Source organism: Lawsonibacter faecis (assembly GCF_014287675.1).
In the GTDB taxonomy this organism is placed as follows: Bacteria; Bacillota; Clostridia; order Oscillospirales; family Oscillospiraceae; genus Pseudoflavonifractor; species Pseudoflavonifractor faecis.
Window position 1 is genome coordinate 230,052 of the sequence record NZ_JACOPQ010000001.1, and the last position, 114,100, is coordinate 344,151.

Here is a 114,100-nt window from a genome sequence, read left to right on the forward strand (position 1 = left end):
GCCGTTGCTTCTTCAACTCCAAGCGCCAGAACCTCAAGAAGCACCAGATGGAGATTGTCGGCGAGGAGCTGCGCAAGAACATGATCTGGGGCGGCGACAAGGACCTGGATACCGCCTCCAACTAAACGGACCTATCAAAGACAAGAAGGCCTCCCCCATAATGGGGGAGGCCTTCTTCATTCGTCAGATTGCCTGCTCAGCCCTTCACGGCCTGCTCGACTGCCACGGCGACAGCCACGGTGGCGCCGACCATGGGGTTGTTGCCCATGCCCAGAAAGCCCATCATCTCCACGTGGGCGGGGACGGAGGAGGAGCCGGCGAACTGCGCGTCGGAGTGCATCCGGCCCATCGTGTCGGTCATGCCGTAGGAGGCGGGGCCGGCAGCCATGTTGTCCGGGTGCAGCGTGCGGCCGGTGCCCCCGCCGGATGCCACGGAGAAGTACTTCTTGCCCTGCTCCACGCACTCCTTCTTGTAGGTGCCCGCCACGGGGTGCTGGAACCGCGTGGGGTTGGTGGAGTTGCCCGTGATGGACACGTCCACGCCCTCCTTGTGCATAATGGCCACGCCCTCGCGCACGTCGTCCGCGCCGTAGCAGCGAACGGCGGAGCGCTCGCCCTTGGAGTAGGCGGTCTCCTTGACCACGTTCACTTCGCCGGCGGCGTAGTCGAACTGAGTCTGGACGTAAGTAAAGCCGTTGATGCGGGAGATGATCTGGGCGGCGTCCTTGCCCAGGCCGTTGAGGATGACCCGCAGGGGCTTTTTCCTGGCCTTGTTTGCGTTCTTCACGATACCGATGGCGCCCTCAGCGGCGGCAAAGGACTCGTGGCCCGCCAGGAAGGCGAAGCACTCGGTCTCGTCCCGCAGGAGCATGGCGCCCAGATTGCCGTGGCCCAGGCCCACCTTGCGGTCCTCGGCCACAGAGCCGGGGATGCAGAAGGACTGGAGGCCCACGCCGATGGCCTCGGCGGCCTCAGCGGCGGTCTTGCAGCCCTTTTTTATGGCGATGGCGGCGCCCACGGTGTAGGCCCACGCGGCGTTCTCAAAGGCAATGGGCTGGATGGACTTGGTAATTTCATAGGGGTCGAACCCCTTCGCGGTGCAGATATCCCGGCATTCCTCCACGCTGGCGATGCCGTATTCCTTCAGTACGCCGTTGATTTTGTCGATGCGGCGCTCATAGCTCTCAAACAATGCCATACCTCTCGCCTCCCTTATTCATGCCGGGGGTCGATATGCTTGACCCCTTCGGCAAACTGGCCGTAGGTCCCCATGGCCTTCTTGACGGCCTCATTGGCGTCCGTACCCTTCTTCAGCGCGTCGGTGAGCTTGCCCAGGTTCAAGAACTCGTAGCCGATGATCTCGTCGGACTCATTGAGCGCCACCCGGGTGACATAGCCCTCGGCCATCTCCAGGTAGCGGGGGCCCTTCGCCTTGGTGCCGAACATGGTGCCCACCTGGCTGCGCAGGCCCTTGCCCAGATCCTCCAGGCTGGCGCCGACGGGGAGGCCACCCTCGGAGAACGCGGTCTGGGTGCGGCCGTAGACAATCTGCAGGAAGAGCTCCCGCATGGCCACGTTGATGGCGTCGCACACCAAGTCTGTGTTCAGCGCCTCCAGAATGGTCTTGCCGGGGAGAATCTCCGCCGCCATGGCGGCGGAATGGGTCATGCCGGAGCAGCCCAGGGTCTCCACCAGGGCTTCCTCAATGACGCCGTCCTTCACATTCAGGGTGAGCTTGCAGGCGCCCTGCTGGGGGGCGCACCAGCCCACGCCGTGGGTCAGGCCGCTGATATCGCCGATCTCCTTGGCCTGCACCCACTTCCCTTCCTCCGGGATGGGGGCCGGACCGTGGTACGCGCCTTTTGCTACGGGGCACATATGCTCCACTTCTGCGGAATAGATCATATACCTTCCCTCCAAATCAGATTCGACCGTAAAAAAGCCGACGGCCCCTGCAACATGTTGCAGAAGTCATCAGCCTTCTCAGCGGTTCAGGCCCAGTAGGCCGCGGGAGAACTTCATTCCCTTGGCTTAATCATACGTGTTTCCGGGCAGATTGTCAATTCTTTTGCAATCACGTTCACTCCGCGAACCGTTTTTGCTTTGTGGCTTATCTCCATGAAAATTCCCGCACATTTCCGCTGAAATGACGAAAAAAAGTCTTTTTTATCGGCATCCTGCGGGACTGCGGGACAAATTTTCCCTCCGTGCCCCCGGCCCCGGCGTAAAAGGGGTTCAATTTTTTAGCAAAAACGACCAACAAAAAAACCTCCGCAGAGCAAGCCTCGCAGAGCAGCGTCGTCCGCAGATGACGGAATAAAGTTAGGTCCTTTTCGTTTTCCCCTATCTTACCGCGTGCATGGGGGGCGGGATTGTAAAAATGGGTCAGACCCGCTTCTCCAGCCCCATCACGTCGATGGAGTGGTGCATATGGATGGCCATGGCGTGCTCCGCGCCCCGCTCGTCCCGCTTGCGGAAGAACTCCAGCAGCAGTGCGTGGTCCCGCAGGGTGTCCTCGGCCAGCTGCCCGGCGTGGTCGCCGGCGGCGACCGCCGACGCCACCGCCTGATTAATGATTGGCAGCAGCCGCACCATGAACTCATTGTGGGTGGCCCGGACGATGGCTGCGTGGAAGGCCCGGTCGGCCTCAGTGCGGTCCTCTCCCGCCCGGATGCACGCCTCCACCGCCTTCCCCTGCTCCAGAATCTCCGAGAGCTCCTCCGCCGTGGCCCGTAGGCAGGCCAGCCTGGCGGCCTGGGGCTCGAAGATGCTGCGCAGCTCGAAGAGGTCCCGGAGCTGGCCCCGCACCCGGTTCAGGCTGCCGAAGCCGAAGTCGCCAATCTCCTCCACGCGCCGGTCCACAAAGGTCCCCCTGCCCCGCCGGATCTCCAGCACCCCCTGGGTGGTGAGGTCCCGGAGGGCCTCCCTCAGGGTCGTGCGGCTGACCCCGAGCTGCCGCGACAGCTCCAGCTCATTGGGAAGCTTCTCCCCGGGCTTCACACGCTTCTCCGCCACGATCATGGTGTAGAGCCGTCCGGCGGTCTGCTGGGATAAACTTTGCTTTTTCAAGGCGTAGACGCCCCTTTCATCCTTGACAATTATGAGTCTATGATATACCATTAGGTCAGACAATGCAAGTGTAGTCATACAACTCAATATTGGTTTACATAAAGGAGGAATTCCCATGCGCAGCGACAGCGTCACCCGGGGCGTCCCCGCGGCCCCCAACCGCTCTCTTTTCTACGCCCTGGGCTACACCAAGGAGGAGCTGGAGCGGCCCCTCATCGGCATCGCCAGTTCCTACAACGAGATCGTCCCCGGCCACATGAACCTGGACAAGATCACCGAGGCGGTGAAGGCGGGCGTGCGCATGGCGGGGGGCACCCCCATCGTCTTCCCCGCCATCGCCGTGTGCGACGGCATCGCCATGGGCCACAAGGGCATGAAGTACTCCCTGGTCACCCGGGACCTCATCGCCGACTCCACCGAGGCCATGGCCCTGGCCCACGCCTTCGACGGCCTGGTCATGGTGCCCAACTGTGACAAGAACGTGCCAGGCCTCCTCATGGCCGCGGCCCGCATTAACATCCCCACCATCTTCTGCTCCGGCGGCCCCATGCTGGCGGGCAAGCTCCAGAGCGGGCAGAGGACCTGCCTCTCCCACATGTTCGAGGCCGTGGGCGCCCACTACGCGGGCAGGCTCAGCGACGCCGGGCTGGAGGAGTACGAGAACTGCGCCTGCCCCACCTGCGGCTCCTGCTCGGGGATGTACACCGCAAACTCCATGAACTGCCTCACCGAGGCCATCGGCATGGGGCTCAGGGGCAACGGCACCATCCCCGCCGTCTGGTCCGCCCGGCTGCGCCTCGCCAAGCACGCGGGGATGCAGGTGATGGAGCTGGTAAAGCGTGATTTGAAGCCCCGGGACATCATGACGAAAGCGGCCTTCCACAACGCCGAGACGGTGGACATGGCCCTGGGCTGCTCCACCAACACCATGCTCCATCTGCCCGCCATCGCCCACGAGTGCGGCATCGAGCTGGACCTGGACATGTCCAACGCTATCTCCTCCCACACCCCCAACCTCTGCCACCTGGCCCCCGCGGGCGAGACCTACATGGAGGATTTGGAGCATGCGGGCGGCGTATACGCCGTCATGAAGGAGCTCACCAAGAAGGGCCTGCTGGACACGGCGGTCATGACCGTCACGGGCAGGACCCTGGAGGAGAATCTGGAGGGCGTGGAGAATCTGGACAGCGCGCTCATCCGCCCCATCGAGAACCCCTACTCCCCCGACGGCGGCATCGCCGTCCTCAAGGGCAATCTGGCCAGCGAGGGCTGTGTGGTGAAGCGCTCCGCCGTGGCGGCGGAGATGATGACCCACACCGGCCCCGCCCGGGTCTTCGACAGCGAGGAGGAGGCCATTACCGCCATCTACGCGGGGAAAATCGTGGCGGGGGACGTGGTGGTCATCCGCTACGAGGGCCCCAAGGGCGGTCCCGGTATGCGGGAGATGCTCAACCCCACCAGCGCCATCGCGGGTATGGGCCTCGACAAGGAGGTCGCCCTCATCACCGACGGCCGCTTTTCAGGCGCCACCCGGGGCGCGTCCATCGGACATGTCTGTCCCGAGGCCGCCCAGGGCGGCGTGATCGGCCTGGTGGAGGAGGGGGATTCCATCTCCATCGATATTCCCCACTGCTCCATCACCCTCCATGTGGACGACGCCGTCCTGGCCGACCGGCGGGCCAAGTGGGTCTGCCCCGAGCCAAAAGTCAAGACGGGTTACCTGGCCCGGTACGCCAAATACGTCACCTCCGCCGCGCGGGGCGCGGTGCTGGAATAAGCCGTCCCTGCACAGCGGCGGTTCTTCCGGACAAATGCGGTAAAATCAATCCGCGCTTCTCCAAACGGACAAAAAACGGGACCCGGCATGCCGGGTCCCGTTTTTTAATCGGTTCAGAAGGGCTCCGGGCCGCGGTAGCCGCTGTCCTGGGGCGGCTGAGGGCCCCCGGCCGCCCTGCGCTCGGGCTCGGTGATGGCCAGATAGTAGTGGGCGTAGGTCACGTTGATATAGGACGTGAGCCACATGGAGTAGGGCAGGACCGCCAGGGAGGAGATCAGCGTGACGAACCAGCCGGTGGCGGAGAAGGCGGCTGCTGCCAAATTCCCGCCCCCCGCGACCAGTCCCAGGGGCGTGCCGATGGCGGAGGCCACTGTGACGGCAACAGAGCTGATCACCAGCGCCAGCAGATTCCATCCGATAAAGGACAGCCCCAGGACGAAGTACTCGCCCTTTCGCCCTATCATGAGCTCCTTACTGCGGCGGATTGCGCCCAGCGCCCCCAGCTCCGGATTCTCGGCCAGCGCCAGGTCGGCCTGGGCGTAGCGCAGTATCAGGACGATAACCGCAACCATTATGGCCAAATAAGCTGCGACCACAAAGAGAATCCCCAGGCCGCTGCCGCCGAAAATCATGGCGAGTACCATAATCACGATGACGCCGGGCACCGCCACCGCCAGACTCCATAGGACGCTGTAGAGCCAAATCAGCAGATTCATTCCCAGGACCCGGCCGGTGTAGGCAAAGCCCATTTTCAGATCGCGGTACCCCGCCTCCTCACACCGGGCCAGATTCAGGGTATAGCGCTGGTAGCCGAAGGTCACCACCATGACGAAAAGGGAGACCAGCACGGACAGGAAGATGGACAGGATGGGCACCCGGAAATCCGCCATAAAGTAGCGCAGGGCCTCCTCTGGCGCCATGCCGTAATTGTAGATAAGGTTCATCATGTCCTGATAGCTCATCCCGGAGCTGCCGGTGGATGTCACCAGGCTCACCAGCTGTCGCACGCCGTTGGTCAGCAGCAGGAACATCAGCGTCACCAGCAGGACGCTGGGCTTTGCCCGGCGCATATCCTCACGGGCATAGCTTTTAATCAGGGAACGGTCGATCCGCATATCGGCCACCTCTCTTTCTTTTTCGCCCTCATCATAACATACGAGAGGACCGAATGCAAGAAAGGACGGGCGCAGGAGCCTCCCGGCGTCTGCCGCTGTCATCGGCGTACCTCCGGCCCGTTCTCCGGCTTGTTCTCCATGGGGACATGGCCGTCAGGCCATGCGGCGGGCCGGACGCCGTCTGTATCCGGATTTCAACCGAGTATTGCACGCTCATAGACACGGGCGCCGGGGCTGTGCTATGATGCACACGAGAGGAGGGGATGGGATTGGATGTGGAAATTCGGCTGGAGCCAGGGCGCGCTGCGCCCAAGGTGCTGATCCTGACCGGCGAGATGAACGAGACGGTGGCCGAGCTGGCACGCCGCCTCTCCGCCGTGGAGTCCCGCTTTCTGGCGGGCCGGCGCGGAGACGAGGTGCTGCTGCTCGACCCCGCCCAGGTACGGCGCATCTATGCCCAGGGCCAGCAGGTGCTGGCCCGGACCGAGGGGGAGACCGTCCTCCTGAAAAACCGGCTCTATGAGTTGGAGGAGCGGCTGGCGGGCGGACCATTTCTCAGGGTCTCCCACGGGGAGCTGGTCAACTTCGACCATGTAAGGAGTCTGGATTTATCCATGGCGGGCACCATCTCCCTGCGCCTGGACAACGGCGACGCCGCCTTTGTCTCCCGCCGGAACATGGGCCGCATCAAGTCCTATTTGGGCATCTGAAAGGAGTATGACTGATATGACGTTTCTAAAAGCGCTGCGCCGCGGACTGGTGGGCATCCCCATCGGCGTTTTTATCGCCTATGCCATCACCATTGTCCTGTCCCTCTTCTGGGGGAACGGCTGGTATTCGCCCGTAGTCCCGGCGCTTACCGAGATTATGGGCAGCCAGATCGAAGCCGTCGCCCTCCAGTTCGGCCTCTCCTGCGTGATGGGCTTTGCATTTGCCTTCGCCTCCTGTATCTGGGAGATAGAGACATGGAGCCTCACGCGGCAGACGCTCTGCCATTTTCTCGCCATCTCTCTGGGCTCGCTCCCCATCGCGGGCGTGCTCCACTGGGCGGACAACGTGCCCGGCGGATTGCCGGGGTACTTTGGCTTTTTTGCCGCAGGCTACGCGGTTATCTGGCTCATTCTCACCGCCTCCACCCGCAGGAAGGTGCGTGAGGTCAACCAAAAGCTGAACGAGGAGCGGGATCGGCCTAAACCTTAAAATATCCAAATGAATCCAGCCCTGGGAACTGCATAGGGTAAAAAATCCTGCGGATACTAATGTTTGTCTAAAGAAAACACCGCAGGAGGAATTCATATATGAAAGCAACTGGTATCGTTCGGCGCATCGACGATCTGGGACGGGTCGTCATCCCCAAGGAGATTCGCCGGACCATGCGTATCCGGGAGGGCGACCCCCTTGAAATCTATACAGACAAAGAGGGCGGCGTCATCTTCAAAAAGTATTCCCTGATGGGCGGCCTGTCCGACTTCGCGGGCCAGATGTGCGAAACGCTGAACAAGACCACCGGGCAGATTGCAGTCATCACCGACCGTGACGCCTGCATCGCCGTGGCCGGCACCGCCCGCCGCGAGCTGGCAGACAAGCGGGTCTCCGGCGAGTTGGAGCAGATTATGGAGGGCCGCCAGATCTATCAGTTCAAGGAGGGCGACACCCCTATCGCGCTCTGCGAGGACGGTCAGAAGTATTTCATCGCCACCGCCGCCCCTGTCCTCTCCGAGGGGGATGTGCTGGGCTGCGTGCTCTTTGCCGGAACCGACAGCGATATGACCAGCAGCGAGACCGACTACAAGCTGCTCCAAACCATTGCCGGCTTCCTCGGCAAACACATGGAGGCCTGACTCCCGGCCACGGAACGCGTGGCCATACATAGCCCGGATTTCCAGGGGCGGCCCGTACGGGCCGCCCCTGGAAGCCTCAGCTTATTAAAGAAGCCCCGAGGGCTTTTTTGATAAGCTGCATGACGGATTCCAATTCTATACCGCCGTCTGCGGACGGCGCAACTCTGCAAGGCTTTCTCTGTGGAGGGGTTTTTGACAACCTGAAACCAGGCCGCGGGCAATGCCCGCGGCCTGGTTTATCATACTCATTCAGTGCAGCTCCGGCAGATAATCCGCCGGGTCCACATAAGCTCCCGAGTTGGTCATCTCGAAGTGGAGGTGGGAGGCGGAGAGGCTCTCCGCCTTTGCGGTGGAACCCACGGAGCCGATGATATCTCCCACGGAGACGCTATCTCCGGCCTTGACGGTGGGGATTTCGGTCAGGTTGGCGTAGACGCTCTTCACACCGTTGCCGTGGTCGATGGTGACGGTGGTGCCCATGAAGTAGTCCTGCTCCACGCTCTCCACGGTGCCGTTGCCGGCAGCCTTCACCTGGGCTCCTGCCTCAGCGGCGATATCAATGCCGGGATGGGTGCGCCAGTCGTCCATGGTGGTGCTGAAGACCTGCTGGTCGGGGGAGTAGACCTGAATGATGTCGCCCTTTACCGGCCAGGTGTACACCGTGGCCACGCTCTTGGTGGGTGTGGGGGCCGGCGTGGCCACGGCGCTGGCGGAGGCGCTGGGCGCGGGGGTCTCGCTGGCCTTGGGGGAGGCGCTGGGGATGGCCGGCTTCACCGGCGAGACGGAAGGCGCTGCGGCACTGGCGCTGGGATTGACGCTGGGGGCGGCGCTGGGCGTGGGGGTGACGGTCACCTGTGCGGTGCCGGCCACCGGGGCGGCGGGGTCGCTCCCGTTCAGGGAGGAGAAGAGGTAATAGCCCGAAATTCCAATTGCGGCGACGCAGAGGAACAGGACTATGTAAAAGCCCTTCCCCGCCATGAAGTCGCCGGCGCGTTCGGTCCACGGTTTTTTCATTGCGATGCTCCATTCCTATGAGTTTTGGGGCGTCCGGTGTTCCTTCCGTCCCTTTCGAGCCTATTGTGGACAGACGTGCTGGGGCTTATACATCAGAACTGAAAAAATTTGGGAATCCTTTTTCTCCTTTTAATAAACTTTTAATCTCTCCCTGACAAAATCCAAATATCCCGGCAGTAGGATAGAATGCGTAAAATCTGGAATGTAAACAAACCTAAAACTTTTGTCCCAATGAATTGACATATGACAACCTGTCGGCTAATATGATGACACGTTGTCATATGGAGGTGACGCAATGCCCAGCACCACCTTTTTCAATCTCCCGGCAGAGAAACGGGAGAAGCTCCTCGCAGCCGCGCGCGCGGAGTTTGCGCGGGTCCCCTACCCCGAGGCTTCCATCAATAAAATCATTCAGGCGGCCGACATCCCTCGGGGCAGCTTCTACATGTATTTCAAGGACAAGGAGGAGCTCTTCGTCCATCTGCTCTCCGCCTATCTCCAGGCGATGGCGAACCAGATGCGCGGCGAACTCCAGCGCAACGGCGGGGACCTCTTCGCCGCCTTTGTGGGGCTTTTCGACGCGGTCCAGTCCTGTTACCGCGACCCGGGCGCGGATCAGCTCCTGCAGAACCTGGTGGACATTATCCGCAACAACATGGGAATGCAGCTCACCGCTCTGATGGGGCCCGAGGACCTGGGGGACCGGCTGCTCTCCGACCTGCTGCCCCACATCGATCTCAGCCGCCTGGACCTGCGGGAGGAGGGGGATCTGAAGGACGTCTTCCACCTGCTCCTGGGCGTCACCGGCCCCGCGCTCGGCGGCGCCATTCTATCCGGCAGCCCGGCGGAGGGACGCGGGCGCTACCTGAAAATATTGGATATCCTCAAGCGCGGGCTGGCTGCCAAGCCCCCTGCCCCCGATAAGAGCGTTCCTGAACCGCAGCGGTGAACCCGGGAAAACGCATGATTTTTTGTCAGCATATATAAAAGGAGAATCGCCATGGAAACCACTCAGGCCCCCGTCGCACCTACCCCTGCTCCCACTCCGGCCGCCAAATCGCCGGAATTCAAGATTCCAAAGCCCAAAAAGAAGCGCCGCTGGATTACCGTCCTGATTGTACTGGCAGTCATCGCCGCGCTGGTGGGCTGGTTCGTCGTACGGCCCATGCTGGCCGCCACCCAGATGGCCAACAGCCTGATGTACACCCCCGCCGTTGTGGGCTATCAGGATATTACCGTGGCAGTCTCCGGCTCCGCCGCCATCCAGCCCGTGGATTCCTACAAGGTCACAGCCCTGGTAAAGGGCGAGATTTTGGACGCCCCCTTCGAGGAGGGCGACGCCGTCCAGGAGGGGGACCTTCTCTACCAGATCGACGCGGGCGATGTGGAGAACTCCATTGAGCGCAGCGAGCTCTCCGTGGAACAGTCCCGCATCTCCCTTCAGAACCTGCTGGACAGCCGGGAGGACACACAGGAGAATCTGGACGTGAAGGCCGGGGACGCCGGCGTCATCCAAAAGCTCTATTATGAGCAGGGGGATACCGTCGCCGCCGGCAGCCCCATCGCCGACATCATCGACCGGGACACCATGAAGCTCACCGTCCCCTTCCACAGCGCGGACGCGGCGGGCTTCTACATAGGCCAGGCCGCCACCGTGTATGTGGACGGCACTGCCGAGACCCTCTCCGGCACGGTGGATAAAATCGCCGTGGTGGAGCAGGCGGGCGCGGGCGGAACCCTGGTGCGGGAGATCACCATCGCCGTCTCCAATCCCGGCGCCCTCTCCCCATCCAGCACCGGCACCGCCTCCATCGGCGGAGCGGACTGCGCGGCCTCCGGCCCCTTCGCCAATGCCGCCCAGTCCACCGTTACCGCTAGAACCAGCGGCAAGCTGGAGTCCCTCCGCGTCTCCGAGGGGGACCGGGTGAGCAAGGACCAGATTCTCGGCTCCTTTGAGGCCTCCGACATGGACAGCCAGATTGAGTCCGCCCGGCTGAGCCTCCGCTCCGCTGAGCTCTCCCTCCAGTCCACCAGGGACCAGCTGGACAACTACACCATCACCTCCCCCATCTCCGGCACCGTGATTGAGAAGAACTTTAAGGCCGGGGACAATTTGGATGCCACCACCAGCGGCTATCTGGCCGTGATTTACGATATGTCCAAGCTGACCTTCGACATGAAGATCGACGAGCTTGACATTGGCAAGATCCAGGTGGGCCAGGAGGTCCGCATCACCTCCAAAGCCCTGGAGGGGCAGGAGTTCACCGGACGGGTGAGCAAGATTAACATCAACGGCACCACCGCCGGCGGCGTAACCAGCTACCCTGTCACCGTGGACATCGACGACCCCGGCGAGCTGCTGCCCGGCATGAACATCTCCGCCGAGATTCTGGTGGAGCACGCGAAGCACGTCCTGGCCGTCCCCGTGGAGATGGTGGGCCGCGGCAACGTGGTCCAGGTCCTCCCCGCCGACGCTTACGACAAGGACGGCAACCCCGACTACACCCGTCTGGAGGAGCGCCCCGTCACCCTGGGCCGCAACGATGAGAACTACATTGAGATTCTCTCGGGCCTGGAGGAGGGCGAGACCGTGGTCTATAAGATGAGCTACACCAGCCTGATGGAGCAGATGATGGGCGGCATGGGCGGCGCGTCCGTGGCGGTGAGTGAGCAATGATAAAGTTTACCGACGTCTATAAGATCTACCAGATGGGCGACAGCGCCGTCCACGCCCTGGACGGGGTCTCCTTCGAGATAGGCGGGGGGGAGTTCGTGGCCATCGTGGGCCAGTCCGGCTCCGGCAAGAGCACGGCCATGAACATCATCGGCTGTCTGGACGTACCCACCAGCGGAGTCTACGAGCTGGGCGGAGTGGATGTGTCCACCATGGACGACGACCAGCAGGCGGTCATCCGCAACAAAATGCTGGGCTTCATCTTTCAGCAGTACAATCTGATCTCCACGCTGAACGTGCTGGAGAATGTGGAGCTCCCCCTCCTCTACGGCGGTCTCTCCGCCTCGGAGCGGCGCTCCCGGGCTATGGACGCCCTGGAGGCGGTGGGACTCTCGGATAAGTATAAGAACCGGCCCAACCAGCTCTCCGGCGGCCAGCAGCAGCGGGTCTCCATCGCCCGCGCCCTGGCCGGGGACCCCGGCGTCATTCTGGCCGACGAGCCCACCGGCGCGCTGGACTCCCGTACCGGGCGGGAGGTGCTGACCTTCCTCCAGGAGCTCAACGCCGCCGGGCACACCATCGTCCTCATCACCCACGACAACTCCATCGCCGTGAAGGCCCAGCGGATCATCCGCCTTCAGGACGGGCGCATCATCTACGACGGCGATGCCCACGACCCCCAGGCCGTGGTCCAGCCCGAGGATACGGACGTCCCCGCCATCGGCTTCAGAGAGGAGGCCGCCACGTGAATTTCACCCAATCCTTCAAGCTGGCGGTCAAGAGCCTTGCCACCAGTAAGATGCGCGCCCTTCTCACCATGCTGGGCATCATCATCGGCGTGGCCGCGGTCATCATCATTATCTCTCTGGGCGACGGCATGAACGATATGATTAACTCAGAGTTCGAGAAGATGGGCACCAACCTGCTCCAGGTCCAGGTCATGGGCCGTGGCTCCGCCCGCTCGGTGGACGACGAGGATATGTACGCCCTCAAGGAGCAAAACCCCGACTGCATCGCGGCCATGAGCCCCAGCGTCGGTGTCAGCGCCACCCTCAAGTACGGCAACGACACCTTCTCGTCCTCCACCACCGGCGTGGGCGAGGAGTACATGACCGTCAAAAACCTGGAGCTGAGTCAGGGCCGCTTCCTCCAGTATATCGACATCGCCCGGCTCCAGAAGGTCTGCGTCATCGGCTCCTATGTGGACCTGAACACCTTTAACGGCGCCGGCCTGGGCAAGAGCCTCTTCATCGGCGGCGACGAGTATAAGGTGGTGGGCGTTCTGGCCGAGCAGGCGGACAACACCTCCTACGGCGGGGACAACGCCGTCTACATCCCCTATACCAACGCCACCCGGCTGAACGGCAGCGCCACAATCAGCCAGTACCTCTTCACCGCCACCAGCGAGGACACCAACACCCGTGCCAAGGCGGTGATTGAAAACGCCCTGGATAAGGTCTATGGCAGCGACGACGACAGGGACTACTATATGGTCATCTCCATGAGCGAGATGATGAGCATGATGGGCAATATCCAGGGCACGGTCATGACCGTCCTGGTGGCCATCGCCGCCATCAGCCTGCTGGTGGGCGGCATCGGCATCATGAACATCATGCTGGTCTCGGTCACCGAGCGCACGCGGGAGATCGGCATCCGCAAATCCCTGGGGGCCAAGGGCCGGGACATCCGCAGCCAGTTCATCATCGAGGCGGGCACCACCTCCGCCCTGGGCGGCGTCATCGGCATCGCCCTGGGAGTGCTGCTGGCGGGCGGCATCGGCAGCCTGATGGGCATCACCGCCAAGGCGTCCCTCTCCGCCATCTGCATCTCCGCTGGGGTCTCCCTGGCCGTGGGCGTGCTCTTCGGCTACCTCCCCGCCAACAAGGCGGCAAAGCTGAACCCCATCGACGCGCTGAGATACGACTAAGTGAAACGTGAGACCACAGAAGGCAGAGGCCGGGCAAGCCCGCCTGAGGCATTGCCCTCAGCGCCCTTTACGCGGCGGGATCGCGCCCACTGGACGCATGCCCTTCCCCCTTTATGTTTCACTGTTCATTCATTAAAGGAGCATCCAACTATGAAGAAACGACTTCTTTCGGCCCTGGTCTGCGCAGCCCTGGTATTCGGCCTGGCCGCGGCAGGCTTCGCCGCCGAGGCAAACCCCACCGTGGAGGAGGCCGCCCAGGTCCTCTCCGCCCTGGACATCATGACCGGGGACGAGAACGGCGATCTCCATCTCGGCAAGACCGTCACCCGGGCCGAGTTTACCAAGCTCACCGTCGCCGCCTCCGCCTGGGCCGACAGTGTGGGGCCCGCCGCCAGCGTCTCCCCCTACCCCGACGTGCCCAAGAGCAGCTGGGCCGCGCCCTATGTCCAGGTGGCCAAGGAGAAGGGTATGGTGATGGGCAGCCTCTCCGGCTACTTTGAGCCCGACCGCAATATTACCCTCGTGGAGGGCGTCACCATGGTTCTGCGCCTCCTCGGATATCAGGACAGCGACTTCTCCGGCGTCTGGGGCAGCGGCCAGATGGCCATGTACCAGTCCCTGAAGCTGGACAAAAACATCTCCGCCGGACGGGACGACGCCATGACGCGCCAGGACGCGCTCTGGCTCTTCTATCACCTCCTCACCGCGAAGAACAAGAGCGGCCAGGTCTATTTGGCCACCCTGGGGCATACCCTCACCGCCGCCGGCGAGATTGACCGCGTGGCCCTTGTCAATTCCGTCATGGAGGGTCCCCTGGTGGCCGAGGGAAACTGGCAGGCCTCACTCCCCTTTGCCGCCTCCACCGCCAAGGTGTACCGCAACGGCAAGGCCGGGTCGCTTGCCGATGTGCAGAGCCTGGACGTGGTTTACTACTCCAAGCCCATGCGCAGCCTCTGGGCCTGGTCCAATAAGGTCACCGGCTCCATTCAGAAGATTTCCCCCTCCGCCTCCTCCCCCACCAGCGTGACGGTGGGCGGGCAGACCTATACCCTGGAGACCTCATCCGCCGCTTACGCCCTCTCCGATCTGGGCGCCTTCCAGACCGGGGACACCGTGACCCTCCTTCTGGGCCGCAGCGGCGGCGTGGCCGCGGTGCGCACGCCCGGCGAGAGCGCCGGCGTGACCTACGGCGTGGTCACCGGCACAGGCAACGCCTCCTACCAGGATAAGGACGGCAAGAGCTACACCGCCTCCACCGTCTACGTCACCGCCACCGACGGCAACCCCTACTCCTACCAGTGGGAGGACAAGAACAGGAAGTTTGAGGCCGGGGACATGGTCCAGATTACCGCTGGGGACGACGGCTTCCAGCTCAAGAAGCTCTCCGCCACCAGCCTGACCGGCAGGGTGAACGCCGGCGGCACCGCCCTGGGCGGCTATGACTTCGCCTCCGACGTGGAAATTCTGGACACCTGCGGCGACGGCGCCGCGCTGCGGGTTTACCCCAGCCGCCTGGCCGGGGTCAGCTTCAAGGATAAGATGGTCCGCTACTACGTGCTCAATGAGAACGGCGAAATCAGCCGCATGATCCTCAGCGACGTGACTGGGGACATCCACCAGTACGGCGTCCTCACCGACGTGACCGAGAGCGCCCTGGGCATGACGCTCCTGTCCAGCTATGTCTACGATGTGGCCGGCGTACCCGGCGCCTATACCAGCAAGACCAGCATCTGGAACCTGGAGAAGGGGCCCTGCCAAATCAAAATGGACGGCAAGGAGATCGGGCGCATCTACAACCTGACCGGCGCGGAGCTCACCGCAGTCGACGGCAATACCGCCGTGGCCGGCGCCCGGCAGTATACCCTGTCCGACAGCGTGGCCGTCTATGAGCTGCGGAACAAGAAGTATTACCTCACCGACCTCTCCCGGGTGACCGGCGGCGGCTACGACCTCACCGGCTGGTACGACAAGGCCGCGTCCGAGGGCGGCCGCATCCGCGTCATCATCGCGGAGGCGGAATAGAGATTCCTCAGCGGGGCGGCCAATGGCCGCCCCGCTTCCGTATGGTCGGCGCGCTGCTGCGGCGGCGTGGGGAGATTGCTCAGAGCAGGCGAAGCCCACCGCCGCGGGCCCCGGGGGCCGGGCCGCCTACAGGGCGCCTGCGCGGCGCCCGGGCCTTGTCAAGAGGTCTGGCGGCGGCATCCGGCCGGGGGAGCTGGTCCCCGCCGGGCCTCCATTACCTCTCCCGCTTCCCTCCTCCGATTGACAACCCATGCCTCAGCGCATACAATAAAGCCATTAGACCATTGGAAATGGGGATGGAGACATGACATTGGAAGCGCTGCGGTGCGCCCTGCTGGGCGTGTCCGCATATCGGAATATCCTGGAAGAACCCCTTATGGCCGAGGTGACCGGACTGCTGGAGGCCATGGTCCGCCAGCGCGGGACCGAGGCGGTGGAGCGGTACGCGAAAATCTTCTACCGTCTGCGGCAGGAGGGCTATCCGGGCCTGGGCGACTGGCTCCACGACCGTCTCAGGTACGAGGAGGCCCCCTACCCCCTGGCACTGGAGCAGGGCGGGGCGGACCCGGCGCTGGAGACCGCCGCCCGCCGGGACATCGAGACCTTCTACCTCCTCTCCGAGCTGGACTGCGACAAACTCATTGACAAGCTGAAATCCCTCCTGCCCCCCGACTTCGCCCCCGTGCTGGCCAACCTCCCCCGCTGGCGGGCCGGGGCCCCCTTCACCTTCGAGAGCCTCTCCGCCTTCTACCGCGAGCGCGGCTGCGGGCTCTTCGCCCGCTACCGGGCCTTCTTCTGGGAGAACGGCTCCCTCCGGGGCGTGGCCGACCCGGACTGCACCGCGGGCGACGAGCTCATCGGCTACGAGCGTCAGCGCAGCCAGGTGGAGGCCAACACCCGCGCCCTGCTGGAGGGCAATCTGGTCAATAACGTGCTGCTCTACGGCGAATCGGGCAGCGGCAAGTCGGTGACGGTGAAGTCCCTGCTGAAGGTCCCCGGCTTCGACGACCTGCGCCTCATTGAGGTGCAGAAGGAGGCCCTGGGGGACTTGACCGACCTCATCCGCCTGCTGGCGGGCCGGCGGCACAAGTTCATCCTCTTCATCGACGATTTGGCCTTCGACCAGGATGACCGGACCTACGGCGTACTCAAAACCATCCTGGAGGGCGGCCTGGAACGCCGCCCGGCCAACGTGGCGGTATACGCCACCTCCAACCGCCGGCATCTGGTGCGCCAGACCTTCTCCGCCCGGGCCGGGGACGAGGTGGACCGTGAGGAGACCATCGCGGAGAAGACCTCCCTCTCCGACCGCTTCGGCCTGCGCATCCCCTACCTCTCCCTGGACAAGGCGGGCTTCCTGGACATGGTGGAACAGATGGCCGCGCAGTACGGCATTGACATGGCCGCCGAGGAGCTGCGCGCCAAAGCCGTTGCCTTCGAGGCGCGGCACCCGGGAAGAACTCCCCGGGTGGCTCGGCAGTTCATTGCAAGTCTGAGCATGTAGGCGGCAGGATATGGACGCACAGGTATTTTGGGATGTCATCGGCCGCTACAATCAGCAGACGCTGGCGATACAAATTGTTCTGCTCGTGTTTGTGTTGTCAGCGGTATCGATATCCTTCGCCGGAAAAGTCCAATGGCTGGCAAAGCTCGCCTTGGGCGTCGCGAACCTATTTATCGGTATCGTGTTCTTCGGAATCTACGGCACGGAGCCGATCCAGATGTTTTTTGCGCTGCCCCTCTATCTCGTCTGCGGCGGTCTCTTTTTATATGAGAGCCTGCGCAGCAGGGAGGATGCGCTGGGGCGTCCGGACGGATGGCAGGCCGCATTGCTGGTGCTCTACGCACTGTATCCCGCCGTCTCCATTCTGCTGGGGAACCGCTTCCCCCGGATGGTGACCCATATCATGCCCTGCCCGGTGGTCTCCCTCAGCATCGCCGTATACGCAGGATATCAAAAGAAAAATCTCGTGCTGCTGGCCCTTCTGACCATGTGGGGTCTGACCGGCGTCAAATCGCTCATTTTCAGCGCCTATGAGGACATCATCCTGTTGATCTGCGGCATATACGGAGTCGTCCTGACGGCAAAAGAGCTCAAAAAGCGCAAAGGGCGCGCTTAACAGGCTGTATCGTGTCATTTCTTTGTAAACCCCTTGTAACCCAATTTCGGACCGCATTTGGTAAACTTGGATTGAACTTGGCTTGAAAAGGGGTGCTTTTATGATAAAGCCGATGCTCCCGGCCGCCTGCGGACTGCTCTGCCTGCTGGCCTTGTCAGCCTGCGCGACTGAGGCGGCCTCGCCCGCCCCCTCGCCCGCCTCCAGCGCCGTGCAGGCCCCGTCCCCCGTCCGCACCCCCGGCGCAGCGCTCTCCCCAGAAGTCTCCCCCATCCTCGCCCCCGCGCCCCTGACCGAGGAGGACCTGGCGGACCTCTACGCCGCCGACGGGTACGAGGTGGTAAACGTCACGCCCTACCGGGGGGACTATGTGGTGGAGTACCGCTATGACCCCAATTGCGGCAGCTATGGCGGCGGGCATATGGTAGACTGGGTGTTCCACGAGACCGGCCGGCGGGTGCTGCTGGAAAACGTGGACGAGAGGGCGGGCGTTTGTACCTACGAGGTGGTTGGCCCCGGCACGGTCCGCTTCCGCACTGAATTCTACCGTATTGACGCGCTCTATAAGACCATTCCCCGGAGTTGGGAGGTCTCTGTTCTGGTGGATGAAAGCGGGGCCCTCCCCAACGACTATATTCCCGTGGAGGTCGAGTGGCGGGACCTCTCCCCTGTCTGGCTGGACCCCCGCGAGCCCTTTTATACCGGCATCTGGGACACGGAGCACGGCGGGCCCTATGAGCTTGAACGAATGGGCGCAGGGCGGTATGAGCAGCTCTATGACGCCCGCATCGACGCCGACGGGCTCTCCTTCACCTTCATCCCCAACGCCGACAGTATGGAGCGGTATATCTCCTTTTCCCCCGTCGCCACCTCGGCGCCTGACTGGGAGACCGACTTCGACCGGTCTTCGGGAATTTTTACCTTCCGTATGCGCCGAGTAAGCCTGTCCTGCGGTTCGCTGCCCGAGGAGGAGCTGCGGAATTTCGGCACGGATCAGTTCATCGCGCTCTATCCCTATTCCTTCCCGGCGGGCAGTCTGGGCCGCGACAGCCACTTTCTCACCGATGTACAGCTCGCCCAGGACGGCGAGGACACGGTGGTCACCGCCCGGCTTACCGACAACGCAGGGAGCTTCACCGTGGAGACGGGCAACCTTGGCCAGGACAACATCCCAAAGCTTCGTGTCGTTTTTCAGGAGCCGGAACCCGGGGCTTAAGACTGGTACCAGTGCAAATAAAGGCGATTTCAATTTGTAAATTTTCTTTGAACCCTCTTGATATTTATGATAGAAAGCATTATGATAGCGTTAGCACTCAAATGTTTCGAGTGCTAACGCTATGTTTTTAAGAATTTTAATATATACGGAGGCGCACGCAATGGCGAAGAAACAATTCAAGGCGGAATCCAAGCGGCTGTTGGACCTGATGATCAACTCCATCTACACCCACAAGGAGATTTTTCTCCGGGAGCTCATCTCCAACGCCAGCGACGCGGTGGACAAGCTGGCCTATAAGGCCCTCACCGACGACCAGGTGGGCCTGAACCGGGACGACTTCCAAATCACCCTCACCCCGGACCAGCTTGGGCGCACCCTCACCATCTCCGACAACGGCATCGGCATGACCCGCGACGAGCTGGAACAGAACCTGGGCACCATCGCCCGCAGCGGCTCCCTCCAGTTCAAGCAGGACATGGACGCTGAGAAGAAGGCCGATGTGGACATCATCGGCCAGTTCGGCGTGGGCTTCTACTCCGCCTTCATGGTGGCGGACAAGGTCACCGTCACCTCCCGGGCCTACGGGTCCGACGAGGCCTGGTGCTGGGAGTCCACCGGCGTGGACGGGTATACCCTCTCCCCTGCTGAGAAGGAGGCCCCCGGTACCGATATCGTTCTCCACATTAAGGCCGACACGGAGGACGACAAGTACGGCGAGTACCTGGAGCAGTACCGCCTGGACGACCTCATTAAAAAGTATTCCGACTACATCCACTACCCCATCCGGATGCTGATGCACAAGTCCCGCCAGAAGGAGCGTCCCGAGGACGCCGACGAGGACTACAAGAGCGAGTGGGAGGATTACGACGAGTGGGAGACCCTCAACTCCATGGTGCCCCTCTGGCAGCGGCCCAAGAGCGAGGTGACGGAGGAGGAGTACAACGCCTTCTATAAGGAGCACTACGGCGACTGGGAGGACCCCCTCTCCGTCATCCACGTCCGGGCCGAGGGCCAGGTGGAGTATAAGGCCATGCTCTACATCCCCACCCGCGCCCCTTACGACTTCTACAGCCGGGACTTTGAGAAGGGCCTTCAGCTCTACTCCTCCGGGGTGCTGATTATGGACAAGTGCGCCGACCTCCTCCCCGACCACTTCCGCTTTGTCCGCGGCGTGGTGGACAGCCCGGACTTCTCCCTGAACATCTCCCGGGAGGTGCTGCAGCACACCCGCCAGCTCAAGGTGATCGCCGCCAACCTGGAGAAGAAAATCAAAGCCGAGCTGCTGCGCATTCAGAAGGACGAGCGTGAGAAATATGAGACCTTCTGGGCCTCCTTCGGCCGCCAGCTCAAGTACGGCGCGCTGGAGGATTACGGCGCCCACAAGGAGCTTTTGAAGGACCTGCTCCTCTTCTTCTCCTCCAAGGAGGGCAAGCTCACCACCCTGGCCGAGTACCGCGGGCGCATGGCCGAGGACCAGCCCTATGTCTACTACGCCAGCGGCGAGAGCGTGGAGCAGATCGCCAAGCTGCCCCAGGTGGAGCGTATTCTGGACAAGGGGTATGAAATTCTTTACCTCACCGACGAGCCGGACGAGTTCATTATGGACGCCCTGGGCGTCTGGGACGAGAAGCCCCTCAAGTCGGTCTCCGACGACGACGCCCTTCCCCAGACCGACGAGGAAAAGGCAGAGGCCGAGAAAAAGGCAGAGGAGAACAAGGACGTGCTGGACTTCGTGAAGGAGACCCTGGGCGAAAAAATCAAGGAGGCCCGCATCTCCAAGATTCTCAAGTCCGGCGCAGTGTGCCTCACCGCCGACGGCCCCATTACCCTGGAGATGGAGAAATACTTTGCCAGGATGGACCAGGGCCAGGCTCAGAGCATGAAGGCCCAGCGGGTGCTGGAGCTCAACAGCGACTCCGGCGCCTTTGCCGCACTCCGGGAGGCGTTGGACTCCGACAGGGAGAAGGCCGCCAAATACGCCGAGCTGCTCTATGATCAGGCCCTTCTCATCGCCGGCCTGCCCATTGAGGACACCGCCAGATACACCGAGCTGGTGTGCAGTCTGATGCAGTAACGGTCCCTGTGCACACTAGGCCGCCGGCCCATATGGGCCGGCGGTATTTTTGCACATTGTCAAAGACTTAACGATTAAAATGGGCCTTCCTTTGTGAAATAAAAAACTTTTCTTCCCATTTTAATCTATTTGTGCTATCCTCATCTCAACAGACTGGAGGGGATATGTATGGTCATTAACAAGAAATTCCGTACCGTGCAGGAGCTCAAGCGCTTCAGTCAGCTGGCCTGCTCGGTACCCGAGCCCGTCTATCTGCAGGATGAGGACGCCCGGAACCTGGTCGCCGCCGAATCAATTATCAATCTCTTTACTCTGGACTACTCCCGCCCCGTGCGTATCATCACCGATTCGCCGGTGGTAGCCGAGGCTATGGACCACTGGGAGCAGGTCTGTCCCGCGTTTGCGTAGCTTATAAGAGCAAAGGCGCGGCCCCTCAACGGGCCGCGCCTTTTTTACATTTTTGTTTGTAAGCAATAAGTAAACTCTTAAATGCGTCAACGTTCCCATATCTCTCTATATTATTTTGCTTGTATCCTCCATTTGTCCATTTAACTTTTATCTTAATTTATTTCAATGTCAGTAATTTTTGCTATATCCAATCTCATGTCATTCTAAACATTAGTTAATACGTCTATTGATTCTTTCCCACCCCACTGCTATACTAAGGCCATAAAGGAGGTGACCTGAGATGGTCTTTGAAGCAAAGTTTGATTCTTTCAACGAAATTGCCGAGGTGCAGAAGCTCGCCATGGCAGTAGAGGAGCCCGTGTTCTTCGAGTCTGAGGACGAGAACATCCACATCGACGCCAAGTCCTTTATCGGCCTGTTCGTCCTGGACTTCTCCAAGCCCGTGAAGGTCGTCACCGACTCCCTGTATGTAATTCGCCGCCTGGAGCTGGCGAGCAGGGCGAAGCTGACGGCCCGGAAGGCCTAAAAGCCCTTCTACAAACATTCAAGGCGGCCCGTGCTAAGCACGGGCCGCCTTTTTTTACTGTGAATGCTGAATTTCACGTAAAAACTGCTCCACCTGGGCCGGATTTTTCAAAACTGATATTTTTCCGGCGTATTTCCCGCAAATGTCTTGATAATGGTCCCGGACCGGCTTCGTGCGTCCCTTCCACATGAGCCAGCAGAAGAATTCCCGGTCGAACTTTTCAATACAGCCGTCCGCCATACTCTCCCGCGCCCGGTTCCGGTATTTACAGTAGCGCCCCACAGCTCTGGGAACGCAGATCCGGCGGGGAAAGTCCAGGAAGACGATGCGGTCCGCCAGCGCCAGCCGCTCCGCCTGGGCGAAGTTGCGGTAATTGCCGTCAATCACCCAGTCCGGTCGGGCCATAAACGCCTCCACCATGGCCCGCGCTTCCCCGCGGTCCCGCTCCGCCCAGTTCGCTGTAAACTGCACCGTGTCCAGGAAGAGCACGGGGATGCCGTACCGCTCCCCCAGCGTACGGGCCAAGGTGGACTTTCCCGCTCCGCTGTAGCCGATAATGGCAATTCTCATGGCCGCTCCTTTCTTGGGGCGCATCCGGAAAGTAGGGGCATCCGAATTTGCAGCCGCGCCCGGTTCAGTCGATCCCCTCGTCGGGCAGCGGCGTGCGCCTGTGCTCCACCGGCCCCCACTCGGGCAGGGGCAGACGCTGCATCGCGCCGAAAATCCGCCGCTTCAGGCCCGGATAGCGGTGGTCCAGGTCGCGAATCAGCTCCTTGACCTCCTGGCGCTTGGTATATCCGTCGGCGGGGCAGGGGTTGTGGACCACGGGCAGGCCGCTCTTCTCCGCCGCGGTGCGGATCATGGCCTCCCCGCAGTAGAGAAGAGGCCGGATCTGGCAGATGTCGGTCCGGTCCAGGTAGGTCACGGGCTGGAAGCAGGAGATGCGCCCCTCGTAGAAGAGGGAGAGGAAGAAGGTCTCCACCGCGTCGTCAAAGTGGTGGCCCAGGGCGATTTTCTTAATCTCCCGCTCTGCCAGTGCATTGTGGAGGGCGCCCCTGCGCATTTTAGCACACATGGAGCAGGGGTTTTTCTCCTTGCGCAGGTCGAAGATGATATGGTGAATCTCCGAGGGCAGGAGGGAAAAGGGCACATCCAGTTCCCGGCACAGGGCCTCCACCGGCGCAAAATCCATCCCCTCTCCCCCGTCCACATGGCCCATGTCCAGGGTGAATGCCTCCACCGTAAAGGGGATGGGGTAGAACTCCCGCAGGGCCGCCAGGGCCGCCAGCAGGGTCACGGAGTCCTTGCCGCCGGAGACCCCCACGGCAATGCGGTCCCCCGCCTGGATCATGTCGTAATCCTCCACACAGCGGCGGACATAGCTGAGAATTTTATTGTTCACCAAGGGGAAAACCTCACTTTTCGGGCAAAATAATTTGAAAATCGAAATCGAGAAAACAGGAGATAACAAGAGATTTTGAGAGATATCATGAGCTTTCCTATTTATAAATTAAAAAAAGCGAAAAAGCCGTTGACACTGGGGAACCAAGGTATTATAATACAAAACGCTCCACTCGTCCAGAGTGGGGCGCTTATTGTGTTAAATCCAGTTTGGAGATATAAAAGCAATTGGAGGTTTCACCTATGTCCACTTTTATGGCAAACAAGGGGAACATCGTCCGCAAGTGGTATATCCTCGATGCGGCCGGCAAACCCCTGGGCAAGACTGCCGCCACCGCCGCTACCCTGCTGCGTGGCAAGCATAAGCCCGAGTACACCCCCCACGCCGACTGCGGCGACTATGTGGTCATCGTAAACGCCGAGAAGGCCGTCCTGACCGGCAAGAAGGCGGAGCAGAAGATGTACCGCACCCACTCCGGCTATGTGGGCGGCCTCAAGGAGACCAAGTACCGCATCCTCATGCAGGAGAAGCCCGAGCTGGCCATGAAGGTGGCCGTCCGCGGCATGATGCCCCGGAACATCATCACCAAGGACTCCCTGACCCGGCTTCACATCTATCGCGGCGCCGATCACAACCAGGCCGCGCAGAAGCCCGAGCCCTGGACCGCGGAATAAGGAGGAGACTAAACTATGTATAAGAGCAAGAAGCCTTATCTCTACGGCACCGGCCGCCGGAAGTCCTCTGTCGCCCGTGTGCATCTGTTCCCCAACGGCACCGGCGCCATCACCATCAACGGCCGCGATATCGACGAGTACTTCGGCCTGGATACCCTGAAGATGGTTGTCCGTCAGCCCCTGAACACCACCGGCACCATCGGCAAGGTGGACATCGTTGCCACCGTCACCGGCGGCGGCGTCTCCGGCCAGGCCGGCGCCATCCGTCACGGCATCGCCCGCGCCCTTCTGAACGTGGACGCCGAGTTCCGTCCCGCCCTGAAGGCCGCCGGTTTCCTGACCCGCGACCCTCGTATGAAGGAGCGCAAGAAGTACGGCCTCAAGGCCGCCCGCCGCGCGCCTCAGTTCAGCAAGCGCTGAGTTTTTTCTCCTGGCTTTCGAAAGAGCGCCGTCCGAATGGACGGCGCTCTTTTTCTGCACCTCCCGGCGGCCTTTGGTCCGGACTTCTTCGGCGCTCCTCGCCAAGCGTTTTGGCCCCCCGTGAGGCCAAAACCTTGATGCCGGCGGGATTCATTCCCGCCGAGCAGATGTAAGATATTCGGGGTCCCCACGGGGCTTGCCCCGTGGGGCGCGCAAGAGGTACGGCCTCAAGGCCGCCCGCCGCGCGCCTCAGTTCATATTCCATCAAAAACGCCCCTTCCCCCATAGGGGCAAGGGGCGTTTTTGTCATTCACTTAGATTCATTTCCACCCTTTGGGCGGCGTTTTTCCGAAATCTGCCGGGCGGTTGGGGCTGAATCCCGATGCAGGACGTGATATGATGCCGGGCCACCCGCTCGGGCAGGTCCCTTCGGGAAAATCGAGAACGCAGAGGAGGTCTCCCCCCTGCGGCATATGTCCCCCCCACCGCGGGGAAGGTTAGCAGGACGGCGGCCTCATCCGGTCTCGCCCCGGCTTCCCGGCCAAGGGATGCCTTGGGGCGCGGCCGAAAAGCTCACTGCCTCCCACGCTCCAGCACGGGGAGGACGGTCTCCCGGAAGAAGCTGCGGGCCTCCTCCGGCTTGACGTGGTAGACCGCGCCTTCGAAGCTGACGGCCACGCCGGGCTCGGCGCACTGCTTCATGCAGAACGCGCCGTTGAAGGTGAGGGTGTCGTCGGGGAGATGGTACTCCTCAATCATCTGCTGGAAGGTCTGAATCACATTGTAGGAGCCCTTCAGATGGCAGGAGGAACCGATGCACACGCTCAGCGTCGCCATCACTCCGCCCCCTTTGCCAGCGGATACTCCACGTGCAGCAGCTCGTGGACCTTACCCTTCAAAAGTCCGCCGTAGAGCTCCATCATCAGCGGGTTCTCCTCGCTGCGCTTGATACGCGAGACCTGATCCGCCTTGTAGAGCCCCTCGCTGCGCTCGGCCTGCTCCTCCGCATGGGCGAAGGGCTGACCGCCGCCACTGATGCAGCCGTTGGGGCAGGCCATAACCTCCACGAAGTCGTAGTGCTCGCCGCCCCGGATGCGCTCGATGAGGGCGCTGGCGTTGCCCAGGCCGCTGACGATGGCGATGCGCAGATTTCTTTCCCCGTAGGGCACGGTGGTCTCCTTGACCCCCTCCAGCCCGCGGACGCCCTGGAAGGCCAGGGTTTTGAGGGCGGTGGCCGACTTGTCGGAGGCCAGACGGCGCAGCACCGCCTCAGTGACGCCGCCGGTGACGCCGAAGATGACGCCCGCGCCGGTCTTGTAGGCAAAGGGCATATCCACCGCCTCGGGCACCAGCTCCGAGAAGACCACGCCGGACTCCTTCACCATGCGGATGAGCTCCTGGGTGGTGAGGACATACTCCACGTCCTGCCCCTCCCCGGAGCAAAACTCGCTCCGGGCGGCCTCGAACTTCTTGGCGGTGCAGGGCATAATGGCCACATGGACCGCTTTTCTGCGGCCCGCGGTCCTGTTGTTCTCCCGGATGACGGCGGCAAACATCTCCATGGGGGATTTGCAGGTGGAGACATTGCCCATCAGCTCGGGGTAATTCTTCTCGCAGAACTGCACCCAGGCGGGGCAGCAGGAGGTGAAAAGAGGCCAGTCGTGCTCTCCCTCCTCCAGCCGGCGGAGCAGCTCGTTGGACTCCTCCAGGACGGTGAGATCCGCGCCGGTGGAGGTGTCGTACACCTCGTCGAAGCCCATATGCTTCAGGGCGGCCACCAGCTTGCCGATGGCGTTCTCGCCGGGCTCCATGCCCATCTCCTTTCCCAGGCCCACCCGGACGGCGGGGGCAATCTGGGCGGTGACCTTCACATCGGGGTCGTCCAGCAGGGCCCAGACCCTGGCGGTGTCGTTCTTCACCACGATGGCCCCGGTGGGGCAGACTGCGGCGCACTGGCCGCAGCCCACGCAGGGGGACTCGGCGATGGGCACCTCAAAGGCTGTGGAGATGGTCATCTTCGCGCCCCGGTGGGCAAAGTCGATGGCGCCCACATTCTGTACCTCGTTGCACATACGCACGCAGTCCCCGCAGAGAATGCACTTGTTCTGGTCCCGGACGATGCTGACCGAGGACTCGTCCAGCTTGGGCTCGGCGGCGGTGTTGGGAAAGCGCACCCGGTCGATGCCGAAGCGCATGGCCAGGTCCTGGAGCTTGCAGGAGCCGTTGTTGCCGCAGGTGGTGCAGTCCCGGCAGTGGTTGGCGAGGAGCAGCTCCAGAATCATCTTGCGGTACTTGCGCAGCCGCTCGGTGTTGGTGCGGATATCCATCCCCGCCTTGGGGGGCGTGGAGCAGGCGGCCTCCATGCCCCGCGGCGTCTCCACCATGCACATGCGGCACGCGCCGTAGATAGACAGCTCCGAGTGGTAGCAGAAGGTGGGCAGCTTGATGCCCACCTTGCGAATGAGCTCCAGGATGTTCTTCTCGCCCTCAATGGCGACGGGAATCCCGTCGATGGTCAGAAATTCCTGTTTCACCATGGCTTAACCCTCCTTGACGGCGTGGAAGGGACAGGCCTCCACGCACGCGCCGCACTTGATGCACTTGTTTGCGTCGATGGTGAAGGGCTCCTTCACCTTACCCGTAATGGCGTTCACGGGGCAGTTGCGGGCGCACTTGGAGCAGCCCTTGCACTCGTCCGCCTCGATCCAGATGCGTTTGAGCTTCTGGCACTGCCCGGCGGGGCAGCGCTTTTCCCGGATATGGGCCTCGTACTCATCCCGGAAGTACCGAATGGTGCCCAGCACCGGGAAGGCGGCGGTCTTGCCCAGGCCGCACAGGGCGGTGTTGGAGATCATGTCGGAGAGCTCCAGAAGGGTCTCGATGTCCCCCTCCTCGCCCCGGCCGTCCACGATACGCTCCATAATTTCCAGCATCCTTCGGGTGCCCTCCCGGCAGGGGACGCACTTGCCGCAGGACTCGTTCTGGGTGAAGTTCATGAAGAAGCGGGCCACCTCCACCATGCAGGTGGAGTCGTCCATGACCACCAGGCCGCCGGAGCCAATCATGCCGCCCACCTTCTTGAGGCTGTCGAAGTCCAGTGGCAGGTCCAGATTGGTCTCAATGAGGCAGCCGCCGGAGGGACCGCCGATCTGGACCGCCTTGAACTCCTTCCCGTCCTTGATGCCGCCGCCGATATCGAAAATAATCTCCCGCAGGGTGGTGCCCATGGGGACCTCGATAAGGCCGGTATTCTCAATATTGCCCGTAAGGGCAAAGGCCTTGGTGCCGGGGCTTCCGGCGGTGCCGAAGCTCTGGAACCACTCCGCCCCCTCCCGAATGATGCGGGGCACGTTGGCGAAGGTCTCCACGTTGTTGAGGACGGTGGGCTTGTCGAAGAGGCCGTGCTCCACGGTGCGGGGAGGCTTGACCCGGGGCATGCCCCGCTTGCCCTCGATGGAGGCGGTGAGGGCGCTGCCCTCGCCGCAGACAAAGGCGCCCGCGCCGCGGTTGATGTGCATTTTAAATGAGAAGCCGGTGCCCAGGACGTTCTCTCCAAGAAGGCCCCACGCCTCCGCCTGGGAGATGGCGGTGCGCAGGCGCTCCACCGCCATGGGGTACTCGGCCCGGACGTAGATATACCCTTCGGCCGCGCCGCAGGCCAGGCCGGCGATCATCATGCCCTCCAGGAGCCGGTGGGGGTCCCCCTCCATGATGGAGCGGTCCATAAACGCGCCGGGGTCACCCTCGTCGCCGTTGCAGACGATGTACTTCTCCTCGGTCTTCTGGGCCTTCACCTGGCTCCACTTCTTCCCCGCGGGGAAGCCGCCGCCGCCGCGGCCCCGGAGTCCGGAGTCGGTGACGGTGCGGATGATGGCGTCGCCGTCCATCTCAAAGAGGGCCTTCTCCAGGGCGGTGTAGCCGCCGATGCCCAGATACTCCTCGATGGAGGTGGCGTCGATATGGCCGCAGTGTTCCAGCACCAGGCGGGTCTGCTTCTGGTAGAAGGGGATCTCGTCCTGCTTCTCGAAGACCTTGCCGTTCTGGTGGTAGGCCAGGCGCTCGATATGCTCGCCGCCCAGGATGGTCTTTTCCACAATCTCCTCGCAGTCGGCCACCTTCACCTTGGTATAGAGGTAGCCCCAGGGCTCGATGCGCACCAGGGGGCCCATCTCACAGAAGCCGTGGCAGCCGCTTTTCTTCATGCCCACCTCGTGCTCGTGGGGTTCCTCCTCCAGCCTGACGGCACAGTGGATGCCCCGCTCCTCCATCAACTCCCTGAGGCGGTCATACACATCCAGGGAGCCGCTGGAGATGCAGCCCGTGCCTGCACAGACCAGAATCTTCTTCTCCTGGGCCGCCAGGGACTTCCCGTACAGGACGCGGGCGGCGCGGAGGTCTTCTCTCGTCTTCAAATGCATCTTACAGTTCCCCCTTCAGCTCTTCAATGAGGGCGGCGGCCTTGTCCGGGGTCATGCCGGGGTAGACCTTGTCGTTGACGGTGAGCACCGGGGCCAGGCCGCAGGCGCCCAGACACGAGACGGTCTCCACCGTGAAGCCCAGATCGTCGGTGGTGCGCTTCTTCTCGGTGAGGCCCAGCTCCTTGCGCAGGCGCTCCAGGATGGGGACGGATTTGCGGACATGGCAGGCCGTGCCGTCGCAGACCTTGATGACGAATTTGCCCTTGGGCTCCAGGGCAAAATTCTCATAGAAGGTGGCCACGGAGTAAATCCGTGCCTGGCTCACCCCCAGCTTCTTGGAAAGGTATGGGAATATCTCCCGGGGCAGATAGCGGTAGTGCTCCTGGATGTGCTGGAGGATGGAGATGACCGCGCTCTCGCCGGTGCCCAGCTCGGCCAGAACGCCGTCCACCACGGAGTAGTCGAAGGATTGGCTCATAATGTACCTCCTGATTGGTTTTTCTATGTTAAGATTCGGAGGAAAAACCCTCCTCCCGCGCCGGAATGATAAGCTTTTTCGTCCTGGCAATGCTTGCGGACAGACCGTCCGCAAGGGCTGCACGGTTCACACTAAAAATACCTGACCTCCACCCGCTTGCCCATCTCCCTCAGGCATCTGGTCAGCTCGTCCACCAGATGCATCTTGATATTGAAGCTGATGGGCAGGCCGGGGTTCTGGTGGGCGGGGTTGGAGGCCCGGCCCACGAAAAAGCGGATGTCGGTGGCCTCCTCGAAGAGCATCCGGGCCGCCAGGGAGGCCCCGTCCTTCTTATACCGCCAGTCGGTGTACCGGGAATTGTCCCCCAGGTAGTCCTGGGCGTACTCCAGCACGCGGCCCATGGTGATGACTCCCTCGGTGACCAGGTCCACCCCCTCGATCCTCGCGGTGGGCGGGATGGCCGGGTCCACATAGACCGGAAGCCCCGCCTCCAGCGGCTTGCCCAGGTACTCCGCCGCCAGGGTGGAGGTGGTGCCGCCGCAGACGATGTGCTTCCCCGGCAGGGCGAAGAAGTCCCCCATCATCCCCGGCAGGTCCTCCGGGTTCTGGGGCGGGCCGATCATCAGCGAGAGGGGCCTCCGCCGCCGGATACGGACGGTGCAGGCGGTGGTGTCGTCCCCGGGGTGGCCGCCGTACAGCTTTCCGCACTCGCCGGTGAGCATGGCGGAGACCGTCTTGGCGGTGTTCTGCGGGTCGTACATGGTCTCCAGGAAACGGATGATGTCCTCCCGCTGCCAGCCGAAGTTGAGATTCATCCCCACTCCGGCGTGGATGGCCCCGTCGCTGATGGCGACGAAGGTGTCGTCCTCGTGGAGGTCCACGGTGGATTTGTAGATCCTCTTGCCGTCAATCTCCTCCACCGCCGCGGGGTAGTCCAGGTGTTTGCCGTCCCGAAGGAGGATGACGTGGGGATTGTCGTATTGAATCAGCTCCGCCTGGTTGTTCTGGCCCACCCGGAGGATGGAAAAGGTGGAGTAGGCCACCTTCCGCACGCTGCACACCGGCAGGGTGGCGGCGATGGTGTGGACGCAGTCGGCCAGGGTGAGGCCGTTTGCCATCATGGTGCAGATGATTTTGGCGGTGAGGGTGGACAGGATGCTGGCCTTCACGCCGCTGCCCAGCCCGTCGGCCAGGACCACCACCAGGGAGCCGTCCTCCTGTTCCACCATCTCCACCTGGTCGCCGCAGAGCTGCTCCCCCCATTTGTTGAGGCTCACGTAGCCCACGTCGGTGCAGAATTCATTCATGTCCCAGCGACTCCTTCAGCTTGGTCAGAGCCACCTTGGTCTCCGCCGTGGTCTCCCCCAGAAGGGAGGCGATCTCCTGGACCGTGCGCATCTGCTTGGCAATGATTTTATCGGTAATCTCCACGGTGGAGCGGCTCATCTCCTCCCGCTGGGCGCGCCGGCGCTCCTCGTCGGTGATGTCCCGCATGGCGCAGATGAAAATGCGGTAGCTCTCGTCGAAGGACACCCGCTGCTCCACGTACTTGTCGTACCGCTCCAGGTAGAGCCGGGGGTTGCGGACCGTGCGGCCCAGCTCCAGCGTCTCGCAGAAGACCTGGGGGTCCAGGATGTCCGCCATCTGCGCGCCGCGCAGCTCCTCGCCGTCCATCCCCAGCAGCCGGCAGGCCGACTCGTTGAACTGCTGCACCCGGAAGTCCTCGTCCAGGGCCAGGATGGCGTTGGTGCTGCTCTCGATGATGTGGTCGGAGAAGGACTCGGCCTTATCCTTTAAGTAGGGCAGGCACATCGTGACCTCCGCCTTGCCCGCCAGTACGGCGGCTGCCTTGTCCCGGCAGGTGTCGTACCCGCAGGAGCCGCAGTTGAGCTCGTCGGAGGGCTTGGTCTTGCCCATCTGCCGCAGGACCTCTTCAATGGCCGCGCTGCCCGGCTTCACCGCGCCGGTTGTCAGCAGGCGGAAGGGCTTGCGCAGCTTCTCCGGCTCCGGCTGGACAACCGGGAAGTCCCTGGGGCCAGCGTAGCGGTCCACCGCCACATAGTCCCTCACTGCGGCCCGGCGGTTCTTGCCCATGGCAGGGCCGCCGATGCAGCTCCCCGCGCAGGCGGACATCTCGATGAAGCACTTGCCCAGCTTCCCCGCCGCCACGTCCTGAATGGCGGTGATGCAGTTTTCAATGCCGTCCACGGCGATGTAGGCGTACTCCGGGTCCTTCTCGGCCATGGTGCGGAGGATCCCCCCCGTGGTGGGGAAGAGCCGGGCGCGGCTCTCGGCGCTGCCGTCGGCCACCCGATCCAGCTCGATATGCTCCTCGGCCATCCAGGCGGACAGCTCCTCAAAGGTGAGCACGCAGTCCACCACGCCGGGGTAGCTCTCGGCCTCGTCCTTTTTGGAGATGCAGGGTCCGATGAAAACGGTCCGCGCCTCGGGGCAGCGCCGCTTGATATCCTTGCAGTGGGCCTGCATGGGGGACAGCACGTGGGCCAGGGCCCCCAGGGCCTCGGGGTAGTACTTCTGCACCAGCAGGTTCACGGTGTGGCAGCAGGTGGAGATGACCACCTGCTGGCCCTCCCGGACGATGCGCTCATACTCGGTTTTCACGATGGTGGCGCCCACGGCGGTCTCCTCCACCGCCGCGAAGCCCAGGGCCTTGAGTGCCTTCTCCAGGGCGCCGACGGTGGCCCCGTCCCAGCAGGCCACAAAGGAGGGGGCCAGACTCACCCACACCGGCGCGCCGGTGGCAATGAGGGCCTTGGCGGCGGGCACGTCGCTGCGGACCTCCTTGGCGTTCTGCGGGCAGGCGACAAAACACCGCCCGCAGAGGATGCACTCCTCGGGGACGATGTTGGCCTGATGGTCGGCGAAGCGAATGGACTTCACCGGGCAGTTGCGGATGCATTTATAGCAGTTTTTACAGTTGGACTTTTTGAGGCCGATATAGTCCGTCATACCGCATCCTCCTCACTCTCACGGAGCTTTTCCGCCAGGTGCTGGGACAGCACCGCCAGGGAGACCGCCATATTCTCGTCCTGGACCAGAACCCCTGCCGGTACGGTGAGACGCACGGGTGAGAAGTTCCAGACGGCCAGCACCCCGGCCTCAATCATGGTGTCGCACACCTTCTGGGCCGCGGCGGCGGGGACGGTGATGATGCCGATCTTCACCTTCATCCGCTCACACAGCTCCCCAAGCCGTGAGACGGGAAAAATCTGCTTGCCGTTTTCCAGGACGCCCTGGCGGGTGTAGTCCGCGTCAAAGGCGGCCACGATGTCCAGCCCGTAGGTGGAGAAGCCGTCGTAGCAGAGCAGCGCCCGGCCCAGGTTGCCCGCCCCCACGATGACGGCGGTATCCACATTGTCGTAGCCCAGAAACTCCTCGATGTCCCGGATGAGGCCGTGGGTGTCGTACCCCACCTTGGGCCTTCCCCGGTCGCTGACGGCGGCCAGATCCTTGCGCACCTGTACGTCCCCCTGGCCCAGGGCCTGGGCAATGGCGGTGGCCGAGATATTGACGGTGCCGGGGGGTAGGCTCTTGAGATAATTCAGGTACAGCGGCAGGCGCTGGAGAGCCTGCCGGGAGATGGAGAGCATGGCCTCCCCTCCTTTCTCAATCTTTTCGTATCGATATTATAATATCGATATAAAAGGCTGTCAATGACTTTTTCGGCATTTTCCCGATTCTTTTGGGATGGCTTGCCAAGGTGCGGCTTAGCGTGTTATTCTATAGTTTAAAGAGTAAATTAACGGAGGTCGGATATGGTCAAGTCGGCGGTTCAGTCGGATACCCGGACGGGTCAGAAGGCGGTGGCACTGGGGCTTCTCGCCTCAGTCTTCTTCTCCTTTACTTACGTGCTCAACAATCTCATGGCCCTGGAGGGAGGGAGCTGGCTCTGGACGGCCAGTCTGCGCTTCTTCCTCTCCCTGCCCATCCTCTTCGTCATGGTGCTGCTTCGCGGCACCATGGGCAGGACCATGGCCGTCATCCGAAAGGCGCCAGGGAAATGGCTCCTGTGGAGCACGGTGGCCTTCGGCATTTTTTACGCCCCATTTGCCTTTGCGGCGGCCTACGGCCCCTCCTGGCTGGTGTCGGGCACGTATCAGTTCACCATGTTCGCCGGGGCGCTGCTCACCCCCCTGTTCTGGACGGTCCGGCAGACGCCGGACGGCCCGGTCCGGGAGCGGGGGAAAATCCCCGTGCGGCTCTTCCCCGCCTTCGCGGTGATTCTGGTGGGGGTCTTCCTCCTCCAGGTGGAGCACGCCCAGCAGACCAGCTTTCTCTCCCTCCTGCTGTTCTCCCTGCCTGTCCTTCTCTCCGCCTTCGCCTATCCTCTGGGCAACCGCAAGATGATGGAGCTGGTGGGGGATAAGCTGGGCGTGATTGAGCGGGTCTTCGGCATGAATCTGTGCGTGATGCCCTTCTGCATCGTGCTGGCGATTTTCGGCGGAATTTCCGCCGGGGCCCCCTCCTCCGGGCAGATGCTCCAGTCTCTGGCCGCCGCCTTCTTTCCCGGGATCTGCGCCACCCTGCTCTTCTTCCACGGGACCCAGCTTGTCCGGGGGGACCCCCACTGGCTGGCCCTGGTGGAGTCCACCCAGTGCGGCGAGATCCTTCTCTGTCTGGCCGGGGGCGTGTTTCTCCTGGGCAACCCCATGCCCGGCGCGATGGGCGCTGTGGGTCTGGCACTGATTGTGGTGGGCATGGTCGTGAACAGCGTGCTCCAGAGCAGGACGGGCCGCTGAGTATTCCCACGTCCTCATTCGCTGCGCCGTCCTCTCATACCATTCCGCGCCCCGCGGCCCGGCCGCGGGGCGCTTTTCTGTTCTTTTTTGCCGAAAAAGGCCTGACCAATTTACATACCGGGGCCCGGCTGACCAATTATGTCACGTTTTCGGCCTGAATTTCAGGGTCCTTTTCAAAATATTCACTGTATTTCCACGGTTTCGACGCAATTGAACAATGTCTGGCACGCCCCTTGCTCAACATAAGTGCCAGCAGGAGTTTAACTGATTCGGGGTCTCCGGGCCCCACAGAGGGAGGTGAGTATTATCAGCAGTCAAGCAGACAGGGCCCCCGCCGTTTTGGGCTGCGTGGCCCACGGGACGGACTGCGAGTCGGTCCTGCGGGAGCTGGCCGGCCATCTGGAGGCCGGCGGCATGGTGAAGAGAACCTACTGCCAGGCCGTGCTGGACCGGGAAAAGTCCTATCCCACCGGCATCCCCGCGGAGCCGGTGGCGGTGGCCATCCCCCACAGCGACCGGAACCATGTTCTGGAGACCGCCGTCCTGGTGGCGAAGACCGAACGCCCCATCCCCTTCCGCCGCATCGACGACCCCGACGCGGAGGTGGAGGTCCGGGTTGTCTTCATGATGGCCATCGACTCCAGCCAGGGGCAGCTCGACACCATCACCCGCGTCATGGACCTTATCCAGGACCCCGGCATCATCGAGGCTGTCGCCGCCTCCAGCGACCCTGAGGAGATCCGGTCCATCGCGGAGCGCGCTTTTTCCGGCTCTCAGACCAGGCCCGTATAAGCGAGGCCCCCAAAATATGATTTGGAGGAATTGTCATGCCATTTGTCCACGAAAACGAACTGCTGGAGCACGCCCGCAGGAAGGGCTACGCCGTCCCCGCGTTCTTCCCCTTTAATTTTGAGTTTATCGCCCCCATTGTGGAGGCCGCCGAGGAGGAGCGGGCCCCCGTCATCCTGATGCAGGGTCCCGAATTCGTCAAAAGCTTTGGTGAGCATGTCTTCACTCAGGCCATGCTAACCGCCGCACACTACGCCAAGGTCCCCGTCACCCTCTCGGTGGACCACGCCTTCGTCACCGACGACAAGGCCATCCCCAACGCCACCCGGGACCTGGCCCTGGGCTGGAACTCCGTCATGCTGGACGGCTCCCTCCTCCCCTATGAGCAGAATGTGTCCATGACCCGGGAGATGGCCGTCATCGCCCACAACGCGGGCGCGGCCTGCGTGGGCGCCCTGGGCGAGGTCCGCCGCTTCTTCCCCCAGGCCCAGAACTATGCCGGCGCCTTTGAGGAGACCTTTGTGGTGCCCCCCGAGATTATGACCGACCCGGACCAGGCCGCCGAATTCGCGGCCGAGACCGGGGTGGATACCCTGGCCGTCTCCGTGGGCCAGTACGTCCGCTCCCTCTGGGACGGAGAGCTGCCCCCCTTCAAGCGCACCGGACGGCTGGACTTTGCCCGGCTGGACGCCATTCTGGAGCGCACCGGCGGGGTAAACCTGGCCCTCCACGGCTCCTCCCATGTGGTGGAGGAGGACCTGCGCGAGTGCGTGAACCACGGCGTGAACTACATCAAGGTGGCCTCCGAACAGGCGCTCATCTGGGCCAACGAGGTGCGCAGGCTGGTCACCGCGGACAAAAACGTCATGTTCCCCGAGGATATCCAGAAGCCCGCTCTGGCCGCCGTCAAGGAGTCCGTGCGGCGCTATATCCGCCTCTTCAACGCCAGCAATCAGGTCTAAGCCCTTCGTGTGTGTGGGGCGTGCCTGAGGCGGCCGGTCTTCCGGTGAAAATTCCAGCCGGTCCGGCTCTGCAGTCACGCCCCGGGGATTTGTTATTTTATGGAGGTGTCAATTAATGAGTTATATCGCTGAGGCGCTGAACTGGTTCGGAAAACTGCCCGGTCCCGTGATGATGTTTCTGATCTTCCTCGTCTTCAACCTCATCCTCCGCATCAAACCCGGCAAGGCCATCCGCGCGGCCTTCATGTACGCCATGGGCCTCTTCGCCCTGTCCACCTTCGCCTTCGACATCTTCCTGGGCACCGTGGTGGGCGTGTCCAACGCCATGGTGGAAAACCTGGGACTCACCATGACCGTGGTTGACTTCGGCTCCGGCGTGACCCCCATCATCCTCTCCAACCCCGTGGTGGTCTGGGCCATTCCCGTGGGCATCGCGCTGAACATCGTGATGCTGCTTTTGAAGCTCACCAAGACCATGGACGTGGATATTTACAATATGTTATACTTCTGGGGCACTGCCGGCGTGCTGGTCTATGTGTCCACCGGCAATTTCTTCTTCGCCATTCTCGCCATTATCATCACCGGCGTGCTGACGCTGAAGATTGCCGACTGGACCGCCCCCCACATCCACAAGGTCCTGCCCCAGTACACCGGACTCTCCTTCCCCTATGTCTACAGCGCCTTCTACGCGCCGGTGGCCTACTGGTTCAACAAGCTCTTTGACAAAATTCCCTTCATCCGGGACTCCAACATCTCCGCCGAGACTATCCGCAAGCGCTTCGGCGTCATCGGCGAGCCGGGCATCATGGGCTTTATCCTGGGCGTCATCATGGCGCTTCTGGGCCGGTACGGCTTCGCCGACGTGCTCCTCACCGGCATCAAGTTCGGCGCGTCCCTCTACTTCATCCCCCTGAGCACCAAAATTCTCATTGAGGGCCTCAACGAGACCACCACCGTCATGACCGACTGGGTGAAGCGCAAGTTCAAGGACCGTGAGGTCTACATCGGCCTGGACGGCGTGCTGCTGGCGGGTCTTCCCGAGTCCCTGGCCGTGGGCATGCTGCTGGTGCCCATCGCCCTTATCGTCTCCGTTATTCTCCCCGGCAATAAGGTGCTCCCCGTGGGGATGCTGTCCGTGGGCTTCATTCTGGTTGCCATGTTCATGCCATTCTTCAAGATGAACATTCTCAAGGGCGCCATCTTCACCGTAATCGTGGTCTCCTGCGAGATGTACATCGGTACCATCCTGGCCCCCGTATTCACTGAGATTGCCATCTCCGCCGGCTATGAGATCCCCTACGGCGCCATGCAGATCACCAACGCCGCAAACTTCCCCAATCTGCTGTGCGTCAAGCTCTTTGAGCTGGTGCAGTACGTCATGTCCCTGTTTGGATAGCCGTCCGATTGAAAAGAGGTCTTGAGTATGAAAACACAGAGAACCCTGCTGGTCATCTGCGCCCTCGGCTACGCTACGTCCACCATGATCAAGAAGTCCATCACCGAGTTTTTTGAGGCCCAGGGCGTCGCCAACTGGACCGTCGACACCATCGGCCTTACCATGGCCAAGGACCGGCTGGACACCGCCGACCTCATTGTCTCCTCCCTGGGGCTCAACCAGACTGAGTACAAGGTGCCCGTCCTCAACGGCGTGCCCCTCATCAGCGGCATCGGCAGGGACGCCGTCCTCCAGGAGATTCTGGACAACGTCAAACGGCTCGACGGCTGACCGGCCCAGGAAGCCGGAGCGCGCCCCGCCGGCCGCCGGTCCGGCGGGGGCCGCTCCCTGTGCGTGAACAGCGAAAAGGGAAAAAGCAAACCGCAGTTCCCGCTTTTTCCCTTCTCCTTGTTCACGCCACATCATAACAAAGGGTGTACCTGAAAAGGCGGGCCCCCGGACTTTAGAGATACGCCATAGGGAGGGAGACCATATATGAAAGACGCGCCGCTCATAGCGAGACTCCGGGAGCTGGTCGCGGGGGAGGACCCCAAGAACCCGCTCACCGACCAGGAGCTCTCCGAGGCCCTGAACACCTCCCGGAGCAATATCACCACCCTGCGGCAATTGGCGGGCATCACCAACTCCCGGGAGCGGCGGGAGCCCCGCCTGCTCCAGGACCTGGCCGTCCTCACCCGATCCGGGGACGCCGCCAGCGCCCGGAGCCTGACCGCCCGTCTCAACCAGATGGGCTACCGCATCACCCTCAACAGCGTGCTCCAGTATCTGCGCGGCAGGGATGGGGCGCAGGCGCGCACCCCCCAGGCCCTGGCCGGGGCGGCGGCCCAGACCGGCGGGCCGGGCGAACCGGCCGGAGAGGATATCTTCGCCAAAATCGTGGGGCACGACGGGAGCCTGGCCCACCAGGTGGATCAGGCCAAGGCCTCCGTGCTCTATCCCCCCTACGGGCTGCACACCCTGATCATCGGTGAGAGCGGCGTGGGCAAGAGCATGCTGGCCGAGGCCATGTATCATTTCTCCCTCACGGGCGCGCCGGACGGCGCGCCCCGCCGGCCCTACGTGGAGTTCAACTGCGCCGACTACGCGGAGAATCCTCAGCTCCTGGCCGCCCAGCTCTTCGGCTATGTGAGCGGGGCCTTCACCGGCGCGGTGGGCAGCCGGGAGGGGCTTATCTCCACGGCGGACGGGGGCATCTTCTTCCTGGATGAGGTCCACCGCATGCCGCCCGACGGCCAGGAGATGCTCTTTCAGCTCATCGACAAGGGCACCTACCGCCCGGTGGGAGATAAGCAGGTCAAGAAGGCCAACGTCATGATCATCGCCGCCACCACGGAGGACATTGAGCAGAGCCTGCTCACTACCTTTCGCCGCCGCATCCCCATGGTCATCCATATGCCCTCCCTGGAGGACCGCGCCCCCGAGGAGAAGCTGGCTCTCATCTCTCTCTTCTTCCAGGTGGAGGCCAGCCGCATCCGCAAGGATATCCTTGTGGATGGCTCCGCCCTCCGCCAGCTCCTGGGCACCCGGTACGCCGGGAACATCGGCGAGCTGCGCAGCAGCATTCAGGTCTCCTGTGCCAGGGCCTATCTGAGCTATGTGCTGGAGCACGGGGGGGACGGCTGCGTCCGGGTCGCCGCCAAATCCCTTCTCCCCGCCGAGGCCGACCCGGATCGCGCCCAACAGGCGGCCCGGCTGGTACCGGGCGACCTCATCTTCCCCGCCGACGGCACGGGGAGCGTGGCCGCCTTCCGCATGAAGGACCCCTACGAGTTCTCCGACGAGATCTACCGCACCATCGACGCCCAGTACGAAAAACTGCTCAGCTACCCCATCTCCAGTCAGGAGCTCAACGCCACCATCTGCGAGCTGGTGGAGAAGAAAATCGGCCGCTACCTGGGACGGCTCCAGGCCCAGAGCGTCCCCTACCCCGGCGGCGCAGACGCCCTTGGCAAGCTTGTGGACAGCGCCGTCACCGACATGGTGCGGGAGATGCTGGCCATCGCCCGCAACGAACTGGGCTTTCGGGACGAGGCCCTGCTCTTCCTCCTCTCCACTCATCTCAGCAGCGCCCTCCAGCGGCTGAAGGCGGGCAGCCGGATCCGCAACCCCCACCTCACTCAAATCAAGCACCAGCACCCCAAGGAATACCTGGCGGCCAGCCGTATGGCGGAGTGCTCCGTCAAGCACCTGGGCGTGGCCCTGCCCGAGGAGGAGATCGGCTTCGTGGCCATGTACCTGGCCGCCAGCGACGTGAATATCCACCAGGACCCGCCCACCATCGGCCTCATCGTGGCCACCCACGGCAAGGTTGCCTCCGAGATGGCCAATGTGGCCGGGAGCCTCATGGGCGCCACCTGCGTCACTGCGCTGGACATCGGCCTGGACGAGCATACCGACCACATCTACCGCCGTCTGCGGGAGAAGGTCATCGCCTGCGACCAGGGCCGGGGCGTCCTCATCCTGGCGGACATGGGCTCACCCGAGGCCTTCGGCGCGCGCATCTCCCGGGAGACCGGCATCGTCACCCGGACCGTCACCCGGGTGGACACCCTCATGGTGCTGGACGCGGTGCGGAAGGTCTATCTGCCCGAGCTGGACATCGACGACGTGGCCGCCTCCCTGGTGGAGGCCAAGAAGTCCCTCATCCTGGGCGCGGACCAGGATGAGGCGCAGCCCAGGAGGAACGCGATCCTCACCTGCTGCCTCACCGGGGACGGCTGCGCCGCCTACCTTAAAACCTGGCTGGAGCAGACCATCGCCCCCCTGAACCTCCAGGCGGAGGTCATCCGCCTGGGCGCCCTCCGGTCCGCCGATTTTCAGCGGCAGCTGCGCCGCCTCCAGAAGCAGTACAACGTCCTGGGTGTGGCCAGCACCTTCCAGGTGGAGCTGGAGGGGGTGCCATACCTCCTGTTCAGCCAGCTCAAGGACGAGGCTGCCGTCTCCGCCTTCCTGCGGCGTCTGGCCCGGCAGGCCCGGCTCCACGCCGAGCCCGGGGCCCCCGCCGCCCCGGCCGAGCTGCGGGCTCTCTTCCGGCCGGAGAACGTCCTGCGCGATGTGGACGTGTCCGACAAGGAGACCGCCATCCGTATGCTGTGCGAGGCGCTGGAGGCGGACAGCTGCGTCACACCCACCTATCTTCACACCGTCCTGGGCCGGGAGACCCTCTCCTCCACCGGCATCTCCTCCCACGTCGCCATACCCCATGGGGACTGCGCCGAGGTCCTCCGCCCCTCGGTGGGCGTGCTTCTGCCCCGGCGGCCGGTGGACTGGGGCGGCGGCGTCCAGGTTCGCATGGTCCTTCTGCTGGCCTTTCCCGAGGCGAGCGCCGGGCTCTTTCCCGCCCTGTGCCATATCGTCACCGACGAGGGCGCGGTGGACCAGGCGCTCCGGTGCCGCACCCGGGAGGAGGTGGCCCGCTGCCTCTGCCGCCTGATCTAACGCTGTTTCCCGCGGCGGGCCGACGGCCGCCGGGCTGTCTGGGGGACGCCCGGCGGCAAGCCGCCGGACCCGCCGCTCTCCCTCCTGTTCTCCATGCTTCTTCCCCATATCTCTGAAAGGACTGACCGCCATGTTTACCGCCCAAATTACCGTTCCCAACGAGACCGGCCTCCACGCCAGGCCCGCCAGCGCCCTGGTGCGCCTGTGCAAGCAGTATCAGAGCAGCATCCACATCCGCCACGGCGAGCTGGACATCGACGCCAAGAGCATCGTCAGGCTTCTGGCCTGCGGCCTCTCCCAGCACGCCCGGATTGAGCTGGTGGTGGAGGGCGAGGACGAGGCCGAGGCCGGCAGCGCCGTGGCGGAGTTTATCCGGAGTCTTACCGATTGAGGAGGCGCCTATGAAAGTCATTGAAGGCCGGGGCGCGGCCCCCGGCTGCGTCAGGGCCGTGGTCCGCCGCTGCGCCGACGGCGCCGTTTCCGCCGTCCCCCGGACCGTGGACGACCGCCAGGCCGAGGCGGAGAAGCTCCGCCGGGCCAGAGCGGACTATGCCGCCGCCCTCTCCCGCCTCCGCGTCAAAGAGGCCGACGGCAGTCCGGCGGCGGACATTCTGGACGCCTACCGTGAGATATTGGATGACGATGTGTTCTTCGAGCCCGTCGTCCGGCGGACGCTGAGCGATGGGCTCAACGTTGACTTCTCCCTCCTCCGTGAGGCCCGGGAGACCGCCGGGCTCTTCGCACAAATGGACGACCCCTATCTGGCGGCCCGGGCCGGGGATATCACCAATGTCTGCGACGCGCTCATCCTCCGCATCCAGGGCGCTGTACCGTCGGACCTCTCCGCCCCCGCCGTCCCCGGCGAGAAGTGGGTGGTCTTCGCCCGGGACCTGACCCCCGACGCCGCCCTCCGCATGGACCGCTCAGCCCTGGCGGGCTTCGTCACCGAGCAGGGGGGACTCACCTCCCACACCGTCATCCTGGCCAGGAGCCTGGGTATTCCCGCCGTGGTGGGCGCCCCCGACGCGCTGGAGGCCGCCGTGGATGGCGAGACCGTCCTTCTCTACGGGGACACAGGCCGGGTCATCCTGGACCCCGACGAGGCCGCTCTGGCCGCCTTCCGCCGGGACCGGGACGGCGCGGAGCAGCTTCAGGCCGCCTGCGACGCGGCCATGATCCGCGAGGCCGCCACTCTGGACGGACAGCGCATTCACGTCTGCGTCAATCTGGGCGACAGCGGCGCGGACCTGCCGGAGCACTGCGACGGCGTGGGACTCCTGCGCACAGAGTTTATCTACCTGGGGGCGGACCATCCCCCCACGGAGGAGGAGCAGTACCGCCACTACGCCGCCGTCGCCGCCCAGGCGGGGGGACGTGAGGTCATAATCCGCACCCTGGACATCGGCGGAGACAAGCAGGCGGAGTATCTGGCCCTGCCCCGGGAGGCCAACCCCTTCCTGGGCTGCCGCGCCATCCGGCTGTGTCTTGACAGGCGTGAGCTGTTCCTCACCCAGCTCAGGGCCGTCCTGCGCGCGGGTCTTTCCGGGAACGTAAAGGTCATGTTCCCCATGATCGCCTCCCTCAAAGAGCTGCGCGAGGCCAAGGCGCTCCTGGCCCAGGCCGGGGCGCAGCTGCGCGCCGCCGGGACGCCGTTCCGGGGGGATATGCCCGTGGGTGTGATGATTGAGACCCCCGCCGCCGTCCAAATCAGCGACGCGCTGGCCTGGGAGGCCGATTTCTTCTCCATCGGCACCAACGATCTCATTCAGTACACCATGGCCGCCGACCGGATGAACGAGAGGGTCCAGTACCTCTACGACGTATGCAGCCCCGCCGTGCTGCGAAGCATACGCACCGTCGCCCGGAACGCCGCTATCGCCGGAATCCCCGTGGGAATGTGCGGGGAAGCGGCCGCCGACCCCCTGCTGGCGCCCCTGTGGTGCGCCATGGGACTGAATGAACTCAGCGTGGTCCCCGCCCAGGTGGCCCGCACCAAATACGCCGTGGGCCGGGTGGACGCCGGGGCGCTGCGCGCCCGGCTCCCCGGGCTGCTGGATTTGGACGGAGCGGAGGAGATACGCACCGCGCTGGCGGAGATTCAGCGGGAATATCAGACCATGCCGGGCTCAGAATGATATAATGCAGCTAAAGGCCGCGGTTCACATGTGAACCGCGGCCTTTAGCTGCTGTGCATATACCGCATGATGCCTTGCCATGGGGCCCGGGGCGGGCCGAAGCGGAAATTCAGGCGCATGGCCGCCGAGCGGCCATGCGCAAAAACTTGATGCGCCGAATGGTTTTGCATCCATCGCGGCGTATAAAGATTTACCCCTCAAAATCGGGTATTTTCCGTTTGCGCCGGACCGGACCGCCGGCCCTGGCCTGGTTGCGCTTGGCGATGCGCTCGCCGGCGAACTGGGCCGCCTTGGAGCCCTTGCGGGCCGGACGGCCCTCCTCCCGCTCCGACTCCGCCAGGCGGGTGGTGCGGGTGGGCCTGCCGCAGATCTTGCAGCCCTTCATGGTGTCCAGCACGTCCCCCACCCGGTCGGTGGGGATGCCCACCACCGAGAACTCGGGGTAGATGTCGATTTTCCCCACTTCTTTGCCGGAGAGGCCGGAGCGCTCCGTGATGGCCCCCACCAGATGCTTGGGTTCCACCCGATTGGCCGATCCGATGTCCACCACCACGTCCCCATAGGCGGCGGGCCCGGCCTTCGCCTTGGGTACGCGGGACGGCTGGTCGCCCTCCCGGCGGGTCTCCCGGTTTGCCTTGCCGGCTGCCTCCGCCGGGAGCGCCGACTCCGGGAAGCGGAGGCTCAGCGCGGCGGCGGCGATGCGCTCGCCCGTATAGCCCCGCGCCGTCAGCTGCTCCACCATGAACTCGTACCCATCCCCCGCCCCGGCCTCCAGGGCCCGGACGACGGTCTCCACGTTGCGCTGGTGCTCCCGCAGGCGGATCGCCTCCTGGGTGGGCAGGGGGTCCACCCGGATCTCCGACTTCACCGCCCGGGCCAGATTGCGCAGAATGCCCATCTGCCGTTTGCCGGAGAAGAGGGTGATGGAGCTGCCCGACTTCCCCGCCCGGCCCGTCCGGCCGATGCGGTGGACATAGTACTCGGTATTCAGGGGGATATCGTAGTTGAAGACATAGTCCAGGTCGTTTACGTCGATGCCCCGGGCCGCCACATCCGTGGCGATGAGGATGTCCACCCGTCCCCGCTTGAATTCGTTCATCACCCTGGTGCGCTGGGGCTGCTTCATGTCGCCGTGGATGCTCTCGGCACTGAAGCCGTGGGTGTTCAGATACTCCCCCAGCTCGTCCACCATGTGCTTGGTATTGCAGAAGATCAGCGCCCGGTTGGGCCGGTGATACCGCAGCAGCAGATTCAGCGCCTCCATCTTCCTGCTGGCCGGGGCCTCCACACAGCTCTGGTCGATCTGCTCCAGAGTCACCTGGCTGGCGTTGATCTCCACCGTCTGGGGGTTCATCTGGAAGGTCTTGGCCAGAGCCAGGATGGCCGGAGGCATGGTGGCGGAGAAGAGGACGGTCTGCCGCTCCTGCGGGGTGTCCTGCAGGATGGTCTCTATGTCCTCTTTAAAGCCCATGTTCAGCATCTCGTCGGCCTCGTCCAGGACAATCATCCGCAGGTGCTGGAGCTTAACGGTTCCCCGGCGCATATGGTCCATAACCCGGCCAGGGGTGCCCACCACAATGTTCGCCCGCCGGAGCTGAATAAACTGCCGCTCCATGTTGGCGCCGCCGTAGACCTCCGCCAGGCGAATGCCGGGCAGGAAGCGTGAGAGCTTGCGGATCTCCTCTCCCGCCTGCTGGGCCAGCTCCCGGGTGGGACAGAGGACCAGCACCTGAATGGTGACCTTCGCCTCCTGGGTGTCCACCGCCTCCAGGGCCGGGATGGCGAAGGCCGCCGTCTTGCCCGTGCCTGTCTGGGATTTGGCGATTACGTCCGCGCCGCTGCGGATGAGGGGGATTACCTGGGCCTGAATGGGAGTGGCGGCGGTGAAGCCCATGGCCTCAACCGACTTTTCAATCCGGGGGTCCAGTGCAAGCTCGGAAAATGGTACGTCTGTCATAGGTCTCCTCGTTTCAATAAGATAGTATCAATGGCAAAATAAAAAACGAGGATAAACTCCTCGTTTCAGTCTAAACCAATATGAAGTCGATTATACCGAAACAGTATACCACGTCTGCTGTGGTTTGTCAAAGATAATCGGTGCCTCCCTCCATAAATCGGTATCGCTGAGCGAAACTCCGCCGCTTTTCGATAACATTGTAATGGACGGCTCCATATGCTAAAATTAATAGAAACGGCGTGAAGGGGTGGCGAAATGACACTATACAGGCCTGTGGGTGAGCAGGAGCGCATTTTGATTGAGGAGAGCGGATATACCGCCTTTCCTCCGCGCCTACCCGGGCAGCCGATATTTTACCCTGTACTCAACGAGCAATATGCAACCGAAATCGCCGGCAGATGGAATACCAAGGACATCAATTCAGGGTTTAAAGGTTATGTCACCCGCTTTCAGATAGACGACCATTTTATTGGGAAATATGAAGTGCGGACTGTGGGCAGAGCCTATCACCAGGAATATTGGATTCCAGCGGAAGACTTAGAGGCATTTAACCGGCATATCGTAGGTACAATTGAAGTCATCAAAACAATCGGCGAGACATAAGGGAACGTACAGGGCAGCACAATGGGTAACCGACCGATATTTTAGCGGGGCGTTCCGGGTACAGGCTCAGAACAGTATCCACGTAAAGGGCAAATTTCGCCCACCGGAGACAGCCGACTGAGTTGGCGGGCCACGGCATGTGGCAGATTAGATATTGGGGGCATCTGCATGGCAGCAACGACGACTCACGGTGAGAACCAGCTTCTTGTCAATTTGGATAAGCTGCATACGACCAAGCTGGGTGTCGACCGTATCCAAAGGAACCTTTCCCTTTGGGACGTGGGGGACATCGTGAGCTGGTGCATTGAGCAGATTAAGGCGTCCGGCAGTGAGATTACGCGGGAAGGCAAAAATTGGTACGTGCTGACCGGCGGCTTTAGACTCACGGTCAACGCGTACAGCTATACCATTATCACGGCGCACAGGCTGAAAACGTAATGTTTTCAGCCTGCGCGCCTGGTTGTATTCCCATATCCCGCGCTCAGCATCGGCGCCATGTCAAAGGGCCGCGGACAACCGCGGCCCTTTTTTCACAGCTCAGCCCAACAGGAGGGGCTGAATCTGCTCGCCCTTCCGGGCCGCCTCAATAGTCTCGGGGATTTTGGTGAAGTCCGCCACCAGCGAGGTGGGCTTCTTCGCCGGATCATCCTGCCTGAACGGCACGAAGTACACGTTTTTCTTGTCCAGCAGGGTTCCGATATTCTTGGCGGAGCCGCTGAGTCCGTCGTTTGTGGAGACGGCAATGATCAGCGGCCTGCCATTGCGCAGATGGGCCTTGGCCGCCATAGTCACCGAGGAATCGGTGATCCCGGTGGCCAGCTTTGCCAGGGTGTTGCCCGTGCAGGGGCAGATGACCATAACGTCCAGCAGCTTTTGGGGCCCGATGGGCTCGGCGGCCTTGATGGAGTCAATGGGCCTCTTGTCGCAGATGCGCTGCATCTCCTTCATAAAGTCGTGGGCCGCTCCGAAGCGGGTATCCGTGGCCGCGCTCTTCTCGGAGATGATGGGGGTCACGTCGCTGTAGCGCCGCTTGACCTCCTCCAGGGCCGTCATGGCCATGTCGTATGTACAGAAGGAACCGCAAAAGGCAAATCCTACCCTCAGCTCTTCCATGCTCACACTCCTAACTCACTCAACATATTGTAGATGGTGTTTTTGATGGCCCGTCCCGCGCTCACCGGCGCCACCTTTCCGGGCAGGGACAGGGCCCAGATGGCCCGCACGCCCAGCCGTGTCGCCGCCTCAAAGTCCACCCCGCCGGGCTTGGAGGCCAGGTCGATCACCAGACACCCGGGTTTCAGGTCCCTCAGTTCCTTTTCGCTCAGGACCCGTGCGGGAACGGTGTTGACTACCAGGTCGTACCCGCACAGCCAGCCCACCAGCGCTCCCGTCTGCTCCACGCCGTAGCCCATTGCCTCGGCCCACGCCAGGTCCGCGAACTTCCGGGCGGCGACGCTCACCTTGGCGCCCAGAGCCGCGAAACGCTGGGCGGTCACCTTGCCCACCCTTCCGTAGCCGATGACCAGCACCCGAGCGCCGTGAAGGGTAACGGGCAGTTCCTCCAGGGCGATTTGAAGCGCTCCCTCGGCGGTGGGTACCGCGTTGGCCACCGCCAGCTCCTCCCGCTGGAAATAGTCCCGGAGCATCAGTCCCCGCTCTGCCGCCAGGGTGGCGGAGCTCTGGGAGATCCGTCCGGCGCAGAGGACCTGTCCGGGCCGGAAGGCGTTGAAAATTTCCGCCAGCGGGTGCCGCCCGGCGGAGAGGGGGGCGTTGAGAAGGCTCCCCTCCCCCTCCACAGGCAGGGGGAGCACCACGCAGTCGGCCAGGGCCGCCCCCTCCAGGGTCTCCTCGCTGAGCACCCCATAGAGCTCCGGCCCGCGTTCAAGGGCATAGGTATGTACCGTATGTCCGTCGTCCGAGAGCAGTTCCGCCAGCTTCGCCTGACGCATATCGCCGCCGACCACCCAGATATTCATTTCATGTTTCATGGATGCACCCTCCATTCCTCCCTGCGCGGAAAGCCGTGCGGGGAGCCCTGTCTATACTCAAACTGCCGGGAAAGCCTCACGCAATTGTAAGGCCCCGCTCCCGGGACCGAAGCGCCTGACGGCGCGGCGCGCGGGCCTGCCGATGGCCCCCGCCCGCCGCTCACCGTGACTGTTCTATCCTATTCACATCATGTGAAAGGGTGCGGGAATTCAGGCTGCGCAAAGCAGAAAAGGGACGCGCTGCAAGAATGCAGCGCGTCCCTTTTCTGCTTTGGTCAGACAATCAGCATATCCCGCTCGTCAAACTTGCTGCGCGGGCCCCACGCGACCTCCCAATAGTACCCGTCCGGATCGGCAAAGTAGGCGTGGAACCCGCCCCAGAAGACGTCCTGCGGCTCCTTCACGATAACCGCGCCCGCACGCCTCGCCAGCTCCACCGTCTCAATTACCTCCTCCTTCGTCCGCACGTTGTAGGCGAGGGTGATTCCGCCGAACCCGCCTCCGATTGCCGGCGGATTGCGCGGGTCGATGTCCTCAGCCAGAAGCTGCAGCGGGTAAAGCTCCAGAATGGTCCCCGGTGTGCTGAAAAAAATCACGTCCGGGTGGTCGCTCGTCTCGTCGGTCTGAAACCCCAGGCCGTCGCGGTAAAAGCGGATGGACCGGGCCATATCCCGTACTCCCAGACAAACTACATTCATTCGATTCATGCCGTCGAACTCCTCCAATCAGTCGGAGCGCATCCAAATAGGAGTGAAATGCGTTAAACGCTCCGTAATAACTGAATGGTACCAGACGAAACACGACAGCTATATGTCATGTTTCATTATCATTCTTTAAAATTTCCTCCGCAGCCTGTCTTATCCGCCGCCGCAGATCCTCCGGCGCGGTCACCCGGGCCGCGCCGCCGAAGGACAGCAGCCACTCCGCCGCGCGTTCCGGACCGGTAAATCCCAGCTCCGCCTCCAGCCGTCCGTCCGGGAGGACGGTGTAGCAGTCCGGGCCGTACTCCTCCACCAGCCTGTACTTCATCTGCGGGTCAAAGCTTGCCGTAATCCGGTAGCCGTCCGCAAGACGCGCGCAGAAGCGCCCCGCCTCTTCGGGGAACTCCCGGGGCCGGTACCCCTCTTCCAGCAGCTCCAGCTCCCACAAGCGCTGGAGCTTGTAGAGCCTAAAGCCCTGCCGCCGGACGCAGTAGCCGTACAGATACCAGTCCGACCAGTGGAAGATTACGCGGTACGGCTCCACCCGCTTCTCCTCCTCCCCCTTGGGGTAATAATAGTGGAAGGTGACGAGCTTCCTTTTCCGCACTGCCTCCCGCAGCAGCTGGATTTTCTCCGGCAGGCTGGCTTTATAGAAAGAGGAGAGATTAATCGCCAGTTCTTCTTCCAGGGGAAGCTCCCGCTTTCCGCCGGCCAGCTTCTCCGCCAGGCCGGGAGAGCGGGGCGTCACGCTCTCCAGCGTCCGCAGGCCGGTCAGGATATTCCGCAGCTCGTCCACGGTAAAGACGGAGGCGTCCAGCCGGAAGCCCTCCATGAGCGCAATCCCGCCGCCCTTTCCCTGTGTGGTGACGATGGGGATGCCCGCCCGGCAGATATCTTCAATATCCCGGTTGATGGTCCGGCGGGAGACCTCGAACCGCTCGGCCAGATAGGGCGCGGTCACCCGCTTGTTCTGCTGGAGCACGGCGATGATGCCGAGCATACGGTCGGTTTTCATACAGGTCTCCTCCTCTGCGCGGCGCCGGCGACGCCGCGTCTGCATAAAATCCGCTTGCCGCTACCCAAATTCCCGTTACCCAATTAACGCAATCAACTATTGGACGGTAGCGCCCCATTCATTATACAATCGGTTTGTACAAAGAGAGAGGCCTTCTCTGACACACTGCATCAACCGCGCAACCGTTAATTGGAGAAGAAAGGGATGTGTGCCAATGACCACCCTGGCGAAAAAACAGCCAAAGGACACCGCGTATTACATCAAAAGCGCTATCGGAATTTTCCTGATGTTCGGCTTCGGCTACCTGCCCCCCATCGCCCCCCTGAGCCACCTCGGTATGCAGATCCTCGGCATCTTTGTGGGTCTGATTTTCCTGCTGTGTACCGTCTCCATCGTATGGCCCAGCATGCTGGCGGTCATCGCCCTGGGCATGACCGAGTACTGCACGGTGGCAGAGGCCGTCTCCTCCGGCTTCGGCAGCGAGCTGGTGTGGATGATGCTCATGATGCTCATTCTCTCCGAGGGCATGGCCACAAGCGGCATGGGCGAGATCATCGCCCGCTGGATCATCACCCGGAAATTCCTCAACAAGCGGCCCTTCCTCTTTACCTTCGTGTTCATGTGGGGCATGGGCATCTGCTCCCTGCTGGTCGGCTCCATCGTGGTGGTGCTGATGTCCTGGTCCATCTTCTACTCCATCGCCGAGATCGTGGGCTATAAGAAGGGCGAGCGGTACAGCACCATGATGATCATCGGCTGCTTCCTCTCGGCCATATTGTTCGAGGGCCTGCTGGCCTTCCTGAACTGGCTGCCCGCCTTCTGCCTGACCTATCAGAACATGACCGGCGTGGGCATCAACTACGTCACCTACTTCATCATCGGCTTCATCGTGGCCACCCTCATGATTTTCCTCAGCGTGCTGGCCATGAAATTTATCTTCAAGTGCGATTTCAGCAAGCTCAACAACATCGATGTGGAAGCCCTCAAAAGCGAGGGCATCGGCAGGCTCAACTTCCGCCATAAGTTCTATCTGGTCTGCTTCGGCCTCATCGTGGCCTACGTGATTCTGACCACGGTGCTCCCCGCAGACTTCTTCCTCACCGTCCTGCTGAACACCGTCACCCAGACCGGCTGGTTCACCATTGTGCTGGTGGTGGCCGTGGTCATCCGCCACGAGGGCAAGCCCGTGCTGGACTTCGCCGAGATCGCCAAGACCGGCGCCAACTGGAACATTCTGATGATGTGCGCCTCCGTCATCCCCGTGGCCCGCGCCCTCACCAGCGACGGCACCGGCGTCACCGAGCTTATCAACAACCTGCTCTCCCCCATCTTCGGCAGCATGGGTCCCATCATGTTCATCATCACCGTCATGATCGCCATGATGATTCTCACCAATATCGGCAGCAACATGGCCACCAGCATCATCGTCGTCACCGTGGTCCTGCCCTTCGTGAGCAAGTACTACTTCTCCCCCGCCATCATCGGCATGGCCATTCTGCTCATTGCCAACCTGGGCTTTATCTTCCCCGGCTCCTCCGGCATGGCGCCCTTCCTCTACAGCAACAAGTGGATTGAGGTCAAGGATATCTATAAATACGGCCTAGTCTACTGCGTCATCTTCCTGATTGCCGCCATTCCCACCTTCATCGTCGCCTCCTACATCATCTGAGCCGAGCTGCTCCTGCAGCTCACGGTAGAAGTCCCGGATTTTTCCCAGCAGGATATGCTCCATTGCGCTCATGCCGTTGCGGTCGTCGTAGAGCAGGTAGTTGGTCAGCCGGGTGTCGAACCCCATGACCCGGATGCGGCGGATGAGCCCCGTATTCTCGTACAGGTCCCCCAGCAGCGCGAGCCCCGGCATGATGGAGATCATGTCGTTCTCCGCCACCGCCCGCTTGGACGCCTCCACATTGCTGAACACCGTGAAGCGGGGAAAGCGGCGCAGGACCTGCCCCACCGTCTGATCCTGGAAGGACGGATAGCAGTGGGTGATGGCCAGCCGCTCCCCCAGCAGCTCGTCCACGTCCACGCAGTCCCGGGCGGCGAAGGGGGACTCGGCGGACACCACCGCGTAGAACCGGTCCACATAGAGCGGCTCAATGCTGAACCCGCTGTTTTTCATCTCGTACTCCGGGTCAAAGGAGCCGGTGGTCTCCGCGCCGATGGCGGTCTTGGAGACCCCCTCCGTCACACTGGAGGCGATGCGGTTGTAGGGCTGCTCGTGGATGTGCAGGGCGATCTCCGGGTACTCGTCCCCCAGCTCCCGCGTCAGGTAGACCGAGAGGCAGTTGGAGACCGAGGGGTACACCACCAGGTTGATAATGCGCCGCACCGTCCGGCTGGTGGAGAAGAGGTGCTGGAGCTGCTCGTTCTTCTCCACGATGTCCGCCGCCAGCTCCAGGGCCTGCTCGCCCTCGGCGGTGAGCACGATGCCCTTGTGGGTGCGCTGGAAAATCTTGATGTTCAGTTCCTTCTCCAGTGAGTTGACGATGGCGCTCAGGCTGGTCTGGCTCAGGTAGAGCCGCTTGGCCGCCGCCGATATAGACTTGCTCCGGGCCACCTCCAGCAGGTATTCCAGATACTCGATGCGCATACAGGTCTCCCCTTTCGACCGCTTTTCCGCGTTCTCGCCAAACAGTATAGCATGAAACATACAAAAATCCTATAGGTAAGGAGTTTTGCCATATGAAACCATATACTCAGATTCTCGCCGACTACCTCTCCGCCCTCAAGTATGAGGATATCCCGGCGGAGGTGATCGAGCGGGCCAAGCTGGTCACCCTCCACACCGTGGGCGCGGCCATCTCCGCCATGCGTTCCAAGTCCGGGCAGGACATCGTGAAGATCGCCAAGGCCCTGGGCGGCGGCGGCTCCGCCCAGGCCACCATTCTGGGCGACGGCACCAAGGTGGGCCTGGGGAACGCGGTCCTGGCCAGCGGCACCCTGGCCGACCTTCTGGACTGGGAGGACTGCGCCTGGACCGGCCACCCCTCCGCCGGCGCGGTACCCACGGGCCTGGCCGTGGCCGAGGCCTACCACAAGACCGGCAAGGACTACCTCACCGCCCTGGTGGGCGGGTACGACGTGTACCAGCGGGTGGCCATGGCGGTACAGCCCTCTCCCGAGCGCTTTGAGCAGGGCTGGGGCCTCCACTGCTGGCAGATTTTCGCACCCACCTCCATCGCCGGCAAGCTCATCGGCATCCAGGGGGACAAGATGAACCAGCTCCTGGGCACCGCCGCCCACATGACCCCCGTGGCCATCAACCTCATCCACTCCAGCTTCAGCGACTTCTACCACTTCACCCACGGCCTCACCGCCCAGCTGGGCGTGGAGAACGCCCTCATCACCGAGGCGGGCATCTCCACCCTCATGGGCGCGCTGGAGGAGGACGGCGGGTACTACTTCGGCGTCTCCGACCAGTGCGACTGGGACTGGTACGACAAGGACCTGGGCAGCCGCTACATGATTATGGAGCTGATGCTCAAGAACTGGCCCGTCAACATGTGGATTCAGACCCCCATGGACCTCATCGACGCCATGGTGAAGAAGCACGGCATCCACGCCGACGACATCGAGCGCATCGAGGTCTCCCCCTACATCCCCGAGCGCAGCGAGGACAGCCCCAGGGACGGCTACGCCTCCCTGGTCCGGGCCCAGTTCTCCATCCCCTTCTGCATGGCCATGTACCTCAAGGGACCCAAGGTGGGCTACGACTGGCTGGACGCAAAGTACCTCAAGGACCCCGTCATTCTGGAGATGGCCGCCAAGGTCCACGGCGTGGGCGAGGAGTCCCTCATCAGCCACAATTTCGACACCTTCCAGAAGGGGTCCTACCCCGAGTACGGCATGACCATCACCATGAAGGACGGCGCGGTATACTCCCAGACGCGCCAGTTCCCCAAGGGCCACCCCCAGAACGATTACACCCGTCAGGAGTGCATCGACGTGTTCAAGCTGGCCACCGGCGACGTGATGAGTGAGGATAAGCAGGACGCCCTGTGCGACTTCATCCTCAACAAGCTGGAGAACGTGGAGGACATGGCGGAGATCTCCAAGTACGTGAAGCTGTAAGACAAACCCCACCGCCGCGGGGCGTATCCTTCGGGAGCGCCCCGCGGCACGGGCGTATCCCCCGCTTTTACCCCTTAAATGGCTCCCCATGGGGGAGCCGGTTCTGCGTGAGGCTCGTAAATTGAATCCAGCCCATCCCACCGACTCGTTTTTCTTTCATTTTCATTGATAAAGGAAGTGTCTCATATGTACACCTGGCGCGCCCAAATCGGCCTCATCTCCCCCGGCACGGGTCCCAACATGGAGCGGGACTTCCACCGCTTCATCCCCGACGGCGTGGGCATCAACACCACCCGCATCCCCTTCTCCGGCACCCCATCCCCCGAGGGGCTGATGGACATGGTCTCCCACCTGGAGAATACCTGCCAGATTTTCAGGGGCAGCCCCCAGGACTGCGTCATGTTCGGCTGCACCTCAGGCAGCCTCATCGGCGGCCCCGGCTTTGACCGGAAGCTGGTGGACCTCATCACCGAGGCATCCGGCTCCCCCGGCCTCACCACCAGCACCGTCCTGGTGGAGGCCTTCAAGGCCCTGGGCGTCTCCAGCGCCGCCGTCATCACCCCCTACCCGGACGACACCAATGAGGTGGAGCGCCAGTTTCTGGAGCACCACGGAATCCACGTCACCCGGATCGAGGGCATGAACTACCCCGAGGACGACATCGCCCTCATCAAGCCCCAGCTGGTGTACGAGCACCTGAAAAAGCTGGACAAGACCGGGGCAGACTGTCTTTTCATCAGCTGCACCGGCCTGAACGTGCTGGATCTCATCAAAATTGCCGAGGAGGACTTCGGCCGCCCGGTCCTCACCAGCAACCAGGCCACCCTCTGGGGTGCCCTGCGCCACGCCCAGGTGGGCGTGAAGCTGCCCTATCTGGGCGAGCTCTTTACCAACCACTGATTCGAGGTGTATCGATTTGGAATTGACCCGTGAACAGCTTCTGAAGGCAAAAATTCCCTGCCCTGAGACGGGCATTGAGGTGAAGCACACCCTCTGCGACATCTGCTGTCCCGGTACCCACTGCGGTGTGGACGCCTACGTGAAGGACGCTCAGATCATCAAGGTGGAGGGCACCGACGGCCACCCCTTCAACGAGGGCAAGCTCTGCCCCAAGGGCTCGGCCAACCGCCAGTACATCTATCGCAAGGACCGCATCCACACCCCCCTGCGCCGCGTCGGCGAGCGGGGGGAGGGCAAGTTCGAGCCCATCTCCTGGGACGAGGCCTACCGTGAAATCGCCGACAGGCTGCTGGACGCCAAGGCCCGGTACGGCGCGGACAGCGTGGCCTTCTTCTCCGGCTTCACCAAGTGGTACCGCCAGTATCTCCACCGCTTCGCCTACTCCTTTGGCTCCATCAACTACGGCTCCGAATGCTCCTCCTGCTGGAAGTCCACCGAGATGGCCTGGATGTCCACCGCCGGCACCATCACCGACCCGGATTTCGGCAATTCCAACGTGATTCTGGGCTGGGCCCTCAACGCCTTTTACTCCATGCACGTGGCGGGCCCCGCCCTGCTCGCCCTGAAGGACATGGGCAAGAAGTTCATCATCGTGGACCCCCGAAAGACCCCCGCCACCGACAAGCTGGCCGATATCCACCTCCAGCTCAAGCCGGGCACCGACGGCGCGCTGGCCCTCGGCATGGCGAAGATTATCATCGACAACGGCTGGCAGGACAAGGAATTCGTCGAGAAGTACACCTACGGCTTCGAGCAATACGCCGCCGAGGTAAAGAAGTACGATCTCAAGAAGGTGGCCGGCATCACCGGCCTGGACCCCCGTGATATTGAGCGGGCCACCGAGCTATACGCCACCGGCGGCCCCGCCTCCATCCACGAGTCCCCCTCCCCGGTGACCCACCACACCAACGGCTTCCAGAACTACCGGGCCATCCTCTGCCTCAACGCCCTCACCGGCAATTTCGACCGGGCCGGCGGCAATCTCCCCGTCACCGCCACCTACTATGACCAGTGCGCGGGCTACCACACCTATGAGCACGAGTACTACCTGGAGCGGCTGCCCGGCGACCCCATGACCAAAATCGGCGCCCAGCGCTTCCCCCTCTGGTCCAAGCTGGTGCCCGAGTTCCAGGCCATGGACCTGGCCCGGCAGATCAATGAGGGCACCCCCTACCCCATCAAGGCCCTCTTCTGTATGGGCCTCAACGCCAAGATGTTCCCCGATACCCCCGCCTTCTACGAGGCCCTCAGGAAGGTGGATTTCTTCGTGGATACCGATCTCTTCCTCACCGACACCGCCAAGTACGCCGACATCGTGCTGCCCGCCTGCTCCTCCTTCGAGCGGGGCGAGTTCAAGGCCTATCCCGGCGGCTTTGCCGCCTACACCAAGCCGGTCATACCGCCCCTCTATGAGAGCCGGAGCGACACCGACATCCTCCGGGATCTGGCGGAGCTGATGGAGCTTGACGATCCCCTCCTGCGGGAGGGCTACGAGGCCGCCATCCGGTACATGATCCGGGACACCGGCGTCACCGTGGAGGAGCTTCAGGCCAGCGATATGCCCGTCCATGTGCCCACTGCCCGGGACACCGTGCCCGGCGAGTTCCTGGCAAACGGCATCAAGACCCCCACAGGCAAGTTTGAGTTTTACTCCACCACCGTGGCCGAGTTTCAGGACAGCCACGGTCTCAGCCCCGTCCCCACCTACTCCGACACCCTGGCCGACGAGCCCGACGCGGACGCTTACCCCTTCGTCCTCAACACCGGCGCGCGGCTGCCTAACACCCTCCACTCCCGCCTTCACGACGTGCCCTGGCTGCGCTCCATGCGCAAGACCCCCATGGCCGACATCAGCCTGGAGGACGCCGCCCGCCTGGACCTCCGGGAGGGGGATATGGTGGAGCTCTACAACAGTGTGGGCGCCATCCGGGTGGCAGTCTGCCCCACCGGCAGGGTCCGCGCCGGGGATATCCACCTCTACCACGGGTACCGGGAATGCAACGCCAACAATCTCGTCGGCGCGTGTCACCTGGACCCCTACAGCGGCTTCCCCGGCTACAAGTCCAACCGCTGCGGTATGAAGAAAATCTAACGGCGCGCAGAGGCCCCGCGGAGTCCATTTCGGACTCCGCGGGGCCTCTGGCTGTCAAAAATCCCTCCGCAGAGCAAGCCTCGCAGAGCAGCGTCGTCCGCAGATGACGCAGTTAAGTGAAAATCCGTCATTTCTAGGGACATGCGCCTCAAAAATGACACTTCTCATGACGGATGTGACAACTTTCTCCCATGAAATCGAGCCCCGGGCGTCTGCACGTCCGGGGCGGCTATCTCTTATTCCATCATACCAGCCGATCCGCAATCTTCTTCAGGGACCCCTGGATGCGGCTCTCCTTCAGCTCCTGCTCGTCCACCAGGCGCAGGGCCTCGGTGGGGCAGTTGTGGACGCAGGCGGGCTGCATACCCATCTTGATACGGGCGTAGCAGCCGTCGCACTTCTGCATTTTACCGTCGGCGCGGAAGGAGGGGGCGCCGAAGGGGCACGCCATGGCGCAGGAGTGGCAGCCGATGCAGTTGGTGTTGTCGTACAGGGTGAGGCCGGTCTCGGCATCCTTGTAGATGCACCCGCAGGGGCAGGCGTCCACGCAGGGCGCGTCGGTGCAGTGGTTGCAGCCTACCGAGAGGAAGGTGAAGCAGTGGGGCTCCCTGCCCCGCTCCAGGATGCTGACCACCCGGAAGGGCGCCTCCAGCTGCTCGGTGTCGATGTCGTTTTGGTCCATGCAGGCCACGGCGCAGGCGCCGCAGGCGGAACACTTATCCATATCCAGGTCAATTACCAGTGCCATATGTCCTCACTCCTGTCCATTGATAGCCGCGCTGGTCTTCTCCAGTGCGCTGATGATCTCGCCCGGGATGCCCTCCGCCCGCAGCCGTGCCGCCCCCCTGGGATAGAGGGCCGTGCCGCTGCCGTCCAGGCGGCGAATCACGTAGTCCTTCATCACGCCGCTGACCTTGTAGTTGTCCAGCAGGTTCAGGCAGGCTATTTTCCCGTCCCGGAGGACCGCCCGGAGGACGGTGCGGCCGTCGGCGCTGCGGTACTCCAGCACCGAACCCTGGGCCCGGTTGTCCCCGAAGGCGATAAAGTCCATATCGAAAAAGTGGGTGATATTGTGGAGAATCTCGCCGGTATGGACGGCGCTGCCCCCCGCCATATTGGTCCCAGCCACCTCACCCTGGCTGGCCGCGTTGGCCCACAGGCCGATGATCTGGGTCTGTCCGCTCTGGCGGTTGAGTCCCTCGCAGCAGTCTCCCGCCGCGTAGACACCCTCCACATTGGTGCGCATATGCTCGTCCACCACGACGCCGCGGCCGACCTTGACGGTCTCCCCGGCCAGGGCGGTGTTGGCCCGGGTGCCGATGCACAGCACCACCAGATCGCAGGGGATCTCCGCGCCGTCGCTGAAGCTGGCGGTCAATGTCTCTCCGCCGCGGGTGATGGCGCTGATGCCGCTCCCAAAGCGCAGCTCCACCCCTTTGGCCCGGACCCGGTCCTCAATGACACGGCCTATCTCGGGCAGGGCGGCCACGGGGAAGATGCCCGGGGCCATGTCCGCCATGGTGACGGCCACATCCCGCCTGCGCAGCAGCTCCACCACCTTGATGCCCACCATGGAGGCGCCCACCACCACGGCGGCGCGGACGCCGCCGCGTTCCAGCCGGGCCTGGAGCCGCTCCGCGTCCTGCACGGTGCGCATACAGTAGACCTCGCCGTCGTCCGCGCCGGGGAGGGGGGGCACCAGGGCGCGGGCCCCGGTGGCCAGCAGGAGTTTGGACCACGTCCACTGGCTGCCGTCGGAGCAGACCACTTTTTGGGCTTCATAGTCCACCCGCTCCACCGCCACATCCATGTGGAGCGTCAGGTCCAGACGGGCGGCGATCTCCTCTGGGGGGCCGAAGGGGAACATCCCGTCGTAGGGGAGCTTGCCGCTGACATAATAGGTGGTCAGCATGGGGTTGGCCGGGGCCGCCCCCGATTCGCTGAAAATATGTATTTCGCCGTCCCAGCCGTTGCGCCGCAGGGCGCTGGCCGCGTGGTAGCCCGCGCAGCCGAAGCCCACGATTACCGCTCTATCCATAGGGGGAACCACTCCTTTCGCTACCACTACTATATAGAAATCCGGCTGGACCGTCCAATAGGAATTGGCGATAATCGGGTAACGAAAAGAGCGGTATCCCAACCGATTGCACTGGGGCAAAATGAGTGTTATTGTTTCATTACCGATTTAGCTCAGCCCCGCAACATCATTGAGGAGGTAGTTTCTATGATCCGCAGCATCACCGTTATCGGCGGCGGCGGCACAGGCCACACCGCCGCCGCGTTTCTCACCAGCAAGGGCTTCCGGGTGGCCCTGTGCGACAGCGGGAACTTCCAGCGCGAGATGGACGACGTGAACGAACAGGGCGGCATCCTGCTCCGGGGCCGCTCCGGCGTGGTGGGCTTCTTTACCCCCGCCCTGGCCACCACCGACCACGCACGCGCCCTGAAGGACGCGGAGCTGATTCTCGTATGCGTCCCCGCCACCCGCCACGAGGAGGCGGCCAGGGCCATCGCCCCCCACCTGCGCCCCGGCCAGCACATTCTCCTCTCCCCGGGCAACCTGGGCTCCTTCGTCTTCCGCAGGGTTTTCGACGAGGCGGGCATTGACCCCGCAGCCAACATTATCGCCGAGCTGGAGGGCAACCTCTGCCCCTGCCGCCTCTCCGCCAAGGCCGAAGCCACCGTGGGCCTGCCCATCCGCACCAAGAAGGTGGCCGCCCTCCCCGGCAGCCGCACCGAGGAGTTCATCGCCTTCTGCGAGGGCGTGCTGGAGTTCGTCCCCAACAAAAACGTCTTTGAAGGGGCCCTCCTCTCGGACAACTACGTGCTCCACATCGGCACCTCCCTCCTCTCCGCCGCCACCATTGAGGCCATGGGGGAGGACTTCGTCCTCTTCCAGCACGGTTTGAGCGACGCCGCCATCCACTGTGTGGAGGCTGTCCGGCAGGAGCGCATCCGGCTGCTTGCCGCCTTCGGCCTCATGGAGCGGGACAGCGCCACCGAGTTCTTCGAGGAGCTGCGGGACTGGCGGAACCACCCGGAGTACGACGTGTTCCGCACCCTGGCCGGCCCCGACAGCCTGACGCACCGCTACGTGGCCGAGGACTGCTACGCCTGCGCCTCCCTGGCCCTCTCCTGCGCCCGCAGGGTGGGTGTAGCCATGCCCACGCTGGAATCCATCATGACCCTGGCCGGCGCCGTCAACCAGCGGGACTATCTTTCCGAGGGCCGCACCCTTGAAAACCTGGGCTTCGGCCAAGGCCGTTCCATGGATGAGATCGTCGCGGCCATCTCGTAAGAATCCGATCCCGGCTGCATAACATCCATCAATCGGTTTTAAGGAGGCCCCGTCATGGACTATCCCCCCACCAATCTTCTCTTTCTGAGCAAGCAGGATGTGGACGCACTCATCACCCCCGAGGACGTATTCGCCGCCGTGGAGTCCGTCTTCCGCGCCGACGGCATGGGCCAGGTGATCTCCCCCGTCAAGGAGCTGATGCCCGCAGGGGACGGCGGCGCCCTCTTCGCCATGCCGGGCCTCCTGGGGGACGCAGGGGTGGCCGGGGTCAAATGGACGAATTTCTGCCCCAACCAGCCCCAGGGCCTCCCCGTCTGCTGGGGGCATGTGCTGGTCCTCAGCAGCACCGAGACCGGACAGCCCTTCGCCGTGATGGACGCCACCACCATCACCAACCAGCGCACCGCCGGGGGCCACACGGTGGCGGCCGCAAAGTATCTGGCCAACCCCGGCGCCAGGACCATGGGCGTGCTGGGCTGCGGCGCCCAGGGGCGCTCCGCCATCCGCTCCTTCGACCGGCTCTTCGACCTCAGCCGGATACTGGTCCACACCCGCACCCGGGAGAAATTCGAGGCCTTCCGCGCCCAGGCCCAGGACGGCCTGCGCGCCCGCCTGGACTATGCCCCCACCCCCAAGGCCCTGGCGGAGCAGTCGGAAATCCTGATCACCGCCACCACCTCCCACACGCCGGTCATCCGGGCTGAGTGGGTGCCCCAGGGGGCCTTCGTGGGGGGCGTGTACTCCTTCTACGATCTCGACAGCGCCCTCTCCGCCCAGGCGGACAAGTGGGTGCTGGGCCACCGCCGGTCCGACGGGGACGAAATCCTGGACAACCCCGACTTCGCCGGGAAGCTCAGTGCCGGCGACGTATACGGCACACTGGGCGAGATTGTCTGCGGCAAGCTGCCGGGGCGCGAGAGCCCCGACGAGCGCATCGTCTTTACCCACATGGGCATGGGCGCGCTGGATATCGCCATCGGCAACCGCATCGTGGAAAAGGCCCGCTCCCTCGGCGCGGGCCAGACGCTGCGGCTGATATAGCATAAAGAGCGGGCTGCGAAACCGGTGTTTCGCAGCCCGCCTTCTTGCCTTCCGGACTGGGGACGCCCCACCCTCGTCCCTCAGGGTTCTACCCTGACGCCTCCCCCCGGATGGGGAAGGTTCCGGCACGGGAAACTCTCCCTTTTCTTTTCCGCCCCTTTCGGTTATACTTGTAAAAATAGCGTAGCCTGCGGGTGAAAATATAGGAGGCCATGAGATGGCGAAATTTGAGGTGCGGCTCGACTGCCGCCAGGCCCTCCGGCTCCACGGCCTGTGGGCAAGGTCCAACGACAAATCCGTCGCCAGGGACATCCCCCGCCTGACCGCCCGATACCACCAGATAACGGGCACCGGGGCGGACACGGCGCTCCCGTTCTTCATCCTCTCACGGAACTTCGAGGAAAAGACGCGGTATTTCGAGCTTTTCATCGGCAGCGTCACAGAAAACGCGAAGCTTGAGCCGCTTTTGCTGCCGGAGGGGCAGTACGGGCGGATTGCCGTGGCCCCAAAGCTGGGCTTTCTCTGGGGGCCGGCAATCGGCGGGGCCAAGCGCTGGTTCTACACGAAGTGGCTGCCCGGGAGCGGTTTTCAGGCGGTCAACCTGGAATATGAATACCACACGGAGAAGAGCCTGGGCAAGTCCCCGGAAATCGAGCTCTTTTTTGCAATCCGGCGGTAATGCCGGGGCGCGCCGCCTTTTCTCTCAAAATCTACGTTTAGGAAGTGGACCAACATGACGATTCGGCTTGCGGCGGAGGAGGATATGGACGCCGTCTGGGCTCTGGTCTCGCGGGCTGTGGCCCATATGAACGCCCTTGGGAACCCCCAGTGGGGGGAGGATTATCCTCTCCGCATCGACTTTGAGGAGGACCGGGCCCGGGGCGAGCTCTACCTGGCCGTGGACGACGACGGGACCATCCTGGGCTGCGTGTGCCTCAATGGCCGGGAGTCCCCGGAGTACGCCCCCCTGCCCTGGAGGGACGCGGGCCCCGCACTGATGCTCCACCGGCTGGCCGTGGACCCCAAGGCCCAGCGGCGGGGCGTGGGCAGAGCCCTCTTCGCCTACTATGAGGACAAGGCCCGCAGGGAGGGCTGCACCAGCCTGCGGCTGGACACCTACGGCCAGAACGACCGGATGCGCTCCCTGATAGAAAGCCGGGGCTTTGAGCAGGTGGGTATGGTGCACTTCGACCGGGTGGGCCGCCCGCTGGGCTTCCCCTGTTTTGAAAAGGTGCTGTAGCCTTTTTATCTTGCTTTTCTGAGCTGAACTGCCTATAATGGATAAAACGTCTCAAAGGGGCTGGTTTTATGAAGAAAAACCCGATGAATTACACGCTGCTGTGCGATTTCTACGAGCTAACCATGGCTAACGGCTATTTCCAGACCGGCATGGCCGACCAAATCTGTTATTTCGACGTGTTTTTCCGCATCGTGCCCGACGGCGGCGGCTTCGCCATCGCGGCCGGGCTGGAGCAGGTCATCGACTACGTGGAGCACCTCCGCTTTGACGACGAGGACATCGACTATCTCCGGGGCAAGGGCTGCTTTGCGGAGGATTTTCTCACCTATCTGAAGGGCTTCCGCTTTACGGGCGATATCTGGGCCGTGCCCGAGGGGACGCCCATCTTCCCCGGCGAGCCTATCCTCACCGTCCGGGCTCCCGCCATCGAGGCCCAGTTCATCGAGACCTTCCTCCTGCTCACCCTGAACCACCAGTCCCTCATCGCCACCAAGTCCAACCGCATCGTGCGCGCGGCGGACGGACGTCCGGTGAGCGAGTTCGGCTCCCGCCGGGCCCAGGGGTCCGACGGCGCCATTCTGGGCGCCCGGGCCTCCTACATCGCCGGGTGCACCGGCACCGCCTGCACCCTGGCCGACCAGATGTACGGCTCCCCCGCCGGGGGCACCATGGCCCACTCCTGGGTGCAGATGTTCCCCGACGAGTACAACGCGTTTAAGACCTACTGCGAGCTGTACCCCCACGCGGCCACCCTGCTGGTGGACACCTACAATGTGCTCAAGTCCGGCGTGCCCAACGCCATCAGGGCCTTTAAGGAGGTCCTGCTCCCCCGGGGGATTACCGGCTGCGCCATCCGGCTGGACAGCGGCGACCTCACCTACCTCTCCCGCAAGGCCAGGAAGATGCTGGACGCGGCGGGGCTGACCGAGTGTAAAATCGTGGCCTCCAACTCCCTGGACGAGTATATCATCCGGGATCTGCTGCTCCAGGGGGCCAAAATAGACTCCTTCGGTGTGGGCGAGCGGCTCATCACCTCCAAGTCGGAGCCGGTCTTCGGCGGGGTGTACAAGCTGGCCGCCGTGGAGGACAGGGACGGCAGCGTCATTCCCAAGATTAAGATCTCAGAGAATGCCGCCAAGATCACCAACCCCCACTTCAAGAAGGTCTACCGCATCTTTGAAAACGAGAGCGGCAAGGCCATCGCCGACCTCATCACCGTATACGACGAGGTGGTGGACGAGTCCCAGCCCCTGGAGCTCTTCGACCCGGAGGCCACCTGGAAGCGGAAAATCGTCACCGACTTCACCGCCGTGGAGCTGCTGGTACCCATCTTCCGGCGGGGTGAGAAGGTCTATCAGTCCCCCTCCATCACTGAGATGCGCTCCTACTGCGCCGCCCAGATTGACTTGCAGTGGGACGAGGTCAAGCGGTTTGAAAACCCCCACAACTACTACGTGGACCTGTCCCAGAAGCTCTGGGACATCAAGCAGGATCTGCTCAAGCGGGCGGGGCGCTGAGCCGCCGTCCGGCAGGGGACGGGAACGAAATGCCCCCTGGGAAACCGCCCTGTGGGTGAGGCGGTGAATTGTAAACATGGGCATCACCTTCGTAAATTGCCCCCGCGGCGCCTGAGTGAACCCCTGTTGTCCGGGCGCAGCAAAGCCCGGAGGCGGCCGCCTCCGGGCTTTTTCAATACTTTAATATGGTATCCGCAAGCTCCAGCAGTATCTGGCGCTGGCGGGGACTCATCCTGCCGCACCGCTCGGCCAGCTCCCGGTCCAGATAGCGCTCCTGGGGACCGGTGACCTCCGCCACCAGCTCCGACAGGTCGCAGCCCAGCTCCATGGCGATCTCCGCCAGCGTATCCAGATTGACCTTGGTCACCCCACGCTCAATCTGGCTGATATAGCCCACCGACACCTGAAGGGCCTCCGCCAGCTTCTCCTGGGTCTTTAGCTGCGCCTTCCTTCGCGCCTTGATTCGTCTGCCGATTACAGGATAGTCCACGTTCATCCATTTCACCCAGTCTTAGTCTATCGGTCTTTCCCCTTTTTATACAGATACTTACGGCTAAAATTGAAGCTATATCTATTGATTTGCTTTTTCCGCTATGGTATTATACCAATATCGGCTCTGTTCGCAAAAATGGAGAAAAAAGGGGGGCTTGGATGGACTATCTGGAGCACTTGTCGGCGCTTTTGGGCTGTGTGTACCTCTCGGACCTTCACTGGCGCACCATCAGCCGGCAGCAGGCCAACACCATCCTGGCCGAGCCTCTGGACCGCCCGGAGCACGAGTATCTGGATGCCGCCCGCTACATTTTGGGGGACTGCGCGGGGGAATATCCCGACGCCGCAGACGCGCGGAAGGCCATTGCAGCGTATCTCCTCAACCACTGAAACCATAAAAGGCGCCGGTCTCTGAGAGACCGGCGCCTTTTTCTTCGGTTCAGTTGAATTTATAGATCTTACGGGCCATGCGGTAGAGGGAGACCGAGAGCTTCCGGCCCTGGTAGCCGGGGATATTGCCCACAAAGGAGACCGCCCGGTATTTGAGCTTATGGTAGAGCCCGGCGTCCACCGCCCGCAGATACTCCCAGAGCTCGGTCTTCTTGCCCAGTGCCTCGGGAGAGCCGTCAATGATAAGAAAGATGGAGGAGATGGTCATCATCATGGCCAGGTAATTGCGCATATACCGGCCCAGCTTGGGATTGGCGGCCCGGACCTGGCGGAGATTGTGGGCCTCAATCATCAGGCGGGTCACCCGGACCTGCTGGTCCACCCGGCCCACCATCACCTTCTCGTTGACGCTCTGGTCCGCCCGTCCGATGAAGTAGCGGTAGAGGTCCACATCCATGTAGTACATGGTCTTGACCGCGGGGAGAGGCTGGTAGACGAAAATATTGTCCACATAGAAGGTGTGCTTTGGCAGCTCCAGGCCGCAGGCGCGGAGCATCTCGGTGCGGTAGATAACCGAGTGCATCAGCAGATACTGGGAGGCGCGGAACCGGCCGATATCGTTCCAGGTAAAAATCTTGTTCTCCGGGAAGACGTTGGTGTACCGCATGACCTTCTGGGTATTGTCCTCCACGTGCTCATAGACGTAATTTGCGATGACCAGGTCCACGCTCTCGGGCATCTTGGCAAATTCCCGGAGCTTGCCCATGACCTTGTGCAGTGCGTCCGCATTCAGCCAGTCGTCCGAGTCCACCACCTTGTAGTAGAGGCCCCGGGCCCTGCGCAGGCCCTGGTTGACGCCCTCGCCGTGGCCGCCGTTGGGCTGGTGGACCGCCCGGATGATGTCCGGGTACCTCTCCGCCCAGCGGTCGCAGATGGCGGGGGTGTCGTCCTTGGTGGACCCGTCGTCCACCAGGATGATCTCAATATCATCGCCGCCCTCCAGCAGGGTCTCCACGCAGTGGTCCATGTAGGCGGCGGAGTTGTAGCAGGGCACCGCGAAGGTGATAAGCTTATCCATATTGTTGACAACTCCTTAGAGCGTTTCTGTTGCGAGCAGCCGGTCGGCCAGCTCCAGGGCACGCACCACAATGGCGTCCATATTGTAGTACTTATACTCGGCCAGACGGCCCAGCAAATGGAAGCCGGGCACAGCGTCCCCCAGGGCCTTGTACTGCTGGTAGAGGGCGTTGTTTTCGGGGCTTATGATGGCATAGTAGGGGATCTCCCCGTTTTTTCCGGTGTAGGCGCGGGAGTACTCCTTGACGATGGTGGTGGCGTTTGGAATCTCCTGGCCGGAGAAGTACTTGAACTCGGTGATGCGGGTAAAATCCTCGCTGACGGTATAGTTCACCGTGCCGTGGGTCTGGTACCACTCCACGCCGTGGGTCTCGAAGCGGAAGTCCAGGGTGCGGTAGGGCAGGCGGCCGAAGCAGCAGCCGAACAGCTCGTCCACCGCGCCGGTATAGATGACGGTCCCTTCAAAGGGCGTCCCGTCCAGCCGGACCCGGCCGCCGTCCAGACACAGGCGGTCCGCCGCGTCCGAGTCCAGCTCCACGGTGATATTGGGGTGGTCCAGCATATGCTCGAAGACGGCGGTATACCCCAGGGCCGGGATGCCCTGGTAGGCGTCCTGGAAGTAGCGGTCGTCCCGGGAGAGGAAGACCGGCACCCGGGCGGTCGTGTTGGGGTCGATCTCCTCGGGGGTCTGGCCCCACTGCTTCATGGTGTAGTGGACGAAGACGTTCTCATACACGTAGTCGGCCAGGGCCTTGATCTCCGGGTCGTCGTTTCTGCGCAGCTCCAGAATGGTGACCTTTTTTTCAGCGCCGTAGGTCTCAATGAGCTTTTTCTCCAGGCGTGCCGCCTTCTCGCTGCCGTAGGCCAGCTCCAGAGAGGTGAGGTTAAAGGGCACGGGCATCAGCGCGCCGCGGACATTGGCCACCACCCGGTGCTGATAGTCCCGCCAGCCGGTAAAGCGGGAGAGATATTCATAGGCGCGGGCATTGTTGGTATGGAAGATATGGGGGCCGTACTGGTGGATAAGCACGCCGGCCTCATCCAGCTTATCGTAGGCATTGCCGCCGATATGGCCGCGCCGCTCCAGCACCAGCACCCGCTTTCCGCCCCGCTCGGCCAGCTCACGGGCGCAGACCGCGCCGGCGAAGCCCGCGCCGATGACCAGGCAGTCGTACTTCTGACTCATTGGCTCACACCTCTCGTTGTCGTGTTGTCTTGATGTGGTTTATTGTACCAGTTTCGCGCTCCGAAAGAAACGAAGAAAGTATTAAGTTTCGCTTAAAATCCCGGGGGCCGGGCGGTCCGGCCCCATCAGCGGCTGGAGCCGCCGAAGCGGTTGAAGCGGCCGTCGGTGGGCTCGGTATTGCCCAGGAAGGTGTCGGTATAGTGGTCCATGGCCTTGCGGATGACCGCCTTGGCCGCCTCCCGCCCGTTTACGTCGCCGGCCACCGTCTCCTTGCCCTCCAGGGCCTTGTAGACCGCGAAGAAATGGGCCATTTCGTCAAAGATATGGGCGGGCAGCTCGGAAATATCTCTATAGGTATTATAGGCCGGGTCGGAGAAGGGGATGGCGATAATCTTCTCGTCGTTCTTCCCGTCGTCCAGCATGGAGATATACCCAATCGGGTAGACCCGCACCAGGGTCAGAGGGTCCATGGACTCGCTGCAGAGCACCAGCACGTCCAGGGGGTCGCCGTCGTCGCCGTAGGTCCGGGGGATGAAGCCGTAATTGGCGGGATAGTGGGTGGAGGTGTGGAGCACCCGGTCCAGGATGATGAGGCCGGTCTCCTTGTCCAGCTCGTATTTCTTCTTGCTGCCCTGGGGGATCTCAATGACAGCGATAAAGTCCTCCGGCGCGATGCGCTTCGGGCTGATGTCATGCCAGATATTTGACATTCAAAAGGTCTCCTTTTTTCATGATAACTTCTAAATGGTTATTATATCTGATTTTTGGGGAGTTTACAACGTGGAGATGGAAAAGAGCGGGAAAATTTGACATTGGCAGCCGGAATGGGGCAAGGGGAGCGGAAAGGGACGCCGGATGCGGCCGCATCCGGCGTCCCTTTGTCCTATTCCTGGGTGAAGCGGGCGAGGAACCGGCGGGTCCGCTCCTCCTTCGGGTTTGTTATCACGTCCTCGGGACGGCCCTGCTCCACCACCAGCCCTCCGTCCATAAAAACCACGGTGTCGGCCACATCGCGGGCGAAGGCCATCTCATGGGTGACGATGACCATGGTGGTCTTCTGCTCGGCCAGACCTCGGATCACCCGCAGGACCTCGCCGGTGAGCTCCGGGTCCAGGGCGGAGGTGGGCTCGTCGAAGCACAGCACATCGGGCTTGAGGGCCAGGGCCCGGGCGATGGCCACGCGCTGCTGCTGTCCGCCGGAGAGCTGATGGGGGTACAGCCCCGCCTTGGCCGCAAGGCCCATCTGGTCCAGGAGGGCCATGGCGTTCTCCTCCAGCTCCTTTGCGATGGTCCTGACGCTGTGCTTGTAGTCGCTGCGCTCCCTTGCCAGCAGCTCGCTTGCTAGGGTCACGTTCTTGAGGGCGGTATACTGGGGGAAGAGGTTGAAGGACTGGAAGACCAGCCCGAAATGGAGCCGCTTCTTCCGGATCTCCGACTCCCGCGCCGTGGCGGGGTCGGCGGCGTCGAAGAGGGTCTCCCCCCGAACCGAGATGGTCCCCGCGTCCGGGGTCTCCAGAAAGTTGAGACAGCGCAGGAGTGTGGTCTTGCCGCTGCCGGAGGAGCCGATGATGGCCATGGCCCGGCCCTCCTCCAGGGAGAAGCTGATGTTTTTCAGCACCTCGGTAGAACCGAAGGATTTGCCGATATTGCGCACTTCCAAAATCGCCATTGTGCCGCCCCCTATCTGAAGTAGCTGAGCCTGCGCTCTATGTAGCCGAAAATCAGGGTCAAAAGCCCCACGAAGACCAGATAGAACGCGCCGGTGTAGAGCAGGGGCCACCAGATGCCCGCGCTCTTCAGGAACGCCTGTCCGGCGAAGGTGAGCTCAATGACGGTGATAATCCGGGCCAGGGAGGTGTCCTTCACCAGGGTGATGATCTCGTTGGACATGGGGGGCACGATGCGCTTAATGACCTGGAGCAGGGTGATTTTACGAAAAATCTGGCCCCTTGTCAGCCCCAGAACCTGCCCGGCCTCCTGCTGGCCGACGGGCACGCTCTCGATTCCGCCCCGGTAGATGACGGAGAAATAGCAGGCATAGTTGATGACGAAGGCCACCACGGCGGCAGTCATACGGCTGGCCTCGGACCCGCCCCAGGGGTCGTGCCCCAGGATAAGGCCGGGGCAGTAGAAAATGATAATGAGCTGGAGCATCAGCGGCGTGCCGCGGATTACCCAGACAACAATCTCCACCAGGGCGCTGATGGGGCGGAAGCCGGCCAGCGCCCTGCGGATGCGCCCGGGCGCGCCGCCCCGGCCGAGAAAGGCCAGGGGCTTCCACTTGTTCATGGAGCCGAAGGCCACCACCAGGCCCAGGGGCAGGGCAAAGATCAAGGTCAGTATGAATAGTTCGACAGAAACGCCAAACCCTTTCAGCAGCGACTGCGTCACCGTCCAAAACATGGCTCGTCCCTCGCTTTTACATAGGTTGATGACCGGGCGAAGGCAGAGGACGTGCCGTCCTCTGCCTTCGGTTTGATTTGCTTACTGGGCGATGATGGCGCCCGCGATGCCGTAGGTCTCGGCCAGGGACTGCATGGTGCCGTCGTCATAGAGCTCCTTGAGTGCCTCGTTGACCTTGGCGGCCGCGTCGGAGCCCTTGCGGAAGCCGATGCCGTATTCCTCCGTGGTAAGCTGGAGACCGTACGCCAGATCGGGATAGCCGGTGCCCTCCCCCGTCATTGCGGTGGCCATCAGCAGATCGATGATGCAGGCGTCGGACGTGCCGGCGGCCACCTCCATCAGGGCGTCGGCCTGGCTGGAGACGGGGTTGGCCTTGAAGCCCTTGTCGGCGGCGGTCTCCTCGCCGGCGGAGCCGGACTCCACCGCGAAGGAGAGGTCCTTGAGGCTCCCCTCATCGGCATACCGATCCAGGGCGTCCTTGTTCATCACCACCACCTGGCCGTTGGTGGCGTAGGCGTTGGTGCACTCCATGGAGCTGAGGACCTCGTTGGTGAGTGTCATCCCGTTCCAGGCACAGTCTATCTTCTTGGAGTTGAGCTCCAGGAGCTTGCTGTCCCACTCGATGACCTGGAACTGGGCCTCTACGCCCAGCTTTTCCGCCACGGCGCGGGCCATGTCCGCGTCGAAGCCGATCCACTCGCCGTTCGCGTCCTGGTAGTCCATGGGGGCGAAGTCGGTGATGGCGACCACGAGGGTGCCCTTATCCTGAATATAGGCCAGGTCGCTCTCGGCGGAGGCCGAGCCGCTGGGAGACGGAGAGGCGTCCCCGCCGGAGGGGGCCTTGGAGCAGGCGGCGAGAGAGGCGGTCAGGGTCAGCGCCAGGGCGAGCGCGAGCCATTTCTTGAACTTCATACAATATATCCTCCTAAAAAAGCATCCTGATGCGGCTTATCCGCCGCAATACTTTAGTATACTACCACACTAAATCACAGATGTAAAGGTCTTTTTTCGAAATCGGCGTTCCGCACAAAAATCCCCCCGGCTGTGCCGGGGGGATGGGGGGAAGAGACAGGGGCGGGACGGAGCTCGGCGTTCCTAACGGAGCGGACTTTGCCACAGGGGGCCCCCGGAGTCCCATGGGACTCCGGGGGGAGAGGAGGGGCAGGGAAGCGCAGCGCAGGAATGCCCTCCCCCGCCGGGCGTTCCTAGTGGAGCGGACTTTGCCCCGACGACGCCCGGAAATAGGTCCCGCATGCGGTGGCGAGGAGGCGGTCGGGCGCGCCCTCGGCCCAGAGCTCCGCCGTCAGATTGTTCAGGGTGCGCCCGGAGGAGGAGCACTTGGCGCGCAGATAAATCTTCTTGTCCAGGGGCACCGGGCGCAGGAAGGTGACACTCATGGTCACGGTGGGGGTGCGGCTCCCCTCTCCCACCTGGCAGAAGGAGAGCGCACCCATGGTGCTGTCCAGGGCGCTGGAGACAATACCGCCGTGCATGACCCCCATGGGGTTGCTCATCCAGGGCGCCGGAACGAGGGAGAACGTGAGGCTGGGCCCCGCCTCGTCGTATTCTTCAAAGTGCAGGGCCATCATGCCGCTGATGGTGTCCTGGCGGCGCTCCAGCTCCGCCAGGGAGTCTCTGATCGACTGCTCCATCTGAGCCTGCCCGTTCGGGATAGACATGGGGCATCTTCCTTTCTGTCTTATGTAAAGGGGGGACCGGAGTGAACCTTCCACCGGCGCGGGTCAGATCAGGATATTCACACCGTTGACCTCCACGCCCTCGTCCGCGCGGATGAGGATGTACCTTGCTCCGTCGATGGTGCGGGTCTCCACCAGGTCGCTGCGCTCCGGGTTGACGCGGATGGTCACGTCGGGAGTGCGGACCTCCAGCTGCTTGGTATCCACCAGGTTGCGGGGACTGAGGCCCGCGTCCGCGCCGAACTCGTCGTCGTACTTGGCGTCGAAGCTCTCCAGGTGGGACTCGGATACGCCGCAGGACTTTAATACGCACTTCACCGCGCCCTTGGATACCTTGAGAGGCTCGGCCTCCTTGCTCTCCCTGTGCTCTTCGATAAGTGCGCAGAACTGGTCCTGGACGGCCTGGACCACCTCGTACCGGCAGTCCTCGGCCAGGGCGCCCTGGAGGATGTTCTGGAAGGTCTCCTTCTGGGCCGCGGCGGGCATGGGCGGCGCGGTGTGAAACACGGCGTCCACGAAGGCCTCGTGGCTCTCGGTGATGTCCCGGGAGTAGTAGAGGGCCCCGTAGAGGTTGGCGCTGCGCTCGTCAAAGGCGGGGAAGAGAAAGCCCAGCTCGGGGGCGGACACCACCCAGTCGGCCTTCAGGTTGTGAAACTCGTTCTGGTGGACATAGTAGCTCAGTGCGGGCCGGGTGAGCTTTACGGGGCAGACGGAGCAGAGAATGTAGGTATAGACCTCGCTGGAGGCGTCGTCCTGCTTCTCGCCGTCCCTGGAGCGGTACGGCACGTCGTAGGAGTCCCGGGCCAGGAGGACGAGGTAGTTTCCCTCCACATCCACCGAGTCGATGACCCTTCGGAAGAAGGCCTGTACAGCCTCCTCGTCCCCCAGGGAGGAGTTTTTCAGGGTCATGAGGAGCTTGTGCTCCTCCCCGTCCACCACCTGCTGCGTGGCAAACTCAATGTCCATCAGGTTCTTGCCCAGGGTGCCCGACAGGGTGCGGCGGATGATGCCGAGGATCATCTCGGACTCCTCCTGGTTCATCAGTCCCAGGGGCTGGTTGAACTGGGAGACAATCTCCCGGTTCTCGTTGACATAGCAGCCCCGGATGTGGGTGATGCCGTTTTTCTCCGGCCGGAAACGGCGGCGGAGCTCTCCAACTTCTTTTTCGTTCATCGCTATACACTTCCTGTGGTAACTGATTTTTTTGCATGTACGGCCGGAATGAGGCCGCTGAGGGGATATTATAGCACAAATCGGGGGCGGGGACAAAGCGAAATGTGGTAGGGGGTTCAATATGGACGGGAAGCAGGGACGCGGCTTGCCGCGTCCCTGCCCATGCTGCAAATTCTTTGCCGCTTTTCCGGAAAAGATGACTAAAGCACCTGCGGCGGGCAAAACTTACCATGGGGGTGAATTGACATGAAGTATTATCACGGGGCCGGGCGGCGGGGTCCCTATTTCGAGGGCTGGTATTTCAAGCACCAGACCCCGGACGGCGCGCTGCTGGCCCTGATTCCCGCGCTCCACATCGGCGCGGACGGGACGAGGACGGCCTCCCTCCAGGTGGTCTCCGACACGGGGGCCTGGTGGCTGCCCTACTCCGCAGAGGCGCTGCAGGCCGCGGAGGGGCTCTTTCAAATATGGCTGGACGGGAACCTCATGAGCCGCAGGGGGCTGTGGCTCGATCTGGAGGCAAAGGGCCTCTCTCTCCGGGGCGACCTGCGGTACGGGCCGTTTACGCCCCTCAAGTCGGACATCATGGGGCCCTTCCGCCTCACGCCGGGCATGGAGTGCCGCCACGGCGTGGTGAGCATGGGCCACCGGCTGGAGGGAGCGCTGACCCTCAACGGGCGGAGCATTGACTTTACCGGCGGGACAGGGTACATTGAGACCGACCGGGGCCGCTCCTTTCCCAGGCGCTACCTCTGGACCCAGTGCGCCTGGAAGGAGGAGCGGAGCAGCAGCCTGATGCTCTCCGTGGCGGACATCCCACTGGGACCGCTGAATTTTACCGGGTGCATCTGCGCGGTGCTCTACGGCGGGCGGGAGTACCGCCTGGCCACCTACCTGGGGGCGCGGGCTGTGCGCTGGTCCGGGGGCGGCGCGCTGATTGCCCAAGGGAAATACCGCCTGGCGGTGGAGCTTCTGGAGGAGCGGAGCCGGCCGCTGAAGGCCCCTGTGCTGGGGGATATGTCCTGCACCATCCACGAGAGCCTCAGCGCCGTGGTGCGCTACCGTTTTTGGGAGGGGGACCGCCTCCTCTTCGACCACACGGACAGCCGCTCCAGCTTTGAGTACGCGGCCGAAAGGAGCCATTCATGCCGAACAGACTGAGCGGGGAGAAATCCCCCTACCTCTTGCAGCACGCGGAAAACCCTGTGGACTGGTACCCCTGGGGGACCGAGGCCTTTGAGCGGGCCGCCGCATTGGACAAGCCCGTCTTCCTCAGCGTGGGGTACTCCACCTGCCACTGGTGCCACGTTATGGCCCACGAGTCCTTTGAGGACGCGGCGGTGGCGGAGGCCCTGAACCGGGACTTTATTTCTATAAAGGTGGACCGGGAGGAGCGGCCCGACGTGGACGCGGTCTACATGGCCGCCTGCGTGGCCATGAACGGCAGCGGCGGCTGGCCCCTCACGGTCCTCCTCACACCCGGCCAGCGGCCCTTCTGGGCCGGGACTTATCTGCCCAGGGCGCAGCTCATGTCCCTTCTCTCCCAGGCGGCCGGCCTCTGGCGCAGCGACCGGGCGGGACTGCTGGCGGCGGGGGACGAGCTGACCGAGCACCTGCGGCGGGAGGAGGAAAGCAGGCCCGGCGCGCCCTCACGGGACCTGGCGGCGCGGGGCGCGGCCCTCTTCGCCCAGTCCTTCGACAAGCGGTGGGGCGGCTTCGGGAAGGCGCCCAAATTCCCCATGCCCCACAATCTGGTGTTCCTCCTGCGCTACGCAGGGCTCACCGGGGACAGCCACTGCCGGGAGATGGCGGAGAAGACGCTGGACGCCATGTACCGGGGCGGGCTCTACGACCACGTGGGCGGCGGCTTCTCCCGGTACTCCACCGACGACCACTGGCTGGCCCCCCACTTTGAAAAGATGCTCTACGACAACGCCCTGCTGGCCCTGGCCTACACCGAGGCGTACCAGGGCGGCGGGCGGGAGGTCTATTCCAAAATCGTCCGCCGCACCCTGGACTATGTTCTGCGGGAGCTCTCCGCGCCGGACGGCGGCTTTTGCTGCGGGCAGGACGCGGACAGCGAGGGTGTGGAGGGCAGGTACTACGTCTTCACTCCCGGGGAGCTGGAGCGGGTGCTGGGCCCGAAGGAGGGCGGCGTGTTCTGCGGCTGGTACGGCATCACCCGGGGCGGCAATTTTGAGGGCAAGAGCATCCCCAACCTGATCGGCCGCCCCGACGTGGAGCATCCGCCCGAGGAGGTTCTGGCCCTGCGGGAGCGGGTGTACGCCTACCGGCTGGAGCGGACCGCCCTCCACCGGGACGACAAGGTGCTCACCGCCTGGAACGGCCTGATGCTGGCCGCCCTGGCCCGGGCGGGGCTTGTGCTGGACGAGGATAAGTACCTGAAGGCGGCGGCGGACTGCGCGGACTTCCTGACGGGGCGCCTGACGGACGGAGACGGCCGCCTGCTGGCCCGATGGCGGGAGGGCCACGCCGCCATTCCCGGCAAGCTGGACGACTACGCCTTCTACGCCTGGGGCCTTTTGGAGCTCTACGCCGCCACCTTCCGCATGGAATACCTGGGCGAGGCCGCGCGGCTGGCCGGGCTGCTGCTGGACTTCTTTTTCGATGGGGAGAACGGCGGCTTCTACCCCTATCCCAGCGACGGCGAACAGCTCCTCACCCGGAAAAAGGAGTCCTACGACGGCGCGCTGCCCTCGGGCAACGCGGTGGCGGCGCTGGTGCTGTCCAGGCTGGCCCGGCTCACGGGGGAGCTCCGCTGGCGGACAGCGGCGGACCTCCAGCTCCGCTGGCTGGCCGGGGCGGCGGAGGACTACCCGGCGGGGCACAGCTTCGCTCTGCTGACGCTGCTGGAGGAGCTCTGGCCCTCGGCGGAGCTGGTCTGCGCGGCGGGGGCGGTCCCGGAGGAGCTGCGGCGCTTCCTGCGGGAGGAGTCCCGGGCCGGCCTCACGGTGCTGGTGAAGACACCGGAGAACGCCGCCGCCCTGGCGGCCCTGGCCCCCTTCACAACGGACTACCCCTGTCCGGAGGCCGGGGCGCGGTACTGCCTCTGCCGGGGCAGAAGCTGCGCACAGCCGGTGGAGGACATTGAGGATTTAAAGAGGATGCTTGAAAAATCATCGGTTTAAACGGGGGGACACAGTCAGCACGGCGGCGGGGGGCCTGCCCCCGCCGCCGTCAATTCTTGATACGCGCTCATAAAACAGAGGCCCGGAGGGAAAACTCCCTCCGGGCCTCTGCTCATTGTAAAAAGGCCAGGCCTTTTTTACTTCATGCCGTTCTCGTAAGCCTCGATCATCTTCTTGACCATCTGGCCGCCGACGCTGCCGGCCTCACGGGAGGTCAGGTCGCCGTTGTAGCCCTGCTTCAGGTTCACGCCCACCTCGGCGGCAGCTTCCATCTTGAACTTGTTGAGAGCCTCGCGGGCGCTGGGGACGACAGGCTGGTTAGAGTTGTTGGAACTAGACATAGTTAGCATCTCCTTAAAACTTTTTTGTTGGATTGAGAATCCGAACATAGCTTTACCCCAGCGCAATTTTCTATGCGAATTTCAAATTGTAAATTTCAGGGCACTTTATCTGCACTGTTTTTGGGTTGCAGCAGAGATGCTGTTTTAACTGTCTGTACGTTTTTCAGCACGGTCCGTTCTTTATTTTAAAGATCGGCAGGACCGTTTGGATAATACGGTAAAACCCCGCAGGCTCCCAGGCGCTCCGGCCGATAAACAGCCCGTCGACCTCCGGCAGCAAGGCCAGCGGCCCGCAGTTTTCCAAATTGACGCTGCCACCGTACAGCAGAGGAATTTCCGCGCCGGCGGGTCCGAACAGGGCGCAGAGGGTTTGTCGAAGAACCGCGTGCTTCTCCCCGGCATAGTCCGGGGCTGCGGGCGTTCCGCCCGCGCCGATGGCCCATACCGGCTCGTAGGCCACCATCAGACGGCCGGCGTCCGCTGCGCTGACGCCGCGCAGCCCCCGGATGAGCTGGATGCGCAAAATCTCGTCCGCAATGCCGCATGCCCTCTGCTCGGCGGTCTCTCCCACGCAGAGGAGAGGCGTGAAGCCGTGAGACAGGGCGCAGAGCACCTTTCGATTTGCCATCTCGTCGGTCTCACCAAAGATATGGCGGCGCTCGGAGTGGCCTATCTCCACAATGGAGACCCCCACCTCACGGAGCATTAAGGGCGAAACCTCGCCGGTAAACTGACCGCGCTCCTCCCAGCACATATTCTGCGCCCCCAGATCAATCCCGCCGGCGCAGGCCGAGGCCGCGCTGAGCGCGGTGAAGGACGGGATGAAGAACAGGCGCAGCGACTCCCGTGGGAGCTGCGCGGTGAGGAAATCCAGCGCCCGGAGGTAATCGACGGTCTCGCGGATGGTCATGGTCATTTTATTATTGGAGCCGAGACAGCACATTTTTGCCATGGCGCTACCTCATGTTGGCGGACTCAAGCGCGGTGATGGCCTGGACCTTGGGCGTGGAGGCTCCGTCCCGGAACTCCAGGGACACCCACGCGGTGACCAGCTTCTTTGCCAGTTCCCGGCCAATGACCCGCTCGCCCAGGCACATCACGTTGCCGTTGTTGCTGAGAATGGACCGCTCGGTGGAGAAAATATCGTGGCAGACGGCGGCCCGGATACCCTTGAACTTATTGGCGCACATGCACATACCCAGCCCGGTGCCGCAGACCAGAATGCCACGGTCCTGGTAGTCCCCGGCGATGATGCGCCGGCACACCTCCTTTGCAATGAGCGGATAGACGATGGGGTCCTCCGGGGAGAAACAGCCCACATCCTCCACCGGAATGCCCATGCTCCCCAGATGGGCGGCAAGGTCGTCCTTCAAACCTGTGGCGGCATTGTCGCAGCCAATTATTATTTTGCGGAACATCGTCGCTTTACCTCTCTTCCCGGCAGTTCACACAGGGAGCGGGGCGAGCCCGGGCTTCCCGGTCATCATCCGGAGGATGACTCTGTCCACCTCCGCGGTACCCTCGTTTCCAAGTGTGCAGAAGTTCTGGATGGTGCGCTCCACCTGCTGCTCAATAATCCCCTCCCTGGAGCCGGGCCGGATATGTTCCATCCCCAGGAGGGCGGCCCTGCAGGCGGAGTTGATACAGGTGGCCACCTTGACCGCGCAGTTGGGCTTTCCGCCGTCACAGATCATGCCGGTCACGTCGCCAATCATGGTCTGCAGCGCGCACTCCACCTCCTCCAGGCCGCCGCCAAGGAGGCGGACCACGCCGCAGGCTACCCCCATGCCTGCGCAGGTGGCGCCGCACAAGGCGGACAGCCGTCCGAACTTAGCATGGATATACACTGCCATCATATTGCTGAAGGTGACCGCCCGCACCAGGGCCGCCCGGTCGGCGCCCAGATATTCTGCAGCGCCCACAACCCCCATGGTGGCGGTGATGCCCTGGTTGCCGCTGCCTGAGTTGGTGATGACCGCGGCGTTGGCACCCGCCATGCGGGCGTCCACCCCCGCGGCGGCCCTCAGGGAGGCCCGTGAGGCCAGATCGTTGCCCACGCTGCCCCGCTCCACCCCCCGGGCTATGCTCGGGCCGACGCCCATACCATAGCGCTGCCGCAGGCCCAGGTCGCTGATGGCGGTATTCACCGAGATGGCCTGGCGGATTATTGCCGGCGTCTGGGTTTCGGGGTCCATTTCGTCCACGAAGCGGAGGATTTCACAGACGCTCCACTCCCGGCTGATGGCCTCCGGCGTCACGGCCGGGCCGGCCGCGCCGGCGCCGCCGAGGAGGACCACTGCGCCGTTGCGCTCCACCCGCGTCAGATTGGTATGGCTGCCCGCAATTACCGCCCTGCCCATATTTCCCAGGCCGTCGTAGGCCTCGGCCTCAATATAGAGCTTCTCGTCGGCATGGGCCGTCAGGACCGCCACCCGCCCGCCGGACACAAGCTCCTCCGCCCTGCGGTACTGCTCCGCGGAGACGGCGCTGATGGCTTTCAGCTTCAATGCCGTTTGACCGCCCACGGCCCCGACAGCAGCCGCGTATTCGATGCCCACATAGGGCGTGCCGGGGATGCCCGCCGCCATCGCATTTTTGATGACGTTCCCGCTGGCACGGACTGTGAGACGCTCCGCAGGCCCCTCCAGCTGGTCCTTGGCGGCCGATGCCGCATAGGCGATGGCCCCCGGTTCGGTGCAGCCGGTGGCATACACCATCTCGCTGCCGAGAATTTCGTTCACACGGTTAAAATCCAACATAGTTCTCTCAATCATTCTCCTGTTATCTGTCTCAGCGGAAGGGATTTTCGCCGGGATAGGGCAAGCCGGAGGGGCGGTTATAGCCGACCTCTTCGGCGCCCAGCAGTCGCAGGACCTCGAAGATCGCCGCGCCGTGTCTCCCAAAGGCCACCGCCGCGTGGTGCGGGAAGCCCCGCTCCAGGAGCACATGCCGGTAAAACCGCCCCATATCCTGTACGGCAAAAACGCCGATGCCGCCAAAGGACCGGCAGTCCACATCCAGCACTTCGCCCTGGGCCGCATAAGCAGTCAGGCGGCAGTCGGCGGTGCCCTGGAGTCGGTAGAGGGTCACGCCGCCGGGAATAATATTCCCGTTGAGCGTGCCCATAGAGGTCTCCATCCCGGCCGTACGGCACATGATCACATGGTGGCCCAGGCGGCCCCTCCGCAGCCGGGCGGACGAGGTGTTCCCACAGTGGAAGCCCATGAAGACGTCGGTAGCGGAATAGGGGTAGCGGGGGGCAATCTCCGAGGCGTAGAGGTCGGCGGGGACGGTATTATTGATATCGAGAAGGGTGACGATATCGCCGCTGACGCACATACCCAGATACTCGCTGAGCGCGCCGTAGACATCCGCCTCGCAGGAGACGGGAATCCCCCGTGCCGCCATACGGCTGTTGTTATAGCAGGGCACAAAGCCGAAGAAATGCTGGTAGGCGGGCCAGCACTTGTTGGCGAAGACAACATAGTCCTTAGCCCCTTTGTGTGTCTCGGCCCAGTCCAGGAGGGCGAGCTCATACTGGGCGAAGCGCTCCAGCAGCGGGGCCTCCGGCGCGCCGCCCGGCAGCAGCTCCGCCGCCATCTCCTCCATCACCCCGGGGATGCGGGGGTCTCCCCCGTGGGCCAGGAACGCCTGATAGAGGTCCAGCTCGGAGTTCTCCTCAATCTCTGTTCCCAGGCCGAAGAGGGGCTTAATCGGGGCATTACACGCCATAAAATCCTGGGGCCGCGGGCCAAAGGTGATGATTTTCAGTCCAGCCGCGCCCAGAAGAGCCCGGGCAATGGGCAGGAATTCACCCATCATCTCCGCCACCGCCCCGGCGTCACCCACAGGTGCCGCCGGGATATAGGCGCGGACGCTTCTCAGCTTCAGGTTATAGCTGGCGTTGAGCAGACCGCAGTAGGCGTCGCCCCGGCCCTCCAGCAAGTCCTCCCCGCTCTCCTCTGCGGCGGCGGCGAACATCACCGGACCGCCGAACGCCTGGGCAAGCAGGGTCTCAGGCGTTTCGGGCCCGAAGTTGCCGAGATAAACGGCCAGGGCGTTGGCCCCCGCCGCCCGGAGCTCAGCCAGGGCGGCGCGCATGTCGTCCTCGTTCTCCACGACGGTCCGGAGCTCATAGAGCTCCCCGTAACGGGCGCGGTAGGCCTCCGCCACCCGGCGGCGGCGGTTCTCTGAGAGGCTCTTGGGAAAGCAGTTGCGGCTCACCGCAACAAGGGCCAGTCTGACCCTGGGCAGATTATTCAGCATCCTTCTTCCCCCTATCGCCGGTAGTGCGGGGAACTGCACGGGCGGTCGAAGTACCCGGCCAGTTCGCCGTCCAGCCTCAGCAGAGAGATGGACGCGCCCGCCATCTCCTGACTGGTGACATAGGAACCCACCTGCATATCGTGGATTTCCACACCTGCGCAGTCCAGCCGCTGCCGGAGGCGGCGGTTCATTATGTAGAGCTCCATCAGCGTGGTAGAGCCCAGCCCGTTGACACAGGTGCACACCCGGTCCCCGGCTGATACGCCGGTCTCGGCGAAGAGGGTATCCACCAGCAGATCCGTCAGCTCGTCCGCGCCCGGCAGGGGCATACGGCGGATGCCCGGCTCACCGTGAATCCCCAGCCCGAATTCGATCTCGCCCTCCGGCAGCGTGAAGATCGGCTCGCTCTCGCCGGGGATAGCGGCACCCGCCAGACCCACGCCGATGCTGAAGACGCCGTCCCGCGCCTTGGCGGCAACCCGCCAGGCCTCGTCCAGGGAGAGTCCGGCGGCGGTCGCCGCCCCGGCGATCTTTATGACAAACAGGTCCCCGGCGATCCCCCGCCGGTCCTTGATGCGCTGCGCAGGGGCGGAGGCCACGTCGTCCCAGACCCGGACGGTCCTGGTGGGGACGCCCATTTCCTCCAGCATCTCCGCGGCGATGTCAAAGTTCAGGTTGTCCCCGGAGTAGTTGCCGTAGACAAAGAGGACGCCCTTCCCCGCGTCTACTGCGCGGGCCGTCTGGACAATGGTGTTGGGGTCGGGGGAGGCGAACACGTTGCCCGCCGCCGCCGCGTCCGCAAGGCCGTCGCCCACAAAGAAGGTGAACATCGGCTCGTGCCCGCTGCCGCCGCCGATGACCAGGGCGACCTTGTCCCGGACCTGTCGCACCCTCAGCCCGGATACGCCGGGCACCCGCTCGCAGGTGCCGCCGTGGGCGGCGAGAAAGCCGTCCAGCATCTGGGAGGGGCAGGCTGCCGGGCTGTTCAATATTTTTTTCGTCATTTCCCATCCTCCTGACCTCCGCGCCGGACGCAGAAGTCCCTCATGGCGCGGAAAATGATGTGGGTGGAGGCCGCCCCCGCATCCATATGACCCAGGGCCCTCTCCCCCAGCGACTTAGCCCGGCCAAACCGGGCCACAAGGTTCCTGGTGGACTCCGCGCCGGCCCGCGCGGCCTTCTCCGCAGCGCCGAGCAGCCCGCAGAAATCATTGCCGGGAAAGGCCTCCATTGCCTCCACTGCGGGCTGGAGTGCATCCACCATGGTCTTGTCGCCCACATGGGCGCCGCCCCGCCGTTGGACGGCGCTCAGGCCGCCCGCCATCAGTTCGGTAAAGGCTGCGCAGTCCAGGGCCGGGCTCGGACTGCGCCCCTTGGCCCCCCCGGAGAACAGCGTGCCGAAAATTACCCCGGAGGCGCCGCCCATGGACATCATCATGGCCATTCCGGCCTCGCAGAACAGGCGGTATACATCGCTGCCGCCCTCCAGGGTCTGAAGCGTCTCCCGGGCCTTTCCCATGCCCAGCGCCATAGCGATACCGTGGTCGCCGTCGCCAATGGCGCGGTCCATCTCGGTTAAATAGGGCTTGCTCTCGATCACCCGGTCCGCCACGTACAGCAGCAGCTCGCGGGCGTCGGCGGCAGTCAGTCGTTCCATCTGTGCACCCTCCTGTTCCATACGGCGCTCACCGGACTGCCGGCTTGGTCCGGCTGCCCAGGTACTGGGAGATGATATCCTCGTTTTTCAGCAGATTGGCCCCGGTATCGGTGGAGACAATCCTTCCGTTCTGGATGACGTAGCCCCGGTGGGCCACGGAGAGGGCCATCACCGCGTTCTGCTCCACCAGGATAATCGTGACGCCCTCCTTCTGAATATCGGCGATGATCTCGAAAATCTTTTCCGTAAACAGGGGCGAGAGACCCAGGGACGGCTCGTCCAGCATGAGCAGGGTGGGCGCCACCATCAGAGCGCGGGCGATGGCCAGCATCTGCTGCTCGCCGCCTGAGAGGGTGCCGGCGTACTGGGATGCCCGTTCTTTCAAAACTGGGAAGCGGGAATAGGCCCGCTCATAGCCCGCCTCCACCTGCTCCTTGCCGGCCAGATAGCCGCCTGCCCGCAGATTCTCACGGACGCTCAGCCTTGGGAACACCTGACGCCCCTCGGGACACATGACGATGCCGCTGCCGACAATTTTGCTGGGCTTGCCGCCGCGAATATCGCGGTCGTTGAAGAGGATTTCCCCCGAAGTGTGCTTGATGGAACCGGCGATGGACTTGAGGAAGGTGGACTTGCCCGCTCCGTTGCTCCCGATCAGGGCGATGATCTCCCCCTGCTCCACCTCCACCGAGACGTCCCACAGCGCCTGCAGCCTGCCATAGAAGGCGTCAAGGTGATTTACCTGCAATAACATCCTGCATCCCCCTCTTCCCGATATAGGCTTCTATCACCGCCGGATCCCGCTGCACCTGCTCGGGCATGCCCTCGCTGAGCATCCGGCCGTGGTCCATCACATAGACATAGTCGGAGATGCTCATTACAAGGCTGATGTCGTGCTCAATCAGCAGAATCGTGAAGCCCCGGTCAATCAGATGGGCCACGAAGACGCTCAGCTCCTCCGACTCCAGGGGATTCAGGCCCGCGGCTGGCTCGTCCAGCAGCAGGAGCTTGGGCGCGCTGGCCATGGCTCGGACAATCTCCAGCTTCTTCTGCTGCCCGTAGGACAGTGCGTCGCACCGCTCATAGGCCAGGTGGGACAGGCCCAGCTCCTCCAGCAGAGCCAGGGCCGCCGTGCGGCTCTCTTCCTCCACCCGGCGCTTCCTGCGGGTATTGAACACAATATCCAGTGGAGAGTAGCGAATACGGTATTGATTGCCCACCATCACGTTGTCCAGGACGCTCATTGCGCTGTAGAGCCGAACGTTCTGGAAGGTCCTGACGATGCCCCGCTTCACGTAGTCGTAGGCCTTGAGTCCCTCCAGCGGCGCGCCCTCAAAGCCGATGGTTCCGGCGTCCTTCTCATAAAATCCGGTGAGCAGATTGAATACGGAAGTCTTCCCCGCGCCGTTGGGACCGATTAGGCTCACGATTTTCCCGCGGGGGATGCGCATACTGATGTCCTGCACGGCGGCAATGCCGCCAAAGGATTTACAAAGTCCGTTTACGGTCAGAATATCGTCCATAGCTTCCCCTCACCCCCGGCCTGCCGGGCCCGCCAGGCCCAGCTTCTTCCTGAGCTTTTTCCTGTAACCGCTGAGCCTGACGAAGAGGGGAAACTGCGTGAAGTCAATGGCCTTGGAGAGCATGGCCAGCACCAGGATAATACCGTAGACCAGCAATCGGTAAGTATTAAACCCGCGCAGCGCCTCCGGCAGGATGGTCAGTATAAAGGCCACGATCACCGTGCCGTACAAGTTTCCCATTCCGCCCAGCACCACCATGGCCAGAATGGTGGTGGACACGTCGGTATTGAACACGTTGGGGTCGATATACATGATAAGGTGGGCATAGAGCGCGCCCGCCACCCCGGCGAACATCCCGGCGATGGTGAAGGCAATGAGCTTGGAGCGGTGAACGTTGATGCCCGCCACCTCGGCGGCAATCTCGTCGTTCTTAATCGCCCGGAGCTTCAGCCCGAACTTACTGTGCTCAATATTGCTGAGCAGGACCAGGGCCAGAACGGTGATGATGAGCGCGTAGGGGTAATACCTGGAGTTGGTATTCAGCGTCACGCCGAAAAACTCCGGCATGGGGATACCGCTCAGGCCGATGTTGCCGTTGGTAAGATCAATCATGTTGATGAGCAGCAGACGGACCACCTCGGAGAAGCCCAGAGTGACCACCGCCAGATATCCGCCGGTGAGCTTGAGGGAGGGGTGCCCTATTAGGAGTGCGAACACGCCCGCCACCAACGCCGCGCAGGGCAGGCCCAGCCAGACCGGGAGCCCCGCGCGCATGGAGAGCAGGGCTGAGGTGTACGCGCCGATGGCGTAAAAGGCAGCGTGGCCCATCGAGACTTGTCCGGTGATGCCGGAGATCAGGTTTAAACTGCCCGCCAGGATGGAATAGAGGAAGCATAGGATCAGCACCCGGAGCACATACTCGGAGATACCCAGGAAGGGCATGACGATGAACACCGCCAGCAGGAGAAGCAGAAGGGAGCTTTTAATCTTTTTCGCTCTACTCATTTCGTCACACCTTCTTCTGCACTTTTTTGCCCAGCAGGCCGTCCGGCTTGATGGTGAGAATTAAAATCAGTATGACAAAGGCCACCAAGTCCCGCATGTCGGAGGAGACGTAGCCCGCAGTCAGGGTCTCAGCCTCGGCGATGATGAAGGCACCCAGAGCCGCGCCGCTGAGGTTGCCGATGCCGCCGATGACCGTGGCGCCGAAGGCTTTGATGGCGATCTTCACGCCCACCGAGATGTCCACCCCCCTAAAGCTCATACAGGAGAGAATACCCGAGAGGGCAGCGAAGACGGAGCCCAGGAAAAAGGTGAGTGAGACGATGCGGTTGACGTTGATGCCCATCCATTCCGAGGCGTCGGTATTCTGGGACACGGCCCGCATGGCGATGCCCACCTTGGTCTTCTTGATGAAGAGGCTCAGGGCGATCAGCAGCGTGGCGGACAGGACGATAATGAGCACCTGGATATAGGTGACGGTAAAGGGGCCCACGGTGAAAAACTCCCCCTCGAAAAAGGAGGGGTAGAGGTGGGTGGTGGACCCCATGGAGAGAAAAAGGACGTTCTGCAGGATAATGGACACGCCCATAGTGCTGATAAGCCCGGTGAACTTGGGCAGATTGGCTTTGCGCAGGGGCAGCAGGGTGGCCTTCTCATAGCCGATGCCCAGCAGTCCTACAAAGAGCAGGATGGCAGCCAGGGAGATATACCAGGGCCAGCCCAGCATGACGACCAGAATGTAATAGCCGAAGGCGCCGGCCATATATACCGATCCGTGGGCAAAATTGACCAGCTCCAGAATGCTGTAGACCATGGAGTAGCCGATGGCGGTGAGGGCATAAATGCTGCCCAGAGCGAGGCCGTTAATCAAAAGCTGGATAAAATAGTTCATAGCACACCTCCTAAAATTGTTGAGCGCTATTCACCACAAATAGCGCTCAACAATACGCTTACAGGCGGAACGGGCTATTCGACGGCCTCGAACACGCCGTCCTTGACGATGTGCATATACACCCGGTCCCGGACCAGCCGCTGGTTCTCGCCGAACTCGCCGGCCATGGTCTCGCCGTCCCAGTAGCCCAGCTCCGTCATATAGTCCTGGAGGCCCTGGGTGGTGTCGATTCCCTGCTCCAGGGCGTCCACCATCATGCACATGGCCTCATAGGGCTGTACAGAGTAAGGGGAGGGTTCCTCGCCGTCCCACATATCATTGTAACGCGCGCGGAATTTGACGATATCCTCGTCGCTGCTGAAGCAGGACCAGATGCTTTCGCAGTAAACCCCCTCGGCGGCCTCGCCGGCGGACGTGAGGAAGGTGTCCACAAAATTGTCATTGTTTACGCACCAGATGACCGAGTCGTCAAAACCAATCTGGGCCCGCTGAATCAGCATGGCGGAGGTGTCGGCGTACTGTACGCACATGCAGACTACGTCCGGGTCGGCCGCCTTGACCTTGGTGAGAATGGAGGTAAAGTCGCGCACCTGGCCGTTAATATAGCTCTCGGAGATGACCACCTCGCCGCCGGCCTCCTCCACGCCCTTGACGACCGCGTCGCGGATGATAAAGCCATTGTCGGCATTGAGGTGGATGAGGGCGATCTTCTTTCCGCTCAGATCCTCTACCAGGGCCTTGCCCAGAAGGTAATACTCAATGTCTGCCTGGAGGCTCATGGCCCAGCTTGTGCCGCCCGCCACCGAGCAATTGGCGTGGCTGGCGGTGGGGACGAAGTGGAGCATATTGTTCTTGCGGTATACCTCGCCGCTGGAGATGGACGCGCCGCTGGCGAAGCTGGAGAAGACAAAGAGATACTTGTTCTCATCGCAGATCTTCTGGGCGATGGTGGCAGACTCGGTGGAGTCGCCCTTGTCGTCATACTGGTCCACCACGATTTTGCGGCCGTTGATGCCGCCGGCCTCGTTGACCTGATTGACCTTGGTCATGACGCCATGGTAGATAAATTCGCCGTACATTGCATTGTCGCCGGTAAAGGGGGCGACAATGGCCACATAATAGGGTTCCTCGGCGGCGGCCTGGGAGGTCCGGGGAGATTGGGAGGGCTGGGAGGTCTGCTGAGCAGGCTGGCTGCAGCCCGCCGGAAGCGAGAGGCAGAGCGCAAGGGCAAGAACCGTTGCAAGTAGCTTTTTCACCGTAACTCCTCCAATCATAATTGCCTGTGTCGAAAGCAAACGGGGATGCGGGGCGGTTTTACCTCTTCGGTGTGACGCGGACGATGCAGCTGTCGCAGCCGCCCGCGATGGTCTGGTCCAGATGGAATTCCAGGCTGGGATCGCTGAACATGCCGCGGTCGCCGTCCATCGCCATGTCGCACAGGAGCTTGATGTACTCCGGGTCGTCGGTCTGCTTCTGCCAGGCAGCCACCAGGGGGCAGTAATGGAACACCACGGTGGCCTGATCCTCGGTGATGTCCACCTCCTGTTCGAATACTTTTCGGCCGATCTGGTGGAAGACACTCTCGCAGTAGTCCTTCAAGCTGTCCGTCTCGGGCTTCTGGGACCTGTGGAAGCATCCGCAGCGGTAGATGGCGTCCCGGGCAAATTCGGGGTCCAGGCCCCGTTTCCTGGCCTCGTCCACCAGAAGATACATCCAGGTGGCGCGGTGTTCGGTAGCGCTTCGGAAGTCGGTAACGTGCTCGTCATCCAGGTACTGCTTCGGTTTAATAGGTTCCATCGTATCACTCCTTTCATTTCTTTAAGTTCAAAAGCGCATATAGGCCTTGGGCGCCTCACCGCCGGGGCCGGGGAATATTTCGTCCAGGGCGCGGAGGAAGTCGTCGTCCAGCTTGAGCTCCGCCGCCCGGACGCTCCGTTCCAGCTGCTCCACCGTTCTGGGGCCGATGATTACCACGTTGACGTAGGGATTATGGCAGACCCAGGCCATCGCCACGTCGGACTGGAGGAGGCCCGCCTCCTTACAGAGCTTGTCGAACCTCACAAGCTGCTCCCGGTAGGGTCCTTCGTTATAGACGCCCATGGTTTTGGAGTAGATATTGTCGCCTGCGGCCCGGGTGCCGGGCCTGGGATTCAGGGCGTTTTCGGTGAGGTATCCGCCGCAGAGCGGATTATATGCCGAGATGCCGACGCCCAGCGCCCTGGAGGCGGGGAACATCTCCAGTTCAGGGAGACGGCAGAAGAGGTTATACTTGTGCTGCTCCACCACCATGCCCAGGAAGTGCCGCTTCTCAGCCTCAAACTTGGCTCTGCACAGCTCCCAGGCGGAAAAATTACTGCTCCCCGCGTAGTAGATTTTCCCCTGTGCAATCAGGTTCTCGTAGGCGCCCCAGATCTCGTCCCAATTGGCCTGACGGTCCTCATGGTGCATGGTATAAAGCTCCAGGCGGTCAGTGCCCAGCCGCTTCAGTGAGCGCTCCAGGGAACGGCGCATCTTGTAGGCTGAGAGGCCCATCGCGTCGTTCACGCCGTCGGCCTCCTCCTCCACCTCTAGGCCAAACTTGGAGGCGAGGATTACGCTCTCTCGCCGCTTGTCCCCTTCCCGGAACCAGCGGTTCATCATCTGCTCCACCCGGCCGCGGAGGCCCACCCCGCCGCCGTAGTTGTTCGCCGTGTCGAAATAGGTAATGCCCAGCTCCCGGGCCCGGTCCATGATGGCGAAGGCCTCCTTCTCGGTGTTCATCTTGCCGAAGGTCATGGTGCCCAGCGCCACCTTGCTCACCTTCATGGTGGAGGAACCGAGATTGACATACTGCATATCGATCTTCCTTTCCTTTTATTCTTTCAGCGGACCTTCCGCCTAAAGACAATTATGCAAATAGTATGAATAACGAAAGCGATCCAGGATATGTTTTGTGCAACTTTCAATTATGATTTTACGCTGAGGCAGGCCCGGTAACAATAACTCCAATCCACTAATAACAGTGCATTTTCTCACATCCGAAAAAAAGAGCAGACGGTTCCGTCTTTTGGACGGAACCGTCTGCTCTTTTTGAGTCAGCAGCGTGTGCACGGGCGTCAGCGCCGCTCTTCGCATGTGCGCAAAATGGGCGCGTGCTTGCGGAAGGAGGTGGGCGAGACGCCGAAGTGCGTTTTAAATGTGCGGTAGAAGTTCGCCGCATACCCGAAGCCGGAGCACTCGGCGATCTCGTCGATGGACTGGTCTGTGTTGAGCAGGAGGAAGCAGGCATTGTGCATCCGGGCGTTGCGCACCAGGTCGGAGAAGGTCTGCCCCGTCTCCCTGCGGATAAGGGAGGAAAGGTAGTTTGCATTATAGCTGAAGTGCTCCGCCACCGCCTTCAGGCTGATATCCGTGAAGTTCTGGCCGATGTACTGAATCATCTGCCGGAGAGGGGCGGAGTAGGTCTCGGACTTGTCGTGGAGCTGATACCGCTTGCGGGCGATGAGGCCCAGAATCCGCACCAGTGAGCACTGGACCAGCTGTTCCGCGCACACCTCGTCGGTTACATAGTCGATGAGCATGGTCCTGAAGGTGTTCTTGATGCAGGGATCCTCATCGCAGTTGACGATGACAAACTGCCGGCTCTGCTCCTCAAAAAAGGGCCGGAGGACAAAGTCGATCATGCCGCCGTCCTTGGGCAAAAGGTGGACCAGGGTCCGCATCATCAGGTCCGGCTTTACGAAGATGGAGATCATCACCGCGTCGTCGATATCGTCCACATAGAGGACCGTGTGGGGGGTGCCGGGCTGCATGATATAGATGTCCCCCTGCTCAAGAAAGCACTCACGCTCCTCCATCCGGACCGCAAACCGCCCCTTAAAGGCATAGTTGATGACAAAGGCCTCATGCCGGTGGCTGCTCCTGCCCGTGGAGTAGTTGAAAATTTCCTTGTTATAGGCGAAGATGGTGATATCGGTACTGCCGCGCCGCTTGCTGACGGGGCCCTTCTCCGTCAGGACCTGATCGTTCTTGTCGGAATAGTAGACCCAGTCGACCTCTTTATACTCTTTGAACAATTCCCCGAGTACCGATTTCAAGCTGTCATCCATTGCGCTCCCCTATTCCAAGTCCACATTATTCTGTCTCTTACTCAACATCCTCTGTCAGGATATACCGTCGAAACGCGGCGTTTTTTGTCCCTTGGAAATATTTTAAGGTAACGCATGGCAAATAGCAAGTGAAAAGTCGCACCACGGTTTTGGTAATATATTCCTCGGTCTATAGACACGGCAGCGATAGACGCACTTGTATAAATGGAGTAGGATGGAGATCCGTTTAAAAATTATTTGCTTCCGGTGGGAAAAAACGGCCTGCCGGATCGTGTTATAGGTGAAAGGGGTTGAGGCAAGTGAGTTCGTTTGGTACCAATGAATCCATTTGCCGCATCGTCGACCAGTACAGCCGGATGCTTCAAAAGCTGGCGCTGACCCGTCTCCCGCCCACAGACGCGGAGGACGTGGTCCAGGAGGTTTTCTTGAAGCTGATGACCGCGCGCCCTCATTTCCGGGATGAGGGCCACGAAAAAGCCTGGCTCATCCGCGCCACCCTGAACCGCGCCAGCGACGTGCGCAGGGCGGCGGAGCGGAACAATCTCCCCCTCGACGAGGTGGAGCTGCCCGCCCAGGAGGACGTCCCCCAGCTCCTTTCGGCCGTACAGGCCCTCCCCAGCAAATACAGCGCTGTCATCCATCTTTTCTACTATGAAGGCTATTCCATCAAGGAAATATCGGAAATTCTGAAACTGCCTGCTTCAACCGTGGGTACGCGGCTCTCCCGGGGACGGGAGAAGCTGAAGGAACTGCTAAAGGAGGACGCCTCATGAACCGTGACGACTACCGCGCCGCACTGGACCGGATCGAACTGAGCGAGGGCTTCCGGCAAGACACCATTCAAAAACTCACACGGGCGGCAGGGCAGCAAACAAAAAAGGAGACTGTTTTTATGAAGCCCAGACGCACTTTCAAAACCGGCCTGCTGGCCGCCGCTCTGGCGGTCGCTCTGATCGTATCCGCTGCCGCCGCCGTGTACCTGCTCACCCCAAAGGATGTCGCCGCTCACAACGATGACCCCGTATTGGCCGATGCCTTTGCCAGCGGCGGGGCGATCTTGTCCAACCAGACAGCCGAGTCGGAGGGCTATACCTTTACCCTGGGCGGACTGGTCAGCGGAGCGGGCATCTCCAAGTACGCCCAGGACGTGGACGCGGCACGCACCTATGCGGTCGTCTCCGTGGCCAGGACCGACGGCACGCCCCTGGAAAATCTTGATGCCCCCTTCCACCTCTCCCCCCTGGTGGCGGGCTTTCAGCCCCACATGGTCAACGCCTGGACCTTGGGCGGCGGTTATACCTCCTTCCTGAGCGGCGGCGTGGCCTACTATCTCTTCGACTGCGAAAGCCTTGAGATTTTTGCCGACCACACCGTCTATCTGGCCGTCGGGCAGGAGCTCTCCGCAGGCAGCGATACCTTTGCCATGGCGGAGGACGGGGCCATCTCCTTTGTCGAGGGGTATGAGGGTCCCCACGCCCTCTTTACCCTGCCCCTGGACGCCTCCAAGGCGGACAGTGCCGCGGTGGACCAGTTTCTGAAGGATACCGGCCTGATGCCCTGATAACTCAAATACTGACCGAATCAGAAAGGCGGATGAATATGGCGGCAGCCCGCTCCACCAGCCCCGCTCAGGGCCGCTCCACCTGCGTTGTGGGGCGCTGCTCCATCCCTGTCCGTCCGGTGAGAGATCTGCCGGACGGCGGGGTCTGCCTCGTATGCGGCTCCGTCCGTGAGCAGGGCGGAGGACCATCCGGCTGCAAGGTTTACCAACTGGACGACTACCGCGCCGCGGTCAGGCCTCCCCCGCCGGACCGGCGGCGCAGGCGCAGCTTCTTTCTCGCGCGGCTGTTTCGTCCGTGAATATAAATGGCAGGAGGCAGCTCCCAATTGGGAGCTGCCTCCTGCCGTCTCTGATTTAAATCACATCCACCTGACAGCCCCGCATGGCCTTGAGGGCGTTCTCGTGGCTCTCGGGTGTGACGCCCGCGCAGCAGGCGGCGTCCACCAGAACCCGCGCCTCGGGGAAGCGCGCCTTCAAAATCATGGCGTTGGAGATGACGCAGATATCGGTGCACAGACCCACCAGCTCAATCTCCTCCGGCTCGCCCAAATTGGCCGCAGCCTCCGCCAGGTCCAGAGAGCCAAAGGTGGGCTTGTCCACCAAAGCAGCGTCCCCAACGTCCAGGGAGGAGGTAATCTGCCACCCCTCGGTGCCCCAGATGCAGTGGGGCACGCTCAGGCGCCTGCCCTCCTGGGTGTCCAGATAGTCAGCCCCGTGGGTGTCCCGGGTGAAGAGGACCTTCCAGCCCTCCGACCGGCGTGCGGCCAGCTTGTCCGCCACGGCGGGCACGATTTTGACCGCCTCGGCGGTCCCCAGCGCCCCGTCAATAAAGTCGTTCTGCATATCAATTACAATGAGAAGTTTCATACCGTACGCCTCCGTTTTCAGTGTATTGCTATCATAACCTGAATCCAGCGGCAAAACAACTCTATTTTAGACATTCCTTCTGCCGCGGCCGAAGCTCCCTCTATATGGCACATGATTTCTTTGATCAAACATTTGACTTCGTCTCCTTGTCCCGGTAAACTAAGCGTATATGGACTGTAGAACCAGAGCTTCCACAATGAATTTTCCGTGCCCTGCAGCATTTCCCGCTGAAGGAGGTTTCAGAGATGAATCAGATCCTCTGCATCGGCTCGGTCAATCTGGACCACACCTATCAGGTTCCCCACATCGTCCGGCCCGGAGAGACCATCGCCTGCGCCGGCTACCGCCGCCACTGGGGCGGCAAGGGGCTCAACCAGGCCCTCGCGCTGGCCCGGGCGGGGGCGGACGTCCACCTGGCCGCCAGAGTCTCCGCCGCCGATCTGCCCGCCCTGGCGGCTCTGGGCGCGGAAAACGGCCTTGACACCGCCCTCACGGAGGGCTGCGCCTCCCCCACCGGCCACGCCGTTATCCAGGTGGACGGCAGCGGGCAGAACTGCATCGTCATCTACGCCGGGGCCAACGCCACCCTGGACGGCGATTTCGTCTCCGCCGCGCTGGCCCCCTTCGGCCCGGGAGACCTGCTTCTCCTCCAGAATGAGGTCCGCGACGTGCCCGGCATCCTCCGCGCCGCCAGGTCACGGGGGCTGACCGTGGCCCTCAACCCCTCCCCCGTCGACCCGGCCATGCGGGACTGGCCTCTGGAGGAGGCGGACCTTCTCATCCTCAACGAGGTGGAGGGTGAGGCCCTCACCGGCAGCGCCGAGCCGGACGCGATTCTGGACGCGCTGGCCCGGCGCTGCCCCAGCACCCGGCTGGTCCTCACACTGGGCGGCAGCGGCTCCCGCTACCGCTTCGGCGGGGAGTCGCTCACCCAGCCCGTCTTCCGCGCCACAGCCGTGGACACCACCGCCGCAGGCGATACCTTTACCGGCTACTTCCTCTCATCCTTCGTAAAGGACCGGACGGATATTTCCGCGGCTCTCTCCTCTGCGGCAAAGGCGGCGGCCATCGCCGTCTCCCGCAGGGGGGCCGCAGACTCCATCCCGTTCGCCGCGGAGGTGGCGGACTCGCAGCTGCGTCCATAGCCGTCCCCGGCCCGACTGAGCGATGAACGTCCCCCGGCGGCCCTGAGGCCGCCGGGGGACCATTGCCTATGGGTGATTTTATGCGATTGACATTTGATTTGGGGCCTGATAGAGTTAATCAGACACAGTTCGACATTTACCACAGGAGGGGGCATCCGTATGCAGCCGAAGGAAGAACCCGCCGCCGTCCCCACCGACGAGGCGCTGGCTCTGGCCGCCGCCGGCGGCGACCGCCGGGCAGAGGATCTGCTGGTGGCCAAGTACACCCGCTTTGTCCACGCCAAGGCGCGCCCCTATTTCCTCAGCGGCGGTGAGCGGGAGGACATTTTTCAGGAGGGTATGATCGGCCTGCTGGAGGCGGTGCGGGGCTTCTCGCTGGAGAAGCACGTCTCCTTCATCGCTTTCGCGGACCTGTGCGTCACCCGCCAGATTCTGACGGCGGTGAGGACCTCCAGCCGGAAGAAGCACCAGCCGCTCAACTCCAGCGTCAGCATCGATCACGCCGCGGGCGGCGGGGAGGACAGCGGTCTGCTCCTGAGCATCCCCGCCGACGGGGCGGAGTGCGAGCCGGAGACCATACTCCTCCAGGGTGAGCGGCGGCAGAAGCTGGCCCATCTCATCGCGGAGGCCCTCACGCCCCTGGAACAGACGGTCTTCGCCGGATATCTCCACGGCCTCACCTACCAGCAGATTGCCCAGGCTGCCCAGTGCAGTGTCAAGTCGGTGGACAACACCCTGCGGCGGGCGAAAAAGAAGCTGGAGGCCCGGATCGGCGGCAGCGCCGAGGATCGATAGTACGATAAAGCGCCCCCGGGAGAGAAATTTTTCTCCCGGGGGCGCTTTTTTGTTCAGACGCCCAGCCAGCGGCTGCTCTCCTCGTAGAGCTTCCGGACGCTCTCGGGCCGATCCTCGCCGGCCATCTCGCCGTTGGGCACGCCGCCGTACTTCACCTGGCGGAGCATCATGTTGGCATAGGTGGGCCGGAACCTGGCCAGCTCCTCACGGCTGGCGTGGAAGGTGCCGTCGGTAAAGGCGGACTTCATGGTGTCCTTCTCGTAGACGGCGTCCATGGTGACAATTTTCCAGAGTCCATCGCGCTTTTCCACCCGGTAGTGGAGCCTGGTATGGGTGGACAGGTCCACGGTGTCGCCGTCCACCTCACAGCGGATCTGGATCGCGGTGATGCACTCCACAACGGCGCGGGCCCCGTTTTTCCAGACCAGGGTATCAAAAATTTTGTGCTTGGCGGGGGCGGGACGCTTTCGCGACCCCTCGATGAACGCATCCACGCCGCCCTTCATCCAGGAGACCACCACATAGGCGTCGTCATGGTAGCAGGTACGCATCTCATCCCAGTGCATATAGTCCCTGCAATACCGCTCAAACTCAATGAGCTCCCGGATATTAACCTTGTCCATCACGTCTTCCATTGTGTTTTCGCCCATGCGGCACTGATAAAACATGGAAAAACACCTCCAATCGTATTTTTGTGCGGATGAATACCGCTTCTGCCCTCCCGGGCGGCCCGACGCTGAATCGGCTTGGGGATTTGGTCGCTGGTCAGACGGTTTCTCCGGGCGTATTTGACAAATAACGCGTCAGTTTTTGCTGCTCATATAATTAATTCTACAACCCTCCTCCTTTTCCCTCTGTGCAGAAGTACAAATCGCCCCCTGTTATCGCCGCAAAATCTGTTCCGGCGCACCACGGCGGTTCTCATTTTTTCTTTTTATTCTTAAGACTAATAATTTGCCGTAATATTATGTCGAATTTAGTCTTAGGACCAGAGGAGTTCAGGGCGGTTGTGTCGAATTATTAAGCATAGTAATTGGGCGGGCGAATATATCTCCGGTGCCGCGTCAGAAAAGCTGCTCACTTTTCCGCCTATGCCGGGGAACTAAGAAATGAAAAAAAGGAGACTATGAAATGAAACATACCTGGAAGCAGCTTCGAACCCTTATCTCCTCCGCAGCCGCGGCCTCCCTGCTCCTCGTCTCCCTGTCCGCATGTCAGTCCGGCCAGCCCGCCGGTTCGCCCGCCGGCGGCGATTCCTCCAAGCCCTCGCAGGCCGTCACCATTAAGGTGTCCCACACCAATGCCGAGGGCGGCGGCACCGATCTGGCCGCCAAGGATTTTAAGGCCGCCGTGGACGCCGCCGACGCTTCCCTGGATATCCAGCTCTACGGCAATAACCAGCTGGGCGCGGAGCGCCCTGTGTTTGAGAGCGTGCTGACCGGCACCGTGGAGATGCAGATCATCAGCACCTCCGTGCTGGCCACCGTCATCCCCGAGGCATACGTGATGAACGTCCCCTTCCTCTTTAATGACGTAAACCAGTTCTGGGAGGTGGTCAACACCGACGCGTTCTACGACGTCTTCTCCACCTCCTTTGAGGCCAAGGGCCTGCACTTCCTGGGCTTTATGAACTGCAACGACCGCGCCGTGGCCAATACCGTGCGCGAGATTCACACCCCCGAGGATATGCACGGCATGAAAATCCGCGTGCTGGAGGGCGAGGTGTATACCGACCTCTTCACCGCCCTGGGCTGCAACACCTCCGTGGTCCCCATCACCGAGCTCTACACCTCCCTCTCCCAGGGCATGGTGGAGGGCGAGGACCTGGGCATCGCTTACCTGGTCCCCAACAAGTACGTGGAGGTTGAGAAGTACTACACCGACACCAACCACACTATGCAGCCCCTGGCCGCTATCGTCAACCTGAGCGTTTGGAACAAGCTCTCCGCCGACCAGCAGAAGGCGCTGGAGGACGCCGTAAAAGCCGCCGGCGACGGCGCCCGGGACCGCTACAGCTCCCTGCTGGAGGAGTACTACGCCACCGCCGAAAACGACTACGGCATGGTCATCACCCACCTGACCGACGAGGAGCGCCAGGCCTTCAAGGACGCCACCGCCGACGTCTCCGAAAAGTACGCCAATCTAAACGAGGGGTGCAGGGCCACCTATGACGTGATACAGGAAATCATCACCGGCGGCAAGTAACGGCCGCCCCGAGAGAAAGCGAGTGGGACAATGTATCGTGCGATCAAACGCGTTTACAAGAAGATAGACCTCATCGAGCAGTACCTGCTGGGCGGCATCTTCCTGCTGCTGTCCATCGTCATCTTCTACACCATCGTCAACCGCGCATTCGGCGGGATTGGCCTGACCTGGCTGGAGGAGTTCGCCCGCTCCATCCTGATCTGCACCACCTTTTACGCGGGCTGCGTCGCCACCAGCGAGGACCGCCTGACCAAGCTGACCCTGATTCCCGACATGCTGAGCAAGAAAAAGGCCGCCCTGCTGCGGCTCGTCACCAACCTGGCAAGCGGGCTGTTCATGCTGTGGCTGGGCATTGCCGCCGTGCGCAACACCGTCAACATCAAGTTTTTGGGCATGGAGACCACCACTCTGGGCATACAGACCTGGGTGCTGTACCTCATCATGACCGTGGGCATTCTGGGCCTGGCCCTGCGGATGCTTATCGGCACCTATGACTATATTCAGCAGTTCCGCGCCGCGGACGACCGCAAGCTCTCCGACCAGGAGAAGTTTGAAGAGCTGAAGGAAAAGGGGGAGTGACGTTATGTGGGGTATTTTAGGCGCCTGCTTCCTGCTCTTCCTCTTTGCGGGCATCCCCATCGCCCTGGTCATGTATATGGCCGCGGCCCTGGGCATCACCGCCTTTGCCGGGTTTGATCCCACCATCCTGGTCCAGCAGCTCTTCAGCGGGCTGGACAGCTTTACCAGTCTTGCGGTCCCCCTGTTCATTATCTCCGGCGGCATCGCCGCCAACGGCGGGACCTCCCGGAGCCTCATCGACGTGATACAAGTGATTTTCGGCCGCTTCCGGGGCAGTCTGGCCATCTCCACCGTGGTCGCCAGCGCCTTCTTCGCCGCCATCACCGGCACCACCCTGGCCACCATCGTGGCCATCGGAGCCATCATGATCCCCGCGCTGCTCAAGGCCGGCTACCCCAAGAAATTCGCCTGCGGCATCGTCTGCGCCGGCGGCACACTGGGCATTCTGATCCCGCCCAGCGTGCCCATGGTCAACCTGAGCGTGGCCATGGGCTCCTCGGTGGCCAAGCAGTTCACCGCCGGCTTTGTGCCCGGCGTCCTCCTGGCCCTCATCTGGTGCGTCATGGTGGTCTTCTACTGCCGTAAGGCCAAAATTGACGACCGCAAGTACTACACCAGGGCCGAGAGCGTCAAGGCCTTCAAGAACGGCATACTGGCCATTCTGTACCCTGTCATTGTGCTGGGCAGCATCTACGGCGGCTTCGCCACCCCCACCGAGGCGGCGGTCATCTCCATCGTCTATGTCTCCCTGGTGGAGCTGTTCTTCTACAAGTCCATCAAGCTCCCGGACCTGCTCAGGTCCGCGGGCCAGGCGGCCGTCACCGGCGGCGGCATCCTGATGCTGGTGGCCGGCGCGAAGGCCATCAGCTGGTTCGTGGCCGCCAACCAAATCCCCGCGGCCGTGGCCTCCTTCATCTCCGCCAACATCTCCAGCCGCTTTGTCTTCCTCATCCTGCTCATCGTCATCTTCCTGGTGTTGGGAATGTTCCTGGATATCATTCCGCTGACCTACATCCTGGGCCCCATCCTGGCCACCACCCTGACCAACTTCGGCGTGGACTTTGCACAGTTCGGCATCATCTGTATCCTCTGCTGCCAGCTGGGCAACCTGACGCCCCCCTTCGGCATGTGCCTGTTCATGACCATGGGCGTGGCAAAGGAGTCGCTGCCCAATGTGGCGAAGGGCGCGGTGCCATTCATCGTCAGCATGGCGGCCTTCGCTCTGGTCTGCGCCTTTGTGCCGCAAATCTCCATGTGGCTGCCCCGTCTGCTTGGCTTCACCTGACCGGCGCAGTCAACTTCGTTCTTCTCAATCATTGGAGGTAATCCCAAGTGAAAAAAATTACAATTGTGGGCTGCGGCAGCACCGGCCATGCCCTGGCCGCCCTGCTGGCCCAGAAGGGGCACGAGGTCTGCCTCACCGACTCAAGCGCTTACGCCGATATGCTGAATGAGAGCGCCCGCATCGGCACCATCAGGCTGGCCGGCTTCGCCCGTGGGGAGGGCACCCCCGCCAGAATCACCGGCGACGTGGCCGGCGCGGTGGGCGCGGCCGAGCTCATTATCTGCTGCACCATCTCCAACCGGGACGAGGAGGTCGCCCGGATGATCGCCCCCTACCTGGATGAGAGCAAAAGCGTGCTCATCGGCGCGGGCAACTGCGGCAGTCTCGTCTACCGCAGGGTCTTCGACGCATGCGGCAGATCCGGCGTGCTGCTGGGCGAGGTGGGGGGCAATTTCTTTCCCTGCCGCCTGTCGGAGGACAGGACCGCCACCATCGGCCTCCCGCTCGGTCCCAAGGCCATCGCCGCCTTCCCTCCCAGGGACACTCCCCGCCTGGCGGAGGCCTTCCGGGAGGTCTGGGAGTTCACCCCGGCAAAGAGCATCCTCCTCGCCGCCTTTAACGGCCCCAACCTCATCACCCACCCGGCGGGCGCGGTGCTGAACGCGGCGGCCATTGAGAACAGCGGCGGCGCCTTTAACCTCTTTCAGGACGGCGTCAGTCCCGGCTTCATACGGCTGGTGGACCGCCTCTGGGAGGAGAAGCGCTCGGTCTTCGAGGCCCTGGGCTTCACCCCCGCACCCTCCCCCCGGAAGATGTTCGAGGGCATTCTGGACGAGCACGACGAGACCTACCGCTACTTCCGCCAGATGGGCGGGCCCGGCAGTCTGGACCACCGCTATATCACCGAGGACATTCCGCTGCTCATCTGTATGTTTATCTCCGTGGCGAGAGCGGCGGGCGTCGCCGTGCCGCTGTATGAGAGCATGGTCAACCTCCTCTCCGCCGTCACCGGGGACGACTTCTACGCCCGGGGCCGCACCCTGGAAAACCTGGGCATGGGCGGTCTCTCCAGAGAAGAGGTCCTGGCCCGCTTCTGCGGCTGACCGGGGGAAGGACATCGGCGCATTCAAACTGGGAGGAGCTCTGCTATGCTGCTGACACATAAGATCGTACAGCCCTTTATCCGCACACTGGAGGAGGCCCTGCCTTACCGGGTGACCATCACCGACGTGAACGGCTACATCATCGGCAGCAGCGACACCTCCCGCCTCAACCAGTTCCACCCCTCGGCCTATGAGATTATCCAGGGCCGCCAGCCGGTGGAGACCCTGAGTCCCGACGGCATCTGGGACATCCCGGAGGGGGTTATCCTGGGCAGCGGCGAGAAGATTGAGTACGAGGGAGAGTGCATCGGCCTCATCGGCCTCATCGGGCCGCCGGAGGAGCTCCAGCTCCATGTGAAGACCGCCGCCCTCATGCTCAAGCTTCTGCTGGACCGCAAGCGGGCCCAGGAGGAGGTGCAGCTCCTCACCGCCGAGAAAAACACCTTCATCGCCAATCTGGTCCTCGGCCAGCCCGGCGACGAGCGGCGGGTGGAGGACCGGGGCAGGCTCTACGGCCTGGACCTCCACCTGCCCAGGACGGTGGCCGTCATCCGGCCCGACTTCGCCCGGTTTGAAAACGAGGAGCCGCTGGCCCTGTCAAAAATCCGCCGGGAGCTCTTCGCCATGGTCAAGGCCGCCTTCCCTCACGATCAGGATATGCTCTGCGAGCTCTACACCGAGAAGATCATCGTCCTCTCCGCCTCCGAGTGCCACAACGACGCCCAGCGGAGGAGGAAGATAACCGAGAAAGCCCTTCACCACTTCGCACACCAGGCCCGGAGCCGCTTTGCCATCCCTCTGCTCATCGGCGTCAGCGCGGAGGAGCGGGAGTTCACCCGTTACAATCTGTCCTACGACCAGGCCATTCTGGCCATGGACATCGGCGGCCGGACCAAGGGCGCCGACGGGATTTACTACTACGAGGATATGCGCCTGGGCCGGCTGGCCGCCGGGCTGAGCGCCGGGGCGGCCGATATGCTCCGGGACAGCGTCATCGACAAGCTGAGGGCGGCGGGCGAGGAGGGGCTGATAGAGACCCTTGTCTGCTACTTTGAGCACAACACCAGCGTCAGCGATACCGCCGCCGCCCTCTTCCTCCACCGCAACACCCTGCAGTACCGCTTCAGGCAGGTCAAGGACATCACCGGATTCGACCTGCGGCAGATCGACGATCTGCTGCTGCTGCGCCTGGCCGTACTGCGCTACCAATATCACCAGCCCGACAGGAAGGACTGATCCCACATGGCCGAGAGCGCAGCCATCCCCTATCTCAGCGAGGACGAGGCCGGTTCCCTGGTCACGCTCCCGATGCTCCTCCGTGCGGCGGAGCGGTTCTTCTCCGGACCGGAGCGCCCGCCCCTCCGTGAGGAGGCGGCCGCCGGGGATTTCCGCCTTCTCACCGGCGGTGAGGACGGCCTGCTGCTGACCGGCTGGCTCCGCCCGGACGGCGGCGCCGGCGTTCTCTGCGCCGCGGAGCGGGAGAGCGGCGCACCCAGGCTGCTGCTGCCCCTCCGGCCCCTTCTCCAGCTGGCCGCCCGGACGGGCCACAGCCTCCTGGCGGCCAGCCGGCTGTGCCGCAGGCCGCCGCGCCACATCGCCTTTCTTGGGTCCGGGCCGGCCCTGCTCCAGAGCGTGAGCGCCTTTGACGCCCTGTTCGAGCCCAACTGCATCAACATCTTCTGCGGCGACAGGGCGGGTGTGGAGCGCTGCCGCGCCCTGCTCCACAACCGTGTGGAATCCCCCGTCTATTTCTCACGGACCACCAAGGAGGCCGTCGCCGCCGCGGATCTCATCGTCTGCGGCGGGGAGGAGCAGCCCCCCGCCCTCCTGGCGGAGTGGCTGGCACCCGGCGTCACCATCGTGGCCTGTACGCTGCACAACGCCCTCCCCCCCGAGCTGCCGGGCCAGCTCGACAAGTGGGTGCTGGGCTGCCGGGACTTCGATCTCCCCCGGCTCCGTGCCGTGCCCGGCCTCTCCCAGGCCGGGGAGAAGTCCATCCGCGGCGATCTGGCCGGGCTCCTCTCCGGCGCGCTGCCCGGCCGGGAGACGGAGGAGGAGTCCATTCTCTATACCCACGACGGGGCCGTCGGGCTGGCGCTGCCCCTGGCCGCGGAGATCTGCCGGGCCTATTTCGCCCAGCGCCAGGCAGACCGGGCCAAAACATCAAAACACGACTCAGAAAAGAGGAAAACACTATGGGTTTCAGAGTAAACGCGCAGGATATCACCACCAACTACACACAGACCCTGGCCGAGTTCACGGCCAGCCTGAAATATGAGGACATCCCTCCCGAGGTCCTGGAGCGGGCCAAGCATTTTACCATGCAGACCATCGGCGTCTCCCTGGGGGCAAAGGGGCTGCCCATGACCGATAAGGCCATCGCCATCGGCAAGGCCTGCGGCGTGGGTGAGCCGGAGGCCACCCTCTGGGTGGACGGGTCCAAGGTCAGCATGACCAGCGCCGTCTTCGCGAACAGCACCATGGCCGACATTCTGGACTGGGAGGACTGCTCCTGGACCGGCCACCCCTCCGCTGGCGTCATCCCCGTGGCCTGGGCGGCGGCTGAGGCACACCACAAGTCCGGAAAGGAGTTTCTCACCGCCGTGGTGGCCGCCTATGAGGTCTATCAGCGCATCGCCATGGTGGTTCAGCCCCCCAGGGACTGGGACATCATGAAGGGCTGGGGCCTCACCTCCTGGCAGGTTTTCGCCGGGGTGGTGCCAGCCGCCAAGCTCATGGGTCTGAGCGCCGAGCAGATTAACCAGGCCTTTGGCTTCGGCGTCCTCTGCTGTCCCATACAGAGCAATCTCCATCATATCACCATGTCCGACGCCTACCACTTCGAGCACGGCTTCCGCGCCAAGGACGGCATTCTGGCCGCCATGGCGGCCAAGGCGGGCGTGGACAACTACATGGACTGCTTTGACGACACCTACTCCTTCGACTACCACATGACCCCCGAGCCCCAGCGGGACTGGTACACCAGGGATCTGGGCACCCGCTGGCTGATGATGGAGGTTCTCATCAAGCACTGGCCCGCCAATATGTGGCTCCAGACTCCCATTGAGCTGGCCCACAACATTACCACCAAAAACGGCATCAAGCCGGAGGATATCGCGGATATTGAGCTGGATCCCCCCACCGTGGGCCGGATGTACTTCTCCCCCGAGGGCTTCAACTCCCTCACCCAGGCCCAGTTCAGCGCCCCCTTCATGCTGGCGGCCTATCTGCTGGAGCCCACCCCCGGACCCGGCTGGTTCGACCGCGCCAAGCTCACCGACCCCAAAATTCTGGAGCTGGCCGCCAAGGTCCACGGCGGTCCCAGCGACCCCCACTACCTGGGGCTGTGCTTCAAGGGCTTCCAGAACGGCGAGTTCCCCACCAAGAAGCTGACCATCACCACCAGGGACGGCAGGCAGTACAGCGAGAGTATGGACTGCCACCCCGGCCATCCCCGGAATATGCTCACCCACCAGGAGTTCATCGAGCGCTTCAAGGTACAGGCGGCCCCCACGCTCCGCGGCGAGCGGCTGGAGCGGGCGGCCCGCGCCCTGGCGGAGCTGGAAGCGTGCGGCGATATCGCCGCCATCAGCCCCCTCCTCTGCGGCGAATAAGGGGAGGATACGGATATGTATTACGGCTGGAGGGCCAAAATCGGCCTCATTATCCCGGTAAACGGCGCCGCGCCCGAGTATGAATTCCACAAATATGCCCCTGACGGGGTCGCCACCCTGACCCAGCGCCTCCTCTTTGAGAAGGTGGACCGGACTGGGCTGGAGGCCCTGGGGGCCCAGGTGGAGGACGCCGCCCGGCTCCTCGCCCACGCCGGGCCTGACCTGCTGATGTTCGGCTGTACCACCGGCAGCCTCATCAAGGGCGCCGGGTACGACGCGCAGCTGTGCGGGCGGATGGAGGCCGCCGCGGGCGGCATTCCCTCCCTGACCACCTCCACCGCCGTCCTCCAGGCGCTGAAGGCGCTCAAGGCAAAAAAAGTGGCCGTCGCAACCCCCTACTCCGCCGCCGTGGACGAGGCGGAGCGGAAATTCCTGGAGGACAACGGCTTTGAGGTGCTGAGCATCCGGGGGCTGGGCTACACCGAGCCCAACTGTATGCCCGCCACCACCTTCAACCAGATGTACCGCCTGTCCGGAGAGGTCATGTGCCCCGAGGCCGACGTGCTCTTTGTCAGCTGCACGGGCCTGGGTGTTGCGGACGGCATCCCCATGCTGGAGCGGGACTTCGGCGTGCCGGTGGTGACCAGCAACCAGGCCTCCCTGTGGTGCGCCCTGCGCGCACTCTCCATCCGGGACGACGTGGGCCTGGGCGAGCTGTTCCGGCACTGATGCGACATACCTGCGTGAGCGCCGCCGCCCGGCAGTGGGGGCGGCGCTCCGCTTCGCCTCTGGCGGAAAATCTGCATAGAAGGAGAGTGATCTTGTGGAGCGATACGCCATCGTGGGCTTCGGCTGCGCGGGCTACCACTGCGCCCGGTCCCTGCGGGAGAACGGCTTCAACGGCGAGATCCACGTCTATACCGACACGGGCCGCGCACCGGAGAACCCCATGCTCACCACCTACGTGACCGCGGGCAGACTGCCCGAGGAGGCGGGCTGTCCCTTCGGCTCCCTGGAGAACATAACCCGGAACCTGGGCCTGACCGTACACCCCGGGCGCGTCTCCCTGGTCTCCCCGGCGGACATGGAGGTGCGCAGCCAATCCGGGCGCGCGGCGGTCTACGACAAGCTGCTGGTCTCCACCGGCGCGCGGGCCTTTGTGCCGCCCATGGACGGGCAGGACAGCCCCAGCGCCTATACCATGCGCACCATGGACGACGCCCGCCGCCTCCGCGCCCGTCTGGAGCGGGGGGACGTAAAGTCCGCCGTGGTGGTGGGGGCCTCCATGGTGGGCATCAAGGTTGTGGAGCTGCTGCGGCAGCGGGGCGTGGACTGCACCCTCAGCGATATGGCCCCCCATATCTTCCCCCTGGCCGCCTTCGACACCGTCGCCGCCGAGATTGAGCGCCGCCTGGAGCGCGCGGGGGTGGCTCTGGCCTTCGGCCGGGGCATCTCCGGCCTCCGGGACCGCTCCGAGGGGGGCGTGAGCGTCCTCCTGTCCGACGGGTCCTGCGTGGCATGCGACATTGCGGTGCTGTGCATCGGCACCCGGCCCAATCTGGAGCTTCTGCCCCCCGGAGCCCTCAGCCGGGACCGGGGCGGCATTCTGGTGGACGAGACCATGGAGTCGTCGGTCCCCGGCGTCTACGCTGCGGGAGACTGCGCCTCCTGCACCAATCTCCAGACCGGCGTCCCCCAGGCGGTGGGCCTCTGGGCCAACGCGGGCCGGCAGGGCGACGTGGCCGGGGCCTCCATGGCCGGCGTCAGGGACGTCTATGAGGGAAATCTGGTGCATAACATCACCCATTTCATGGACATGGACTTTATCAGCCTGGGGGACAGGGGCCTTCCGGGCGAGCACCGGGTCTACAGCCGCCGGGACGGCGGTCTGTGGCTGGAGGCCACGACGGACGGCGGAGAGCTCCGGTGCGTCAATATTCTGGACTGCAAGGAGATCAGCGGCATTGTGAGAGGCCTCCTGCTCAGGCAGCTCCGGGGCGGCGGCGCGCCGGACATCCTGCTGCTGGAGAAGCTGCGCCGCTCCGGCGTGGACGGGGCGTTTATCAAACTGCTGGAGGGGGAAGTGCAATGACGGAACTGGAAAAGCTGCGCAAAGCAAAGATACCCTGCCCTGAGACGGGCATTACGGTCAGGCATACGCTCTGCGACATCTGTACGCCGGACAACCACTGCGGCGTGGACGCCTATGTGCTGGACGGCCGGGTCATCAAGGTGGAGGGCACGAAGGAACATCCCCACAACCACGGCCTGCTCTGCACCAAGGGCGCGGCCAACCGGGAGTATATCTACCGGGAGGACCGGCTGAGAACCCCCATGAGGCGGGTGGGCAGGCGGGGCGAGGGGAAATTCGTGCCCATCACCTGGGACGAGGCCTACGACGAAATCGTCCGCCGCCTGGACGCCGTCCGCAGAGAGGAAGGCGCCGACGCGGTGGCCTTCTTCTCCGGATATACCAAGTGGTACCGTACGCTGCTCAAGCGCTTTGCCTACTCCTTCGGGTCGGTAAATTACGGCACTGAGTCCAGCGTCTGCTTCGACGCCACCTTCATGGCGTGGGCCGCCACCACCGGCTCCTTCGCCGTGCCCGATCTGGACCGCGCCGCCACTTACATCGGCTGGGGATACGGCCCACACTACTCCGGCCACCTGTCGGTGGGCGGGATGCAGGCCTTCAAGGAGCGGGGCGGCAGGCTGCTCATTGTGGACCCGAAAATCACTCCGGCGGTCAAGATGGCCGATCTGCACCTGCAGCTCAAGCCCGGCACCGACGGCGCGCTGGCCCTGGGCATCGCCAAGGTCATCCTGGACAACGGCTGGGCCGACATGGACTACGTGGAGAAGCACACCGCCGGCTTTGAGGAATACCGGGCGGAGGTGCAGAAGTTCGACTTGAAGACGGTGGAGGAGATCACCGGCGTGGCCCCCAAACTGGTGGCAGCCGCCGCGGAGCTCATCGCCACGGGCGGCCCGGCCTGTATGCACCAGAGCGCCTCCCCCATCACCCAGCACAGGAACGGCTTCCAGAACTACCGCGCCATTCTCGCCCTCCTGGCCCTGACGGGGAACTACGATTGCCCAGGCGGCAATATTCCCATCCATTTTACTTACAACTACCAGGCCGCCGGCTTCGCCACCCGGGAGCGGGAGTACACCACCGCTACCCGCCCCGCCGGGGACCGGACGCGCATCGGCGCGGACCGCTTTCCCGTGTGGAATCTGTTCCAGGACGAATTTCAGGCCATGGACCTGAGCCGCCAGATACTGGAGGGGACGCCGTACCCGGTCAAGGCGCTCTTCGCCTGCGGGATGAACCTTCTCATGTTCCCGGACACGGACCAGCTCCGCCGGGCCCTGGAAAAGCTGGACTTCTTCGTGGATATCGACCTCTTTGAGACCCCCTGCACCAGGTACGCCGATATCGTTCTGCCCGCCTGTACCTCCTTTGAGCGGGGCGAGTACCGGGTCTACCCCTCCGGCCACTCCTTCTATACCAAGCCCGTTATCGACCCGCTCTACGAGAGCCGGAGCGATGCCGATATCATCACCGATCTGGCCCGGCGGCTCACCCCGGAGGATACCCTCCTCTGCCAGGGCTATGAGGCCGCCATCGACTATATTCTCCAGGATCTGAGCATCTCGGTGGCCGGCTTGAAGGATAGCGAGTTCCCCGTCATGACTCCGGAGGCCCGTCCGCCCCGGGTGGGCCTGACCCGGACGCAGGGGTGCCCCACCCCCTCGGGCAAATTTGAGTTCAGCTCCACCCTGCTGGCCCGGTGCGGCGTGAACCCGGTGCCCAATTACCCCGAGAACCTCCGCCGCCCCGAGGGCGGGCGGAAATTCATCCTTGCCACCGGCGTGCGCCTGCCCAACGCCCTCCACTCGCGGCTTCATAAGGTACCCTGGCTGCGCAGCCTCCGGCCGGAGCCCATGGCGGACATCAGCCTGGCCGATGCTGCCCGCCTGGAGCTGGAACGGGGAGACACGGTCCGCCTCACCACCGACGGCGGCTCCCTCTGCGTCAAGGTAAACCCCACCTCCACCGTGCTCCCGGGGACCGTCCATCTGTTCCACGGCTATGAGAAGGCCAACGTCAACGCCCTCCTCCCCGCGGACTGGCTGGACCCCTGCACCGGCTTCCCCGCCTACAAGAGCATCGGCTGCGACATGGAGAAGTGCCCCGCGCCGGACGGGGAGAAAGGATGATGCCAAGATGAAGCTGTATCTGGACCTGGATATGGAGAAATGCTCCGCCTGCGGCGCCTGCGCGGTGGCCTGCATGGACCAGAACGACATCGACCCCGACAGAGAGCTTCCCTTCCGCAATGTGTTCTGCGTGGACCGCCGTGACAGCGCAGGCGTGGAGAGCGTCTGCGCGTCCCTCTCCTGTATGCACTGCGCCGACGCCCCCTGTGTGCCGGCCTGCCCCTCCGCCTGTCTCGCCAAGGACGCGGAGACCGGCTTCACCCTTTACGACAACCAGAACTGCATCGGCTGCCACTCCTGCGCCATGGCCTGCCCCTTCGGCGTCCCCTCCTTCAACAGCCAGGGCAAGATGGAGAAGTGCGACGGCTGCTCCGTCCGCCTGGCCCACGGCATGGAGCCCGCCTGCGTCCGGGTCTGCCCCACCGGCGCGCTCAGGGTCTACACCGAGGAGGCGTACCGGGCCGTCCACGGATCGAGGTCCATCCTCAGGGTGCTCCAACTGCTGTAGAGGTGCACGCGGGCGCATCGGGATGACTCTGCTCTCCCACAAACCAAGCGAAAGAACTCCCCCCTGATGTAGACAAATAAAACTACATCAGGGGGGAGTTGTTATATGACAAGAAGATATCAAAACGAAGAAGCATTTCTGCCGCAGAGCAATCAGAATTATGAAAAAATATGGTCTGATACCTGACGATACGCAGAAAGAGACTGTGTCAAAATTTAGGGCAGCAAGTGCATCGATACCAAGACCGTCCGGGCCGCCAATTCCACGCCACCAGCCCGAACACAAAATGATTGACCGATATGGTCACTTCTATAACTACGAGCGCACCCAATTGAAGACAGATGCGGCACCGTTTGCGCTGCGCCGCTCCCGCTAAAGCCTTTTGTATCCGTATATTGGATTTTTTCTCCTGTCCGTATATTGGGAGGCGTTCAGATTTTCATGTTATAGTCCCAAATCAGCCTTTGTAACCGTCCCATCGGGCCGGACCTCGCCGCCGGTGTCCAGGCTCAGCCGTCCGTCGGCGACCGCCCAGTTCACCGCTTCCCTGGCCCAGGGGGACAGGGAAGCGCCGTCGCTGATGACCGGAACCGGCTCCGCCTCGGGGCAGCCCGCCAGCCGCCACAGGATCACGGCCAGCTGCTCCCGTGTGACGGCCTCATCGGTGCGCAGATCGCCGCTGCCGTCCCCCAGGAGGAGGCCCGCGGCTTTGGCCGTCTCCACGCCGCCGCAGAGCAGCTCCGCCAGCGCGCCCCGGGTAAGGGGCGCGGCCGCGCCGAAGGGGGCGAACACGGTGTCGAACAGTCCGGCGTTGGCCTGCAGCACGGCGCTGCCGCCCACAGTGGAGCGCGCGCCCTCCTCCACCAGCCGCTTCAGCTCCGGCGCCATCGCCTTCAGATCCGCCGGAGTGGTGGCCTTGATCTCCCGCAGGAGCCTCAGCCTGTCCTCCGTCCCCCTGCCCCGCTCGGCGTATTTGGCCGCGTTCACCCCCTCCGCCAGAGGCCCGGAGGGCAGGGCCGCAGAGGAGTAGGTCTTTAAAATATATCCGTCCATCTCCGCCTGGGTCAGTTCCTCCGCCTCCGCCCACCGGGGCAGAGCGTCGTAGGCGTCGTAGGTGGCCTTCACGTTGGGGTCCCGGTAGGTGGTGAGGAACGCGCCGATCTCCCCCACCATGAAATAGGGGCCGTATACGCCCAGGTCGTTTCGCAGGGTGGGGAAGAGATAGCGGTCGGTGATGACCTGGGAGAGCACCAGATCGCTGCCGCTGCCGTCGATGCCGCAGGCCTCCGCCCCGGCCCCCGCCAGGTTGTACTGGATGTTGGTGTCCATAACCACGCCCTCCCGGGCCGCCGGGACGCTGAGCCCGCCCCAATCGGCGGCAGGCCTTTCCCCGGCGGGGATATCCCCCCAGAACCGCTCCATATTGGCCCGGTGGGCCCGGATTGCCTCGCCGCTGCCCGCGTAGATGTCCAGTGCGCCGGTCTTGTCATGGAGGAGGGCTCGGGCCGCTTCCAGCAGCTCCTTCACCCGGCCCGGGCCGCTCTCCAGCAGGGCCTCCACGTCCTTGAGAAAAGCGGCGTATTCCAGCCCGGTCATCTGATTGAGGGCGGCGTACGCCGTCCCGTATCGGGCCATCGCCCGGTTTAACTGGATGCCGGGCGGATAGGCGGCCGCCGTCAGCTCGGCGTTCTGCCGAATAAGGCCCACCTGGGTCTTCAGCGCGGCGGTATCCGTGCAGTCCGTGGCGAAGAGCAGCTCCTTCAAGAGGTCCAGCCCCTCCTGCTCCTCCCCGGTCATGGACGTCCAGTCCAGGGTCAGCGTCAGCCGCTCCCCGTCCCGGCGCTCCACCACGTTGGGCACCACGGCAAGGCCGGGGAGGTAGCGGCTCACGCGCCCGGCGGCCTGGGCGGCGGTGCACTGCGCGGTGTCCAGGCTGCCCATCAGCCCCGCGTAGAGGCTCACCCAAGGCAGCATGTCGGCGCTCACGCCGGAGAGGTCCAGGTAAATCACCGTGCGTCCCGCGCCGTTTACATCGGCCTCCGCCGCCAGGGAGCGGACAGCGGCCACGGTCTTCTCGTCCACGGCGATCTCCCGCACCTCCTCGGGCAGCTCCGCCACGGTAAGGGCCTGGAGGGAGGCCACCAGCCCGGCCGGGGCGGGCTGGGTGGACCAGGCGGTGAAGTCGGCTGTCTCCTGTATCAGCGCCGCAATCTCCGCCTCGGTCATGGCCGCCTTTTTCGCGGCCAGCTCCGCCGCCAGGGCGGCGTCCTCCTGCTCCCGGAGACCGGGGACTGGTACGGTGAGGGTCAGGGCGCTGTGGGGGTTGCCGATGAGGTATTTGGCGGCAAGTTCCTCCAGGCAGCCGCTGTCCAGCCCGGCCCGGAGCTTCTCAAGGGCCGCGCCGTACCGGTTCAGCCAGTCCAGCCCCTGGCCGCCGGCCCAGTGCTGGGCCACGTCCAGCGCCAGGTAGATGCCCGCGTTGGACCGCTCCATGCAGGTGAAATTGTCCATCTGCAGCCCCGCGATGACCGCCTGCGCAGCTTCCCGGTCCAGGCCGTCCCGGACGATGCCGGCCAGCGCGGTATCTACGGCGGATTTCAGGGTCTGTTCTCCGCCCTCGGCCACGCCGGCGGCTCCGAAGGTCACATAGGGCGCGTAGGTGTCGTCGAAGAATATGAAGGGGGACGCTCCGGGCAGGGCGGTCTGTATGGCCCGGATCACCGGAGAGCCGGGGTGGTTCAGAATCTCCGCCAGGACGGAGAGGGCGATGCGCTCCTCCCCGGTCGCTCCGTTGGCCGCCATGCCGTAGTCCGCCACGGCGGCGGCGGCGGAGCCCTCCTCCACAGGGTACTCGTACCGACCGGACACCGGCGCGGCCAGGGGCGCGATGGCCCCGCCGTCCACCGCAGTCGTCTTGCGCTCAAATTCCGAGAGGTACTCCCGGTCCAGCCACTCCAGCATCCGGTTGAGGTCCAAATCCCCGTAGAGAATGATGAGGGAATTGGAGGGGTGGTAATAGGTCTCGTGGTAGTCCAGCAGGTCCTGCCGGGTGAGCTCCGGGATGCGGGCGGGGTCGCCGCCGGAGTTGTTGCCCACTATGGAGCCTGGGAAGAGGGTCTTCTCGTGGTTGAACGAGGCCTGCCCCGCCAGGTCCACGGAGCCCTTCATCTCGCTGTAGACCGTCCCCGTCAGGGTCAGGGGCGCGTCGGCGCTGAGGAGTTCATATCGCCACGCCTCACGCCGGAAGAGCCGCTCCTCCGTGCGGATCAGCGGGTGGAAGAGGCCGTCCATATAGTAGTCCATCAGCTTGAGGAGCTGGTCCTCCGACAGGGAGCCCAGGGGATAGGTGGTCATATTGTCATAGGTAAACGCGTTGCCGAAGGTGTTGTAGGTCTGGTTGAACACCGGGAAGGTAAGGTTGGGCGAGGGGTACTTGTCCGACCCGGAGATGGTCACGTGCTCAAAGACGTGGGGGATGCCCCGGTCGTCCAGCGCGGGGGTGCGGAAGGTGATGTCGAAGGCCCGGTTGGGGTCGTCCGACGCGATGAAGTATACGGTGGCCCCGGATTTGATATGCACCAGGGTGACGGTCTCCGCCCCGGCGGCGTCCAGCGTCCCCCGGTCCGTCACCCGGAAGCCGTGGACAGTCCGCCCCAAGGCGGGCAGGGTTTCCCCTCCTCCCGCCGCAAGGCCCGGCGCCGAAAGCCCTATGGCCAGTGCGCACGCAAGGAGGAGGGAGAGCAGTTTTCGTCTCATTATTTTCATTTCCTTTCTCACTTGTTTTGTCTTCCCAACGGGGTCCATTCTATCCGTCCGGAGTCAAGAAAGGCCCAATTTTCCATAAAGTTTTTATAAACTGGAATCCCCAAGAGCATTTAAGCTATTTTTCTAAATTTCCAGTTGTCAGCCCCCTATCCTTGGTGTATAATGCCTAATATAGGCGCGCCCGCCCCCAATGGGGCGTTCTATAGATCCCACACGTAAGGAGAGGAAATAAATTATGAGCTATTCCGCGCAAAACATCCGTAATATTTGCCTGCTGGGGCATGGTGGAAACGGAAAGACCTCCCTGGCCGAGAGTATGCTGTACCTGACCGGCGGCACTGCCCGCCTGGGCAAGACCACCGACGGCAACACTGTGTGCGATTACGATCCCGAGGAGACCAAGCGCCAGATTTCCATCTCCATGGCGGTCGCCCCGGTGGAATATAACGGCTGTAAAATCAATGTGCTGGACACACCGGGCTATTTCGATTTCTCCGGCGAGGTCATCGAGGCCCTGCAGGTCGCCGACGCCGCCGTCCTCGTCTGCTCCGCCAAGGGCGGTATGAGCGTGGGCGCCGAGAAGGCCTGGAAGCTCTGCGACAAGCGGAAGCTGCCCCGCATCGTGTACATCTCCAAGACCGATGAGGAGAACTCCGACTATAACGCCGCCTTCGCCACCCTGCGCGAGCGCTTCGGCAAGAACATCGCGCCCGTGGTGGCCCCCATCTGGGACGCCGACAAGAAGGTCATCGGCATCATCGACGTGCTCCACAAGCGCGCGTTTGAGGCCGGTCCCAAGGGCGAGCGGGTGGAGATCGACGTCCCCGCCGACAAGCTCCCCGTTCTGGACGAGCTCTACGATGCCCTGAAGGAGTCTGTGGCCGAGACCAGCGAGGAGTTCATGGACAAGTACTTCGGCGGTGAGGACTTCACCTATGCCGAGATGATCCAGGGGCTTCGCCAGGGCGTCAAGGACCTGAGCCTCTTCCCCGTGGTCTGCGGCAGCGCTGTCTCCGGGCTTGGCACCCGTATGCTGCTGGACACCATCGTGGAGCTGCTCCCCAACCCCCTGGAGGGCCAGCCCCTGACCGCCGAAAACGCCGACGGCGATCTCAGCGAGTTTGTGGCCGCCCCCGGCGCCCTGCCCGCCGCTTTCGTCTTCAAGACGGTCTCCGACCAGTACGGCAAGTACTCCTATGTGAAGGTTCTCTCCGGCAACCTGAAGCCGGATATGCCCATCGTCAACGCCCGCACCGGCGCCACCGAGAAGCTGGGCCGCCTGTATGTGATGACCGGCAAGAAGGCCGACGAGGTCAAGGAGCTCTCCTGCGGCGATATCGGCGCCGTGGCCAAGATGGATAAGCTGAAAACCGGCGACACCCTCTGCGACGCCCGCAAGGTGGTCAAGGTGGAGGCCATTCCCTTCCCCGAGCCCTGCTATTCCGTGGCCATCACCCCCAAGACCAAGGGCCAGGAGGACAAAATCGCCGCCGGCCTCACCCGCATGAACGAGGAGGACCTGACTTTCAACTGGGTCAACAACGCCGAGACCCACCAGATGGTGGTCTCCGGCACCGGCGATATGCAGATGGACGTGCTGGTGTCCAAGCTGAAGAGCCGCTTCGGCGTGGAGTCCGAGCTCTCCATCCCCCGCGTGCCCTACCGCGAGAAGATCCGCAAGAAGGTGGAGGTACAGGGCCGCCATAAGAAGCAGTCCGGCGGCCACGGTCAGTTCGGCGACGTCAAAATCCGCTTTGAGCCCGGCGAGAGCGAGGAGCTGGAGTTCTGCGAGGAGGTCTTCGGCGGCGCGGTGCCAAAGAACTACTTCCCCGCCGTAGAAAAGGGCCTGCGGGACGCGGTGCAGCACGGCGTGCTGGCCGGCTACCCTGTGGTGTACCTGAAGGCCACCCTCTTCGACGGCTCCTATCACCCCGTCGACTCCTCCGAAATGGCGTTCAAGACCGCCGCCCAGGTGGCCTATAAAGCCGGTATGCCCGACGCCAGCCCCGTCCTGCTGGAGCCCATCGGCGAGCTGAAGGTCACCATTCCCGACAGCTACATGGGCGACGTCATCGGCGACCTGAATAAGCGCCGCGGCCGCGTCATGGGTATGAACCCCGACGGCGAGGGCAACCAGATTGTAGAGGCCGAGGTCCCCATGGCCGAGATGGGCACCTATGCCATCGATCTGCGCTCCCTCACCCAGTCCCGCGGCTCCTTTACCTTCCATTTCGTGCGCTACGAAGATGCCACTCCCCAGGCGCAGGAGAAGGCCATCGCCGAGGCAAAGGCCATGGCTGAGGAAGCCGAGTAATCGTCTGATAATAAGGTCCGCGCCGGATAATTCCGGCGCGGACCTTTTACCGGGCGCGGCTTTCCGGATGTACCGCCCCATCTGCGCAGGGCGGCCCTAAAGGGGCCGCCCTGCGTTTTTTCCCACACGCCCGCCCCGGTTGACAATTCCCATCCCCAGACCTATAATAATACCACTCCAACAGAAAGGCGCGGTGGTCATGTCTATTACCCTGCCGCTCTGCATCGAACTCCGCTCCGAACAAATGGATACGGTGGGCGTTGTTCGGAGCTGATAAGGTTTTCTCACCGGCGAGGCAGATGAAACGGCGGGTCCAGTACCCGTCTGATTGTGTTGCCCGCCGGACGGAGTAAACAATGGTATGGCCGCGGACCGTCCTGGTCCGCGGCTTTTTTGTATCCACCACCCCGGTGGGGGCCGCGCTGTGCGGCCCCCGCTTATTTTTTTCTGATTGGAGTTTTTCCCATGGAACAGGATTTAACCGCCGGCAGCGTACCGGCGCAGCTCATCCGCTTCTCCCTCCCCCTCCTCGCGGCCAATCTCCTGCAATCCTTCTACAATCTGGTGGACATGGCGGTGGTGGGCCGCTTTGTGGGCAAGGACGGCCTGGCCGCCGTCAGCAGCGCCGTCCTCCTGTGCTACATCATCTCCGCGCTCTGTTCCGGCGTGACCATGGGCGGCGGGGTGCTCTGCGCCCAGTACACGGGCGCGGGGGACCGCGCCGCCCTGCGGGAGACGGTGGGCACCCTCTTTACGGTGTCCTCGCTCTGCTCCCTGGGCGTCACGCTCCTGGGCCTGCTGGTCTACCGCCCGGTTTTCATACTGATGAACGTTCCGCCCGAGGCCCTGCCCCACGCTCTGGCCTATATGCCGGTGATCTGCTGGGGCACCGTCTTCGTCTTCGGATACAACGCCGTCTGCGCCGTCCTTCGGGGCCTGGGGGACTCCAAAAGCCCTCTGCTCTTTGTGGGGACGGCCAGCCTGGTAAACATCGGCCTGGATTTCCTGCTGGTGGGCGGCCTGGGCATGGGCGCGGCGGGGGCCGCCTGGGCCACCGTGGCCTCCCAGGCCGTCTCCTTTCTGCTCTCCCTGATCTTTCTGCGCCGCCGGGGCTTTTTCGCGGGCTTCACCCCCGCGTCCTTCCGGGTCGGCAGGGACAAGGCCGCCCTCATCCTCCGCATCGGCCTGCCTTCGGCGATCCAGATGGGGGTGCTGAACCTCTCCTATCTGCTGGTGACCGGTATGCTCAATTCCTACGGTGTGGTGGTGGCCGCGGCGGCGGGCGTGGGACTGAAGGTCAACACCTTCGCGGCCATGCCCTGCTGGGCCGTCGGCGCGGGGGTGACCACGATGGCGGGCCAGTGTGTGGGCGCGGGAGACGCGGAACGGGCGGTGAAGACCGCCAAGACCGGCGTGGCCCTGGCGGTGGGGGTTTCGGCGGTGATGGTTGCCCTGGTCTTCCTCTTCGCCGGTTCCATCGTCTCCCTCTTCGACGGCGACAGCGCCGTCGTCGCCGAGGGGGCGCGCTACCTGCGCATCTGCTGCTGCCTCAACTGCCTGGTTTATGCGGCCATGTACATCTACGACTCCTTCGCCACCGG

General features: G+C 63.0%; 107 protein-coding genes and 1 riboswitch (2 of these 108 only partly in view). Of the genes, 58 read left to right on the plus strand and 49 right to left on the minus strand.

The window, feature by feature from the left end; translation table 11 throughout:
• Positions 1–125, plus strand: partial view of a ketol-acid reductoisomerase gene (ilvC, locus tag H8S62_RS01050; protein ID WP_155145222.1) — the 3' portion only. The gene continues 895 nt to the left of window position 1, outside the view; the window shows 125 of its 1,020 coding nt (coding positions 896–1,020); its start codon lies beyond the left edge, outside the window; it ends in the stop codon at positions 123–125.
• A 71-nt stretch (positions 126–196) separates the two neighbouring features.
• On the opposite strand, the gene H8S62_RS01055 is transcribed toward ilvC, so the two are convergent.
• The 3 genes from H8S62_RS01055 to H8S62_RS01065 all read right to left on the minus strand — a co-directional run bounded on the left by H8S62_RS01055 (position 197) and on the right by H8S62_RS01065 (position 3,069).
• Positions 197–1,198 carry a GGGtGRT protein gene (locus H8S62_RS01055; protein WP_186918222.1) on the minus strand — a complete coding sequence of 334 codons (1,002 nt, stop codon included), beginning with the start codon at positions 1,196–1,198 and terminating at the stop codon, positions 197–199.
• A gap of 14 nt (positions 1,199–1,212) precedes the next feature.
• A complete protein-coding gene (locus H8S62_RS01060) occupies positions 1,213–1,905 on the minus strand; it encodes an iron-sulfur cluster assembly scaffold protein (RefSeq protein ID WP_155145218.1) in 693 nt (230 codons plus the stop codon).
• Positions 1,906–1,958: 53 nt separating this feature from the next.
• A riboswitch (Fluoride riboswitch) is annotated at positions 1,959–2,035 on the minus strand.
• A 350-nt stretch (positions 2,036–2,385) separates the two neighbouring features.
• Positions 2,386–3,069, minus strand: coding sequence for a FadR/GntR family transcriptional regulator (locus tag H8S62_RS01065; RefSeq protein WP_186918223.1), 684 nt, complete (start codon positions 3,067–3,069; stop codon positions 2,386–2,388).
• Between the two features lie 115 nt (positions 3,070–3,184).
• Between H8S62_RS01065 and ilvD the strand changes: the two genes are divergently transcribed.
• Entirely contained in the window at positions 3,185–4,846 is a 1,662-nt protein-coding gene (gene ilvD, locus H8S62_RS01070; RefSeq protein WP_186918224.1) for a dihydroxy-acid dehydratase, read from the plus strand.
• Between the two features lie 113 nt (positions 4,847–4,959).
• Here the strand turns inward: ilvD and H8S62_RS01075 are convergent, their stop codons facing one another.
• On the minus strand, positions 4,960–5,961 hold the full coding sequence (locus tag H8S62_RS01075) for a DUF975 family protein (RefSeq protein ID WP_173023412.1): 1,002 nt from the start codon (positions 5,959–5,961) through the stop codon (positions 4,960–4,962).
• A 275-nt stretch (positions 5,962–6,236) separates the two neighbouring features.
• On the opposite strand from H8S62_RS01075, the gene H8S62_RS01080 reads away from it, so the two are divergent.
• The 3 genes from H8S62_RS01080 to H8S62_RS01090 all read left to right on the plus strand — a co-directional run bounded on the left by H8S62_RS01080 (position 6,237) and on the right by H8S62_RS01090 (position 7,802).
• On the plus strand, positions 6,237–6,671 hold the full coding sequence (locus tag H8S62_RS01080; RefSeq protein WP_341481000.1) for a LytTR family DNA-binding domain-containing protein: 435 nt from the start codon (positions 6,237–6,239) through the stop codon (positions 6,669–6,671).
• Positions 6,672–6,687: 16 nt separating this feature from the next.
• Positions 6,688–7,161 (plus strand): DUF3021 domain-containing protein, encoded by a 474-nt coding sequence (locus H8S62_RS01085; protein WP_186918225.1) that lies wholly within the window; start codon positions 6,688–6,690, stop codon positions 7,159–7,161.
• 98 nt (positions 7,162–7,259) lie between these two features.
• Positions 7,260–7,802, plus strand: a complete 543-nt coding sequence (locus H8S62_RS01090; protein ID WP_186918226.1) for a stage V sporulation T C-terminal domain-containing protein — start codon at positions 7,260–7,262, stop codon at positions 7,800–7,802.
• A gap of 249 nt (positions 7,803–8,051) precedes the next feature.
• On the opposite strand, the gene H8S62_RS01095 is transcribed toward H8S62_RS01090, so the two are convergent.
• Positions 8,052–8,816, minus strand: coding sequence for a M23 family metallopeptidase (locus H8S62_RS01095; RefSeq protein ID WP_186918227.1), 765 nt, complete (start codon positions 8,814–8,816; stop codon positions 8,052–8,054).
• A 295-nt stretch (positions 8,817–9,111) separates the two neighbouring features.
• On the opposite strand from H8S62_RS01095, the gene H8S62_RS01100 reads away from it, so the two are divergent.
• The 11 genes from H8S62_RS01100 to H8S62_RS01150 all read left to right on the plus strand — a co-directional run bounded on the left by H8S62_RS01100 (position 9,112) and on the right by H8S62_RS01150 (position 21,780).
• Positions 9,112–9,765 carry a TetR/AcrR family transcriptional regulator gene (locus H8S62_RS01100; RefSeq protein WP_186918228.1) on the plus strand — a complete coding sequence of 218 codons (654 nt, stop codon included), beginning with the start codon at positions 9,112–9,114 and terminating at the stop codon, positions 9,763–9,765.
• Between the two features lie 51 nt (positions 9,766–9,816).
• Entirely contained in the window at positions 9,817–11,493 is a 1,677-nt protein-coding gene (locus H8S62_RS01105) for an efflux RND transporter periplasmic adaptor subunit (RefSeq protein WP_155145152.1), read from the plus strand.
• Positions 11,490–12,239 (plus strand): ABC transporter ATP-binding protein, encoded by a 750-nt coding sequence (locus tag H8S62_RS01110; protein WP_155145150.1) that lies wholly within the window; start codon positions 11,490–11,492, stop codon positions 12,237–12,239. Before H8S62_RS01105 ends, H8S62_RS01110 begins: the two co-directional genes overlap by 4 nt.
• On the plus strand, positions 12,236–13,417 hold the full coding sequence (locus tag H8S62_RS01115; protein ID WP_173023784.1) for an ABC transporter permease: 1,182 nt from the start codon (positions 12,236–12,238) through the stop codon (positions 13,415–13,417). The genes H8S62_RS01110 and H8S62_RS01115 overlap by 4 nt, the downstream gene beginning before the upstream one ends.
• A gap of 150 nt (positions 13,418–13,567) precedes the next feature.
• Positions 13,568–15,439, plus strand: coding sequence for an S-layer homology domain-containing protein (locus tag H8S62_RS01120; RefSeq protein ID WP_186918229.1), 1,872 nt, complete (start codon positions 13,568–13,570; stop codon positions 15,437–15,439).
• Positions 15,440–15,743: 304 nt separating this feature from the next.
• Complete coding sequence (locus tag H8S62_RS01125) at positions 15,744–16,943, plus strand: ATP-binding protein (RefSeq protein WP_186918230.1); 1,200 nt, start codon at positions 15,744–15,746, stop codon at positions 16,941–16,943.
• A gap of 10 nt (positions 16,944–16,953) precedes the next feature.
• Complete coding sequence (locus H8S62_RS01130) at positions 16,954–17,559, plus strand: DUF6064 family protein (RefSeq protein ID WP_186918231.1); 606 nt, start codon at positions 16,954–16,956, stop codon at positions 17,557–17,559.
• A gap of 100 nt (positions 17,560–17,659) precedes the next feature.
• Positions 17,660–18,772, plus strand: a complete 1,113-nt coding sequence (locus tag H8S62_RS01135; RefSeq protein ID WP_207723435.1) for a hypothetical protein — start codon at positions 17,660–17,662, stop codon at positions 18,770–18,772.
• A 160-nt stretch (positions 18,773–18,932) separates the two neighbouring features.
• Positions 18,933–20,846, plus strand: a complete 1,914-nt coding sequence (gene htpG / locus H8S62_RS01140; protein WP_186918232.1) for a molecular chaperone HtpG — start codon at positions 18,933–18,935, stop codon at positions 20,844–20,846.
• Positions 20,847–21,014: 168 nt separating this feature from the next.
• Positions 21,015–21,254 (plus strand): hypothetical protein, encoded by a 240-nt coding sequence (locus H8S62_RS01145; RefSeq protein WP_155145140.1) that lies wholly within the window; start codon positions 21,015–21,017, stop codon positions 21,252–21,254.
• A gap of 280 nt (positions 21,255–21,534) precedes the next feature.
• Complete coding sequence (locus tag H8S62_RS01150; RefSeq protein ID WP_155145138.1) at positions 21,535–21,780, plus strand: hypothetical protein; 246 nt, start codon at positions 21,535–21,537, stop codon at positions 21,778–21,780.
• 54 nt (positions 21,781–21,834) lie between these two features.
• On the opposite strand, the gene H8S62_RS01155 is transcribed toward H8S62_RS01150, so the two are convergent.
• Together H8S62_RS01155 and H8S62_RS01160 are read right to left on the minus strand one after the other, a co-directional pair.
• Positions 21,835–22,350, minus strand: coding sequence for a P-loop NTPase family protein (locus H8S62_RS01155; protein ID WP_155145136.1), 516 nt, complete (start codon positions 22,348–22,350; stop codon positions 21,835–21,837).
• Between the two features lie 64 nt (positions 22,351–22,414).
• Positions 22,415–23,182, minus strand: a complete 768-nt coding sequence (locus H8S62_RS01160; protein ID WP_341481001.1) for a tRNA lysidine(34) synthetase — start codon at positions 23,180–23,182, stop codon at positions 22,415–22,417.
• Between the two features lie 242 nt (positions 23,183–23,424).
• On the opposite strand from H8S62_RS01160, the gene rplM reads away from it, so the two are divergent.
• Together rplM and rpsI are read left to right on the plus strand one after the other, a co-directional pair.
• Positions 23,425–23,856 carry a 50S ribosomal protein L13 gene (gene rplM, locus H8S62_RS01165; protein ID WP_155145134.1) on the plus strand — a complete coding sequence of 144 codons (432 nt, stop codon included), beginning with the start codon at positions 23,425–23,427 and terminating at the stop codon, positions 23,854–23,856.
• Positions 23,857–23,871: 15 nt separating this feature from the next.
• The gene (rpsI, locus tag H8S62_RS01170) at positions 23,872–24,276 is read left to right on the plus strand and encodes a 30S ribosomal protein S9 (protein WP_155145132.1); all 405 of its coding nucleotides are present in this window, start codon (positions 23,872–23,874) and stop codon (positions 24,274–24,276) included.
• Positions 24,277–24,849: 573 nt separating this feature from the next.
• On the opposite strand, the gene H8S62_RS01175 is transcribed toward rpsI, so the two are convergent.
• The 7 genes from H8S62_RS01175 to H8S62_RS01205 form a co-directional block, all read right to left on the minus strand.
• Positions 24,850–25,113 carry a (2Fe-2S) ferredoxin domain-containing protein gene (locus H8S62_RS01175; protein WP_155145130.1) on the minus strand — a complete coding sequence of 88 codons (264 nt, stop codon included), beginning with the start codon at positions 25,111–25,113 and terminating at the stop codon, positions 24,850–24,852.
• Entirely contained in the window at positions 25,113–26,813 is a 1,701-nt protein-coding gene (locus tag H8S62_RS01180; RefSeq protein ID WP_186918233.1) for a [FeFe] hydrogenase, group A, read from the minus strand. The genes H8S62_RS01175 and H8S62_RS01180 overlap by 1 nt, the downstream gene beginning before the upstream one ends.
• A 3-nt stretch (positions 26,814–26,816) precedes the next feature.
• A complete protein-coding gene (gene nuoF / locus H8S62_RS01185) occupies positions 26,817–28,694 on the minus strand; it encodes an NADH-quinone oxidoreductase subunit NuoF (RefSeq protein WP_155145125.1) in 1,878 nt (625 codons plus the stop codon).
• 1 nt (position 28,695) lies between these two features.
• On the minus strand, positions 28,696–29,172 hold the full coding sequence (locus H8S62_RS01190) for an NADH-quinone oxidoreductase subunit NuoE family protein (RefSeq protein ID WP_155145124.1): 477 nt from the start codon (positions 29,170–29,172) through the stop codon (positions 28,696–28,698).
• Between the two features lie 131 nt (positions 29,173–29,303).
• Positions 29,304–30,479, minus strand: coding sequence for a SpoIIE family protein phosphatase (locus H8S62_RS01195; protein ID WP_186918234.1), 1,176 nt, complete (start codon positions 30,477–30,479; stop codon positions 29,304–29,306).
• Complete coding sequence (locus H8S62_RS01200) at positions 30,472–32,142, minus strand: [Fe-Fe] hydrogenase large subunit C-terminal domain-containing protein (RefSeq protein ID WP_186918235.1); 1,671 nt, start codon at positions 32,140–32,142, stop codon at positions 30,472–30,474. Before H8S62_RS01200 ends, H8S62_RS01195 begins: the two co-directional genes overlap by 8 nt.
• Complete coding sequence (locus H8S62_RS01205) at positions 32,139–32,783, minus strand: redox-sensing transcriptional repressor Rex (protein ID WP_155145116.1); 645 nt, start codon at positions 32,781–32,783, stop codon at positions 32,139–32,141. Before H8S62_RS01205 ends, H8S62_RS01200 begins: the two co-directional genes overlap by 4 nt.
• Before the next feature lie 165 nt (positions 32,784–32,948).
• Between H8S62_RS01205 and H8S62_RS01210 the strand changes: the two genes are divergently transcribed.
• From H8S62_RS01210 to ptsP, 8 genes are all read left to right on the plus strand, one after another.
• Positions 32,949–33,932: a multidrug resistance efflux transporter family protein gene (locus H8S62_RS01210; protein WP_186918236.1), complete on the plus strand. Its 984-nt coding sequence runs from the start codon at positions 32,949–32,951 to the stop codon at positions 33,930–33,932.
• Positions 33,933–34,229: 297 nt separating this feature from the next.
• Positions 34,230–34,724, plus strand: a complete 495-nt coding sequence (locus tag H8S62_RS01215) for a PTS sugar transporter subunit IIA (protein WP_186918237.1) — start codon at positions 34,230–34,232, stop codon at positions 34,722–34,724.
• 35 nt (positions 34,725–34,759) lie between these two features.
• Complete coding sequence (locus H8S62_RS01220; protein WP_155145111.1) at positions 34,760–35,683, plus strand: class II fructose-bisphosphate aldolase; 924 nt, start codon at positions 34,760–34,762, stop codon at positions 35,681–35,683.
• Between the two features lie 115 nt (positions 35,684–35,798).
• Complete coding sequence (locus H8S62_RS01225; RefSeq protein ID WP_155145110.1) at positions 35,799–37,079, plus strand: PTS transporter subunit IIC; 1,281 nt, start codon at positions 35,799–35,801, stop codon at positions 37,077–37,079.
• Between the two features lie 27 nt (positions 37,080–37,106).
• Entirely contained in the window at positions 37,107–37,409 is a 303-nt protein-coding gene (locus H8S62_RS01230; protein WP_155145108.1) for a PTS sugar transporter subunit IIB, read from the plus strand.
• A 204-nt stretch (positions 37,410–37,613) separates the two neighbouring features.
• Complete coding sequence (locus H8S62_RS01235) at positions 37,614–40,577, plus strand: sigma 54-interacting transcriptional regulator (protein ID WP_186918238.1); 2,964 nt, start codon at positions 37,614–37,616, stop codon at positions 40,575–40,577.
• Positions 40,578–40,707: 130 nt separating this feature from the next.
• Positions 40,708–40,968, plus strand: coding sequence for an HPr family phosphocarrier protein (locus H8S62_RS01240; protein WP_155145104.1), 261 nt, complete (start codon positions 40,708–40,710; stop codon positions 40,966–40,968).
• A gap of 10 nt (positions 40,969–40,978) precedes the next feature.
• The gene (gene ptsP / locus H8S62_RS01245) at positions 40,979–42,712 is read left to right on the plus strand and encodes a phosphoenolpyruvate--protein phosphotransferase (RefSeq protein WP_186918239.1); all 1,734 of its coding nucleotides are present in this window, start codon (positions 40,979–40,981) and stop codon (positions 42,710–42,712) included.
• A 190-nt stretch (positions 42,713–42,902) separates the two neighbouring features.
• On the opposite strand, the gene H8S62_RS01250 is transcribed toward ptsP, so the two are convergent.
• Positions 42,903–44,669 carry a DEAD/DEAH box helicase gene (locus tag H8S62_RS01250; protein ID WP_186918240.1) on the minus strand — a complete coding sequence of 589 codons (1,767 nt, stop codon included), beginning with the start codon at positions 44,667–44,669 and terminating at the stop codon, positions 42,903–42,905.
• Positions 44,670–44,963: 294 nt separating this feature from the next.
• Between H8S62_RS01250 and H8S62_RS01255 the strand changes: the two genes are divergently transcribed.
• Both H8S62_RS01255 and H8S62_RS01260 read left to right on the plus strand, forming a co-directional pair.
• Positions 44,964–45,272, plus strand: a complete 309-nt coding sequence (locus H8S62_RS01255; RefSeq protein ID WP_243141669.1) for a hypothetical protein — start codon at positions 44,964–44,966, stop codon at positions 45,270–45,272.
• Between the two features lie 168 nt (positions 45,273–45,440).
• Positions 45,441–45,710: a DUF3781 domain-containing protein gene (locus H8S62_RS01260; RefSeq protein ID WP_186918241.1), complete on the plus strand. Its 270-nt coding sequence runs from the start codon at positions 45,441–45,443 to the stop codon at positions 45,708–45,710.
• Between the two features lie 99 nt (positions 45,711–45,809).
• Here the strand turns inward: H8S62_RS01260 and H8S62_RS01265 are convergent, their stop codons facing one another.
• From H8S62_RS01265 to H8S62_RS01280, 4 genes are all read right to left on the minus strand, one after another.
• Complete coding sequence (locus H8S62_RS01265; RefSeq protein WP_186918242.1) at positions 45,810–46,385, minus strand: dipicolinate synthase subunit B; 576 nt, start codon at positions 46,383–46,385, stop codon at positions 45,810–45,812.
• A 2-nt stretch (positions 46,386–46,387) separates the two neighbouring features.
• The gene (dpsA, locus tag H8S62_RS01270; RefSeq protein ID WP_243255235.1) at positions 46,388–47,260 is read right to left on the minus strand and encodes a dipicolinate synthase subunit DpsA; all 873 of its coding nucleotides are present in this window, start codon (positions 47,258–47,260) and stop codon (positions 46,388–46,390) included.
• Between the two features lie 275 nt (positions 47,261–47,535).
• Complete coding sequence (locus tag H8S62_RS01275; RefSeq protein ID WP_155145056.1) at positions 47,536–47,967, minus strand: VOC family protein; 432 nt, start codon at positions 47,965–47,967, stop codon at positions 47,536–47,538.
• A gap of 106 nt (positions 47,968–48,073) precedes the next feature.
• Positions 48,074–48,976: a helix-turn-helix transcriptional regulator gene (locus tag H8S62_RS01280; RefSeq protein WP_186918244.1), complete on the minus strand. Its 903-nt coding sequence runs from the start codon at positions 48,974–48,976 to the stop codon at positions 48,074–48,076.
• Positions 48,977–49,190: 214 nt separating this feature from the next.
• On the opposite strand from H8S62_RS01280, the gene H8S62_RS01285 reads away from it, so the two are divergent.
• Positions 49,191–50,645, plus strand: coding sequence for an SLC13 family permease (locus H8S62_RS01285; RefSeq protein WP_155145052.1), 1,455 nt, complete (start codon positions 49,191–49,193; stop codon positions 50,643–50,645).
• Here the strand turns inward: H8S62_RS01285 and H8S62_RS01290 are convergent.
• Positions 50,577–51,629 carry a LysR family transcriptional regulator gene (locus H8S62_RS01290; protein WP_155145050.1) on the minus strand — a complete coding sequence of 351 codons (1,053 nt, stop codon included), beginning with the start codon at positions 51,627–51,629 and terminating at the stop codon, positions 50,577–50,579. The genes H8S62_RS01285 and H8S62_RS01290 overlap by 69 nt on opposite strands.
• 32 nt (positions 51,630–51,661) lie before the next feature.
• On the opposite strand from H8S62_RS01290, the gene H8S62_RS01295 reads away from it, so the two are divergent.
• The 3 genes from H8S62_RS01295 (at position 51,662) to H8S62_RS01305 (ending at position 56,102) form a co-directional block, all read left to right on the plus strand.
• Positions 51,662–53,050: an MmgE/PrpD family protein gene (locus H8S62_RS01295; RefSeq protein WP_155145048.1), complete on the plus strand. Its 1,389-nt coding sequence runs from the start codon at positions 51,662–51,664 to the stop codon at positions 53,048–53,050.
• A gap of 186 nt (positions 53,051–53,236) precedes the next feature.
• Complete coding sequence (locus H8S62_RS01300; protein ID WP_155145046.1) at positions 53,237–53,950, plus strand: maleate cis-trans isomerase family protein; 714 nt, start codon at positions 53,237–53,239, stop codon at positions 53,948–53,950.
• A gap of 16 nt (positions 53,951–53,966) precedes the next feature.
• On the plus strand, positions 53,967–56,102 hold the full coding sequence (locus H8S62_RS01305) for a molybdopterin-containing oxidoreductase family protein (RefSeq protein WP_341480996.1): 2,136 nt from the start codon (positions 53,967–53,969) through the stop codon (positions 56,100–56,102).
• Positions 56,103–56,346: 244 nt separating this feature from the next.
• Here the strand turns inward: H8S62_RS01305 and H8S62_RS01310 are convergent, their stop codons facing one another.
• Both H8S62_RS01310 and H8S62_RS01315 read right to left on the minus strand, forming a co-directional pair.
• Complete coding sequence (locus H8S62_RS01310; protein WP_155145044.1) at positions 56,347–56,850, minus strand: 4Fe-4S dicluster domain-containing protein; 504 nt, start codon at positions 56,848–56,850, stop codon at positions 56,347–56,349.
• A 6-nt stretch (positions 56,851–56,856) separates the two neighbouring features.
• A complete protein-coding gene (locus H8S62_RS01315; RefSeq protein WP_186918245.1) occupies positions 56,857–58,140 on the minus strand; it encodes an NAD(P)/FAD-dependent oxidoreductase in 1,284 nt (427 codons plus the stop codon).
• Between the two features lie 186 nt (positions 58,141–58,326).
• On the opposite strand from H8S62_RS01315, the gene H8S62_RS01320 reads away from it, so the two are divergent.
• The 5 genes from H8S62_RS01320 (at position 58,327) to H8S62_RS01340 (ending at position 63,198) form a co-directional block, all read left to right on the plus strand.
• The gene (locus H8S62_RS01320) at positions 58,327–59,400 is read left to right on the plus strand and encodes an NAD/NADP octopine/nopaline dehydrogenase family protein (RefSeq protein WP_186918246.1); all 1,074 of its coding nucleotides are present in this window, start codon (positions 58,327–58,329) and stop codon (positions 59,398–59,400) included.
• A gap of 54 nt (positions 59,401–59,454) precedes the next feature.
• Positions 59,455–60,441: an ornithine cyclodeaminase family protein gene (locus tag H8S62_RS01325; RefSeq protein ID WP_186918247.1), complete on the plus strand. Its 987-nt coding sequence runs from the start codon at positions 59,455–59,457 to the stop codon at positions 60,439–60,441.
• A gap of 217 nt (positions 60,442–60,658) precedes the next feature.
• Positions 60,659–61,120 (plus strand): AraC family transcriptional regulator, encoded by a 462-nt coding sequence (locus H8S62_RS01330; protein ID WP_186918248.1) that lies wholly within the window; start codon positions 60,659–60,661, stop codon positions 61,118–61,120.
• A 54-nt stretch (positions 61,121–61,174) separates the two neighbouring features.
• The gene (locus H8S62_RS01335; RefSeq protein WP_186918249.1) at positions 61,175–61,681 is read left to right on the plus strand and encodes a GNAT family N-acetyltransferase; all 507 of its coding nucleotides are present in this window, start codon (positions 61,175–61,177) and stop codon (positions 61,679–61,681) included.
• Positions 61,682–61,749: 68 nt separating this feature from the next.
• Positions 61,750–63,198, plus strand: coding sequence for a nicotinate phosphoribosyltransferase (locus H8S62_RS01340; protein WP_186918250.1), 1,449 nt, complete (start codon positions 61,750–61,752; stop codon positions 63,196–63,198).
• Positions 63,199–63,370: 172 nt separating this feature from the next.
• Here H8S62_RS01340 and H8S62_RS01345 read toward each other — a convergent pair whose 3' ends face one another.
• Complete coding sequence (locus H8S62_RS01345; RefSeq protein WP_186918251.1) at positions 63,371–63,694, minus strand: helix-turn-helix domain-containing protein; 324 nt, start codon at positions 63,692–63,694, stop codon at positions 63,371–63,373.
• A gap of 155 nt (positions 63,695–63,849) precedes the next feature.
• Here H8S62_RS01345 and H8S62_RS01350 point away from each other — a divergent pair, with 155 nt between their 5' ends.
• Entirely contained in the window at positions 63,850–64,080 is a 231-nt protein-coding gene (locus tag H8S62_RS01350; protein WP_155145030.1) for a hypothetical protein, read from the plus strand.
• Between the two features lie 49 nt (positions 64,081–64,129).
• Here the strand turns inward: H8S62_RS01350 and H8S62_RS01355 are convergent, their stop codons facing one another.
• The 8 genes from H8S62_RS01355 to H8S62_RS01390 all read right to left on the minus strand — a co-directional run bounded on the left by H8S62_RS01355 (position 64,130) and on the right by H8S62_RS01390 (position 71,616).
• Entirely contained in the window at positions 64,130–65,158 is a 1,029-nt protein-coding gene (locus H8S62_RS01355; RefSeq protein ID WP_155145028.1) for a glycosyltransferase family 2 protein, read from the minus strand.
• A 15-nt stretch (positions 65,159–65,173) separates the two neighbouring features.
• Positions 65,174–66,343 (minus strand): UDP-galactopyranose mutase, encoded by a 1,170-nt coding sequence (glf, locus tag H8S62_RS01360; RefSeq protein ID WP_155145027.1) that lies wholly within the window; start codon positions 66,341–66,343, stop codon positions 65,174–65,176.
• A gap of 125 nt (positions 66,344–66,468) precedes the next feature.
• Positions 66,469–67,053, minus strand: a complete 585-nt coding sequence (locus H8S62_RS01365; protein WP_155145026.1) for an inorganic diphosphatase — start codon at positions 67,051–67,053, stop codon at positions 66,469–66,471.
• 173 nt (positions 67,054–67,226) lie between these two features.
• Complete coding sequence (locus H8S62_RS01370; RefSeq protein ID WP_186918252.1) at positions 67,227–68,012, minus strand: amino acid ABC transporter ATP-binding protein; 786 nt, start codon at positions 68,010–68,012, stop codon at positions 67,227–67,229.
• A gap of 11 nt (positions 68,013–68,023) precedes the next feature.
• Entirely contained in the window at positions 68,024–68,746 is a 723-nt protein-coding gene (locus tag H8S62_RS01375) for an amino acid ABC transporter permease (RefSeq protein WP_155145022.1), read from the minus strand.
• A gap of 81 nt (positions 68,747–68,827) precedes the next feature.
• On the minus strand, positions 68,828–69,658 hold the full coding sequence (locus H8S62_RS01380; protein ID WP_186918253.1) for a transporter substrate-binding domain-containing protein: 831 nt from the start codon (positions 69,656–69,658) through the stop codon (positions 68,828–68,830).
• Positions 69,659–69,951: 293 nt separating this feature from the next.
• Positions 69,952–70,425 carry a PaaI family thioesterase gene (locus tag H8S62_RS01385; protein WP_186918254.1) on the minus strand — a complete coding sequence of 158 codons (474 nt, stop codon included), beginning with the start codon at positions 70,423–70,425 and terminating at the stop codon, positions 69,952–69,954.
• A 63-nt stretch (positions 70,426–70,488) separates the two neighbouring features.
• Positions 70,489–71,616, minus strand: a complete 1,128-nt coding sequence (locus tag H8S62_RS01390) for a DUF4317 domain-containing protein (protein ID WP_186918255.1) — start codon at positions 71,614–71,616, stop codon at positions 70,489–70,491.
• 246 nt (positions 71,617–71,862) lie between these two features.
• On the opposite strand from H8S62_RS01390, the gene H8S62_RS01395 reads away from it, so the two are divergent.
• Together H8S62_RS01395 and H8S62_RS01400 are read left to right on the plus strand one after the other, a co-directional pair.
• Positions 71,863–72,777: a hypothetical protein gene (locus H8S62_RS01395; protein ID WP_186918256.1), complete on the plus strand. Its 915-nt coding sequence runs from the start codon at positions 71,863–71,865 to the stop codon at positions 72,775–72,777.
• Positions 72,762–74,765 (plus strand): thioredoxin domain-containing protein, encoded by a 2,004-nt coding sequence (locus H8S62_RS01400; RefSeq protein ID WP_186918257.1) that lies wholly within the window; start codon positions 72,762–72,764, stop codon positions 74,763–74,765. The genes H8S62_RS01395 and H8S62_RS01400 overlap by 16 nt, the downstream gene beginning before the upstream one ends.
• Positions 74,766–74,902: 137 nt before the next feature.
• Here the strand turns inward: H8S62_RS01400 and H8S62_RS01405 are convergent, their stop codons facing one another.
• From H8S62_RS01405 to H8S62_RS01475, 15 genes are all read right to left on the minus strand, one after another.
• Positions 74,903–75,106, minus strand: a complete 204-nt coding sequence (locus tag H8S62_RS01405; RefSeq protein ID WP_155145011.1) for an alpha/beta-type small acid-soluble spore protein — start codon at positions 75,104–75,106, stop codon at positions 74,903–74,905.
• A gap of 163 nt (positions 75,107–75,269) precedes the next feature.
• Positions 75,270–76,058: a triose-phosphate isomerase family protein gene (locus H8S62_RS01410; RefSeq protein ID WP_186918258.1), complete on the minus strand. Its 789-nt coding sequence runs from the start codon at positions 76,056–76,058 to the stop codon at positions 75,270–75,272.
• A 4-nt stretch (positions 76,059–76,062) separates the two neighbouring features.
• Complete coding sequence (rpiB, locus tag H8S62_RS01415) at positions 76,063–76,524, minus strand: ribose 5-phosphate isomerase B (protein ID WP_155145007.1); 462 nt, start codon at positions 76,522–76,524, stop codon at positions 76,063–76,065.
• A gap of 27 nt (positions 76,525–76,551) precedes the next feature.
• The gene (locus H8S62_RS01420) at positions 76,552–77,847 is read right to left on the minus strand and encodes an L-cysteine desulfidase family protein (RefSeq protein WP_341480997.1); all 1,296 of its coding nucleotides are present in this window, start codon (positions 77,845–77,847) and stop codon (positions 76,552–76,554) included.
• Between the two features lie 49 nt (positions 77,848–77,896).
• Complete coding sequence (locus H8S62_RS01425; RefSeq protein ID WP_155145531.1) at positions 77,897–79,369, minus strand: L-fucose/L-arabinose isomerase family protein; 1,473 nt, start codon at positions 79,367–79,369, stop codon at positions 77,897–77,899.
• Positions 79,370–79,383: 14 nt separating this feature from the next.
• Positions 79,384–80,376, minus strand: coding sequence for a dihydroxyacetone kinase subunit DhaK (locus H8S62_RS01430; RefSeq protein WP_155145003.1), 993 nt, complete (start codon positions 80,374–80,376; stop codon positions 79,384–79,386).
• Positions 80,373–81,029: a dihydroxyacetone kinase subunit DhaL gene (gene dhaL / locus H8S62_RS01435; RefSeq protein WP_155145001.1), complete on the minus strand. Its 657-nt coding sequence runs from the start codon at positions 81,027–81,029 to the stop codon at positions 80,373–80,375. Before dhaL ends, H8S62_RS01430 begins: the two co-directional genes overlap by 4 nt.
• A 28-nt stretch (positions 81,030–81,057) precedes the next feature.
• On the minus strand, positions 81,058–81,783 hold the full coding sequence (locus H8S62_RS01440) for an ABC transporter ATP-binding protein (protein WP_155144999.1): 726 nt from the start codon (positions 81,781–81,783) through the stop codon (positions 81,058–81,060).
• Positions 81,758–82,552 (minus strand): ABC transporter ATP-binding protein, encoded by a 795-nt coding sequence (locus H8S62_RS01445; protein ID WP_155144997.1) that lies wholly within the window; start codon positions 82,550–82,552, stop codon positions 81,758–81,760. The genes H8S62_RS01440 and H8S62_RS01445 overlap by 26 nt, the downstream gene beginning before the upstream one ends.
• Before the next feature lie 9 nt (positions 82,553–82,561).
• Positions 82,562–83,557, minus strand: coding sequence for a branched-chain amino acid ABC transporter permease (locus H8S62_RS01450; protein WP_155144995.1), 996 nt, complete (start codon positions 83,555–83,557; stop codon positions 82,562–82,564).
• 4 nt (positions 83,558–83,561) lie between these two features.
• Entirely contained in the window at positions 83,562–84,446 is an 885-nt protein-coding gene (locus tag H8S62_RS01455) for a branched-chain amino acid ABC transporter permease (protein WP_155144993.1), read from the minus strand.
• 74 nt (positions 84,447–84,520) lie between these two features.
• Positions 84,521–85,702, minus strand: coding sequence for an ABC transporter substrate-binding protein (locus H8S62_RS01460; RefSeq protein WP_173023424.1), 1,182 nt, complete (start codon positions 85,700–85,702; stop codon positions 84,521–84,523).
• A 58-nt stretch (positions 85,703–85,760) separates the two neighbouring features.
• On the minus strand, positions 85,761–86,243 hold the full coding sequence (locus H8S62_RS01465; protein ID WP_155144989.1) for an L-2-amino-thiazoline-4-carboxylic acid hydrolase: 483 nt from the start codon (positions 86,241–86,243) through the stop codon (positions 85,761–85,763).
• A gap of 27 nt (positions 86,244–86,270) precedes the next feature.
• Positions 86,271–87,281 (minus strand): aldo/keto reductase, encoded by a 1,011-nt coding sequence (locus H8S62_RS01470; RefSeq protein WP_155144988.1) that lies wholly within the window; start codon positions 87,279–87,281, stop codon positions 86,271–86,273.
• 260 nt (positions 87,282–87,541) lie between these two features.
• Positions 87,542–88,534, minus strand: a complete 993-nt coding sequence (locus tag H8S62_RS01475) for a helix-turn-helix transcriptional regulator (protein ID WP_155144986.1) — start codon at positions 88,532–88,534, stop codon at positions 87,542–87,544.
• 299 nt (positions 88,535–88,833) lie between these two features.
• On the opposite strand from H8S62_RS01475, the gene H8S62_RS01480 reads away from it, so the two are divergent.
• Genes H8S62_RS01480 through H8S62_RS01490 form a run of 3 tightly spaced genes read left to right on the plus strand, consistent with a single transcriptional unit; the run spans position 88,834 to position 90,394 of the window.
• Complete coding sequence (locus H8S62_RS01480; protein ID WP_173023785.1) at positions 88,834–89,307, plus strand: sigma-70 family RNA polymerase sigma factor; 474 nt, start codon at positions 88,834–88,836, stop codon at positions 89,305–89,307.
• Positions 89,304–90,095, plus strand: coding sequence for a hypothetical protein (locus tag H8S62_RS01485; protein ID WP_155144984.1), 792 nt, complete (start codon positions 89,304–89,306; stop codon positions 90,093–90,095). The genes H8S62_RS01480 and H8S62_RS01485 overlap by 4 nt, the downstream gene beginning before the upstream one ends.
• A 38-nt stretch (positions 90,096–90,133) precedes the next feature.
• Entirely contained in the window at positions 90,134–90,394 is a 261-nt protein-coding gene (locus H8S62_RS01490; RefSeq protein ID WP_155144982.1) for a hypothetical protein, read from the plus strand.
• A gap of 55 nt (positions 90,395–90,449) precedes the next feature.
• Here the strand turns inward: H8S62_RS01490 and H8S62_RS01495 are convergent, their stop codons facing one another.
• Entirely contained in the window at positions 90,450–90,962 is a 513-nt protein-coding gene (locus tag H8S62_RS01495) for a cysteine hydrolase family protein (RefSeq protein WP_155144980.1), read from the minus strand.
• A 245-nt stretch (positions 90,963–91,207) separates the two neighbouring features.
• Between H8S62_RS01495 and H8S62_RS01500 the strand changes: the two genes are divergently transcribed.
• The gene (locus tag H8S62_RS01500; protein WP_186918259.1) at positions 91,208–92,107 is read left to right on the plus strand and encodes a ribokinase; all 900 of its coding nucleotides are present in this window, start codon (positions 91,208–91,210) and stop codon (positions 92,105–92,107) included.
• Between the two features lie 159 nt (positions 92,108–92,266).
• Complete coding sequence (locus H8S62_RS01505) at positions 92,267–92,902, plus strand: sigma-70 family RNA polymerase sigma factor (protein ID WP_155144976.1); 636 nt, start codon at positions 92,267–92,269, stop codon at positions 92,900–92,902.
• A 53-nt stretch (positions 92,903–92,955) separates the two neighbouring features.
• On the opposite strand, the gene H8S62_RS01510 is transcribed toward H8S62_RS01505, so the two are convergent.
• Positions 92,956–93,570, minus strand: a complete 615-nt coding sequence (locus H8S62_RS01510; RefSeq protein ID WP_243141670.1) for a nuclear transport factor 2 family protein — start codon at positions 93,568–93,570, stop codon at positions 92,956–92,958.
• A 463-nt stretch (positions 93,571–94,033) separates the two neighbouring features.
• Between H8S62_RS01510 and H8S62_RS01515 the strand changes: the two genes are divergently transcribed.
• From H8S62_RS01515 to H8S62_RS01565, 11 genes are all read left to right on the plus strand, one after another.
• A complete protein-coding gene (locus tag H8S62_RS01515) occupies positions 94,034–95,107 on the plus strand; it encodes a TRAP transporter substrate-binding protein (protein WP_155144973.1) in 1,074 nt (357 codons plus the stop codon).
• A 30-nt stretch (positions 95,108–95,137) separates the two neighbouring features.
• Positions 95,138–95,686, plus strand: a complete 549-nt coding sequence (locus H8S62_RS01520; protein WP_155144972.1) for a TRAP transporter small permease — start codon at positions 95,138–95,140, stop codon at positions 95,684–95,686.
• A 4-nt stretch (positions 95,687–95,690) separates the two neighbouring features.
• A complete protein-coding gene (locus H8S62_RS01525; protein ID WP_155144970.1) occupies positions 95,691–96,971 on the plus strand; it encodes a TRAP transporter large permease in 1,281 nt (426 codons plus the stop codon).
• A 47-nt stretch (positions 96,972–97,018) separates the two neighbouring features.
• On the plus strand, positions 97,019–98,074 hold the full coding sequence (locus tag H8S62_RS18455) for an NAD/NADP octopine/nopaline dehydrogenase family protein (protein ID WP_155144968.1): 1,056 nt from the start codon (positions 97,019–97,021) through the stop codon (positions 98,072–98,074).
• 45 nt (positions 98,075–98,119) lie between these two features.
• The gene (locus H8S62_RS01535; protein WP_155144966.1) at positions 98,120–99,310 is read left to right on the plus strand and encodes a helix-turn-helix domain-containing protein; all 1,191 of its coding nucleotides are present in this window, start codon (positions 98,120–98,122) and stop codon (positions 99,308–99,310) included.
• Between the two features lie 6 nt (positions 99,311–99,316).
• Positions 99,317–100,285, plus strand: a complete 969-nt coding sequence (locus tag H8S62_RS01540; RefSeq protein WP_186918260.1) for a Rossmann-fold NAD(P)-binding domain-containing protein — start codon at positions 99,317–99,319, stop codon at positions 100,283–100,285.
• A complete protein-coding gene (locus tag H8S62_RS01545) occupies positions 100,270–101,688 on the plus strand; it encodes an MmgE/PrpD family protein (protein ID WP_186918261.1) in 1,419 nt (472 codons plus the stop codon). The genes H8S62_RS01540 and H8S62_RS01545 overlap by 16 nt, the downstream gene beginning before the upstream one ends.
• 15 nt (positions 101,689–101,703) lie before the next feature.
• On the plus strand, positions 101,704–102,417 hold the full coding sequence (locus tag H8S62_RS01550) for a maleate cis-trans isomerase family protein (protein WP_186918262.1): 714 nt from the start codon (positions 101,704–101,706) through the stop codon (positions 102,415–102,417).
• A 94-nt stretch (positions 102,418–102,511) separates the two neighbouring features.
• Positions 102,512–103,780, plus strand: coding sequence for an FAD-dependent oxidoreductase (locus H8S62_RS01555; protein WP_155144958.1), 1,269 nt, complete (start codon positions 102,512–102,514; stop codon positions 103,778–103,780).
• Positions 103,777–105,912, plus strand: coding sequence for a molybdopterin-containing oxidoreductase family protein (locus H8S62_RS01560; RefSeq protein WP_186918263.1), 2,136 nt, complete (start codon positions 103,777–103,779; stop codon positions 105,910–105,912). Before H8S62_RS01555 ends, H8S62_RS01560 begins: the two co-directional genes overlap by 4 nt.
• Before the next feature lie 7 nt (positions 105,913–105,919).
• Positions 105,920–106,420, plus strand: a complete 501-nt coding sequence (locus H8S62_RS01565) for a 4Fe-4S dicluster domain-containing protein (RefSeq protein ID WP_155144954.1) — start codon at positions 105,920–105,922, stop codon at positions 106,418–106,420.
• A gap of 444 nt (positions 106,421–106,864) precedes the next feature.
• Here the strand turns inward: H8S62_RS01565 and H8S62_RS01570 are convergent, their stop codons facing one another.
• Entirely contained in the window at positions 106,865–110,176 is a 3,312-nt protein-coding gene (locus H8S62_RS01570; RefSeq protein ID WP_186918264.1) for an insulinase family protein, read from the minus strand.
• Between the two features lie 244 nt (positions 110,177–110,420).
• On the opposite strand from H8S62_RS01570, the gene H8S62_RS01575 reads away from it, so the two are divergent.
• Positions 110,421–112,499: an elongation factor G gene (locus tag H8S62_RS01575; RefSeq protein ID WP_155144950.1), complete on the plus strand. Its 2,079-nt coding sequence runs from the start codon at positions 110,421–110,423 to the stop codon at positions 112,497–112,499.
• Between the two features lie 465 nt (positions 112,500–112,964).
• Positions 112,965–114,100, plus strand: the 5' portion of a protein-coding gene (locus tag H8S62_RS01580; RefSeq protein WP_186918265.1) for an MATE family efflux transporter. 211 nt of this gene lie beyond the right edge of the window; only the first 1,136 of its 1,347 coding nucleotides appear in the window; the start codon lies at positions 112,965–112,967; the stop codon falls past the right edge of the window.

Bases quoted from the DNA above. Each gene is read 5' to 3' on its own strand.
- H8S62_RS01515 (WP_155144973.1), top strand. From the start codon at position 94,034: ATGAAACATACCTGGAAGCAGCTTCGAACCCTTATCTCCTCCGCAGCC.
- H8S62_RS01175 (WP_155145130.1), bottom strand. From the start codon at position 25,113: ATGGCGACGCTGAGCGTGTGCATCGGTTCCTCCTGCCATCTGAAGGGC.
- H8S62_RS01400 (WP_186918257.1), top strand. From the start codon at position 72,762: ATGCCGAACAGACTGAGCGGGGAGAAATCCCCCTACCTCTTGCAGCAC.
- H8S62_RS01205 (WP_155145116.1), bottom strand. From the start codon at position 32,783: ATGCTCTCCATCTCCCGGCAGGCTCTCCAGCGCCTGCCGCTGTACCTG.
- H8S62_RS01315 (WP_186918245.1), bottom strand. From the start codon at position 58,140: ATGGATAGAGCGGTAATCGTGGGCTTCGGCTGCGCGGGCTACCACGCG.
- H8S62_RS01225 (WP_155145110.1), top strand. From the start codon at position 35,799: ATGAGTTATATCGCTGAGGCGCTGAACTGGTTCGGAAAACTGCCCGGT.
- H8S62_RS01490 (WP_155144982.1), top strand. From the start codon at position 90,134: ATGGCGGCAGCCCGCTCCACCAGCCCCGCTCAGGGCCGCTCCACCTGC.
- H8S62_RS01495 (WP_155144980.1), bottom strand. From the start codon at position 90,962: ATGAAACTTCTCATTGTAATTGATATGCAGAACGACTTTATTGACGGG.
- ptsP (WP_186918239.1), top strand. From the start codon at position 40,979: ATGAAAGTCATTGAAGGCCGGGGCGCGGCCCCCGGCTGCGTCAGGGCC.
- H8S62_RS01280 (WP_186918244.1), bottom strand. From the start codon at position 48,976: ATGAAAACCGACCGTATGCTCGGCATCATCGCCGTGCTCCAGCAGAAC.
- H8S62_RS01120 (WP_186918229.1), top strand. From the start codon at position 13,568: ATGAAGAAACGACTTCTTTCGGCCCTGGTCTGCGCAGCCCTGGTATTC.
- H8S62_RS01250 (WP_186918240.1), bottom strand. From the start codon at position 44,669: ATGACAGACGTACCATTTTCCGAGCTTGCACTGGACCCCCGGATTGAA.
- H8S62_RS01505 (WP_155144976.1), top strand. From the start codon at position 92,267: ATGCAGCCGAAGGAAGAACCCGCCGCCGTCCCCACCGACGAGGCGCTG.
- H8S62_RS01470 (WP_155144988.1), bottom strand. From the start codon at position 87,281: ATGCAGTATGTCAATCTCGGTTCCTCCACCATGAAGGTGAGCAAGGTG.
- H8S62_RS01440 (WP_155144999.1), bottom strand. From the start codon at position 81,783: ATGTTATTGCAGGTAAATCACCTTGACGCCTTCTATGGCAGGCTGCAG.
- H8S62_RS01100 (WP_186918228.1), top strand. From the start codon at position 9,112: ATGCCCAGCACCACCTTTTTCAATCTCCCGGCAGAGAAACGGGAGAAG.
- H8S62_RS01265 (WP_186918242.1), bottom strand. From the start codon at position 46,385: ATGGAAGAGCTGAGGGTAGGATTTGCCTTTTGCGGTTCCTTCTGTACA.
- H8S62_RS01485 (WP_155144984.1), top strand. From the start codon at position 89,304: ATGAACCGTGACGACTACCGCGCCGCACTGGACCGGATCGAACTGAGC.
- H8S62_RS01475 (WP_155144986.1), bottom strand. From the start codon at position 88,534: ATGGATGACAGCTTGAAATCGGTACTCGGGGAATTGTTCAAAGAGTAT.
- H8S62_RS01190 (WP_155145124.1), bottom strand. From the start codon at position 29,172: ATGAGCCAATCCTTCGACTACTCCGTGGTGGACGGCGTTCTGGCCGAG.
- H8S62_RS01450 (WP_155144995.1), bottom strand. From the start codon at position 83,557: ATGAGTAGAGCGAAAAAGATTAAAAGCTCCCTTCTGCTTCTCCTGCTG.
- H8S62_RS01345 (WP_186918251.1), bottom strand. From the start codon at position 63,694: ATGAACGTGGACTATCCTGTAATCGGCAGACGAATCAAGGCGCGAAGG.
- H8S62_RS01300 (WP_155145046.1), top strand. From the start codon at position 53,237: ATGTACACCTGGCGCGCCCAAATCGGCCTCATCTCCCCCGGCACGGGT.
- H8S62_RS01525 (WP_155144970.1), top strand. From the start codon at position 95,691: ATGTGGGGTATTTTAGGCGCCTGCTTCCTGCTCTTCCTCTTTGCGGGC.
- H8S62_RS01365 (WP_155145026.1), bottom strand. From the start codon at position 67,053: ATGTCAAATATCTGGCATGACATCAGCCCGAAGCGCATCGCGCCGGAG.
- H8S62_RS01350 (WP_155145030.1), top strand. From the start codon at position 63,850: ATGGACTATCTGGAGCACTTGTCGGCGCTTTTGGGCTGTGTGTACCTC.
- H8S62_RS01145 (WP_155145140.1), top strand. From the start codon at position 21,015: ATGGTCATTAACAAGAAATTCCGTACCGTGCAGGAGCTCAAGCGCTTC.
- H8S62_RS01095 (WP_186918227.1), bottom strand. From the start codon at position 8,816: ATGAAAAAACCGTGGACCGAACGCGCCGGCGACTTCATGGCGGGGAAG.
- H8S62_RS01380 (WP_186918253.1), bottom strand. From the start codon at position 69,658: ATGAAGTTCAAGAAATGGCTCGCGCTCGCCCTGGCGCTGACCCTGACC.
- H8S62_RS01055 (WP_186918222.1), bottom strand. From the start codon at position 1,198: ATGGCATTGTTTGAGAGCTATGAGCGCCGCATCGACAAAATCAACGGC.
- H8S62_RS01200 (WP_186918235.1), bottom strand. From the start codon at position 32,142: ATGACGGACTATATCGGCCTCAAAAAGTCCAACTGTAAAAACTGCTAT.
- glf (WP_155145027.1), bottom strand. From the start codon at position 66,343: ATGAGTCAGAAGTACGACTGCCTGGTCATCGGCGCGGGCTTCGCCGGC.
- H8S62_RS01195 (WP_186918234.1), bottom strand. From the start codon at position 30,479: ATGAATGAATTCTGCACCGACGTGGGCTACGTGAGCCTCAACAAATGG.
- H8S62_RS01385 (WP_186918254.1), bottom strand. From the start codon at position 70,425: ATGTCTATCCCGAACGGGCAGGCTCAGATGGAGCAGTCGATCAGAGAC.
- H8S62_RS01445 (WP_155144997.1), bottom strand. From the start codon at position 82,552: ATGGACGATATTCTGACCGTAAACGGACTTTGTAAATCCTTTGGCGGC.
- H8S62_RS01060 (WP_155145218.1), bottom strand. From the start codon at position 1,905: ATGATCTATTCCGCAGAAGTGGAGCATATGTGCCCCGTAGCAAAAGGC.
- rpiB (WP_155145007.1), bottom strand. From the start codon at position 76,524: ATGTTCCGCAAAATAATAATTGGCTGCGACAATGCCGCCACAGGTTTG.
- H8S62_RS01540 (WP_186918260.1), top strand. From the start codon at position 99,317: ATGGCCGAGAGCGCAGCCATCCCCTATCTCAGCGAGGACGAGGCCGGT.
- H8S62_RS01320 (WP_186918246.1), top strand. From the start codon at position 58,327: ATGATCCGCAGCATCACCGTTATCGGCGGCGGCGGCACAGGCCACACC.
- H8S62_RS01150 (WP_155145138.1), top strand. From the start codon at position 21,535: ATGGTCTTTGAAGCAAAGTTTGATTCTTTCAACGAAATTGCCGAGGTG.
- H8S62_RS01220 (WP_155145111.1), top strand. From the start codon at position 34,760: ATGCCATTTGTCCACGAAAACGAACTGCTGGAGCACGCCCGCAGGAAG.
- H8S62_RS01430 (WP_155145003.1), bottom strand. From the start codon at position 80,376: ATGACGAAAAAAATATTGAACAGCCCGGCAGCCTGCCCCTCCCAGATG.
- H8S62_RS01325 (WP_186918247.1), top strand. From the start codon at position 59,455: ATGGACTATCCCCCCACCAATCTTCTCTTTCTGAGCAAGCAGGATGTG.
- H8S62_RS01355 (WP_155145028.1), bottom strand. From the start codon at position 65,158: ATGGATAAGCTTATCACCTTCGCGGTGCCCTGCTACAACTCCGCCGCC.
- H8S62_RS01310 (WP_155145044.1), bottom strand. From the start codon at position 56,850: ATGGCACTGGTAATTGACCTGGATATGGATAAGTGTTCCGCCTGCGGC.
- H8S62_RS01550 (WP_186918262.1), top strand. From the start codon at position 101,704: ATGTATTACGGCTGGAGGGCCAAAATCGGCCTCATTATCCCGGTAAAC.
- H8S62_RS01075 (WP_173023412.1), bottom strand. From the start codon at position 5,961: ATGCGGATCGACCGTTCCCTGATTAAAAGCTATGCCCGTGAGGATATG.
- H8S62_RS01565 (WP_155144954.1), top strand. From the start codon at position 105,920: ATGAAGCTGTATCTGGACCTGGATATGGAGAAATGCTCCGCCTGCGGC.
- H8S62_RS01575 (WP_155144950.1), top strand. From the start codon at position 110,421: ATGAGCTATTCCGCGCAAAACATCCGTAATATTTGCCTGCTGGGGCAT.
- rpsI (WP_155145132.1), top strand. From the start codon at position 23,872: ATGTATAAGAGCAAGAAGCCTTATCTCTACGGCACCGGCCGCCGGAAG.
- H8S62_RS01535 (WP_155144966.1), top strand. From the start codon at position 98,120: ATGCTGCTGACACATAAGATCGTACAGCCCTTTATCCGCACACTGGAG.
- H8S62_RS01395 (WP_186918256.1), top strand. From the start codon at position 71,863: ATGAAGTATTATCACGGGGCCGGGCGGCGGGGTCCCTATTTCGAGGGC.
- ilvD (WP_186918224.1), top strand. From the start codon at position 3,185: ATGCGCAGCGACAGCGTCACCCGGGGCGTCCCCGCGGCCCCCAACCGC.
- H8S62_RS01135 (WP_207723435.1), top strand. From the start codon at position 17,660: ATGATAAAGCCGATGCTCCCGGCCGCCTGCGGACTGCTCTGCCTGCTG.
- H8S62_RS01210 (WP_186918236.1), top strand. From the start codon at position 32,949: ATGGTCAAGTCGGCGGTTCAGTCGGATACCCGGACGGGTCAGAAGGCG.
- H8S62_RS01500 (WP_186918259.1), top strand. From the start codon at position 91,208: ATGAATCAGATCCTCTGCATCGGCTCGGTCAATCTGGACCACACCTAT.
- H8S62_RS01285 (WP_155145052.1), top strand. From the start codon at position 49,191: ATGACCACCCTGGCGAAAAAACAGCCAAAGGACACCGCGTATTACATC.
- H8S62_RS01110 (WP_155145150.1), top strand. From the start codon at position 11,490: ATGATAAAGTTTACCGACGTCTATAAGATCTACCAGATGGGCGACAGC.
- H8S62_RS01390 (WP_186918255.1), bottom strand. From the start codon at position 71,616: ATGAACGAAAAAGAAGTTGGAGAGCTCCGCCGCCGTTTCCGGCCGGAG.
- H8S62_RS01570 (WP_186918264.1), bottom strand. From the start codon at position 110,176: ATGAGACGAAAACTGCTCTCCCTCCTCCTTGCGTGCGCACTGGCCATA.
- dpsA (WP_243255235.1), bottom strand. From the start codon at position 47,260: ATGAAACATGAAATGAATATCTGGGTGGTCGGCGGCGATATGCGTCAG.
- H8S62_RS01340 (WP_186918250.1), top strand. From the start codon at position 61,750: ATGAAGAAAAACCCGATGAATTACACGCTGCTGTGCGATTTCTACGAG.
- H8S62_RS01155 (WP_155145136.1), bottom strand. From the start codon at position 22,350: ATGAGAATTGCCATTATCGGCTACAGCGGAGCGGGAAAGTCCACCTTG.
- H8S62_RS01295 (WP_155145048.1), top strand. From the start codon at position 51,662: ATGAAACCATATACTCAGATTCTCGCCGACTACCTCTCCGCCCTCAAG.
- H8S62_RS01180 (WP_186918233.1), bottom strand. From the start codon at position 26,813: ATGGTGAAACAGGAATTTCTGACCATCGACGGGATTCCCGTCGCCATT.
- H8S62_RS01465 (WP_155144989.1), bottom strand. From the start codon at position 86,243: ATGGAACCTATTAAACCGAAGCAGTACCTGGATGACGAGCACGTTACC.
- nuoF (WP_155145125.1), bottom strand. From the start codon at position 28,694: ATGCATTTGAAGACGAGAGAAGACCTCCGCGCCGCCCGCGTCCTGTAC.
- H8S62_RS01105 (WP_155145152.1), top strand. From the start codon at position 9,817: ATGGAAACCACTCAGGCCCCCGTCGCACCTACCCCTGCTCCCACTCCG.
- H8S62_RS01520 (WP_155144972.1), top strand. From the start codon at position 95,138: ATGTATCGTGCGATCAAACGCGTTTACAAGAAGATAGACCTCATCGAG.
- H8S62_RS01125 (WP_186918230.1), top strand. From the start codon at position 15,744: ATGACATTGGAAGCGCTGCGGTGCGCCCTGCTGGGCGTGTCCGCATAT.
- htpG (WP_186918232.1), top strand. From the start codon at position 18,933: ATGGCGAAGAAACAATTCAAGGCGGAATCCAAGCGGCTGTTGGACCTG.
- H8S62_RS01275 (WP_155145056.1), bottom strand. From the start codon at position 47,967: ATGAATCGAATGAATGTAGTTTGTCTGGGAGTACGGGATATGGCCCGG.
- H8S62_RS01405 (WP_155145011.1), bottom strand. From the start codon at position 75,106: ATGTCTAGTTCCAACAACTCTAACCAGCCTGTCGTCCCCAGCGCCCGC.
- rplM (WP_155145134.1), top strand. From the start codon at position 23,425: ATGTCCACTTTTATGGCAAACAAGGGGAACATCGTCCGCAAGTGGTAT.
- H8S62_RS01090 (WP_186918226.1), top strand. From the start codon at position 7,260: ATGAAAGCAACTGGTATCGTTCGGCGCATCGACGATCTGGGACGGGTC.
- H8S62_RS01085 (WP_186918225.1), top strand. From the start codon at position 6,688: ATGACGTTTCTAAAAGCGCTGCGCCGCGGACTGGTGGGCATCCCCATC.
- H8S62_RS01130 (WP_186918231.1), top strand. From the start codon at position 16,954: ATGGACGCACAGGTATTTTGGGATGTCATCGGCCGCTACAATCAGCAG.
- H8S62_RS01455 (WP_155144993.1), bottom strand. From the start codon at position 84,446: ATGAACTATTTTATCCAGCTTTTGATTAACGGCCTCGCTCTGGGCAGC.
- H8S62_RS01335 (WP_186918249.1), top strand. From the start codon at position 61,175: ATGACGATTCGGCTTGCGGCGGAGGAGGATATGGACGCCGTCTGGGCT.
- dhaL (WP_155145001.1), bottom strand. From the start codon at position 81,029: ATGGAACGACTGACTGCCGCCGACGCCCGCGAGCTGCTGCTGTACGTG.
- H8S62_RS01545 (WP_186918261.1), top strand. From the start codon at position 100,270: ATGGGTTTCAGAGTAAACGCGCAGGATATCACCACCAACTACACACAG.
- H8S62_RS01260 (WP_186918241.1), top strand. From the start codon at position 45,441: ATGGCAGCAACGACGACTCACGGTGAGAACCAGCTTCTTGTCAATTTG.
- H8S62_RS01235 (WP_186918238.1), top strand. From the start codon at position 37,614: ATGAAAGACGCGCCGCTCATAGCGAGACTCCGGGAGCTGGTCGCGGGG.
- H8S62_RS01410 (WP_186918258.1), bottom strand. From the start codon at position 76,058: ATGGCAAAAATGTGCTGTCTCGGCTCCAATAATAAAATGACCATGACC.
- H8S62_RS01240 (WP_155145104.1), top strand. From the start codon at position 40,708: ATGTTTACCGCCCAAATTACCGTTCCCAACGAGACCGGCCTCCACGCC.
- H8S62_RS01560 (WP_186918263.1), top strand. From the start codon at position 103,777: ATGACGGAACTGGAAAAGCTGCGCAAAGCAAAGATACCCTGCCCTGAG.
- H8S62_RS01370 (WP_186918252.1), bottom strand. From the start codon at position 68,012: ATGGCGATTTTGGAAGTGCGCAATATCGGCAAATCCTTCGGTTCTACC.
- H8S62_RS01290 (WP_155145050.1), bottom strand. From the start codon at position 51,629: ATGTTTCATGCTATACTGTTTGGCGAGAACGCGGAAAAGCGGTCGAAA.
- H8S62_RS01510 (WP_243141670.1), bottom strand. From the start codon at position 93,570: ATGTTTTATCAGTGCCGCATGGGCGAAAACACAATGGAAGACGTGATG.
- H8S62_RS01330 (WP_186918248.1), top strand. From the start codon at position 60,659: ATGGCGAAATTTGAGGTGCGGCTCGACTGCCGCCAGGCCCTCCGGCTC.
- H8S62_RS01230 (WP_155145108.1), top strand. From the start codon at position 37,107: ATGAAAACACAGAGAACCCTGCTGGTCATCTGCGCCCTCGGCTACGCT.
- H8S62_RS01375 (WP_155145022.1), bottom strand. From the start codon at position 68,746: ATGTTTTGGACGGTGACGCAGTCGCTGCTGAAAGGGTTTGGCGTTTCT.